Origin of the sequence: Streptomyces luomodiensis (genome assembly GCF_031679605.1) — a bacterium.
Classification (GTDB): domain Bacteria; phylum Actinomycetota; class Actinomycetes; order Streptomycetales; family Streptomycetaceae; genus Streptomyces; species Streptomyces luomodiensis.
The window spans coordinates 1946322-2061664 of sequence record NZ_CP117522.1; the positions used below are offsets into that span (position 1 = coordinate 1946322).

Genomic DNA, 115343 nt, shown 5'->3' on the forward strand with positions numbered 1-115343 from the left:
TGCCCAGGACGGGCCAGGCGCCGACACTCGCCAGGCGCTTGAGTTGCAGGTATTGGGGCCCATGACCCGGCGCCGCGGGGGCCGGGAAACCCCGCTCGGACCGCCGAGGCACCGGGCGCTGCTGGGCCTGCTGCTCATCCGGCTCGGACATGTGGTCCCCACCGACCAGCTGGCGGAGGAGCTGTGGAGCGGGGCCCCGCCGCGGCGGCCCGCCGCCACCCTCCAGACCTATGTCTCCCACTTACGCCGCTCACTCGCCCCGGACTCCCCTGCGGAGGGTGCGCGGCTGTTGCGCTTTCAGGCCCCCGGATACGTCCTCGCGCTGGACCCCGAGCACGTCGACGCCCGTCGCTTCGAGGACCTGGTCGCGCAGGCCCGGCGGTGCGCGGACGCGGAACTCCTCCGGTCGGCCTACGATCTGCTCACGGCCGCGCTGGGGCTGTGGCGGGGCAGCCCCTTCCTGGGCCTGACCTCCTACGCACCGCTCGCCGAGGAAAGCTCCCGGCTGGAGCAACGGCGGCTGACGGCGGTCGAGTCGTACGCGGAGGTGTGTCTGGCCCTGGGGCAGCCGGACGCGGTGGTGGCCAGACTCGGCCCGGAGGCCCGCCACCACCCGATGCGTGAGCGCCTGATCGGCCATCTGATGACCGCCCTGTACGAGCTGGGCAGGCAGGCCGAGGCGCTTCAGCTCTACGAGCGCACCCGCGCGTGCCTGGCCGAGGAGCTCGGCGTGGACGTCGGCGCCGAACTCCAGCGCGTGCACACGCGTATCCTCCGCCATGAGCTGACCGTGCCACCGCACGCCCGCGGCACGGAGGCCGGCGCCCCCGTCGCCCACCTCGGCCACCCTGTGGGCCACCTCAGCGGCGATGACGGCTCCCGGGACAGCGCGGTGGGCCGGTCCCCGGCGCCCCCGGGCGAGGTGCCGACGGTGACGCGGCCGAGGGAAGCGCGGTCGTTCGTCGGCCGGGAGCGTGAACTGGCCGCGCTGCTGAGGCTCACCGGCGACGCTCTGCACGGGGCGGGGCATCTGACGGCGGTGGTCGGGGACATGGGTGTCGGCAAGACCCAGCTCATCGCGGAACTCGTGGCCCGATTGCAGGAGATGGGGCAGGAGGTGGTCTGCGCCCAGTCCTATGCCGGAGAGGGCGTTCCGGCCCACTGGATGTGGTCCCAGATCCTCCGCCAGCTGGCACTCTCCCGCCCCGAGAGCTTCCGCGAAGCCACCGCGAGCCATGCCGGGTCACCCCATTTGCCGCTCCTGGAGCCACCTTCCGGACCCCAGTCCTCCCAGACGCGCTTCCTCCTCCAGGACGCGGTGTGCGTCACCCTCACCGCCCTGAGCTCCGAACGGCCGCTGGTGCTCGTGCTGGAGAATCTGCATCTCGCCGACGGTCCGTCGCTGGATCTGCTCAGACTGCTCAGAGCCCGGCTGCACGGCAGCCGGCTGAGCGTCCTGGTGACGGTCAGCGACTCCTACAGCCACGAGGAACCGGTCCGCGGCGAGGACCTGAGCGGGAAGCTGAGCGACATCCTCGGCGATCCGGGAACCCGGACGATGCGCCTGGAGGGACTGTCCGAGCAGGCCACCGAGGACCTCATCGCCGCGCAGGTAGGGGCCGGCGTGGACATCCGGGTGGTCCGCGCGCTGCACCGGCGCACCCTGGGCAATCCGTATCTGCTCCTCCAACTGCTCTCGATGCTCGGAACGACGAAATCCCTGCACGACCACGGCGTGGTCAGGGCGCTGCTCACCGAAGTGCCGCCGGATCTCCGCAAGCGGCTGAGCCGTCGGCTGGCGGCTCTGCCCGCGCGGACGCGACGGGTGCTGGAGGTGTGCGCCGTCCTCGGCGCCGAGGCCGATCTCGGCACCGTCAAAGCGGTCATGGAGGAGGGTGAGCACACCGCGGCCGCCGTGGACAGCGCCGTGCGCGGCCATCTGCTCACGGCCAGCGCCCAGCGGCCCGGGGTGTTCTCCTTCGCCTCCGTTTTCATCCAGGAGACCCTGCTCGGCGAGCTGGATCCGGATGACCGCAGCCGGTTGCACGCGCGGGCGGCGCAGCTTCGGTAGCGGCCTGACCAGGTGCTTCCCGGCCGGAGGGACGCGTACCCCGGCAGGCTTGCGACCGGCGGCAAGCGGATCGCAAGGCATCCTCCAGCGGGCGGGCGAGGTTCCGGAAAGGGACCTGGCGCAGACTGTGGATCAGCAGCCGGCGGTTCCCCGGGAGCCGGTTCCCCGGACCCCGCCACGTCCGAACGGCGCCGCCCGCACCGATGTCCCGCTGCATTCCGGGTTCGCTCCTTCTTCGTCAGGAAAGAGCCGCATGTACACGTCGGAGTCGCATCTGCCCGCTACCCGAGAAGATTTCGTCCTGGCCTGCCTGGAGGGGTCCGGCGAGAACGCGAGACGATGGCTGGAGGCCCTGGACGGGGTGTGCTCGGAGACGGTGGCCCGGCACGCGGCCTCCGTGGACCAGGAGCGCAGGTCCCCGGCGGAATCGCTCAAGGCGCTGCGGGACATCGGTGCCTTCGGGGTGCAGATCCCCGTATCGCACGGAGGGCTCGGCCTCGGGAACGCCATGGCCGCCCTGGCCGTGGAACGGACGGCACGGGCGTGTGCGTCCACGGCCGCCATCCTCATGTTCCACTACCAAGTCGTGCACCGCACCGTGCGCTACGGCGACGAACTCCAGCAGAAGAGGGACCTCCCCGCGATGGCCGCCGGTGAGCGGATCGCGGCCAGCGCGTGGACCGAACCCGGCCCGTCGAAGAGCAAGTCGGATGTGAAAACGTCTCTCGAGGGCCGCGCGGACGCCCTGTTCGTCGAGGGCACCAAAACGTACTGCACCGGCCTGGACTCCGCCTCCGTGATAGACGTGCTCGTGAACGCCGCCACCGACGACGGCCACGGCCCCACCTTCGTCCGGGTGGACGCGGACCACCCGGGGGTGGGCCGGGAGATCTACCCGATGCTGGGCCTGCGCGGCACCAGTACCGGGACGGTCACCCTGTCCCGCGTCCCGGTGTCGCCGTCCGCTGTGATCGGCGGCGTGGGAGAGGCCCGGCAGCTGATGCGCGCCAACCACGAAACCCCGCTGAACCCCGCCCTGCTGGCGCTCGGCATCGCGTCGTCCGCGCTCGGCCGGGCCCTTCAGGTGGTACGGGAGCAGGCCGCCGAGCCGGCCCCGGTCCTGCTCTCCGAAAGCCGTGCGCACCGCCTGGCCGCGACGACGGTGGCCCTGGAGAGCGTCTACGCCTACGCCGCCCGTCTGGTACGCGGTATCGAGGCGGCACCGCACGACGCGTACGCGGCCTCCAGCAAGCTCAAGGTGGCGGCGACCACGGTGGCCGAGGACCTCACCAGAAGCCTCACGCATGTGGTGGGCTCCCGCGGCTTCCTCGTGGAGTACGAGCTGGAGCGCCACCTCCGCGACGCCCAGGCGACCGCGTTGATGGGGCCGGGAAACGAGTTGTGTCTGCGGCGCATCGCGGACGACCTGGTGTGAACGACTGAGCAGATCTGGAGGCAAGCGCGTGACGGATCTCATCGAAGCCCCGGCGCGGCGGCATACCAAGCCGGACCCGATCGGGGCAGGCTTCCTCTATCACTGCGCCCCGAAATTCGCCGACCTGTACCGCGCCCTGGTGGAGTGCGGCGGCCGGATCGACATGATCGAGTATCTGGCGACCCATTTCGGCTCGGACGTCGAATACGTGGCGGAGGTGAACCGCTCTCTGGGCGATCCGCCCTCCACGCTCCACTGCTACGAATACATGATCGGGTGTGTGGACCGTCCCGACGAGCGGACGATCCGCAAGCTGCGGCGCATGGCCGAGCTGGCCAACTGCCAGTACATCGGCGAACACGTCGGCATGATGGGCACCGGTGAGCGGTACTCCGGCACCTTTCTCCAGCCGTTCGGCACCGACGAGCAGACCGAGCGGTTCATCGACAATCTGCGGGACCTCGAGGGTGTCCCCGGCTGTCCGCTCACCATCGAGAACCAGTCGCAGGTCTACAACCAGATCGGCCCGCGCTCCATCTGCGAGCAGGTCCGGGACATCGCCCTCGGCGCCGATGTGGGAATCCTGCTGAGCCTGTCGAATTTCATCATCGCCGAGCGGTTCGTCTCCATGGACCGCGAACGGGAACTGGCCGCGATCCCCCTGGACCACGTGTGGCAGGTGCATCTCCCGCTGGGGCGGGCGGAGGAGCTGAACGACCCCGGGCTCGGCCTCGACTGGCGGCGGGAGGAACAGCGCTGGGCCAACAGCACCCTGGAACAGCTCTTCCGGGAGCCCTCGTTCCGGCCGGTCTCGGTGATCTTCGAGATCGAGGACGCGGGCACCCCGTCCCACGCCCGGCCGGAGGAGCTGCGTGACGCCCTGGACTGGGCGCGCGAGCTGCTCGGGGCCGGCACCGAAGTGGCGGTGGCGTCATGAGCCTGCGCGAAGTGCAGAGCTTCCTCGCGGAGTACGTACGGGACAGTGACGTCCGCCGCCGCTGCGACGGCGGCGAGCTGACTGCCGTACTCGACGGGCGGGGGCTCACGACGGAGGAGCGCGGGCTCATCGAGCAGATCGAGCTGGCCGATCTCACCAAGGTGGCGGAAACGGTCCGGCGTGAGCGGTTCGACCGGCTCAGCTCGGTCTTCGCGCTGCTCTTCGACCATCTGGCGCCCCACTGCGACGTCCCCGCGCTCTATCGCCGCTTCGACGACGAGCACCGGCACGGCTGGTGGCAACGGCGCGCGGAGATCCGCCGGTTCGAGGCGTTCGTGGTCGACTTCATCGTCGATCACCGGCTGCCGCCCTATCTGGTGGACCTGTGCCGGCTGTGCTCCGCCATCACCACGATCGCCGAGTCGCCCAAGGGACAGGCGCCCCCGCACGCCGATCCGCCCGGGGCGGTGACCGTGCGCGGGAACTACCGGGTCGTTCTGCGACAGCCCTACGAGGTGCTGTCCTTCCGGTACGACGTGCTGCCCCTCCTCGACGCCCCGGACACCATCACCCCGGTCACCACCCCGGGTGCCCGGAGGGTCCTCGTACAGCGCATCTGGGACATGCACAAGCGTTGCCAGGTCTTCGACCTGGCGGAGGAACCGCTGATCGGCTCGATCGGCGAGGAACCGGCGAGTGTGCTGGAACTCGCGGGGCGGCTGCCGGCCTACCCCTACGAGACGTTGTTCTCGGAGGTGGCCGAGCTGCACCGGGAAGGCATCGTGCACCTCGTCGTGCCCCCTGAGCTCGCTGGTGAGCTCACCCGCCCGGGTGGGCGTTAGCCAGTGGGGGTGTCCGCCGCCGCCCTCGCGGGTGACGGACACCGATGTTATGACCCGTCGTCAAGCGCCGGGTTGGATCTCACCAAGTGGAGGCTGTCATGCAGAAGCGTCGTAGCGCCGGCCCCGGCACCATCGTCGTGAAGTTCACCGGTTCCACCGAGACCCGCGCCGTCGCCGCGGCTCCCGCCGAGGCCACCGGGCGCGGCCGCAAGAGCGGGCCGGGCACCATCGTGGTCAAGTTCACCGGCAACGCCTGACCGGTGGTGCGCGCTCGTCGGCGGACCGCCGGGCACGTCCCTGACGGGGTGCCGGACGAGTGATGAGTCGAGTGGTCCGTGCCGTATATCGGCACGGGCCACTCTTCCGCCCCGGCCGATCACCGAGAAGGGAGATCCGCCGTTGACCGCCTCCGTGCGGCGAGCAGCCGCCCCCACATCCGAGGTTCTGGAGTTGCTCCGGCGTCGGTCGAGCGTCCGGAACTTCACCGGAGAGCCTCTGGAGCCGCACATACTGGACGCCCTGCTCGACGCGGCCCTCCGGGCGCCGACCTCCTTCAACTTCCAGTCCTACTCCCTGGTGACCCTGGTCGACGAGGACCGCAGACAGGAACTCGCCGAGATCCTGGGCAAGGACTTCGTACGGCAGTGCGCCGCGTTCGTCCTCGTCTGCTGCGACCTCGCGGCCCTGCCGGAACAGGGCGACAACTACGGGGTGCCGCTCGGCCAGTGGTCGGCGGACGCCGCCCTGTCCGCCACCATCGACGCCTCGATGGTGGGCATGTGCCTGTCGCTCGCCGCCGATTCGCTGGGGCTGGGGACCGTCATGATCGGGGCGGTGCGCCGAGCACCGGACCGGGTGGCGGAGGTGTTCGCGCTGCCTCCCGCCGTCACCCCCCTGTTCGGCGTGTGCATCGGGTGGGCCGCGACGACACCGGCCGCCCGGCCACGGCTCCGTTCCGACCTGATGATCCATCGCGAGCGCTACCGGCAGACCGGGGCCGAACGGGCCGCGCTGCCGAGCGACGCCACCCTCCGCACCCCCGCCGGGCCGGTCACGGAGCAGGACCTGCACGAGTGGCGGGCACAGGTGGTCAAGGGGCTGAGGACCTTCCGCGGACCCGGCTGACAGGCCCCCCGCGCCGCACCGGACCGCCCGCCGGCCGCGTCATGCCACCCCCACCCGAGACATGCGAAGGTGAACATGTGCCGCGTCTATGGATACATCAACCGTGACGTACCACCGACGCGCCTGGCGCACACGGGTGCCCTTCTGCACCACGGCGGGCCGGACGGGCGCTTCCTCGACCACGGCCCCGGCTGGGCCCTGGGGGCCACCCGGCTGGCGGTGATGGCTCCCCGGCACGGGGCGCAGCCCTACACCCTCGGTCCGATCCGGGTGGTGTTCAACGGCGAGATCTACAACCACCGGGAGTTGCGCGAGCGGCTCGCCCAGGACGGCTACCCCATCGCCGACCCCTGCGACGGCGCGGTGCTCCCCGCCCTCTACCACCGGTACGGCGCCTCCTTCGCCGACCATCTGGACGGCATGTACGCCATCGCCGTGATGGATCTGCGGGACGGGCCGCGGCTGGTGCTCGCCACCGACGACACCGGCGTCAAACCCCTCTACTACCACCGCGACCGGCACGGTGGCCTCTCCTTCGCCTCCGAGATCGCGGCCCTGCGGTATCTCTCGGGCGCGGGCGCCCGGCAGGCCCCCGACGCGCTGGACACCTTCCTGACGACGAAGACCCCGCTCGGCACCCGCTCCGTCTACCAGGACATCACGGCCCTGGAGCCCGCGCGGACGATGACGGTCGACCCGCACGGCCGGATGCGGTGGCACCGCCGCGCACCGGCCGCTCCCCCGCCCGAGCCGGGGATGAGCGGACCGGCGGCGAGCGGACCGGCGGCGGCCGGGCTGGAGCGGGCCGCCGGCGCGGTGCGCGACCTGCTCCGCACGGAGGTCCACCGGCTCGCCGTGGCGGACGTCCCGGTGGCCGCCGTCCTCAGCGGCGGCCTCGACTCCTCCCTCGTCACCGGGCTGCTCACGGAGGTGGTGGACGACCTGCACGCCTTCCACATCCGCTACCGGGGCTCCTGGCCCGCGGACGAGTCCGCCCACGCGCGCGCCGTGGCCGCGGAGCGGGGCGTCCGGCTGCACGAGGTCGAACTCGATCCCGCCCGCATACCGGATCTGCTGCCGAAGGTCCTGCGCCACCTGGGGCAGCCGAACGCCGACCCCATCACCGTCAGCACCTACGCGCTCTTCGAGGCCGTGCGGGACGCGGGCTTCACCGTGGCGCTCACCGGCGACGCGGCGGACGAGCTGTTCGGCGGCTACGACCGGGTCACCGAGGGGGTCGCGGCCCGGGGCGACTGGGGCACGGGCTACGTCCGCGCCCTGGCCGCCGTACCGTCCCCGCTGCGCACCCGGCTGTACCGGCCGGACTACCGGGATCTGCTGCGGGAGACCCACACGGCCGAGGAGGAGCTGCTGGAGCGGGTACGCGGCCGGGATGGTGACCGTCTTACGGCCATGACCGAGGTGGAGATCGACCTGCGGATGCCCGCGTACCACCTGCGCCGCGTCGATCACCTGAGCATGGCCAGCGCGATCGAGGTACGGCCGCCGTTCTGCCAGCGCTCCCTCGTGGCGGCGGCGCGCCGGCTGCCGGCCCACCTGAAGGTGCACCGGGGCCGGGGCAAACGCGTGCTGCACGCCGCCGCCCGGGGCGTGGTGCCCGAGACCGTACGGAACCGGCCCAAACAGCCCTTCACCCTGCCCATCACGGCGATGCTCGCCCCGGGCAGCGCGCTGTTCGCCCACGCACAGGAGGTGCTGGCACCGGCGGAGCTGCGGACCGGCGGAGCGCTGGACCCCGGCGGGGTCACCGCCTTGCTGCGCCGGCAGGCCGTCGCACCCGACGCCGGCTCGGCGCTCGCCGTCTGGTCACTCATGGTCTTCGAACTCTGGCGGAGGCAGGAGAGCGAGCCCGTCGCGGTTCCGCGCCTCAGCGAGCAGGTGGCGTGATGCGTGCCTACATCGCCCACGCCCAGGGCAGCCCCTGCCCCACCCTGGTGCTGCCGTCGCCGATCGGCTGGCCCGGGGACGAGGAGACGCTCTCCTGGATCCTCACCGGTGTCCACCGCGCGCTGTGCGAACGCGGGGCCGCTCATGTCCTGAAGATCGCGCTGGTGGCGCCGCCGGCCGACCCCGGATGCGATCTCGCGTACCGCTTCGTCCAGGTGGTGCCGGGCGCCGTCCCCCGGTTCGAGTTCGGGGGCAGTTGCGGGCACTCGATCCTGAGTTCGGTGCTCGCGGTGAGCCAGATGGGCATGGTGCCGCGGCTCCGGCCGGGCGTACGGGTGCGGGTACGGGTCCTCACCAACGACGACACCGTGGTGTGCGAGCCCCTGGACACCACCCCGGCCGGGGATCGCGTCACCTTCACCGTCGGTTTCCGGCGCACCGCGCCGACCCCGCTGACGGGCACCCTGCTGCTGGGCGAGACGGTGAGCGTGCTGCGCACCGGGGGGCAGGAGATCCCCTATTCGCTCGTCTCGCTCGGCAACCCCTATGTCTTCGTCGACGCGACGGAGCTGGACATCCCCGACGAGGCAGCGCTGTTCGCGGCCGGGGCACCGCTGTTCCGGGCGCTGACCCGCATCCGCGAGCTGGTGGCGCTCCGGCTGGGCTGGGACTCCCTGTGCTTCCCCAAGGTGGCGGCCCTGCTGCCGGGCGGGGCGGGAGTTCTCGCCGCCCGCGCCGTATCGGTGCCCTCCTGGCATCCGACGCTCGCCCTCACCGGGGCCACCTGTCTGGCGACCGCCGCCGTCCAGGTGGGTACCGTCCCGCACCGGCTGGCCGGAGTGGACGCGAGCGGGCGGCTCACCGTCCGCACCGCCGCCGGACGTACCGAGGTCCGGGCCGCCACGGCCGCCGGCCGGCTGGTGGAGGTGAGCGTGTCGCCGAAGTCGGCCCGTCTCGTCACCGCACTCGACCTGCCGGAAGCGGGTGCGCGCAGCCGCGCGGTGCCCGAACCGTCCAAGCCGTGAACGGAGTCCCCGTGCGATCACCACAGCTCTACGACCTTCTCCTGCGGGGCGGCACGATCGTGACCCCGGACGGAGCCCGCCCCGCGGACGTCGCCGTACTGGACGGCCGGATCGCGGCACTCCTCCCACCGGCGGCCCCCGCGGCGGGTCCCGCGGCGAAGGCGACGCTGGACGCCACCGGACGCCATGTCCTGCCGGGGCTCATCGACTCGCATGTCCACTTCCGCACCCCCGGTCTCACCCACAAGGAAGAGTGGCGGACAGGGTCCATGGCCGCGGTGGCCGGTGGGGTCACCACCGTCATCGACATGCCCAATACGGTTCCGCCGCTGATCACACCGGAGGACCTGGCCACCCGCCGGCGGCTGATCGAGGGGCAGAGCCTGGTGGACTACCGATGCCACGCCGGGGTCGATCCCTCGCGCGTGGCGGCGATGCGCGACTGGGACCGGGCCGAGGCCGACTCCTTCAAGGTCTTCCTCAGCAGCCACCACACCACACCGACCGTGGTCCGCGACGTCCGCACGCTGCGGCGGATCTTCGCCATCGCCGCGGACACCGGTGTCACCCTGCTCTTCCACGCGGAGGACGACACCGTCTTCAGCCTGCTCGACCAGCGGCAGGCGCCGCCCGTGCGGTACAGCGAGTACGAACGCCATCGGCCACGGACCGGCGGCATCGTGGCGACCGCCCAACTCATCAATCTGACGGCCGAGTTCGGCGTACGCACCCATGTGGTCCACGTGTCCACGCGGGAGGAGACCGATCTGCTGGCGGCGGCGGCGAGCGCCGGCATCCCGATCACCTTCGAGGTCACCGGACACCATCTGACGTTCGTGGACGCCGACATCCGGCGGCTCGGACCGCGGATCAGGCTCCGTCCGGCGATCCGGGACGAGGCGGACCGGGACCGGCTGTGGGAGGCGGTCCGCACGGGCGAGGCGGCGACCGTGGGCAGCGACCACTCACCGCATACGGCGCTGGAGAAGGCCCGCCCCGTCCCGGATGTGCCGCCGGGTCTGCCCGGGGTGCAGGAGCTGTTCGGCACCCTCTGGCGGGGACTGCGCAGCCGCTGGCCACAGGAGGCCACGGAGACCCTGATGGCCGTCGTCGCGGAACGCCTCGCGCTGGCTCCGGCCCGGCTGTTCGGACTCGCCGACCGGAAGGGCAGCGTCGAGGTGGGCAAGGACGCCGACCTGGTCGTCGTGGACGCCGAGGCACCGTGGACGATGACACCCGGCCGCATCCACACCAAGAACGGCTGGTCGGCGTACGAGGGCAGCGAACTCCTCGGCGCCGTCGAGGCGACCGTCCGGCGGGGCGAGGTGGTGTACCGGCAGGACGGCTCCGGCGAGGTGTTCGGTGAACGCAACGGGAGGTGGCTGCCCGCCCGGGGCTCCGGGGCGGCGGGCACCGCCCCGGGCGGCCCTGCCGGGCGCCCCCGCCTCCATACCGCCGCGGCGCCCTCGGTGGGATGATGGGCCCTTCCGCCCGTACGCCGATCATGGTGCCGGGGACGGGCCGCGCTCCCGCCGCCACCGGCCGATCACTGGAGGTCTTCGCATCGGTAACGTGACAGGGAGGCTCCGCCGGCCGGCGGGAAAGTCCCTCGCTTCTCGCGATGTCGCCCTGCTGTGGAGTGCGACGGTCTTCGATTCCGGTGCGACCTGGGTCATCCGCATCGTGATCTTCGTACGTATCCTGGAGCAGTACTCGACCTCCACCCTGGCGGTGGTGGAACTCGTCGGCATCCTGCCGTCGTTGCTGCTCATGCCGCTGGCCGGAAGCCTCGCCGACCGGTACAACGCCCGCAGGCTCTCGCTGCTCTCCATGGCCACCCAGATGACGTGCCTGGCGGCCCTGCTCCTGGTGTTCCACCACGGTCCGGCCACTGTCGCGGCCCTCTACGCGCTGCTGACGGTCAGCAACGCGTTATGGCAGCCGGCCCGGCAGGTGTGGCTCTACCGGCTGGTGGAGCCCAGCCAGTACACCGCCGTCAACGCGACCATCGGCTCGGTGCAGGGCCTGATGACGGTCATCGGCGCGGCCGCCGGCGGCGTGCTGACGGCCTGGAACCCGGACCTGACCATCCTGCTGGCCCTCGCCGCCCAGTCCTGTGCCGGCATCGGCACCCTCATCGCGCGGTACCCGGCCGCCACCGGCACCGCGCCCGCCGAGCCCGGTGCCCGCTCGCTGCTGCGGGACGCACGGGACGGCGTGCGGCTGGTGAACCGCTACCCCCTGGCCCGGTCCATCATCTGGGTCGGCATGGCATGGGGCCTGATCAGCGGCGGGTTCAACGTGCTCATCGCGGGACTGGCCCTCAAGGAACTGCACAGCGGAAGCGGCGGGCTCGGGCTCTTCTACGTCGTGGACGGGACCGCGGTGGTGATCGGCAGTTGGTGCACCGCCCGCCTCCGGCGAGCCGGCCATCTGCCGGGCTACGCCCTGGCGTACGTCGCCCAGGGCGCGTTCTGGGCGCTTACCTTCGCCGCCGGAAACGTCACCCTGGGCCTGCTGCTCTTCGGCGTCATGCGGCTGGCGAGCGGGGTGATCATCGCGCTGGACACCACCATCCTCCTGGAGACCGTGCCCGATTCCCTCCGCGGACGGGTCACCAGCCTCCACATGACGACCTACAACGCGGTGTCCCAGCTCTCCCTCGCGCTGATCAGTGGCCTCCTGGCCGTCGTCGACATCCAGTCGGTGGGCATCGCCACCGGTGTCCTGTCCACGGCCGTCGGCGCGCTGTGGTGGATCACCACCGCCCGCCGGGCCCATCACACCTACCTGACCGCGGCCCAGGACACCCCACCCCGCCCCGTGGCGACGCCACCGCACGCCGAATGAGGCTGAGCCGGCCTCGTCATCGGGTGTGGTGATCCGGCGACAGGATGTCGTGGGCCCGGGGGCCGAGTAGGAGGTCGTCGTCGCGGTCGATCCATTGGCGGCGCAGGACGGACAGGGCGATCAAGGTGTTGAGGCCGTTGAGGCCGGGGAGTGCGCCGAGGTCCTCGGTGACGAACCGGGACAGGTGGTCCTCGTCGGAGAATACGCCGTGGTGGAGGATCGAGGCCGGTCCGGCGGTCATGACGGTGAACCGCGCGCAGGAGTGCTCACCGAGTGCGGTCAGCACGGCGGGGATGTGCCGCGGCTGGACGTCGAGGGTGAACAGCGCGGTGATCGGGAACCCGAGGACGGCCGGTTCGATCTCCACCCGAGGGCGGACGGCGCCTGATTCCAGCAGCGACTGGATCGTCCGGTAGGCGGTGGACCGGCTGACGTCGAGTTCGCGGGCGACCTGCGCCGCGGAGATCCGGCTGTCCTCGACCAGCAGCCGGAGCGTCCGGAACTCGATCTCGTTGAGGAGCCCGACGCCGGCGGGGGCCGCACCGGGGAGGACGTCGGCCTGCCGGCGCAGCTCCTCCGTCTGCCGGGCGGTGAGCCGGTCGAGCCGCCAGGTGAACGCTTCGCGGGCGGAGCGCAGTACCAGGTGCGACTGGATGGACGCGATGCCGGGGATCTCGGGCAGCGTCCGGGTCAGCAGACGGCGCGGGTCCGTGCCGGGCAGGGGATAGAGCGTGCAGTAGATGTCCGAGTCGCCGGTGGTGGTCATGAGCGACTGGGCCTGCGGCACCTGCTGAATGGCGGTCGCGACGTCGACCGTGGCACCCGGCCGGCACTTGATCCACACCACGTAGGGATTGCCGGTGGTGAGGAGCGACCAGTGCACGGTGCCGATGAAGCGCAGGAGCCGGAGCTGCTGGAGCCGCTGGATGCGCCGCCCCGCCGTGCTGGCCGAGGTGCCCAGGATCTCGGCGACCGTATTCAGCGGCGCTCGGGGCGCGATCTGCAGCGCGGCCACCAGATCGAGGTCCGCGTCGTCGATCCCGTGCTCCATCTCTCGCATGCGGACAGCCTACACAGAGCGATTCTGTCGTCATACATCTGATGCTTGACACAAAGAAGCATCGCACTGTCTGATGACGATCCATATCGCCACCGATCAGCAGCGGGAGGGCCTCTCATGACCGAGGTGACGACGAAACGACGGCGTTCGCCGACGACGGTGATCCTGCGCGTGCTGGACTTCGTGGACCGGGCGGGGAACAAACTGCCGCACCCGTTCTGGCTGTTCGTGATCCTGAGCGGGCTGATCGTGGCGGTGAGCTGGCTGCTGGCCACGCTCGATGTCTCGGTGGTCTCACCTGCCGACGGCAAGGTCATCGAGGTCAAGAGCATCGTGTCCGACGCCGGTGTGCAGATGGTCCTCGGCGACCTGATCACGAACTTCGTGAACTTCCCGCCACTGGGGCTGATCGTCGTGGTCATGCTCGGCGTCGCGATCGCGGACGGCACGGGTCTGCTCCCCGCGCTGATGCGCGCCGCGCTCACCCGGGTCCCGGCCAAGATGGTGACCTTCGCCGTGGCGCTGACCAGCATGTTCTCCCATGTGGCCGGAGACGCCGCGTTCGTGGTGATGATCCCGCTCGGCATGATCGCGTTCCGTGCGGTGGGCCGCAGCCCGATCATCGGTGCGGTCGTGTCGTACGTGGCCGTGGGCGGCGCGAGCAGCGTCAGCCCGGTGATCGAAGGATCCGACGCGATCTTCGCCGGCCTGACCACCTCGGCGGCGCACACCATCGACCCGTCCTACTCGGTCACCCCGGTGTCCAACTGGTACTTCTCCGCGGCGTCCTGCCTGTTGCTGGCGGTCGTGATCACGCTCGTCACCGAAGCCGTCGTCGCGCGCCGGGTCGCCGCGATGAACGCCGTCGAGCCGGAGCTGACCGACGTCGACGAGCTGCCCGACATGTCCCTGTCCGCCGACGAGCGCACGGGGGTACGCCGGGCGATCGCCGCCGGGGCGCTCTACCTGGCCGCGGTCGTCCTCGCGATGCTGCCCGCCGGCTCGCCCCTGCGCGGCGACGGCGGTTCCATCGTGGCATCGCCGCTGCTCGACAATGTCGCCGTGGTGCTGATGGTGTTCTTCATGGTCATCGGCATCGTGTACGGACTGACCGTGCGCACCATCACCGCCGCGCAGGACATCCCGGACCTGATGGCACGGGGGCTGCGCGAACTGGTCCCGGTCCTGGTGCTGTTCTTCGCGGTCTCGCAGTTCCTCGGCTACTTCAAGTGGACCAACCTCGGACAGGTCATCGCGATCAGCGGCGCCCGGGTGCTCGATTCGCTCGGCGCGCAACCCGTGGTGATCTTCGTCGGCGCGGTGCTGCTGGTCAGTCTGCTCAACCTGTTCCTCACCAGCGGTTCGGCGATGTGGTCCCTGGTCGCACCGGTCCTGGTGCCGATGCTGATGCTGCTGAGCATCCGGCCGGAGACCACCCAGGCGCTGTTCCGCATCGCCGACGCGCCCACCAACAGTCTCAGCCCGATGAGCCCGTACTTCGTCATCGCGCTGGGGTTCATCCGCCGCTACCGGCCGTCCGCGGGGATCGGCACGTTGATGTCCCTGGTCCTGCCGCTGGCCGTGGTCAACCTCGTCGTATGGCTGGCGATGTTCCTCGCCTGGTACGCGCTGGGCATACCGCTCGGCCCCGGCGTCCCCGTCCGGTAAACCCCTCACCCCACCCACAGATTGGTACACCCCCTTGTCTGCGAAGCCGTTGTCCGCCTGGACCCGGACCCACCTCGACGACCTGCTCGCCGATCTGTCGTTGCTCGTCGGCCTCGAGTCGCCCAGCACCGACAAGGCGTTGCTGGACACCACCGCCGCCTCGATCAGGGCCTGGGTGGAGGACCGGCTCGGCCCGCCGGCCGAATGGATCCGCCACGAGCAGGTGGAGCACGGTGATGTGCTGACCGCGACCTATCCCGGCACCCCGGGCAAGCCGGTGCTGCTGCTCTGCCATTACGACACGGTGTGGCCGGCGGGCACGCTGGCCGGGTGGCCCTTCACCGTGGACGACGGGACGGCCAGGGGGCCGGGTGTCTACGACATGAAGGCCGGGCTCGTCACGGGCGTCTGGGCGCTGCGGGCCCTGCGCGCCCTGGGGCTGCCCCATCCGACGGTGACGTTCGTGTTCACCGGGGACGAGGAGCTCGGCAGCCCGATGTCACGGCCCCTCATCGAAGACGCGGCACGCGACTGCGCGGCGGCGCTGGTACTCGAACCCGGAGTCGGCTGGGACGTCAAGACCGAACGCAAGGGCGTCGGCACCTTCACCATCACCACGACCGGCATCGAGTCCCACGCCGGCAACGACCCCGCGGCCGGCGCCAGCGCCGTCCACGCGCTCGCCGAGCTGGTCACCCGGCTCGCCGCGGCGGCGGACCCCGACGCCGGGACCACGATCAACATCGGCACCTTCGACGGCGGCACCGCCCGTAACGTCGTCGCGGGCCGCGCGCACTGCCTCGTCGACGTCCGCATCAGCCGGCAGGACGAAGCCGACCGCGTCGACGAGGTCCTGGCCGCGCTCCGGCCCAGCGATCCGCGTGTCGATGTGCACATCGGCGGGGAGTGGAACCGCCCGGCGATGCGCCTGACCCCGGCGAGCGAGGCCCTGTTCGGCCTGGCCGACGAGGTCGCCACCGAGCTGCGCGGCCCCCTCGAGCCGATCAGCGTCGGCGGCGGCAGCGACGCGAACTTCCTCGCCGCGCTCGGCGTGCCGGTCCTCGACGGGCTCGGCTGCAGCGGCGCGGGCCCCCACGCCCGCCACGAGCACGTGATCGTCGACGACATCCCCGACCGGGTCGCGCTCGTGGCGGGACTCCTGCACCGGATGACCTCCTGACCGCCGGGCCGCTGCCACAGGGGGCGTCGAGTTTCCCGGTGCCCCCGGAAGCGCGGCCGCCTTACGGCGTGTAGACGGCGTCACTCCCGTACAGTTCCCTGGTGAACGCGGAGACATCGGCGCTGCGATCGGCGCCGTCGAGGTTGTACGTCAGATAGACGCCGTATCCCTCGCTGACGGTGCGGCGGGCGAGGCCGGCGGCCGTGCTCTGCGCGGTCCGGCCGATCTCGACAGCCGCCGGCGACAGCTTCGACTTGGGCAGTGCCACGCGGGGAACCTGCCAGGTGCCGTAGTACGGGTTCCAGGCGTAGTCGAACGCGGACGAGACGTCGACGCCGCCGTAGGAGAGGCGCGAGGCGGCCGGGCCGATGTTGTAGAGGCTGATGATCTTGTCCGGCATGTTCGCGCGCAGCACCGTCACCAGGTGCACGAACGAGCTGTCGTTGGGCTGGCCCGTGCCGTTGTTGCCGTACTCCGCGTACTCGTCGTCGAAGTCGATACCGTCGAGACCGTACTCGGCCACGGTGTCCGACAGTTCCTTCGCGAACGCCGAAGCTGCCTGCTGGGAGGGGAAGTTGGCGAAGCCCGCGCCCTGATGGTTGCCGAGCACCGAGAGGACGACCTTGATGCCCTTCTGCTGCAACGGCCGTATCTCCGTGGCGGCGTTGTCGAGGACGCGCCGCACGTTCTCGTTGAAGTGCAGATACGCCGCCTTCGTCCCCGTGTCGTAGTTGATGTTCGCCGCGAAGATCACGGCGACGTCGAAGACGTTGCCGCCGTCGTTGGCGAGGGTGTACTTGCCGACGTTCAGCATGCTGTTGTTGTTCACCTCGACGTACGCCACCGAGGTCGGCCCCTGTTTCGCGGGAGCGGGGGCCGCTGCCGCGCCGGTCGCGGCGGTCGCGGCGGTCCCGGCCGTCCCGGCGAAAGCGAGGGCCGCGACCGCCGAGAGCGCGAACGCGGCCCTCCGTACTCTGCTCCGTACCAGACTGAACATCGTTGACCGGTCTCCCCTCGCGTGGGTCGGCGCCCGACCTGTTCGAAAGCACCGAGTGAGCCCTCCAAGTGTTCCGCTCCCCCCACCGCATCCCGGGAATCGCGCGCGAACTCTTCACGACTCCCACGCACGTCACGCCGCACGCCGCAGCCATGTCAGGTAGCCGCGCCGGCGCCGGGCGCGGACGAGCCGTTCCAGGAGGAGGGCGACGGCCGGGGAGTAGGGCGCCTTCGACGGCTTGCCCTTACCGAGGCGGGTGAGTCGGCGCGACGTGCCGGCCTGGAGGGCCGCGGCTGCCAGCATCTTGTTCCGGAGCCGGGTGCGGGGCGGGCCGGCCTGCGCATCGATACCGGCTTCCAGCTCACCGATGAGGAGATGGCGCACATCGGCAGCCTGGACACAGGCCGCAGCCACATCTTCGACCATCACGATCCCGAAGGAGTCACGTGGCTCGGCGGAGTGCGGTTCGACACCTGATCCCGCGCCGCGCCAGGCCGTCCCGGCCGGTGAGGGCGCCTGCAACCACGGGACCGCCTGGCCAACAATGCAAGTCTTTTGCATAGAACTGACTCATTTTTGCGTCCCGCCCAAACGGGAGCCCATGAACAAGAAGCTGGCCGGTCGCGCGCATGGCCGACGCGGCGGCGGAGGCGCTGGCGCAGCAGATACAGGGTCAGCAACCCAGCTTGTAAGAGTCTTGCGAGGTGTCATTGACTTCTTACATGACTGACTTCTACGTTCTGCGTGTCCGCTTGGGGCTGTGAGCGACGGGGTTTACAGGCGCGGATGCATCGCAGGAAGGCTGATGTGTCATGGCCGGAATCCAGAGCCGTCGTCGGTTCACAGCCACGGGCGTGGCCTGCGCCCTCACCGGGGAGCTGACCGTATGAGGCCCCGGCGGGCGTCGCGGCGGCGGCCCGCGCGCGGGGCATCGAGGTGGTCGCGGTCTGCGGCCGTCTGGCCCTCGCCCCGGCGGCCCTGGGCAGCGCGGGCATCCGCCGCGCCTACGCCCTCACCGACCTGGAACCGGACCCGTCCCGCCGCATCGCCGAGGCGGGCACCTCCATCCCCCTGCTGGTGATCTTCCTGATCTTCCAGCGGCACATCATCGCCGGTCTGGCGGCGGGCAGCCTCAAGGGCTGACGCCGACACAGTCCCGCTCGCACCGGCTTCACGCCCCCACGGGCCTGAGCACCTCCCGGCCGCGCACACGCCCCACGACGCCGGCCGGGCGATCCCCCCACCGAGTGAAAGGCACAGCATGAGCCGCAACAAGCACCGCCGCCATGGCCGACGCGTGACGGCCGGTCTGGCCGGCGCGCTGACCGTCGTCGCCGGCCTCACCACCTGGCAGCAGGCACACCCGGCCGTAGCCGACGCCGCCACGAATGCCGCCCCGAGCGGAGCGAGCCTGCCCTACACCACCCTGGAAGCCGAGAGCGGCGACACCAACGCCTCCCTCATAGGCCCCGACCGCACCTACCTGACCCCGGCCTCGGAAGCGTCGGGCCGCAAGGCCGTCGTCCTGAAGGAGACCGGCGACTACGTCGAGTTCGCGCTCACCGCGGACACCAACGCCATCAACCTGCGCTACTCCATCCCCGACAGCAGCGACGGCAAGGGCCAGGACACGACCCTGAGCGTGTACGCCGACGGCAAGGAACTCAAGAACCTCGACCTGACCTCCAGGTACAGCTGGATCTACGGCACCTACCCCTACACCAACAACCCCTCCGACGGCTCCGCCCACCGCTTCTTCGACGACAGCCGCACGCAACTCGGCCAGACCCTCGAGGCCGGCACCGTGCTGCGCCTCCAGAAGGACGCCGACGACCAGGCTGCTTCCTACACCATCGACCTGCTGGAGACCGAACAGGCGCCTGCCGCCGCATCCATGCCCAGCGGATACGTCTCGGCCAAGGACCTCGGAGTCACCCCCGACGACGACCAGGACGACACCGCGGCACTGCAAAGTGCCCTCACCGCGGCCAAGGAGCAGGGCAAGGGGCTGTTCCTGCCGACCGGCACCTACACCATCTCCGACCACATCAACCTCACCGGCGTGAAGCTACGCGGCGCGGGCGTGTGGCACACCGTGCTGCGCGGCACCGGCCTCAAGGGCGGCCTGTTCGGCCAGGGCGGCACCAGCAGCATCGAAGACCTCATGATCGACGGCCAGAACACGGTCCGCGACGACGCCGGCGGGCACGCCGCCATCGAAGGCGACTTCGGCACCGACTCCGTCATCAAGAACATCTGGATCCAGCACACCAAGGTCGGCCTGTGGATCTCCGGCCCGACCACCGGCCTCAAAGCCGGCAACCTGCGCATCCGCAACACCTACGCCGACGGCGTCAACCTGCACGGCGCGGTGAAGGACACCGTCATCTCCGACAGCAGCATCCGCGGCACCGGCGACGACGCGCTGGCCATGTGGTCGGACGGAGCAGCCGTGACCAACAGCGCCTTCCGCAACAACACCGTACAACTGCCCATGCTCGCCAACGGCGCCGCGATCTACGGCGGCAGCGGCAACAGCATCGAGAACAACGACATCTCCGACACGGTCGTCGCCGGCTCGGGCATCGCCGTCTCCACCCGCTTCGGCGAGCCGTTCAGCGGCACCACCACCGTCTCGGGCAACCTGCTGCGCCGTACCGGCAGCATGGAAGTGAACTGGAATACCAAGCTCGGCGCCCTGTGGATCTACGCCGACCGGTATGACATCACCCAGCCCGTCGTCCTGAAGAACAACACCGTTGAGGACTCCACCTACAGCGGACTCCTCGTCTCCTGGCAGAAGTCGGTCTCCGACCTGGACGTGGACGGCCTGACCATCGACAAGACCGGCGACCACGGCATCGAGGTCAACGCCGGCGGCAAGGGGACCTTCTCCAACACCACGGTGTCCGGTACCGCGAGCGGCGCCCTGGACGTCGCCGGCGGGTTCAGCATCCAGCGCGGCAGCGGCAACTCCGGCTGGTGACCGACCGGTTCCTGACCGGTTGAGATGCGCGGTAAGGCCGAACCGGTCCGGCGAGCCCAAGGCGACCGGATACAGTGCGCGAGATGGCAGCCTGGTCAGGGAGGGGAAGCGTGACCGACACCAGCGACACCCGGCCCGCCGAGGGTGAAGCGCAAGCGCCGCGGCAGAGCCGACTGCGCCACCTGATGCGCTATATCCCCCTGATCGCCCCCGTCCTGCTGTGGGCCGTGCCCTGCTGGGTGCTCCTGCACACCGGCCAGCACTGGCCGCTGCCCGTCACGCTGGCCGGTACCGCCCTGTTCGCCCTCGGTCTCATCGGTATGCCGCTCGCGTTGGTGCGCGGCCACGGCCGGCGCCAGCAGGACCGGGCGGCGATCATCGGCGACACCTTGCTGGGCACCAGTTGGATTCTGTTCACCTGGTCCGTTCTGCTCGGCGTCCTCTTGCGGCTCGCCCTGACCGTGGCCGGCGTCGGCGAGAGCCAGGACCGGGCCCGCATCGTCACCTGGGCCGTCCTCGGCACAACCGCCGTACTGCTCGGCTGGGGGTACGCCGAGGCCCGCCGCGTGCCCCGCGTGCGCCGACTCGACGTGCAACTCCCCAGGCTGGGCGCCGGGTTGGACGGCATCCGCGTCGCCCTCATCACCGACACCCACTACGGTCCGCTCGACCGCACTCGCTGGTCGGCGCGGGTATGCGAGACGGTGAACACTCTGGAAGCCGACCTGGTCTGCCACACCGGCGACATCGCGGACGGCACGGCCGAACGCCGCCGCGCCCAGGCCGCCCCACTCGGTACCGTGCGGGCCACCCGGGCCCGTGTCTACGTCACCGGCAACCACGAGTACTACAGCGAAGCCCAGGGCTGGGTCGATCTGATGGACGAGCTGGGCTGGGAGCCGCTGCGCAACCGCCATCTGCTGCTCGAACGCGGAGGCGACACCCTCGTGGTCGCCGGCGTTGATGACGTCACCGCCGAGTCCTCCGGCCTGGCAGGCCACCGCGCCCACCTCGCCGGAGCCCTGAACGGCGCCGACCCCGACCTACCCGTCCTGCTCCTGGCACACCAGCCCAAGTTCATCGACCGGACAGCAGCCGCCGGGATCGACCTCCAACTCTCCGGCCACACCCACGGCGGCCAGATCTGGCCCTTCCACCACCTCGTCCGCATCGACCAGCCCGCCCTCGCCGGCCTCAGCCACCACGGCCCCCGCACCCTCCTCTACACCAGCCGCGGCACCGGCTTCTGGGGCCCGCCGTTCCGCGTCTTCGCCCCCAGCGAGATCACCCTGCTCGTACTCCGCTCCCCGCACCCGCCCACCTCGACATAGCACCCGACGGGCCGACACATCCGCTTGTGACGTGGGAGTGTCAGGTCTCCCGGTGCCCGCTCAGAACAGTGCCAGGCCCTCGCCGCTGGTGTCCGCGATGACTGGCCGGGACTGGGCAGGGAGTCCGTCCAAGCGGTCAGGACCGGCCGCGGCGGCCACAGCCGGAGCCTTCTCGGCCAACCAGACACCAAACCGCTCGACGGCTTCGCGGTAGGGGACTCGCGCCAGGACACGGTGCTCGCCGGAGGGACAGAAATCGACGGCGACAGTGAGCAGGCAGGAACGGGGCGCGTTCTGACTGCCCGTCCAGGACACGCGCAGGACACCGCAGGGCTTGCGCCCGCCGGAGGCGTGGTGGGTCGGGCGCAGCGATCGGCAGGCTATGTGGGCGGTCCATGCGGCGAGGTGCGGCAGGGGCAGGGTGGTGCGTGCGCGGCAGCCGGTGCAGCGGTGCCAGTGGCGAAGCCAGTCGCCGGCGCCGGTGTCGAAGAGGCGGGTGTAGCGGTTGGCCACGCGGATGTCGTTGCTGTACAGGTGGTCGGGGCGTTCCTGTGTGTTGCAGGACTGGCAGACGGGGGCGCGGACGTAGCCGTGTTCGTGGCAGTGGTCGAGGACGGTGGCAGGCGTGGTGCGGCAGACGGCGCACGCCCACCCGGCCACTCTGCGGGAGGTACTGGGCTTCCTGCTGAGCACCGAGTACAGCTGGCCTTCCAGCTCTCCGTTGTACGGGCGCGGTGAGGCGGTGGGGCCCTCGGGGCTCGTCGGCTGCCGACCGTCGGCGTCTCGGGCCTGCCGGGAAGGGGAGGGCGGCTCGGTGGCGGCTGTGCCTGCCTGGCGGGCCCGCGCGGCTTGTACCCACTGCGTTTCGGCGTGCTCGGCCGCGTCGAGCAGCCTGACCACGGCGCGCGGCAGCCACCACGTCCGCTGCGTCCCGCCGCGGGTCCGCTCCACGAGCAGCTGTCGCCAGTCGATCCCCGCCAGATGGTACGGCCGGCCGACGTCGCCTCGTGCTGCCCGCTCGGGGCCGCCCAACTCCCGCAGTTCCTCCATGATGCGCCGGCGCCAACGCAGCGGCGTCTCCTCGTCGGACCCCTGCCTGGGCGCCGTACGAAACGGACCGATGCGGACCAGGTCCTGCCGATCCATCCGCACCGCGTTCAGTTCCGCGGCCGCCCGGCGCACCTCAGCCTCCGCAACGCTCCACTGACCGCGGCTCGTCCTCACCGTCGCCACCACATGGCCGCCGAGCAGGACGTACCCCACCCGGGCATGGGCAGGAGAGCGGGTGAATGCCCCAGAAGCCGTCGGCACAGCACTGTCGGCCGTCACATCGACCCACAGAGCGTCCGCGGCACCCAGGGTGATGAGGCCGCCCGTGCGACCGGGCATGACACGCTCTGACATACCGACAGGCTAACCTCGTGCTTCCATGAAGCCGGCTGTCCCACGGGTGGTCAGGTAAGCGAAAAGCGCCTCTGCCCAGCAAGACGGGACCTTCCGGCACCCACAGGCACCACCTCCGGCTACGTACCGACGGACCGGTCCCCCTCCCCCAGCACCCCACCCGACCACGGGGACCCCATACCGTGGCAGCGCGGCGCACGCGCCCCCCTCGCAGTCTCTTCGCTCCCCCTCCAAGGAACCGCCCGTGTCCTCCAACCTCTCGACGACCGGACCACGCGCCTTTCACCCCGTGGCCGACGTCCTGCAACGCAGCCTCAGGCGCTTCGACATCACGGCCATGGCCATCGCCGCGGTGATCTCCTTCGACACCGTCGGGCAGATCGCCACCGGCGGCGGTGAGGCCGCCACCTGGACGGCGGTCATCGCCCTCTTCTTCCTCATCCCCTACGCCCTGCTGTTCGCGGAGACCGGCGCCGCGTTCCCGCAGGAAGGCGGCCCCTACGTGTGGGTCAAACTCGCCCTCGGCCGTCCGGCGGCCGCCCTCACGACCCTCATGTACTGGGTCACCAACCCCATCTGGCTGGGCGGCTCACTGGCCTTCCTCGCCGCGGAGACCTGGGACGGATTCGTCTTCCACCTCGGCTCGGGCACGGTCGCCGACTACACCTTCAAGCTGCTGTTCGTCTGGATCGCCATCGTGACAGCCGTCGTCTCCCTGCGCCACGGCAAATGGATCAGCACTGCGGGCGCGGCGATAAAGGTCCTGGCGCTCGCGGTGTTCACCCTCACGGCTGTGTTCTACGGGGTGCGGCACGGCTTCCACGGTCTGGCCGACACCAGCTTCGCCCCCACGACCGCCGGCTTCCTCGCCCTCGTGCCGATCCTGCTGTTCTCCTTTGTCGGATTCGAGGCACCCAACGCCGCCGGTGAGGAGATGCACGACCCGCAGCGCGACGTGCCCACCGCACTCGGGCGCTCCGCGACCGTCGCGGCCTGCTGCTATCTGCTGCCGGTCCTCGCCCTCCTCGCCGTCGTACCCGCCCACCAGGTCACCGGTATCGGCGGCTTCATGGACGGCGCCCGTCTGGTCTTCAGCGTCTACGGCGGCGCGGCCGACCCGCTACTGAAGATCACCGCCGTCATGTTCGTCCTCGCTCTGCTCACCCAGGGCAGCGCCTGGATGATCGTCAGCGACCGCATGCAGGCCATGGCCGCGGCCGACGGGGGCTTCTTCACCCGCGCCCTTGGCACCTTCCACCCGCGGCTCGGCACACCGGTGCGCACCAATCTGCTCTCCGGAGCCGTGGCCACGGTGTTCATGCTCGCCGCCATGCGGCTCGCGAACGGCGACGCGGCCGACGTGTTCGCCGTGGTACTCACCGTCGCGGTCACCACCCTGCTGCTGTCCTACCTGGCCATCATCCCCGCGCTGGTACTGCTACGGACCCACCGGCCGGATGTCCCGCGCCCCTATCACGTCCCCTTCGGCACCCGCGGCTTCCTGCTCTGCGCGGGGCTCGTCTACGCGTGGATCCTGATCGGGTCGTGGTCGGCGCTCTTCCCCGGAGTCCTGGAACAGCTCTTCGGCATCGACTACGCCTTCCACGACGTCTGGGGCGTTTCCCGCGCCTCGTTCGAAGCCTTCACCCTCGGTACCGTCGCCGCACTGCTGATCGTCGGTGTCATCGGCGTAGCGGTGGCCCGCCGGAGGGACGCGGTACGGGGTGCGGCCGGCGAGGGCGGTTTTCAGGGCGCCGAATGAGTGCGCAGCGGGTGCACCTGCGTGCGGCTGCTTCGAACCGATGTCGCCGCGCTGGCTTGATCGCATCGCTCGCCCGCTGTCGGCGTCTCCTCACAGACAACCCACAGGCACCTCTCCCCCGTCCTACGTGACGCGAGAGGCGCCCGGGACCGACGGGACGTCTGCGCACGGGGTTTTGAGGAGAGGATCATTGATCCGTGCCCGGCGAATATGTGTGACCGCCGTGGCGGTGCTGGCGGCCCTGGCGGGCTCACCTGGACTGGCACAGGCTGAACAGGCGCACCAACCGGGGCAGTTGAGCGCGACGGCCGACGACCCACTTCCGCCGGGGTGGCGGATCGACGGGGAGGGCGGGGCGCGTGAGCTGGTCTGGCGTGCGCCGAAGGCCGTGCCCATGGGGGATGCGCGGGTCGAGTTCCGTACCGGGGACCGGCTGCTCGGGGTGCCGAAGCCGGCGAGGGACGGGCGGACCTTCCGGCTCGCCCTCGGCAAGACGCGGCCCGAGAAGCTGGCGGCCCTCCACGTGACGGCCGCGGGGCGCCGGCTGGACGCGGCGGCTGACGACACGCACGGGTCCGGCTCGCGCGTGGCACGGAAGCCCGCGCAGGCGCCGGCGAACGGCGTTGATCCGGGCAAACCCGGCTCGTACCGCACGGTCACCGGGGAGTACGACCTCGACCCGGTACGCCTGCCCGGGTTCGACACCCCGGTGGAGATGACCGCCGAGGTGGTGGCGCCGAAGGGGGCCACCGGCAGCCGGCCACTCGCGCTGTTCCTGCACGGCCGCCACGAAACCTGCTACACGCCGGGCTCCGAGGACGGCGTGAGCGGCGACTGGCCCTGTGCGGACGGCTCCAAGCCGATCCCGAGCCACCTGGGCTATCTGCGCGACCAGCGACTGCTGGCCTCGCAGGGCTATGTGACGGTGTCGATCTCGGCGAACGGCATCAACGCCCAGGACTGGGAGGCCGAGGACGGCGGCGCGCAGGCGCGTTCCTCGCTGGTACGGCAGCACCTCGCCCGCTGGGCCGACTGGACCGCCCATCGCTCCTCCGCCCCGGCCGTCGTACGCGAGGCGGCGAAGGCGGACCTCTCCCATGTCCTGCTCGTCGGCCACTCGCGCGGTGGCGAGGGCGTCAACCGGGCCGCCATGGACAGCCTCTATCCGCCGCCGGCCGCCGAGGACGGCTACCGGGGCCCGGTGCGCTGGAAGGTGCGCGGGACGGTGCTCATCGGACCGACGATCTTCGGCCAGAATCCAGTCGCCGACGTACCGTCCGTGACGCTGCTGCCAGGCTGTGACGGCGACGTGTCGGACCTCCAGGGCGAGGACTTCGTCGACGGGACGCGCGGGATCAGCCGGGGCACGGCACTGCACAGCGCGGTCTACATGGTCGGCGCCAACCACAACTACTTCAACAGCGAGTGGACCCCGGGCGAGGCCGCCGCACCGGCCACGGACGACTTCGGGACCGACCCGGAGCAGCCGGACCCGGTGTGCACGCCGGGTGCCGCGACCCGGCTGACCGCCGCCCAGCAGCACAAGGCGGGCGCCACCTACATCGCCGCCGCGGCCCGGCTCTTCCTCTCCGGGGACGATCGGGTGCGTCCGCTGCTCGACGGTTCCGGCAAGCGGGCCCCGTCCGCGGACCCGGCCCGGGTGCTGACCCACGCGGTCGGCGGCCGCCGCAGCGGTGGTTTCCTGCCGGACGGCGGGGCCAAGGTGACCGGCGCCCGGCTGTGTTCGGCGATCGACCCCGACCCGGCCGTGGCCTGTCTGGACCCGGAGACCCCCGGATCGTCACCGCACTTCGCGTGGTGGGAGACGGAACAGGAGACCGGCCGCAGCGCGGTGGACCTGAAGTGGTCCGCGCCGGGCACGGCCGCGCGTATCACTCCGGCCAAGCCGCTCTCCCTCCGCCACTCCCAGAAGCTCGCGCTCCGGGTCTTCGTACCGCCGAACACGACCGGCACGAAGTTCGACGTGTCCGTCACCGACTCCGCCAACCGCCGGGTGACGCTGGGCTCGGTCCAGGTGGACGGGCTCCCGGGCTCCGCCAACACCGCCTCCTACTGGGCTCAGGAGCTGCGTGTCCCGCTGTCGGCCGCGACCCGGGCCGGGCTCGATCTCCGGCATGTCAGGTCCCTTGAGCTGACGCCCCGTTCGCGGTCCGGGCGGGCCTGGCTGATGGACGCCTGGGGCTGGGCGCCCGGCACTTCGGCGGTGAAGGCGGCCGCTCTGCCGCGTGTCGACGTGGGCCGCACGATCGTCAAGGAGGGCGACTCGGGCACCCGCACCTACCGGATTCCGGTCGAGGTCTCCGGGCACGGCAGCGGACAGGTCCGCGTGTACGTCCTCGACTCGGACAGCGGCCGGGCCGAGAACCGCCTCGTGACCGTACGGCCCGGCAGCGACACGATCGACGTGCCGGTCGAGGTGAAGGGCGACACGGTCTACGGCGACGACGTAGCCCACGACATCGCCGTCAAGGCCGTCCAGAACGCCGTCGTCGGCAAGCACCGGGGCGGGCTCACCGTCGAGAATGACGACCCCGCGCCGGTGATCACCCTGTCGCCGGTCGCGGACCGGGTGACCGAGGGCGAGACGCTGACCTGGCGGTTGTCCATGGACGCGCCCTCGACGGTGGACATCTGGCAGCCGGTGCGGGTGCTTCCGGTCACCGAGGGCACCGAGCTGTCCACCAAGGACGTGGACCCGCAGTGGCTGGGCGACTGGTCCGGTGACGCGCCCGACCCCGAGCGGCCGCTGTCCGACGCGAGCCTGTGGGTGTGGCTGAACATCCCGCCCGGGAGCACCAGCGTGGACTTCACCGTACCGACCGTGCGGGACCAGGTGGCCGAGCCGACCGAGTCGATGCGCCTCGCACTGACCGACGACAACGCCGAGCCGCTGCCCGACAGGCCGGTGCTGACGGGGACGGTGCTCGACAAGCCGTAAGCACGATCTACGAGGGATCGTGAGCACCCTCTTGCGCGGGGTCCGGTCTGTCCGGGCCCCGCGCTTCACAAGGTCCCGCGGATCCCGACCGTCCCGACCGTCCCGTCCAGCCGGAGCGATGGGGAACCGGCTCTGACCTGGTGTTCTATTGACCCTGTTGACTCTGTTGAGTCTGCGGCAGGTGTGGCTGCTCTCCGCCTCCGCACCGGCTCAGCAGCAACCGCAGCTCCTCGAGGGCGGCCTCGGTGACGTCGGACTCGTCGAGCACGAGCTGGTGCAGCACCAGACCCTCGAACGCGGCGAAGACGAGCCGGGTCAGAGCAGGGGTGGCGCCTTCGGGCAGGATGCGGGACAGCTCCCTCTCCCCGTACCCGGTTCCAGGGCACTCGTGCTCGCGCTGGTACGTACCGCATGCTCGAGGGCCCGCCTCGATCAGCGCGTCCCGCGAGCCGAAGTGGTGCACCACGAGACCGTGCGTGACCCCCGCCTCCTCAGCGACGGCGCGATAGGTGAGTTTGCGCAGCCCGCCCCGGGCCACCACGCGTACGGCCGCGTTGAGCAGAGCCTCGCGTCCGGTCCCGTAGTCCACCCGCTTACGAGGCTGAGCGGCGGGCTTGTCTGAGGAATCGCTCATGAGCGCGACCCTGCCCGCACGTCGCAGGCAACAAGGCGGCACCAGCGGCTGGCGTTGCCGCAGCGGCAGTCGGGGTGGCGGCCGACGTCATCCGAAGAGGTCGCGGCCACGATCTCGTTGCTTCGGCCGTCGTTCAGGCCCGGGTGTAGCCGCCGTCGGCGAAGAGTTCGGCACCGGTGATGAACGACGAGGCGTCCGAAGCCAGGAAGAGGGCGGCCTCGGCGATTTCCTCGGCGTCGGCCAGCCGCCCCAGTGGCACGACGGCCTCGGCGAACTGGTCGACGTCCGGCCCCGCGGCGCCCAGCAGGCCAGGGGTCCGCGTGGGTCCCGGGCTGAGCACGTTGACCCGGAATCGGCGCTCCCGCGACTGCCGGGCCCAGTTGTGCACGAGGTTGCTCACCGCCGCCTTCGAGGCGCTGTAGACCTCGAGGTGCTCATTGGGCCGCGCGCTGTTGCTCGAGCCGACGACCAGGATGGAGGCGTTCTCCGCCAGCAGCGGAAGCGCCTTCTGAACGGTGAAGAGCGGGCCCTTGACGTTGACGGCGAGCGTCAGGTCGACGTTCGCCTCGGTGTGGGCGCCGAGCGCGGCGTCCGCGACGATTCCCGCGTTGGCCACCAGCACGTCGATGCGTCCGGCCTCCTCGCGGACTCGCGCGTAGAGCGCGTCCAGGTCGGCCAGGACCGAGACGTCGGATCGTACGCCGGTGGCCGCAGGGCCCATCTCCTTGACTGCCGCTTCGAGGCGGTCGATGTCCCGGCCGGTCACGAAGACCCGTGCGCCCTCCCGGACGAAGCGGTGGGCGATGGCCAGCCCGATCCCGCTGGTCCCTCCGGTGATCACGGCCACCTTCTCCTGCAGCACGCCTGGCATGTCGAACTCCTTCAGTTGTGGAATGGATCGTCCATAACGTAGGCGGTAATGGACGATCGAGTCAAGAATGGATAGGCTGAGACTATGGCCAGACCACGCGCATTCGACGAACGCCAAGTCCTGGAGCGGGCCCGGGAACAGTTCTGGGCGACCGGCTATGCGGGAACCCGGATGGACGACATCGCCCAGGCGACCGGCCTGGGCAAGGGCAGCCTGTACGGCGCATTCGGCGACAAGGGCAAGCTGTTCCATCGCGTGTTCGGCGACTGGTGCACCGCAGTCGTTGAGGTGGCCGAAGAGCGGCTGGCAGGCGGCCCGGACGCAGAGGCCCTGGCCCGGCTATCGGCATACGTGCACCTCATGGCGGAGAACACCGCCTCCGACACCGAGCGCCGCGGGTGCCTGTTGGCCAAGGGCGCGGCGGAACTGGCCCAGCATGATCCGACGGTCGCCGGACGGTCGGCCGAGACCATGACGGCACTGCTGACCCTGCTGCGGACGGAGATCAGCGCCGCCCAGCGCCACGGCGACATCGACAGCGCCGCGGATCCGGAGCGGTTGGCGGCCCTGCTGCTGACGGTGGTCCGCGGTATCGAGGCGGTAGGCAAGGCCGGCCTGGCCCCGGAGACGCTGCGGAACATCGCAGACACCGCACTGGCGGTCCTGCCCATGCCCTGTCGCACGGGGAGCACGACGACGCGCTGAACGCGCCGACGACGAGTCGGTGACGATGAGTTCCGTCCTCAGACCGGACTGGCGCTCAGCCACTGGTGGATGGCGAGTGCGGTGGTACGGGCGTGTTCCTCCAGCATGGTGAAGTGGTCCCCGTCCACGGTGACTTCGGCGTGCGGCAGGCTCCAGTCCGGGGCGGGTTCGGCGCCCGGCAGTGGGTTCCGGGCTCGTACGTACAGGGTGGGACAGGCGAGCGGCGCGGGTTTCCAGCCGCTGAAGAGCTCGAAGTATCTGGCCATGGCGGTGAGCCGGGCAGGGCTGGCGGAGGCGAATTCCGCCGCCCGGCGCAGCATGTCCGACGTCGTCGCGGAGAGCGCCTGGCCCCGGTCGCCGTGGCCGGGGGGATCGGTGTCCACCAGGACGACGGCCGCCGGGGCGGCGCCCTCGGACTCCAGACGCTCGGCCACGGCATGGGCCACCCAGCCACCGGCCGACCGTCCCAGCAGTACCGGGGAGTCTTCGGCCGCGGCTGCGCGGACGGCAATGGCCTGGGCGGTGACGAGAGCATCCAGCGTGGCAGGCAGAGCCTCCCGGGACTCGAACCCCGGGTGCCGCACCGCGGAAACCGGCCGCAGCCCGCGCAGCCCGGCACCGAGGCGCGCGTACTCCTGTGGTCCGGACACCGCGCTGAGCGCGGGGAAGCAGACCAGTCGGGACCCCGTGCCGCCCACCGCGAGCATGACGGGTTCGTGCGTCGCGCCGGGCGCCCCTGTCCTGTCGAAGACCGGGCGCAGGCGCGCGGCGACGGTGAGGAGCGCCATGCCGTCCCAGCTCTGTCCCCGGGAACACGCAGCACGGAAGAGCACGCCCAGGGAGTCCGGAGCTCCCCCGGCGTGCGGTACGTCGGCGGCCCGCACCCGGGCGTCCGGCGAAGCGCTCGCCTCCGGACCGCCCTCCGGACCGCCCTCCGGACCGCCCTTCGGTCCGCCCCCCGCTTCGACGTTCGCTGCCGGGCCCTCGGGCGTGACACCCGCGGGAGGTGCCTCGGCGGCATACCGCCGTGTCAGCTCGGTGGCGAGCGCGCGCGGCGTCGGGAAGTCGAACAACAGCGTGGGCGGCAGTGCCAGCCCCGTCCACGCCGCGAGCTCATTGCGCAGATCGACCGCGGCCAGGGAGTCCAGCCCGAGGTCCGCCAGCACGGCGTCCCCGTCGATCTCGCTCGCCTCCTCCGCGTGGCCCAGGACGCGGGCCGCCAGGGTCCGGACCATCGTGAGCGGCACCCCGCCCCGCTCGCCGGGGGGAGCGGCCGCCAACGCCCGGCCGCGTCGGTCCCCGCCCGTGTCGACCGCATCGGCAGCGGGAGTTCGGAGCCGGTTCGCCGCCGGTTCGCCGCCGCGGAGAGCGGACGGGGCGAGGCGGGCCGCCACCACCACGGGTTCGTCACCGGCCACGGCGGCGTCGAAGAGGGCCAGGGCCTCTTCCGGTCCGAGCGGGGCGAACCCGGAACGGGCCATCCGCTGCCGGTCCGCGTCGCCGAGGTGCGCCATCATGCCGTCGTCCTGCCGCCAGGGGCCCCAGACGATCGACGTACCGGGCAGTCCGAGCCGGCCGCGGTGTCGTGCCAAGGCATCCAGCACGCAGTTGGCCGCGGCGTAGTTGGCCTGACCCGCGGAGCCGAACGTGCCCGCGACCGAGGAGAACAACGCGAACAAGGTCAGGTCATGACCGCGGGTCAGTTCGTGCAGCGCGAGAGCGGCGTCCGCCTTGGGGCGCAGCACCCGTCTCAGACGGTCGGTGGTGAGCGCCGTGACGACGGCGTCGTCCAGCACCCCCGCGGTGTGCACGACGCCGGTCAGCGGGTGGGCCGCCGGTATCGCGTCGAGCAGGGTGGCGAGCGCGGTCCGGTCCGCGACGTCACAGGCGTGCACGTGCACCTGGGCGCCCGCCGCACGCAGCTCCGCGACGAGTTCCCGGGCCCCCGGAGCGGCCGGCCCGCGTCGGCCGGCGAGCAGCAGATGACGAACGCCGTGGGCGGTGACCAGGTGCCGCGCCACCAGCATGCCCAGGGAACCGGTGCCGCCGGTGACCAGGACCGTGCCCTCCGGGTCGAGCGGCCGTCGCCGCCGCGGCTCCGGTGCCGCCTCGGCCAGTGGCACCAGCTTCGGCACGTACGCCGTCCCCCGGCGTACGGCCAGCTCCGGTGCCGAGGCGGCCAGCAGGGCGGGCAGGGCACTCCAGGAGTCGGGGTGTTCATCCACGTCGATCAGGGCGAAGCGGCCCGGGTGTTCGCGCAGGGCCGAGCGGACCAGTCCCCACACCGGTGTGTGCGACGGTACGGACGCCCTCTCGCCGGACCGGCCGTCGCTCCCGCGACCGACGGCACCGGACGTCAGGAGGACGAGACGGGAGCGGGACAGGTGCGGTGCAGCGAGCCACTCCCGCACGAGCCCCAGCGCCCGGTCCGCCGCCCGCAGCAACCCGGCAGCCTGGTCCTGCGCGCCGCCGGTCGGGTCAGGCGGGGGGCACGGTGCCACGACGACGGCCGACGACGCGTCGCACGCCGCCGGGCCGCGGTACACCGGGACGCCGGAACCCGGGGGCGCGAGGGCGTCCACCAGCCGTGTGCCCGCCGTGCCCAGAACCCCCCAGCGGAGCGTCGCCACGGGTGCGGGCGGCTCGGTCAGCGGCACCCAGTCCGTCCGGTGGAGAGCACCGGTGACCGCGCCCGCCGGGCTCGAGCCGGTACGCGGTAGGGGCCGGAGCGTCAGCGAACGGACCGTCGCCACCGGTGAGCCGGTCTCGTCGGTCAGCTCCACTCCGGCCCGCCCGTCGGGCCCGGGGGCCGCCCGGACCCGCAAGCGCCGTGCGCCGGTGGTGTGCACGCGCACTCCGCTGAAGGCGAACGGCAGGGACAGCCCGCCGGCCGCCGGACCGACTGCCCCGGGGCCGTCTGTGACGATGCCGTCCAGGGCCAGGGCGTGCAGCGCCGCGTCGAACAATGCGGGATGCAGGACGAACTCCGGGCCGTCCGCCTCCGGGCGCGGCACCCGGGCCGCTTCGGGCAGCGCGACATCGGCGTACAGCTCCTCCCCGTGCCTCCAGGCGGCGCGCATGCCCCGGAAGGCAGGACCGTAGCGCAGCCCGTCGGCGGCCAGTTGCTCGTACGGTCCGGTCCCCGGACCGTCGGTGTGCAGGGGCACCGCGGCCTCCGGCGGCCAGGACACGTGCGGCCGGGGCACACCGCCGGTCCCGGCGGCGGCCGCTTCCCGGTCCGCGGGCGGCTGAGCCGGCGAAAGAGTGCCGACGGCGTGCCGGAGCCAGGGCTGATCACCCGCCGTGGTGTACGGCCGGGAGTGGAAGAACACGGCCCGCCGTCCCGCCTCGTCCGCCCCCGCCACCTTCACCTGCAAGGCGACAGCACCGTCCGAGGGCAACGGCAGCGGTGCGGCCAGGACGAGCTCGTCGAGGACGGACACGCCCGCCAGCTCACCGGCGTACAGGGCCATGTCGACGAAGGCGGCCGCAGGCAGCACGATCTCGCCGGCCACCACATGATCGGCGAGCCACGGCTGGTCATGCACCGAGAGCACCGCGCTCAGCAGCAACCCGTCGTCGTCGGCCGTGCGGGTGTACGACCGCAGGAACGGATGGGCGGGCTCGGCCGTCGGGGACACGGGCGGATGCCCCGGGGCGGTCTCCAGCCAGTACCGGCGGCGCTGGAAGGCGTACGGGGGCAGTGCGACGCGCCGCCCGCCGCGCCCGGCGAAGACGGCCCGCCAGTCGACGGGCACGCCGTGGGCGTGCAGCGCGGCCAGCGTGTCGAGCAGGGCGTCCGCTTCCGGCCGCGTCCTGCGCAGAGTCGGCAGGACCAGCGGTGCCGGGCCCCGCTCGCCGCCGCCCGCCTCGGCCGCGGCCGGGCCGGCCGGTGCCGGGCCGGCTGTGGCGAGGCAATCCCGTACCAGAGCGGTGAGCGTCCCGTCCGGCCCCAGTTCGACGTAGTGTGCCGCGCCTCGCTCACCCAGGTACGCCACCGAATCGGCGAAGAGGACCGGACGGCGGACATGGTCCACCCAGAACTCCGGTGTGCACAGCTCCTCGTCGGTGGCCGCCCGGCCCGCCACGACGGTGAGCAGAGGCAGCCTCGGCGCGGTGAAGGACAGACGCCGGGCCACATCCGCCAAGTCGGCCAGCACAGGCTCCATCCGAGCGGAGTGGAAGGCATGGCCGACCCGCAGCCGTGTCACCGAACGCCCTCGCTTCCGGAAGGAGGCGGCGGCCGCCAGCACCGCGGCCTCGTCGCCGGAGAGGACCACCGAGGCGGGCCCGTTGACCGCGGCGATCTCCACCGCCCACCCCGTCTCGGCAAGGTGGGCGGCCACCTCGTCAGGGCCGGCGGCCACGGCCGCCATCGCGCCGCCCGCGGGCAGCGTGTCCATCAGCCGGCCCCGGGCCGCCACCAGTGTGCACGCGTCCGCGAGGGACAGCACCCCGGCGACATGGGCCGCCGTCACCTCGCCCACCGAGTGCCCGGCCACCGGACCGGGGCGTACCCCCCATGCCTCGAACTGCCGGAACAGGGCCGTCCCCAGGGCGAAGAGGGCCGGCTGCGCGAACCGGGTCGTCCTGAGCAGCGCGCCCGTCTCCGTACCGGGCCCGGCGAACATGACGTCCCGCAGGGGCACCGGCAGCAGCGGGTCGAGCAGGGCACAGCACTCGTCCAGCGAACGGGCGAAGGCCGGATGCAGATCCCGCGACGTGTACAGTTCACGGCCCATCCCGGCGCGCTGGCTGCCCTGGCCGGTGAACAGCAGGGCCGGCGGGCCGTGGTGGCGGGACGTGCCCGTGTGCACTCCGGACCGGCCGTCGTCCTCCGCCACGGCCCGCAGGGAGCGGAGCAGTTCGGCACGTTCCCGGGCCACCACCACGGCCCGGTGCTCGAAGGCCGTACGCGTGGTGGCGAGCGAGTACCCGAGGTCCGCCAGGGACGCATCGGGGGTGGCGGCCACATGGTCGTACAGCCGTCGTGCCTGGGCCCGCAGCCCCGGCACGCTCCTGGCCGACACCGGAAAGGCCACCGCGGCCCGTCCGGGACGTGTCACCTCTCCCCGCACCGCCCCGGGCCCGACGCGGCCGCTTACGGCCCCGCCGTCCGCCACGGCAGGCGGTGCGGCCTCCCCGTCGCCCGGAGGCTCTTCGAGCACCACATGGGCGTTGGTGCCGCTGATGCCGAAGGAGGACACTCCCACCCGGCGCCGGCGGTTCGTCGCAGGCCACTCCACCGCCCGGGTCAGCAGCGCGATCCGCTCCGGCGACCAGTCGACACGGGGGGTCGGCTGGTCGGCGTGCAGCGTGCGCGGCAGCACGCCGTGCCGCATCGCCTGCACCATTTTGATCACACCGGCCACTCCGGCGGCGGCCTGGGTGTGACCGATGTTCGACTTCACCGAGCCCAGCCGGAGGGGACGCTGCCGCGCGTGGCGCCCGTACGTCGCGAGGAAGGCCTCCGCCTCGATGACGTCCCCCAGCCGGGTGCCGGTGCCATGCGCCTCCACCGCGTCGATGTCCCCGTAATGCAGCCCCGCGTCCGCGAGCGCCTGCCGGATCACCCGTTGCTGCGCCGGTCCGTGCGGTGCGGTCAGCCCGTTGCTCGCCCCGTCCTGGTTCACCGCCGAGCCGCGCACCACGGCCAGGACCGGAAGTCCGGCACGGCGCGCCTCGGACAACCGGCTCAGCAGCAGCATTCCGGCGCCCTCGGCCCACCCGGTGCCGTCGGCGGACGCGCCGAACGCCTTGCAGCGGCCGTCCGGTGCCAGCGCCCGCTGGCGGCTGAACTCCACGAACGACGAGGGCCCCGACATCACCGTGGCGCCGCCGGCCAACGCGAAGGCACACTCGCCCCGGCGCAGCGCCTGGGTCGCCAGGTGCAGGGCCACCAGGGACGAGGAACACGCCGTGTCCACGGTGAGGGCCGGTCCTTCGAGGCCGAAGGTGTAGGCGATGCGACCCGAGGCGACGCTTCCGGCGTTGCCGAGGCCGAGGTACCCCTCGACCTGCTCGGGCGTCCTTGTCAGGCGGCGGGCGTAGTCGCTGTACATCAGCCCGACGTACACCCCGGTTGCCGAGGAGCGCAGGGTGGCGGGGACGAGACCGGCGTGCTCGAAGGCCTCCCACGCCACTTCGAGCAGCAGCCGGTGCTGGGGGTCCATGGCCAGCGCCTCGCGGGGAGAGATGCCGAAGAAGCCGGGGTCGAAGCGGTCCGCACCGGAGAGGAAACCGCCCTCGCGCACATACGTCCGTCCGGGCCGCCCGGGGTCCGGGTCGTACAGCGCCCGGGTGTCCCAGCCCCGGTCGGTGGGGAAGGGACCGATGGCGTCCCTCCCCTCGGCCACCAGCCGCCACAGTTCCTCGGGAGACGTCACGTCTCCGGGATAGCGGCACGCCATCCCCACGATCACCACAGGATCGTCGTCCGGCCGGGCCGCGCTCCGGTTCACGGGCCCGGCACCGGCCGGCCCGGCGGCGTTCCGTTCCCCGAGATGGGCGGCGAGCGCGGCGGCCGTGGGAAAGTCGAAGGCGACGGCCTCGGAGAGCGGCAGGCCGGTCGCCGCCGACAACCGCTCCCGCAGCACCGTCGCGGTGAGGGAGTCCATGCCCAGGTCCCGCAGTGCCGTGCTCGGCTCCACAGCCTGAGGCGTACCGCCGAGCACGGCCGCCACCTCGCTTCGCACCACAGTCAGCAGGTCCTCCGACGGCTTCCCGACGGCCTCCGCGCCCAGCGCCCGCGCGGGCAGGCCGGCGAGGTCCCGCCGCAGGATCTTCCCGGAGACCGTACGGGGAATGTCCGCCACCTCGAACAACTCGACCGGCACCTTGAAGCCGGACAGTTCCGCACGGCAGGCGGCGAGTATGCGCCCCCTGTCCAGCACGCCGCCACCGGACCCGGCGACCAGATAGCCGACCGGCACCTCGCCGAAGACGGGGTGCGGGCGTCCGGCCACGGCGGCGTCCGCCACCCCCGGAAGCCGCCGCAGCACCGCCTCCACCTCCGCAGGATGGACGTTCACCCCGCCCCGGATGATCAGATCACCTACCCGGCCGGTGACCGCCAGTTCACCGGAGCCATCGATCCTGACCAGGTCACCCGTGCGGAACCAGCCGTCGCGCAGTACCTCCGCGGTGGCTTCCGGCCTGCCGTGGTATCCGGCCATGACCCCGGGCCCGCTGACCCATAACTCGCCCTCGCCCGTGTCCCGGCCGACGGGGCCCCCGCCGACCCGGACCCGGGTGCCGGGCAGCACCCGGCCCCGCGCCCCGGACGCCGTCGCCTCGCCCGGCGCCGCCATGGTGACCGGGCCCGCCTCCGTGCTGCCGTAGTGCTCCAGATACGGGACACGGCAGATCGCCTCGAAGGACTCGCGGAACCCGGGCCCCGCCGCCGCACCACCGCTGACGCAACCCCGCAGCGCGGGGGCGCCGAGACCGACGCCGCCCTCGCCGGCTTCCTCGCCCCGGACCGCGTCGAGCAGCGCCGAATACGTGGTCGGGACCCCGCCGAGCAAGGTGAACGGACCGCCCCCGCGGCGTAGTTCGCCGAGCACACCCGCCACCGAGAAATGGGGCAGCAGCACCGCGCTCGCCCCCACCGCGGTCACCCCGAGGAAGCACACCACCTGGCTCATCGCGTGATGGAGGGGTAACGGCCACAGCACGCGGTCCCGTTCGGACAGGCCCAGGACACCGACGAGGCCCGTCGCGACCGGCGAAAGGCGGTTGCGCTGGGTGGACAGGACGCCCTTGGGCGCGCCGGAGGAGCCCGAGGTGTAGAGCAGCCAGGCCACGTCGTCCAGCGCGAGATCGTCCCGGGCCGGCATCCGCGGCTCCGTACCCGCCAACTCCTCGTACCGCAGAACACCGCCCGCGGCCACGACGGGCCGGCCCCCGGCTGCGCCGGCCGCGCCCGGAGGCGAGCTCCCGGCCCCGTCCTCGTCGCCGCCTTCGACCACCACCACGGTCAGTCCGGGCCGGGACGACAGCGTTCGCCGCCGCGTCAGGCAGGCGCCGTCGCTGATGAGCACCCGTGCCCCGCTGTCGTCCAGCAAGCGGGTCAGTTCCTCCTCCGGGCTCCCGGGGTCCAGAGGCACGCCCACGCCGCTCGCCCGGGTGACGGCGAGCAGGCTCTCGACCGCCTCGACACGGTTGCCGAGCAGTACGGCCACCCGGTCACCGCGCGCCACGCCGAGTCCAGCCAGGTGCCCGGCCAGCCGTGCGGTCCTGCGTTCGAGCTCCCGGTAGGTCACGCGCCCGAGCCGGTCCTGGAAACACACCTTGTCCCCGAGGCGACGGGCGTGGTCCCCGAGCAGTTCCGGCAGCGGTCTGACGATGTCGTCGTGCGTAGGCACTGCATGACCTCCTTGAGGCGACCTGTCGTTGAGGACGACGGCACGATCCGCTTGGTTGCCGAACGGGGATGGCCGATCCGGCCGGGGAAGCGGCGGCTGGTGGCGCGCCGGGCACCCGACGTCGCACGGTGAGGGCCGCTCACGTCACCGGGGCCAAACGGCCGCGCGGGGAACAGCCGCCCCGGCGGCACGGTTGCATCGACCGAGGGACCGGCGCCGCACGTCGGGGAACACGGAGACCACAAGGTCGTCCGCCCCACCAGGATCCGGGCCCCGGAATCGCGGTACGCCCGCCGCGCACTCGGACCAAGACGTATTCCTGTAGGAGGACTGTTTCATGACTGACCGGCCTTTGACGCTCATGGCCGTGCACGCCCATCCCGACGACGAGGCCACCGGAACCGGAGGGATCCTCGCGCGGTACGCGGCGGAGGGCATCCGGACGGTTCTCGTGACGTGTACCGACGGCGGTTGCGGTGACGGACCGGGGGGTGTCAAGCCCGGAGATCCCGGGCACGATCCGGCCGCCGTCGCCTCGATGCGCCGTCAAGAACTCAAGGCGAGCTGTGACGTCCTGAAGGTCAGCGATCTGGAGATGCTGGACTATGCCGACTCCGGGATGATGGGCTGGCCGAGCAACGACGCCCCCGGATCCTTCTGGCAGACCCCCGTGGCGGAAGGCGCCGCCCGACTCGCGGAACTCATGCGGCACTACCGACCCGATGTGGTCGTCACCTACGACGAGAACGGCTTCTACGGCCACCCCGACCACATCCAGGCCCACCGCATCACGATGGCGGCGCTGGAGATGACCACGCTGACACCGAAGGTGTACTGGACGACGATGCCCCACTCCACGATGCAGCGGTTCGCGGAAGCCATGCGCGAGTTTCATGGGGACATGCCGGAGCCGGATCCTGCCGAGGCCGCCGCGATGGCCGAGATCGGCCTCCCCGACCATGAGATCACCACGTGGGTGGACACCACCGCGTTCAGCGGTCAGAAGTTCGATGCGCTGGCCGCGCACGCCAGTCAGGGCGAGAACATCTTCTTCCTCAAGATGGGCAAGGAGAGGTTCGGCGAGTTGATGGGCATGGAGACCTACGTACGGGTCAAGGACACCACCGGCGCCGCCGTACCCGAGAACGATCTCTTCGCCGGACTGCGCTGATCCGCCCTGCCGACCGGGGGCCGGGACAGCTCATCGGCCGCACGGCGCGAGGTGTCGCCAGTGGCCTGCGTCAACGCAAGGTGTGCTCGGCAGGCCGGGCGAAAGGCCGGGCCTCCGGCGGCAGGGGCCGTTGCCTCGGTCAGGTGGGGACGCTGCCGGTGTTCACCGGCAGCTTGTCCTGCTCGCGCTGGAGGGCGCGGAAGTCGTCGTACCAGCCGAGGCTCTGGGCGGGCGTCGACGACTTGGCCTCGGGTCGTGCGGTGCGGCTCGCGTACAGGCTGTTCAGCAGCCAGGGGTTCTTCTGCGGGCCGAAGTCCTTGGTCATGGCGGCTCCCTGGGCCACACCATAGGTGGCCACGGCGAGCTTGCCGGTGTCGCGGAACTGCTTGACCTGGTTCCTCAGCCAGTGCTTGTGGCTCGCGTACCAGGGGCTCATGGCGAGCAGGTCCTGCCACTGGCGCTGCGACCACGGGTGGTCGATCGCCTGCTTGATCGCCTGCCACACCTTGGTGTCGGGGCTCATCTTGTACCGCTCAGCGAACTGGCGCGGAATCGGGTCGCTCAGGTGCTGCCGCCACAGCAGCACCAGGGAGAACTCGGTGACCAGGAACTTCTGCCCGTGTCCCAGCCGCGGCACCACGAAGTCGAGGTACTTCTTGGCGTTCGCCATGGACGACACGTGGGGGTGGATGTCCACCCCCTCGATCCCGTCGGTCTTCCGCGCGAACTCCATCCACCGCTCCGCGCCCTCGCCGCGCCACTCGGGGTCGTCGAGGTGGTTGAGAGCGCCCATGTAGACGCGGGTACGGCTGCTCTTACCGCTGTGCTCGGCCCGGTAGGCGAGCACATGCTCGGCGACCTTCTCGTAGAAGTCGCCCAGCGGACCGTTCCAGTCCTCCTTGCGGCTCTCGATGAACGGCTCGTTGCCGACGACGAGGATGTTCACCTTGTCCATGACGGTGTCCAGCACCTTGTCGACCTTGGCCAGCACGTCGGCCATCTCGGAGCTGTCCGGGGCCGGGAAAGGCTTGTCGTTGTGCGGGAGCTTGAGGCTGAGGATGGTGCCGTAACCGTGCTCGGAGGCGTTGAGCAGAGTGGAGACCGCCCGGTCCTGCATGGCACCGGTCTCCTCCTTGGCACGAATGGCGACGAAGCCGCGCAGCCAACTGGCGTCCAGGCCCTCGAGCTCGGTGAATCCGCAGCCGGTGGGGTCCTCGTTGAAGTTGCCGCCGAGCGCCCCGTCCGGAGCCGACCCGTCGGACAGCCCGTCGGCCGACGGGTCGGCAGAGCCGCCGCCGGAGCCGCCGCTGTCCCCTCCGCCATCGTTCTTCGAGCACCCGGCGGCCAGGAGGGCCGCCCCCGAAGCCCCGACCAGCCACCGCCGCGACACTGCGAAATCGTTCTGCTTCACGTGCTTTCCCTTTCCACGGCCTACGCCGAAATCGATCTGTGGGGCAAGAGCGGCGTCTAGCCGAGCAGGAACCTCGCCTGGGAGCCGGGACCGGTGGAGTCCATCCAGAACGAGATGATCGCCCGAGCGCCGGAGCTCGCCCAGCCCGAGGGCGCGTGGGCGCCCAGGGCGAGGGCAAGCCTGGTGTGGCCCACCCTCGCGCGATCGAGTTCGGGGGCGTGGACCAGCTCGTCCGCGGTCGCACCGCGCCGTCCCCACGGCAGGGGCTTGGTGCGGCGCTTGTCGAGGATGTCGCCGTGCCAGAGCACGCTCTTCGCGACGCCGTGGCCGCGTACGTAGTCCACCCGGATGCCGAACAACGCCTCCGACGAGGCCGGTTGGTGGTCCGGAAGCTCGGCGCGGACGTCCGTGTCGAGGGTCTGCGGCAGACCGCGGTACTCCGCTCCGCACAACCCGGTGCCCTCATCCCCCTCGACGCCCACATAGGCCACGGCACGCACCGCGTCGTAGCAGCCATAGGCATTGCCGCGCACCGTGGTCGTACCCTTCGCCCCCGCGACGCGGTCGGCGTACGTGTGCTTCCGGACCAGGGTGGCGGACAGGCCGTCCCGGTCCAGGACGGGATGGTGCGAGGCGGCGCCGACCTCCACGTACACCAGACCCGGGCCCGCCACCGTCACGGTCTTGGACACCTTACGGGAACGCCCATCGAGGTGAACGGTCTCACTGGGGCCGAAGTCGCTTCCACTGTGCTCCAGCGGGCTGCCGTGCTTCTGATCGATGTGATACACCTTCAGCTCGGTCTGCCCCCCATCGGCCAACGGAACGTCGGCCAGCTCGAGCTGGATGGTCCGCGACTCGCCGGACTCGTTCCACACCAGGACCGAACTGCGGTGCTCGTCACCGGAGGCCATGGCACCGACGCCGTCGGGCAGCCCACCGCGCACCGGGGTGCGGCGGTCCGGCATGCGCGCGTAGAGCTTCAGCGCGTTGAACAACGGCGTGCGGAGCACCTCACCGCCCTTGAAGGCGATCATGTGCGGCACCCAGCCGCTGAAGGTGAACGTCTGCAGGTCGGGTATCCGCAGCGCCTTCTCCAACGCCGCCACCGAGCGGGCCGCCTCCAGCGCGGTTCCGCCCTTCTTCTCCCACTCACCCGGACGGAACACCCCGAACTGCGCCTGAATGAGCGGAACGGTGTTGAAGTCGCCGCCCAGCGCGTTGCGTGCACCGTCGACGAGGTCGGAGAGATCCTCGCCGTAGTTGTTCATGGTGAGGTAGTCGAACGGCAGGTCGGGCTCGGTCTTGCGGCGCTTCCGCAACTCGTCGACGGCCGTCTCCAGGTAGCTCCGGCCGCCCAACTGCCGGCGGGGATGTGCGTCGACCGGAACGAAACTCGCCATACCGAACAGCCCCTTGGGCCCGATCGCGCCGGCGTAGGCGTCGTAGATGTCGACCATCTGCCGGATCGACGCCAGATCAGGAGACCCGGTGAGGTTGTGGCTCGGCTCGTTCCACATGCACCAGCTGACCGGTTGATCGTTGTAGAGCTTCGCCCACTTGCCCATCGCGTCCGCAGCGGCCCGCAGATCGGTCGGGGCCGGGAACTTCCGCGGCGCCTTGGTCTTCGCGGCGTCCTCCCACTGCTGGGGCGCGCCCTCCAGTTGATACATGACCTCGATGCGGCGCCGCCGCAGCTCACTCTGCACCGTGTCGAGAAAGGAGTTGCGCCGCACCTGGACCTCGCCGCCCTCGACCTCGACGGGGTACGGCTTCATCGAGTCCGAGTCCGTGTCCGGAAAGCGGAGTTCTCCGTCGTAGAGCGCCGGACGGATCTCGTCCAGGTACCGCAGGCTGTCCAGGATCTTGTCGGAGTTGAGCGCACGCCCCACGCCGATCTTCGACTTGACCAGGGGGAAGAACGCCGTCCTGCCGAAGTCGACCTGGAGGGCGTCCGACGAGGACGAGGACGCGGACGCGTCGCAACCACCGAGGGCAGCCGCGGCCCCGATCCCGACCGCGGCGGTCAGGACGCGCCGTCGGGTATACGAGGCGAGGTCGTGCCGTTCCGGTGGTCGCTGCACTTCTCCTCCTGGGGCCATGTTCCACATGGTGGGTTGGTCGCTGGTGAGGGTGTGGGGAGCAGCCGGTGGGGTGGGTCGTTCCGGACTCCGACCGCGGAGGGCACGGAGGACTGGCCGCCCGCCCGTGCGCAAGAGGAGTGCGAGCCGCCCGAACACGCAGCCATGAGCGGCGCCTCCGGCAACGTGGCCGGGGTGCCCCGGCCCGTGCTGCTCTTGGCGGACTCTGGTCGTGCCATGACTTTCTGCTCCTCACACGTGCGGTGCCCCCGGCTTGTTGCCCGTGGGTGGCGACGACGGGCAACGAGAGCCGAACAGCCGCACGAAACGCTACAACGCCGGCTACGTCGGAGGCACACGCGGGGGTTCCCCCGGCTCCCCGGGCTGTGCCTGGCTACCGGACCGGATACGCCGCCACATGCAACCCGCCGAGCCACTCACCGGCCCGGTCCCCTGGCCGCGCCCCACCGACGGCGAGCGGGCCGCCGCCGAGCGCCTGCTGGGCCGGGCCCCCAGCGGCGGGCGTTCGCTGAACATCCGGCTCGACGCCGTCGACACCGTCCTGCGCCGCTCCGGCGTCAACGGCCTGATCGACGGGGAACGCACCCCAGAGTCAGGTCACCAGGGGACGACCCCGTTGTCGTCGAAAAGCCGGCCGGTCGGGCCGTCGTCCGGCAGGGTCGCCAGCCGGATGGCGATCGCCGCGCCCTGCTCGGGGGTCTGGGTCCCGCTGAATCCGTTGAGGTCGGTGGCCACGTAACCAGGGCAGGCGTTGTTGATCAGGATGCCGGTGCCGCTCAGCTCCTTGGCGTACTGGATGGTGACGGCATTGAGGAAGGTCTTCGTCGGTGCGTAGCCCCCGCTGATCCCCCCGAGGTCGACACCGGGCGCGGTCTGCAGGGTCAGGGAGCCGACGTGGCTGGACTGGTTGACGATCCGCGGGTGCGCCGAACGGCGCAGCAACGGCAGCATCGCGTTGGTGACCCTGATGACGCCGATGACGTTGGTCTCCACCAGCCGCCGCACGGTGTCGAGGTCGATGGTCGTGGGTTCCTCCGGCCAGCCGCCGGCCACGCCGGCGTTGTTGACCAGTACGTCCAGCCGCCCCGCACGCTCCTCGATCAGTCGGACCGCGGCGATCACGCTCTCGTCGTCGGTCACGTCCAGGGGCACGCCGAAGGCGTCGGCACCAGCCGCGCGCAACTTCGCCACGGCGTCCTCCCGGCGCTGCTCGTCCCGGGCGCCGACGCCGACACTCCAGCCCCGCGCACCGAGCCCGGCCGCGATCTCGTACCCGATTCCCTTGTTCGCGCCAGTGACCAGCGCGATCGTTTTCTCGTTCACGACAGCGAGCATGCCTGCGCTGCGGCCGGGCACCAACACCTGCTCGGTAGTGCAGAAATACCCGAACGATATCGATCCGCCGTGAGCCGTCATTAGCCTGGGCGCATGGACATACGCGAGCTGCGGTACTTCGTCGCCGTCGCCGAGGAGCTGCACTTCGGCAAGGCTGCCCAGCGCCTCGGAATAGCCCAGCCGCCCCTGTCCCGCACGATCACCCAGCTCGAACGCCGGCTCGGAATCGCACTGCTGGAACGCACCAGCCGCAAGGTCACCCTCACCGAGGCCGGAGCCGTGCTGCTGGCCGAAGCACACGCGATCCTCAGCGCCGTGACCGCGGCTGAGCGGCATACTCAACAGGCCGCGACAGCACACCCCAGCCTCGTCCTCGCCGTCAAAACCGGCACCGCCGGCGAGCTGCTGACCAAACTGCTCGACGCCTACGCCGCGGAACCCGGCGCAGCCACCGTCGAGCTGCTGCTCTGCGAGGCACACCAGCACCAGCAGCTGCTGCGGGACGGGCACGCCGACGTGGCCCTGCTGCACCTGCCCTTCGACTCAGCAGCCGGGCTCGACACTGAAACCCTGTGCACAGAGGGACAGGTCGCGATCCTGCCGGCCTCACACCCGCTCGCCGACCGCTCCCAGGTCCGGATGGCCGACATCACCACCCTGCCAACGCTCCCGATGGCCCGCTGGCCCGGTCCCGGCGGCAGCTACCCACAAGGACCGGGCGCAGAGGTACGGAACCTGGCGCAGCTGTTCCAGCTGATCGCGCTTGGCCGTACCACCGTGGTCATCCCCGAGTCCGCCGCCGCCGACCTGCGCCGGGACCTCGCCGCCGTGCCGGTCCTGGATGCCCCGCCCGTGACAACGGTGATCGCCTGGCCACCGCACAGCCACCTCCGTACCGTTGCCGACCTGATCCGCGTAGCAACACGTCTTTGAACCAGGACGAGGAGGGCGGCCCGAGCCCACGAAAACCGCGGCCGCTCGACCTGCCGACGAACCACAGCGACCTCATGACGAAGCACCCGCGCCCGGCGACGGCGTGTTCGCGTAGCGGCTGACGAACTCGCGGATCTCCCGGGCGACGAGCTCGGGAGACTCGTAAGGGGCGAGATGTCCCGCGTCCGACAGGAAGACCAGCCGGCCTCCGGGCATCGCACGGACGTCGGCGATCAACTTGTCCTGCGGGGCGATGGTGTCTTGGCCGCCGATGACGTAGCACGCCGGCACGGCCATCCCGGACAACTCCTCGAACATGCTCGTGTAAGCACCGCCACCGGTTCCGAGCCAGCTGTGCCAGAACTGCTCGGTGACAGCAGTCGTCATCGTGCGCACGACATCGGTCGTCTTGCTCGGTTCCAGCGAGATGGCCCCAACGGCCTGCGTGATGGCTTCAACGTCACGGAAGGACGTGTGGAACCCTTCGATGACGGGATCGCCCGCCTCGGTACCGCCCGCGTTCCACGGCATGAGCGCCATGACCGCGAACACCTGGCCGGGCCGGTCCAGAGCGATCCGCACACTGAGCGCGCCGCCGAAGGAGAGACCGACGAGGGCGAAGCGTTCGAGGCCGAGCTGATCACAAGCATCGATCACCGTTTCGGCGATCCGGGCGAGGCTCGATCCGTCGGCAGGCGCATGGAGGGAGCCCGCGTGGCCCGGCAGGTCCATGAGCACGAGGCGATAGCCGTCGAGCAGGGGTGCCACCTCCGACCAGCACGTGAGTGAGCACCCGAGTCCGGGCAGCAGAACGATGGTGTCCGGCCCGTTTCCCCGCTCCTCGTAGTACATACCGTTGTTCGTCTTCGGCATGAGATTCCTCCGTGTGTCATGTGATCCGGGGCTGTCGTCGGTCGCCGCGCGAGCGCGGGTGTCAGGCCGCTACACCAGCGACAGGCTCGCGCGAAGTGAGGCGAGCAGATCCACCACCTCGGAGAGCTCGGTAGCGGTGCCGAAGACGTAGAAGTCCGGGCGAACCAGCACGGCCACGACACCGGACTCCTTGAGCCAGTCACTCAGCGCCTCGCCCTCTTCCTGGACCCCCTCGGCGCCCACCACCACGGACCGCAGCCCGATGGCGCGCTCGAGTTCCGCGACGGCCGCGGTCGTCGCCGCGTCCGGTTCGACCAGGCTGAACAGGGTGAACCCGTGGCCGAGCACATCGTCGGACCGCTCGGTCTGCCCGCCGCTCGTACGCAGAAAGGGCTGTACGGCCAAGTGGCCGGCCAGCGGTTGTCCGTCTCGGAAGCCTGCGCCGACAGGCGGCTCGAACGGTGGCGGAAGCTCGGTCGCCGACCGCATCTCCGTACGACGTTGCGCCGCACGAACGGGGTCGGTCTCGCAGACGACGGTCCCTACCCGCACCGACTCCTCGATGTAGTCGATGACCTGTGGCCTTCTCGAGAGCGTGTACAAGTCCAGCAGCTTCGGGTCCGCGGCGCCGGTCAGCACGAGGTCGAGCATCCAGCCGAGGGTCGCGGCGTCCCGGATGCCAGAGCTCATGCCCTGTCCGAGGAAGGGCGGCATGACGTGAGCGGCGTCACCGGCAAGCAGAACCGACCGGTGGCGGAACGTGTCGGCCACGATGGATCGGAACTGGTAGACGGTCTGCCGGATCACCTCCCCCTCCTGCGGGCCGATCCAGGGACTGAGCAGCTCCCAGACACGTTCCGGCTTCACCATCTCGGTGGGATCGTCGCCCTCGACGAGCATGAACTCCCAGCGGAAGTACCGCTGAGCCACCCGGCCCATGTGGTTCGGCCTCGCGGGGTCGAGTACCTGGCCGGTGTCCGGGATGTCCAGGGCCGGGGCGCCAGGCCGAGGCCGGACGTCAACCACCAGCCAGTCGCCCCGGAAACCGAGATCTTTCGTCGGAATGCCGCAGAGCGTGCGTACCGCGCTGTTGGCGCCGTCTGCCCCGACCGCATAGCGAGCGGTGACGACGCTGCCGTCCGCCAACGTCACCACCACGTGGTCGGCCCCCTGGCGCAGGTCGACCAGCTCCGCACCGAAACGAACGTCCACCGTGGATGCTCCGCGGACTGCCGCGTCCAGGACATCTTCGAGTTCCGGCTGGTAGAAGTGGTACGACGCATCCCAGCCGGAGGGAGCGTTCCATTCCCTTGGCAGACGGGAAATCACGCCTCCGTCCGTGTCGAGGAATGCATACACACGAGCTGGTTCGGCAATGCGCCTTACATCCTCGGCAATGCCCAAAGACTGGAAGACGCGCATGATTTCGTGATCGAAGTGTCCGGCTCGTGGCGTCTCGTAGCGCCCGACCCGCCGTTCGCACACCAGCACGCGGTGCCCCGACGTCCCCAGGAGAGCAGCCAGGGTCTGACCGACCGGGCCGTACCCGATGATGACGACATCCGCATCCACGACATCCGGCGTGGTCGTGGATGTGCGGGGTTCATCGGCAAGCTTCATGTGTCCCAACCCTTCGCTTACACCGGTGCGTTGTACGTGCCGGAAGACCACCTCAGGCGGCGTCGGTGTCCAGTACGATCCGGCCACGGGCGCGGCTGTCCGCGTGGAGCATCCGCCAGGCGTCGGCGGCCTGCTCCAGCGGGAAGGAGCGATTCACGGGGACGGACAGCTTCCCTGCCTCGGCGAGCGCGGCCACCTCCGTCAGCTCGTCGGCGTTCGGGCGTGCCCACACCAATTGGGCACCCTGTTCGGGCGCGGTGATGTCGGCCACGGAGGCGACCCGCGCGGGATCCTTCACGACCTTCCGCGAGACGGCCACCGCGTCCCCGCCGTAGAAGTCGAGCGCCGCGTCGACGCCCTCCGGCGCGAGCTCGCGCACCCGCTCGGCCAGTCCTTCTCCGTAAGTGATCGGTGTGGCGCCGAGTTCACGCAGGTAGTCGTGGTTGCGCTCGCTGGCGGTGCCGATGACGTGTGCGCCCCGGGTGGCGGCGATCTGCACGGCGAGCGTACCGACCCCACCGGCGGCCCCGTGGATCAGGACGGTGTCGCTCTCGCCGATGTCGATACGTTTGATGGCCTGGTAAGCCGTCAGTCCGTTCAGCGGCAGACACGCCGAACGCAGCCAGTCGAGGGACGCCGGCTTGCGTGCCAGAGTGCGGGCCGGGGCTGAAACCAGTTCGGCGTAGGTACCGTTCTGCGCCCAGTCCTTGACGACGAAGCCGATCACCTCGTCGCCGATCTCGAACTCGGTGGCGCCGAAACCGCGAGCCTCGACGACGCCGGACATCTCGAAGCCCGGGATGAGGGGGAAGTGGGTCACCATGATGCCGTCGAGAGTGCCGACGGCGATCTTTTCGTCGCCCGGGTTCACTCCGGCCGCCTTGACCCGGACCAGGAACTCCCCGGGCGCGACCGCCGGTGTCGGCTGGTCGGTGAGCTCCAGGTCGTCCGCGCCGCCGTAACGCGGGAGTGTCATTGCTTTCACGGTCACCTCAATGATCTTGTCAGCTGTTGGGAGTCAGGATGTGTGGTGGTTTGGGTCACGCGCGGCCGAGCTGGGCACGGAACCAGTCACAGACAAACTCCGTGCGCTCGGCCGAGTGGTTGTACATGGTGTGGTCGCCGTCGTCCCAAACCCGCAGGGTGGGATGCGCCGACAGCTCGAGGAACACCTTCTGCTGATCGAGGCTGACCAGCGGGTCGTTGCCGCCGTGCAGCACGAGCATCGCGGCGCTCGTGTGCTCGACCGCCGGGTCCAGCCACAGGGTGCGGAAGACGGCCGCGGCTTCGTAGTCGGTGCCGACGCCCAGGAGCGCCCGCGATTGTTCGCGTGCGGTCCGGAACGGCAGTGGCTCCGGCTTGGCGGTGGCCCCGTTGACGCAGCACGCGCCGAAACGGCTGTCGTGCACCGCGGCACGGGCGGCGAGCAGTCCACCGAAGCTGTTTCCCCACACCCCGTACCGGCCGTCGTAGCCGGTACGGGCACGCACGGCGTCGAGGGCAGCGCTGAAGGCTCGGTCGACGTTCCCGTCGAGGTGGAGTCCGCCGGCCATGCGCGTATCGCCCTGGCCGGGTGCCTCGAGCAGGACAGCGGACAGTCCCCGCCGGGCCAGGGCTTCGGCCTGCTGATGAAAGGCCGGGCCCCAACCGCTCTGCCCGCCGACGATGACCACCGTGGGGCCGGGGCGATCGCCGGAGCGGCTGACGAACCAGGCGGTGCAGTGGCTCTGCCGGAACGGGATCGACAGCCGTTCCACGCGCAACTCGGTGTCGAGCTCGGCCGCGGCCTGGTAGGCCCGGGTGAGCCGGACGTAGAGCGCGCGTTTGGCCGGGTGGTCGGTGTTGAAGGCCATCTGCGCGAAGATCAGGGAGGCCGTTGCCCGGCGATAGCACGCGACCGCGGTCTCGACATCACCGCGGTCGGCGGCCGCCTCCGCGCGGGTCAACTGCGCCTCGGCCAGGCGCGTCGCGACGTCGTGCCACGGTTGTGAGACGGGCGCGTTGGCCAGGTGGACGGCGTCCCCGTGGTCCATGCCGTAATCGAGCATCCGGGACATCGGCATGGCACGCAGCAACGCGGCCCGAAGCTTGGCCGGGTCCTCCGCCGGTACGGGAGCGTCCATCAGCGCGCGGCTCCGTCGGTGCGTCGCGGTGGTGTTCCGTCCTCCTGCCCTGTCGCGCCCCGGGTTCGCAACGGAATGACCGGCGCCGCCTCGGTGACGGTGTTACGCAACTCGCCGAGACCTTCGATCGCCGCGACGACCTCATCGCCCGGCCGCAACCAGGGGTAGGTCGCCGAGTCGTGAGTGCGGGAGAGCTCCAGGATGCAGCCGGTGCCGCAGGTGCCGGAGCCGATCACATCGCCCGGCCTCACTTCGGCGCCACGGGAGGCGTAGGCGATCATCTCGCCGAACGACCAGTGGATGTCCGACCACAGGGCGCGGGAGTAGGGGGCACCGTTGACCGTGCAGGTCATTTCGAGACGGTATCCGTTGCCCTCGCGGAAGTCGGCGATCTCGTCCGGGGTCACGAAGTACGGGCCGAGGCTCGTCGCGGTGTCCTTGCCCTTCACCGGCCCCATCGACAGCTTCATCTCGCGCTGCTGCACGTCCCGGCCGCTCCAGTCGTTGAGCACACAGTAACCGGCGATGGCGCCTTCGGCGTCCTTGGCGGTCAGGTCGCGGCCGCCGCACCCCACCACCGCGGCGACCTCCAGTTCGAAGTCGAAACGCTCCGTACCCGGCGTCATCGGCACCGGCCCGCAGCCCATCACGGCGTAGGGGTTGGAGAAGTAGAAGACGGGCAGCTCGTACCAGTCCGGTTCCATCTCCAGGCCCCGCCAGGCGCGCCCTGCCCGGACATGCTGTTCGAAGGCGTAGAAGTCGCGGACGGTCGGAGGCGTCGCGATCGGCGACAGCGGAACGATGTCCGGCAGCGGCACGGTCGCGCCGCGCCGCAGCGCGGTCCGTCCAGCCGCGAGCAACTCGGCCTCGCCGGCCTCGATGAGAGGCAGCAGGTCTGCCGGACCGTCGACGACCCGGACCAGGTCGCCGTCGACCACGCCGACGCGTGAGGACGGCCCGTCCGCGTAGCGAACGAACTTCACTGCCTTACCTCCTTGGCCGCGGCGCCATCGGCCGGCATCGCTTGTTCGCGCGTCCAGGCGCGATAACTGTCCTCGGTGAAACCCGTCGCGCCGTGGCGCTCGACCGAAGCCCGGATGGCGTCCAGAAGCTCCTCAGGATCGGTCTCGATGTCGATGTGCTCGACGAAGGGCTGTCGTGCCACGAACCCGGTCTGCCAGTAGACCTCACACCGGTTGCCCTCCGGGTCGTAGAAGTAGACGCCGACGGCATTGCCGTGCGAGACGATCATGTCGAGCCGGACGTCGTGCTCCCGGAAACGCCGATGGAAGCCGAGGACGTCCTCGAAGCGCGCGCACCGGAACGACACCTGCTGGATGAGTTTGACGCCGACCGGCGCGTCCCGCCCCCCGGCCAGGAGCAGTTCGTGATGTTCGGTGTCCGGCCGGGCGGACAGGAACCAGACGCCCAGCCGCTCGTCGTGATCGGTGACCGTCAGTCCGAGGACTTCGGTGTAGAAGGCGAGTTGCCTGCTCACGTCGTGACAGCGCAGGCCGACATGGCCGAGTTCCGCGATGGACGGCGATGGAGTCGTCACGGCGCTCCTTCGAGGCAGCGTTCTGCAAGGCAGATCATGTTCTGGAGAGTAGCCCCGCCCCAGTAACTGGTCAACAGCGATGTTCTTCTGAACGGCAGGTGCTCTGCCCAGCAGAACACAGCGCGCCGGAGGCGCCGGCGCCGTGACGCACCACCAACACGGCCGCGGAGCGATTCGCGAGATCCGCCGAGACGTCGAGGGGGGACTGCGGTTATTCTGGCTAGCGAAATCCAATTCCGATCACCAGAACAGCCGCGCCGCAGTGACGACGGCGAGATGGAGGGGTTGTGGCAGTGCCGGCCGCCTACCCGGTGGAATCGATCGACAACGCCGCGCGGATCCTGCTGATGCTGGTGGACAACCCGTCGTTGCGAGTTGCCGACGTGTCCGCCGAGCTCGGAGTGGCCAGGTCGACCGCTCATCGGATGCTGACCACCCTGCAGGCCCGCGACCTGCTCCGCCAGGACGCCCGGACCAAGGGCTACGGACCTGGGCCCGCCCTGGCCAGGCTCGGCATCGCCGTGATGGGGGCCGTCGCCCTCCGCGACGAAGCGCGTCCCGTGCTGGAAAAGCTCGTCGAAGACACCTCCGAAACCGCGCATCTGCTCGTACTGGAAGGCACGGAGACCGTCTTCGTCGAAGGTGTGGAGAGCCAGCAGGTCATCCGTGCCGGGATGCGTATCGGGCAGCGAGGCCCGGCGCACGCGTCTGCCGCGGGGAAAGTGCTGCTCGCCGAGCTTTCCCGGGAAGAGTTGCGGCGCCGCTATCCGAGCGCGCGGCTGCGAGGCGGAACCGAGCGCGCGGTGAGCACCCGCCGGGCGCTCGAGGCCGAGCTCGAGAAGGTAAGGGAGACCGGCTACGCCACCAACATGGAGGAAAGCGAATCGGACCTCTGCGCGGTGGCCGCCCCGGTACGGAACCGGCAGGGCGTGGCCTGCGGTGCGCTGTCCGTATCCGGCCCGGCGAGGCGGGCCGACGCCAAACTCGCCCTCCTCAGCGGTGCTGTCGTCGCCGCCGCCACCGAACTCGGCGCGCGGCTCGGTTAGGGCGCGGACTGAGCCCTCCGTCCTGACGGTGGCCGCCAACGCGCCGTCCACCGGCAGCGGATCGGCAGCCGTCGGCGGCGCCTGACGCCGGGACGGCAGGCCCTCCCCGCTCTCGCCCCTCTACGCTGCGGCGACACCGACACCCGGCTCGCCGCCGGGTTCGGCATCGGCCCGGAAACCGCGTGCCGCTCCGTCCATGAGACCGTCGACGTCCTCCCCGCGCTCGCCGAGAGCCCGCCCGCCGCGATGCGGCGGGCGAAGCGGCCGGCGTATTCGGCGAGCTGAGTTGATCACCGGGTACGCGGCAGCCTTCGATTCCTAGCGCTTACCGATGCCAGCTTCCCTGGCCTGCGGGAGAGGGGACTGTGATGACGAAGACGGTCGCGGCGTTCGGCCCGGCGTTGTGGAGCAGGTGCGGCTGACGGGCATCGAAATGCGCGGCGTCTCCGGGCGCGAGGTCATACGTTGCGGATGCAACCTCAAGACGTACATCTCCCGAGTGCACGAACAGCCACTCCTCTCCGGGGTGCTCTGCGGCACGGCCCGTTGGGGAACGGCCGGACAGCTCCAGGCAGATCGCCTCGAGCATGTTGGGGCCTGAGGTCCCGCTCACCGCCGCGTATCGATATCGGCCGTCGGGGCCCTCGATCGGCGTAGCTGCGCCTCTCCTGAAGATGCGGCAGGCGGATTCTGGCTCTTCCCCGACGAGTTGCCCGACGGACGTGCCGTACATGCGGGCCAGCTGAATGAGAACTCCGATGGAGGGCTGGCGGTCGCCCCTCTCCAGCCGCGACAAGTGGGTCACGGACACCCCCACGGCCGGGGCCACTTCGGCGAGAGTCCAGCCCGTGCGGCGTCGCGCCCCGGACAGGCGCTCGGCGATCAGCTTCTCGGTCTCGGTGGCCTCCATCACCCCTCGGATTATGCCCTACAGGTCAATTTATTGACCCTGAGGGTTGACAGGCATTCGCCTGTCAGGCGAAATTCTTCGCCAGGCAGGTCAACTTCCTCGGCGACAGGAGACGATCATGAATCATTCCGAGGCCGCTGCGGTGGCGGACGAACCGGGGCTGCTTGACCTGGAGGCTCTGCCCGAACAGCACAGTTCCATGGAAGCTGAGCGTGAACACCGCAAGCGCCAGCTGGCAGCCGCGTTCCGGATCTTCGCCCGGTATGGGTTCGACGAGGGGATCGCGGGCCACATCACGGCGCGGGATCCGGAACTGTCAGACCACTTCTGGGTCAACCCCTACGCCGTTCACTTCTCGCGGATCCGGGTCAGCGATCTGCTGCTGCTCGACGGTCAGGGCAAGGTCGTGCACGGAAGCAGGCGCACGAACAAGGCGGCCTTCTCCATCCACTCCACCATCCACGAGGCGCGCCCGGACGTGACCGCGGTCGCTCACGCGCACTCACTGCACGGACGCGCCTGGTCGGCACTCAGCCGGACGCTGGACCCGATCATTCAGGAGTCCTGCGCCTTCTACAACGATCATGTCCTGTTCGATGAGTACAAGGGGCTCGTTCTCGAGCGGGACGAGGGCGAGCGCATCGCGGCCAGGCTCGGCAGCCGCCGGGCCGCCATTCTTCGGCACCACGGACTGCTCACCGTCGGACGCACGGTCGAGGAGGCGGCGTGGTGGTTCATCACGATGGATCGTGCGTGCCAGATGCAGCTCATGGCCGAGGCCGCCGGTGATGTGCGCGTCATGACCGACGAGGAAGCCACCTTGGCTCACCGCCAGTTCGGTAACGCGAATATGGCCCGGCACAGCTTCCGGCTGCTCGCGGAGCTCGTGTTCGAGCAGGAACCTGACGTCCTGGATTGACCTTCTCCCAGGAGCGGTTGACGCGTCGGCACCCTGTGCCGTTCAGAAACGCGTCGCCAACGACTCGCGGCGCAGGCCCGCCTCAAGAGCGAGGTTTCGGGCCTGCTGCGCCGCCCACTGTGCGGTCGGGCGGTCAAGGTTGTCCAGACCGTGGAGGCGCCGATCCTCTGGCCCAGCCGGGCGAGCTCCCCCTTGATTCACCGCCTCCGACCTGGATGCGATGCGGCAGGCGCTCGACGACATGGCCGCGGCCGGCTCGGAGGCGGACGCGATCGTCGAGGCGGACCTGGCCTTCCACCGTGCCCTGCCGGAGTCCGCGCACAACGAACCGCTGAGCCGGATGGAGGTCGTGCGGCCGAGGCGCCGGCCGCCGCCGTACGGGCCGTGGAGAGCGGTGAGCGGTCGGCCGCGCCGAAGGTTCGCCGGGCCGCCACCGTCGCCGGCCGCCGCGAGCGCCCGGGTCCCGGTAACCCGGGAAGTGGTCCGCGGGCAGCACGCCACACCCGGTCAGCGACGCAGGCCGGCCGGGCCGGCCGCGGGTGCTTTGCCAGGGTTTCGGCGCCCGCGCCACCGTGCGGGCTATTGGGGCGACGTGGCGGTGAAGCGCTCGATCCTGTAGGGCTCGAGCTGCGGCAGCCGGATGTCTTCCAACAACTCGCGTGTGACGAGTTCGGCGAGCCGCGCGGCAAGGGTGACGCCGCTGTGGGTCACCACGATGTACAGGCCGGGAACAGCCTCCACGGTTCCGACGACGGGCATCCCGTCGGCCGGCATCGGCCGCACGCACACCCGGTACTCCTGCACGCGGGCCTGGCTCAGGCCCGGCAGGAGCTGTCGGGCTCGGTCCAGCAGCGTGTGCGCCAGGTCCCGCAGGTGGGTTTCGGGAGTGTGCAGATCCGCTGTCATGTCGCCGGCTTCCAGGTGCACGGTGCGGGGGCCGTGGGGGCGCAGGTTCACACCAGGGGTGTGCAGAACCCGTGTCGGCGAAGGCTCGACCGGACCGACCCGTGCCACGAACCCCGGCGCGGTCGAGCCCGGCGGCGTGGGATCGACCATCGGGACGCGGATCCCTGCCATGGCGGCGACCTCGGAGGTCCAGCGCCCGGCGCAGCAGACGACCGTGTCGGCGGGGATCCGCTCACCGTCAGCGGTGCGCACCGCGGTGACCCGGCCGGCGACGCGTTCGATCCCGGTGACCCGGCCGGCCTCGCCGGTGCGCACGCTCGCCCCGCGTTGGCGGGCCCGCGCCACCAGCTGCTCCACCAGTGGCTCGGTCAGCAGGTAGCCCTCCTGCGGGAACCAGGCAAGGCACAGGTTCCGCGATGCGGTGTCCGGCAGGCGCACAGTGGGCTCGATCCGGGCCGCTTCTTCCCGGTCGACCAGGTGCGCCGCGTAGCCCCATGCGCGGGCCCGAGCCACGGTGGCCTCCAGTTGTTCCCGCCGTCCGGCGTCGGCGACCCGCAGGTTTCCCACCGGCCGGTACCAGGTGGCGCCGTTCAGCCCGGTGGCGAGGCGGGCCCAGGCGCGCATGCCGTCGGCGTTGAGCCGGTGGTAGGCATGCGGGGTCTTGGCGGCGGCGTTGAGCCAGGCGAGACTCCATCTGCTGGTGGCCTGGCCGGGTCGGCCCTGCTCCAGCAGGACCACCTCCGCTTTTTCTCCGGCCAGCCGGTCGGCCAGGGCCGCCCCTACGATCCCGCTGCCGATCACCACGCACCGCAGCATGTTCCACCCGCTCCCTTCCCTGTCCGCGCCGGCTTAGGTCTGGCTCAGGTCCTGTCCGCGGCTGTCACGTCCCGTTCGTTACGACGGGGGCGGTCGAGGCTCTGCGGACCAGCTTGGCCTGCAGCCGCAGGTGCACGGCCTCGCCGTCGGCCGGGCCCTCGCCCGTGCGGCGGGCGTGCAGGCGGGCGAGCAGTTGTTCCGCGGCGGCCGCGCCGAGTTCGCGGTGCGGCTGGCGGACCACGGTGAGCTGCGGACGTACCAGGGTTGTCCAGTCCTGGTCGTCGAAGCCGACCAGGGAGATCTCCTCGGGGCAGGCTCGGCCGCTGCGCTGCACCGCGGCGAGGGCGCCTGAGGTGAGGATGTTGTCCGTGCAGAAAAGGGCGGTGACGGACGGGTCGCGGCGCAGCAGGCGGGTGGTGGCCCGCTCGGCGGCGGCCCGGTCGTAGGGCGAGTGCACCGCGAGGCCGGGGTCCGGCTGGATGCCGGCGCGCTGGAGTGCGGAGAGATACCCGGTGAGCCGGGCGGCGCTGGGCCGCTCGCCGTCGCCGTCCGCGGATTGGTCGAGCAGCCGGGAGAAGTCGCGTGAGGCCTCGCTGATCACCGCGATGCGCTGGTGGCCCAGGCTGATCAGGTGGTTGACGGCGCCGCGGGCGCAGGCGGTGTTGTTGACGATGACCTGGTCGACCTGGGGCAGGGCCGTCAGCGGGCGGTCCAGGAGGACGACCGGGAGGCCGCCGTCGACCAGGGTGCGCAGTCGTTCGGCGCTGTCCGCTCCCTCGGGAGCGATGATCACGCCGTCGACCCGTTTCTCCCACATGACCTGGATGGCGCGTTGCTCGGCGTCGGGGTCGGAGTCGGTGTTGGCGAGGAGGATCTCGAAGCCTCCGGCCCGCACCACGTCGGCGATGCCCCGGACCGCTTGGGCGAAGAAGGAGTTGCCGACGTCGGTGACGATGACGCCGATGGTCTGGGTCGAGCCGTGGATGAGGCTGCGGGCGAGCCCGTTGGGCCGGTAGCCGAGCCGCCTCGCGGCCTCCTCCACTTTCACCCGGGAGGCCGCGCTGGATTGCCCGTAGCCGCCGAGGACCCGGCCGGCCGTGGCCGTGGAGACGCCTGCGGCCCGAGCGACTTCGACGATGCTCGGCGGCCCGCCGGTCCGCCCCTTGCTCTGCACGTGAGTGCCTCCTTCTCTCCGGGAGGTCGATCTCGTGGACGCCGCCTCGGGATACGGCTCCCGAGGTAGTCCGCAACCGACCTCTTGACACAGTCTAGGCCCGCTGAGAAGGTTCTCATCACCTGACTGAGAACCTTCTCAGCAAGTTCACCGGCACATCATCGCCCGTCCGTGGTGCGTCTGACGCCACGGGCCGTGCACGACCCCGTTTCGCGCGGAGGAGACCCCGAATGCTGGACGTCGCCGTCGACCCGATCCCGCTGTCCGACGACCTCACCCCCACCCTTGAGCACACCGTCGCTCAGGCCGGCAAGGCCCGCGAACTGGCCGCCCGCCTGGTCGGGAAGGGGCTGCGGACGGTGTACTTCGTAGGCTGCGGCGGCTCGTTCTACTCGACCTTCCCTGCCCAGGACCTCATGGAGAGCAGTGAGGGCACGGTGGTCTCGCACCGGATGACCGCCGCTGAGCTGGTCCACCGCCCGCTGGCCGGACTCGACCGGACCTCCCTGGTCGTCGCCTCGTCGCACTCGGGTGCCACACCCGAGACGCTGGAGGCCGTGCGGGTGGCGAAGAAGGCAGGCGCGACCGTGGCCGGCATCGCCCGAAGCGGCGACTGCCCGCTGGCCGATGAGGCCGACGTGCTCTTCGACTACCCGAGCGACATCACCGTCACCGAACCCAAGGCCATCCACTTCACGCAGATGGCGCTCGCCCTGCTGGAGGCCACCGGCTCCCTGCCCGACGCCGAGCAGGCCTGGCGGGCCGTGGCCGCCGTGCCGGAGGCGCTCACAGCCGCCAAGCAGGAGGTCGCCCCGCTCGGGAAGCGGGTGGGCGAGCAGTGGCGCGACGCCGAGCTGGTGTACGTGCTCGGCGCCGGCCCGAACTTCGGCGCCGCCAACGCGCTGGCCGCCTGCTATCTGCAGGAGATGAACTGGCTGCACGCCTCGGCGGTCAACGCCGGGGACTTCTTCCACGGCCCGTTCGAGATCGTCGGTGACCACCCGGTGCTGGTACTCGTCGGCGAGGACGCCACCCGCCCGATGGGCGAACGGGCGGTCGCCTTCGCCGAGCGCTACTACCGCACCTGGTCCGTGCTGGACTCGCGGGACTTCACCCTGCCCGGTGTGCCGCCGCAGCAGCGCGGCCTGATCAGCCCGCTCGCCGTGGCGAGCGCCTCCCGCCGGCTGCTCGACTTCTGCGCCGCCGAACGCGGCCACAACACCGCCCAGCGCCGCTACATGTACCGGGTCGCGTACTGATGCGGCTGATCGGCATCGGCGACAACGTGGTCGACCGCTACCCCGACCTGGGAACGATGTTCCCCGGCGGCAACGCGGTCAACGCGGCCGTGTACGCGCGCCGCGCCGGAGCCCGCGCCGCCTATCTGGGCGTGACCGGTGATGACGAGGCCGGCCGGGCCGTGCGCCGGGCACTGAGCGCGGAGGGCGTCGACACCGGCGGGGTGCGCACCGCGGCGGGGCCGAACGCCTGGGCCGAAATCGGCCTGGTGGACGGCGACCGGGTCTTCAAGGGCGCCTCCGACGGCGTCTCCCGCTTCCATCTGACGGACCCGGAAATCGCCGCCCTCGCCGCCCACGACATCGTCCACACCGCCTACAGCGGCTCACTGATCGAACAGGTCCCGCGGATCGCCCGGCACACCCGGGTGTCGTTCGACTTCTCCCAGCAGCGCGACGCGCCATGGGCCCCGGATCTGGTGCCCCACCTGTATCTCGCCGCGTTCTCCGGCACCGGCCTGGACGACGCGGAGGTCCGGGAGCTGCTGGCCGAGGCCGCCGCCCGGGGGGCACAGTGGTCCCTGGTCACCAGCGGCCGCGACGGGGCGTGGCTGAGCGACGGCGCCACCGTGTGGCGGCAGCCCGCGCAGCCGGTGGAGGCGGTGGACACCCTCGGCGCGGGAGACGCGTTCATCGGCACACTGCTGGTGGCCCTCGCCGGCGGTGAGGACCCCCGGCCGGGTCTGGCCGCGGCGGCAGCGGCGGCCGCCGGCGCCTGCCTGGCACACGGCGGCTTCGGCCACGGCGTCCCCCTGGAGCCGGCCGAGCCCGTCGGTCCCGTCCGTCCCCCGCGGCCCGCCGCCCGCACCCCCGGCATCGGGCCGGCCCCCGGCCCCCGCCCTCACACGAGCACCATCGGAGGAAACGTATGACCCTGCGCATCGGCGTCGACACGGGAGGCACCTTCACCGACGTCGTCGCCTACGACGAGGGGACGGGGACCGTGCACGTGCGGAAGGTCTCCAGCACCCCGCAGGACCCGGGGCTGGCCATCGTCGAGGGCGTCCGGCAGATCCTGGAGCAGATCGGCGACAGGTCCATGGCCGAGGTGTCGTACTTCGCCCACGGCACCACCGTGGGCACCAACGCGCTGCTCACCGGCCGCGGTGTGCGAACCGCCGTGATCACCACCCGCGGCTTCCGTGACCTGCTCGAGCTCGGCCGCGGCCGTCGTCCGCGTCTGTACGACCTGCAGGCCGACAAGCCCGCCCCGTTCGCCCCGCGCGACCTGCGGCTGGAGGTCACCGAGCGGGTCCGGCACGACGGCCGGGTGGAGATCCCCCTGGACGAGCAGGACGTGCGGGCCGCCGCCAAGGTGCTGCGCGAGCAGGATGTCCGGTCGGTCGCGGTCTGCCTGCTGTACAGCTTCCTGCATCCGCGGCACGAGGAGCGGATCGGGGACATCCTCGCCGAGGAGCTGCCCGGCGCCTACGTGTCGCTCTCCAGCCAGGTGCTGCCCGAGTTCCGTGAGTACGAACGGCTGTCCACGGTGGCGACCAATGCCTACGTCGGCCCGATCGTCGCCGACTACCTGGCCGGCCTGCGCCGGCGCCTGGCGCAGCAGGGCCTGACGGTGGTCCCGCACGTCACCCAGTCCAACGGCGGGATCATCCCGTTCGAGGCAGCCGAGGCACTGCCGGTGCGCATGGTGCTGTCCGGTCCGAGCACCGGCGTGGTGGGGGCCGCCGGCATCTGCGCCGCCGCCGGGCACCCGGACATCATCACTTTCGACATGGGCGGCACTTCCTCCGACGTCTCCCTGGTCCAGGGCGGGCAGCCGAAGGTCACCACCGGCATGGAGCTGGACGGCCGGCCGATCCGCACCCCGATGCTGGACATCCACACCGTCGGCGCCGGCGGCGGCTCCCTGACGTGGGTCGACGCCGGCGGGCACCTCAAGGTCGGCCCGGCCAGCGCCGGTGCCGACCCGGGCCCCGCCTGTTACGGCAAGGGCACGGAGGCGTCGGTGACCGACGCCAACGTGGTCCTGCACGTCCTCAACCCCGCATACCTGCTGGACGGCCGCAAGAAGATCGACGAGGCCGCCGCCCGAGCGGCCGTCGAGCGGATCGCGGCCCGCGTCGGGCTGGGTACCGAGGAGACCGCCCAGGGCATCCTGCGCGTGGTCACCGCCAACATGGCCCGTGCGATCCGGGTCATCTCGGTGCAGCGCGGCTACGACCCGCGCGACTACACCCTGGTGCCTTTCGGCGGCGCCGGCCCGCTGCACGCCTCCCGCCTCGCCCGTGAGCTGGGGATGCGCACCGTGCTGATCCCGCCGACGCCGGGTGCGCAGTCCGCCCTCGGCCTGCTCATGACCGACGTGCGCGCGGACTTCTCCCGTACCCGCATCCAGCCGCTGGGCGAGCGGTTCGCCGGGCAACTCGGCGAGGTGTACGCCGAGCTCGCCGCCGAGGCACACGCCTGGTTCGACGACGAGCGCATCCCCGAGACCGACCGGACCGTGCGGCGCACTGCCGAGCTGCGCTACGCCGGGCAGAACTACGAGATCCCGGTGCCGGTGCCGGACGGCGAACTGGACGCGGCCGCCGTGCGCGGCGTCCTGGACGCCTTCGCCGCCGAGCACGAGCGCCTGTACGGCTACTCCTCCCCCGAGGAGCCCGTCCAGGTCGTCACCTTCCGCCTCCAGGGCGTGGGCGCGGTCCCCAAGGCCGCGCTGCGGCGCGAGGAACCGGGCGGCGAGGACGCCTCCGCGGCACTGGCCGGCAGCCGCGAGGTGTACCTGCCGGAGCTGGGCGGCTTCATCCCCGTCCCGATCTACCGGCGCGGCCGGCTGCGTCCCGGGAACCGCGTCGCGGGGCCGGCCGTGGTGGAGCAGATGGACACCACGACCCTGCTGCTGCCCGGCGACACCCTCACCGTCGACGAGCACTCCAACCTCGTCATCGCCATCGCCGACACCGCCAACTCCACGGACTGACCCGACCCGCCCTTGCGGCCCGCCCCCGAGGAACCCCCATTGAACACCACCGCCAAGAGCACCACCTCGCCGGACCCCGTACTGGTCGAAGTCATGGGCTCGGCCCTGTCCTCCATCGTCGAGGAGATGGGCGAGACCCTGGTGCGCGCCGCCTACTCCAGCAACATCAAAGAGCGCCGGGACTGCACCGCCGGCCTGTTCGACGCCGAGGGCCGCATGCTGGCCCAAGCCGAGCAGGCCTCCCCGGTCCACCTGGGCTCGCTGATCGGCGTCGTCTCCGCCGTGCTGGAGCGCTTCCCCGTCGAGGAGATCCGCCCCGGCGACACCTTCATCAGCAACGACCCCTACTCAGGCGGCGGCTCCCACCTGCCCGACATGGTGCTGATCACGCCGGTGTTCGTGGACGGCCTGCTGACCGCCTGGGCCGCCAACCTGGCCCACCACGCCGACTTCGGCGACCGGGGCCACGCCCACATCTTCCAAGAGGGCCTGCGCATCCCGCCGGTGCGGTTCGCCCGCGACGGCCGGATCCAGGAGGACGTCTTCCAGCTGATCCTCACCAACTGCCAGGTACCGGCCGAGCGGCGCGCCGACTTCCGCGCCCAGCTCGCCGCCAACCGGCTGGCGACCTCCCGGTACACCGAGCTGGCCGACCGCTACGGCCGCGACACCATGATCGCCACAGCGGCAGCCCTGCTCGACTACACCGAACGCCGCACCCGCGCCGCGATCGCCGAGGTGCCCGACGGCACCTACACCTTCCGCGACAGGTTCGACTGCCCCGAGCTGGACGACGAGCTCGAGCTGCGGCTGAAGGTCACCGTCGCCGGCGACGAGCTGCACTTCGACTTCGCCGGCAACCCCGGCCAGGTCCGCGCCTCGGTGAACATGGTGTGGACGGCCCTGTACGCCACCGTCTACTACGCGGTCAAGACGCTGGTCGACCCGGACATCCCGTCCAACGCCGGCCTGCACCGCCCGATCCGCATCGACGCGCCGCTCGGCTCCATCGTCAACTGCGTCGAACCCGCCGCCGTCAACGGCCGCACCGAGACCTGCCAGCGCGTCGTCGACCTGGTCCACGGCGCCCTGGCGCCGGCCGTGCCCGAGCGGGTGACCGCCGCCGCCAACGGCGCCAACACCGGCGTGCACTTCTCCGGGCAGGACTCCCGCACCGGGAAGTACTTCGTCTACCTGGAGACCATCGGCGGCGGCTCGGGCGCCCGCGCGACCAAGGACGGGCTGGACGGCGTACAGGTACACGTCACCAACACCTCCAACCTGCCGGTGGAGTCGCTGGAGAGCGAGTACCCGCTGGTCGTCGAGGCCTACGAGCTGGTCGAGGACTCCGGCGGCGCGGGCCGGCACCGCGGCGGCATGGGCATCCGCCGCACCGTACGGGTCGAGGAGTGCGACGTGCAGTTCTGGCTGGACACCAGTCGGCAGACGTCCCGGCCGTGGGGCCTGTTCGGCGGCCGGCCGGGCAGCAGTGCCCGCGTCGAACTCAGCGACGGCGCCCGGCCGGTCGTGCACGGCCATACCGTGCTGCAGCCCGGCGACCGGGTGAGCATCGTCACCGCCGGCGCCGGCGGCTACGGCGACCCGGCCGAGCGTTCGCCCCAGCAGGTGCGGCGCGACATCCGCGAGCAGGTGATCTCTCCCGAGCGGGCGCGCGAGCACTACGGCGCGGCCGCCGAAGACGCCTGACGCCGCCCCGAGGACGCCTCACCACGGCACCACCGCACCGCCGCCCGCCCCCGGCGCCGCCGGCCGGGCGGCACCCCGCCCCGCCCCCTGACCGAGACCCACACCCCTCTTCTTCCGCCTCTTCTTCTGCCTCCCACCACGAAAGGAGGTGTCCGGTGAGCCACGCAGCAGCACCGTCCACCGGTGACTCCGCCCCCGGACCCGCCCCCGGACCCGTCCCCGGTCCCTGCGGCCCCCGGCCGCCCGCCGTCCCGTGGCGCCGGATCCTGTGGTCCGCCATGCTCGGCAACGCGGTCGAATGGTACGACAACGCCCTTTACGGCATCCTCGCGGTGGTCATCGCCCAGCAGTTCTTCGCCGGCGGCTCCACCACGGCCCTGATCTCCACCTATCTGGGCCTGATCCTGTCCTACGCGGTCCGTCCGATCGGCGGCACCCTCATGGGGCGCGTCGGGGACATCAAGGGCCGCAAGTACGTCCTGACACTGACCATCGCGCTGATGTCGATCGGGACCGTGGCCATCGGCCTGCTGCCCACCTACTCGGCCATCGGCGTCGCCGCGCCGGCCCTGCTCGCCCTGTGCCGGGTGGTCCAGGGCGTCGGCGCCAGCGGCGAGTACACCGCGGCCGCCGACTTCCTGCTGGAGCACGGCGACAAACGCGGACGCAACTACCTCTCCGGATGGTGTGTGGGCTCGACCTCGATCGGCCCGCTGCTCGCATCGGCCATCGCCTACGTGATGATCCTGGCCGTCCCGGAACACGACTTCAACGCCTGGGGCTGGCGGGTGCTGTTCCTCCTGGCGGCACCGCTGTCCCTGGTGACCCTCTACATCCGCAGGCACGTCACCGAGACCCCGGAATTCCGGCAGGTGATGGAGCAGGCCAAGGCCGAGACCGTCAAGCAGTCACCGTTCCGCGAGGCGGTGCGCGGGTACTGGCGGGACATGCTCCGGGCGATCGGGCTGGGCGCCGGGCAGCGGGTCGGCTCCTTCGTGATCCAGAGCTACTTCGTCACCGCGCTCGTCCAGAACGGCTTCGGCGAGGACCAGGCGCTGCTGGCCGCGATCCTCACCTACGTCGTCGGCGCGCCGGCGGCGATCTGGGGCGGCCGGATGGCCGACCGGCACGGCGGCCGGCGCCTGCTGGTGGCGGGCTACTCGGTGTTCGTGCTCTTCACCGTGCCGACCTTCCTCGCCATCGAGTCCGGTTCGGTAGTCCTCGCCTTCGTTGCGGTGGTGGTCTTCACCGTGATCAACAACATCGTCGGCGGACCGCTGACCACCGCCTACGTCATGAGCTTCCCGGCGCATGTGCGCGGCACGGCCTCAGCCCTCAACTACAACGTCGGCACCACGCTCCTCGGCGGCACCGCACCGCTGCTCGCCGCCTGGCTGCACGGGCTCACCGGCACCGACGTCTCCTTCGGCTGGTACATGACCTTCTTCTGCCTGCTGTCCGCGCTGGTCGCCGGCTTCGCCCTGCCGAAGTCCGTCGACGAGGCGCGCAAGCTCCCGGCCACCGCCTAGCAGCTCCACGGAGCCGGTGACGGGCGAGAGGGCGCCCGGCACCGGCTCCGTCCGGCCGCACACACGCGACACACGCGACAAACACGATAAAGGGACCTTCATTGGATACCGCGACACCGGCCCGCTACGGGCGCAAACCCCTCGTCACCGGCACCTCGGGGTTGGCGGTGACCTCGCACCCGATCGCGGCTCGGGCCGCGGCCGACGTGCTGCGCGAGGGCGGGAACGCCTGCGACGCGGCGCTCACCGCGGCAGCCGCGCAGCTCGTGGTGGAACCGCATATGACGTCGCTCACCGGCGGCCTGAGCATGCTGCACCACCATGCGGCCACCGGCACCACCGTGTACCTCAACGGCAACGTCAACGCACCGCTGGCGCCGCTGCCCGACTTCACCGGGGCCGACCTGACGCGCGGCCGGGGCGTCCCGGTGCCCGGCTGGTGGCCGGCCTTCGACGAGGCCCGCCGCCGGTTCGGCAGCCTGCCCACCCGGCGCCTGCTCGCCCCGGCGATCGCGGCCGCGCGGGAGGGCTTCGAGGTCAACCCCTTCCTGTTCGGGGTGATGTACGGCCAGCAGGCCAACCTGGGCGCCTGCGAACAGATGCGCGACGTCTTCTTCCCCCACGGGCACCTGGCGATGCCCGGCCAGGTCATCCGGCAGGAGCAGGCCGCCCGCACCCTGGAACGGCTGCGCGACGAAGGCACGGACTACTACCTGGGCGACTTCTCCCGCGCCTTCTGCGAAACCGTCCAGTCCGACGGCGGGGTCATCACGCCGAAAGACTTCGAGGAGTACCAGGTGCTCCTGCAGGAACCGGTCAGGGGCACCTACCGGGGCGCCGAAGTGGTCGCCTCCGCGCCGCCGGACGATGGCGGCGCGCAGCTCGTCGAAGCCCTCAACATGCTGGAGACGCTGGACGTGGCGCGGCTGGGGCCGCCCTCCGCCTCACCCGAGTGCCTGAAGCTTCTGCTCCAGGTGCACAACACGGTGTACTACGCACCGCCCCGGCAGCACGGCCGAGAGCGGGACGGCGAGCGGCTCGCACTGCTGGTGTCCAAACAGTACGCCCGCACCAGGATGGCGCTGCTGTCCTCCCGGCCGCCGCTCGACGCCCCGCCGCCGAGTCCCGGAACCATCCACGTCTCCGTCGTGGACCGTAACGGCAACATCGCCTCGGTGACCCACTCCCACATGGCCTCCGGCTGGGTCAACGGGCTGTTCTGCGAAGGCTTCCAGCTCTCCGGCGGCGGCTCCTTCTTCCAACGGGTGATGCCGCAGCCAGGCGAGCGGGCCTGCGTCTACCTCGCCCCGAACATCATCTTCCGAAACGGCAGCCCGGTGGTGGTCTCCGGATCGCCGTCCGTGTCGCTGGTCTCCTGCGTGCTGCAGAACCTGGTGAACATCCTGGACTTCGGCATGACGATCGAGGAATCCGTGCAGGCGCCGCGGTTCGGCGCCCGTCCGCACTCCCCCGAACGCGGCTGGGAACCGGGCAACCTGCTGGAAGCCGGCTTCGCTCCGCAGGTCCTGCGGGAGGTTCGCGCGTGGGCGGCACGGGAGCGGTTGTGGACCCGGGTGACCAACCCCTGGTACGCGCTCACCGGAAACTTCGAAGGCATCACCCTGGACCCCGCCACGGGCACGATGGCTGCCTGCGCGGACCCCCGCCGGGTAGGCGCGGCCGAGGCCGCATAACCACCAGGACCGCCCCCGGACCACCGAGCAGGAGACCCGGCCCTCGGTCACCAGGCGGAGATACAGGCGGTACAGCGGCCGTCACCATCGGGGTGCGCACGCCGTGGAGTCGGTCCCGGGCAGGTCCGGCACACCGGCCAGTTGAGGCAGGCCGGGCAGAGGTCTTAGCCCGGGACGGTTCCGGGGCGGCCGGTCATCCAGACCGGCGTCCGGATGCCCCGCATGAACGCCATCACAGAACGGTGGGTACGGTCATGCATGGCCGAGCTCCTCGACCGCACCCTCATATGGAACGAGGCCCACCTGCTACACGCCCTCCGCGAGTACGAGCAGTTCGACAACCATCACAGGCCCCACCGCACCCTCGAAGGCGCCGCACCCCTCCGCCCGCTACCCGCGCCGATCGTCCAACCGAACAGGCTCGCCCACCTCGACGTCCGCCGACGCGACCGCCTCAGCGGCATCCTCCACGAGTACCACCATGTCGCATGACCTGTACGGACGTACCTTTCGGCACCTACAACGTTCAAGTGCCCCCACGGGCGTGGAACGCCTTCGCCGCCCCGCAGGTTGGCCGCCCACTTGCCGTCCTGGGTGCTCTTCACCGGCCGCTCCTCCTCGGTGGCAGGGGCTAGGGAGAACGGGGTGCAGCCGGACGGGGGGGGACGCGGGTGCCACGGTACGAGGGCGTGCGGGAGGTGGCTCATCATCGGCCCGGCCGTCGGGATGCGCCCGTCAGGTCCTCGACCAGGTGCCGCTTCGACGGAGGATGGGGGAAGAGAGCGGGTCTGCGTGGTGAAGTATGGGCCTTTGACAACTCCGACAGCAGGGAGCGTTCCTTCCGATGACCACACAGCCCGCACGTCCTGAGCGCAGCGGTCCCGGGACCGCCTCGGCCATGGATGTCTCGCCGTTCAAGCCTTCTCTCGTCAAGGCGGTGTTCAGGGACGTGACCTCGATGCACGTCTCTCGGTCGGCCGCGTGGGCCGCCGCGTCGGTAACGCGGACAGTGCTGACGGAGATCATCGACGGCGCGCGGAGAGCGGCGGCAGCGGAGGCCCGGAAGAAGCTGATTCCCAGGGACCTTCTCTCGGCGATCGACCGGAACGTCGAGCTCGAGGTGGGGACCAAGTGGTACGACCACAGCCCGACGTTTCAAGGCCTGACCGGTGTCCTGTACGACGCCGAGGGCGTCATCGTGCCTTCTCGTAAGCGCAGCAGGTCGCGCAAACCCAGTGCTGTGGTCGGCGCCCACAGGTTCGAGGCGGGGGTCAAGAAGCTGCTGCGGAGCCAGGGGGCGACGGCCGTCCCAGCGATGGTCCGCGACCTGGACGGAATCGCGAGCGTGTTCCTGACGGACCTCGCCCGGGACGCGGCCATGGTCGTCCGCGAGGGCGGAGTCAAACGTTTCGGTACGGTCACCCCAGTGATATCGGGCGAACCGGCCCCACCCCCGTTCCTCAAGGATTCCCACCAGGCCCTGTCCACCCGCAGGGGGGACGGGCGGACCATCGGCAGGGATGACATCCTGGCCGCCACCACGATTCAGTTGTTCGGCGGCAACCTCAGGCAGCGAGCCCTCACCGAAGCACGCGAGGCGACACAGGACACTTCGGCCGGCTGAGCGAGTGCGACCAACATCGCCTGAAGGGTGTCAATATTCCGATCAGGCTGCTGAGCTGGGCGTTTCCTGTAGACGGTGAGGCAGCCGTGGTGACGTGGTGTGGTACTCGTTGAGCAGTCCGCCGAGTACCTGGCGGCGCCTGACCGCGGCAGCGGTGCGCTTACCGAGAACGTCATCCGCCCTGGTCAGAGGGATGCACCCTGCGACAGAGACAAGGACATCGAGATCCTCGTACTCCGGCCACCAACTGAGCCGGCTACCGTGCGACTGCCGTGCGATCGGACGCGTTCACACCAGGAGCGAAGGGAGCCCCGTCGGGGCAGGGTGACCAAATGGGTCCCCTGCCCCGACGGAGCTCGGCCGGCCGGGCGGCGGGTTACCGGCGCCCGGCAGAGACCGGTGCCGTGTGCGGCGCTTCTCCGCTCAGCCGAAGTTCACGTCGCTGCACCACATGTAGGCCTGGTCGGTGTGCGAGGCCTGCCAGATCACGAACAGGATGTGGTGTCCGGTGTAGCCGGAGGTGCTGACGTTGAACGTGTAGTCCGTCGCCGGGCCGAAGCGGCCGGTCTGCGTGATGAAGTCGAGGTTGCCCCAGCCCAGGGTCTGGGTCTTGGGGTCGAAGCCCTGCTTGCTCACGTAGGCCTTGAAGTAGTCGGCACCGTGGGACGCCTGGTCGTGCACGTGCACCGAGAAGTTGTTGCCGACGGTGGTCGTCTTCCACTGCCCGGGCTTGTCCAGGCTGGCGTTCCTCGAGAGGTTGTTGCTGCAGAGCGTCCCGTCGGGGGTCTTCGCCTGGAACTGGCCACCGAGGCCGTCGCGGAGCGCGCTCATCCAGTTCCACATGGTGTCGGAGTTGGCCTGGAAGGCCTGCCAACACATGGGGTCTTCGGTCTGCATGGCCGGGTTCATGTGGTCGTTACCCCACCTTTCCCAGCAGTGGTACGCGCGGGAGGCGGGGCCGACGACGGAGCCGTGAGCCTGGGCGGGGGCCGACCAGGTCAGTGCGCCGACAACCACGGCGAACAGCATGGCGAGCGCCTGGAGAGGCCGGCGGAGGGCCGACCGGGAACGCCCGGTTAATGGGCTCTGTTTGCGCATGTGGGGGAAACTCCTTCCAGTCGAAAGGCACCATGGGAGCGCTCCCAACGTACGACTTCTGAGTGAAATGTCAATGAAACAAACGGAGTTGATTACAGGGGTGGGCGGCGATCAGGGAATCTGCCGTGAGCCGGGAGTCACGGGAGGCTTCGGCGACTTCGGTGGCACGACAGTCAGAACCCTTCCCGAAACCGGAAAGCGAGGGTGCGGCCTGCCTGCGTTCCGCGTAATTCGGAGCTCAGAGAGCCACGACACTGCGGGTGCCGATGCATCATCCACGCAGGTTGGGAGCCTGATCACGGATCTTCGGTTCTCCTCGGCATTCGCCCAAGCGTCTTCACCTGCGCAGGGACCCGGCGGCATCATGATCTGTCGTGCTGCTGCGCCTGGCCTACCTCGCCGCGACCAACGCCCTGGCATTCCTACGCCTCCTGCGGATGAGCGACAGACAGAAGGACGTCAAGATCCTCGTACTCCGGCCACCAACTGCTGATCCTGCAGCGTCAGGTCGGCAAGCCGACCCTCACTGACAGCGACCGGTCCACACTCTGACCGGAGCGCGCCTGTATGTCTTCGCCGTCATCGTGACCCGGGCTCGGTCGCGTAGCCGCGGAGGCGGATGCGCATGCACGCGATACCGGGCCCAACGAGCCTGCTGCCCGCCGGCCACTGCGGAGTGGGGGGGCGACTGGCCCTCCCAAGCGAAGGCCCGTTTCCGGCCAGTAGGGCGGCTTCCAGCGCGTGAACAGCTGGTCGGGACCCAGCGTGATCCCAACAGGAGCCCTCTCCAGGCGTGCATGGTCAACCCGCAGCCTGGAGAGGGATGTCGGGCTCACAGCCGCGCCTCCGCGATCGCCGCCAGGGCGCTCGCCCGATAATAGGCGTCGGTGATGTTTCGGGCGATGCGTTCGGCCTGCTCGGTGTCAGCGGGGGCCAGCGCTAGGACTAGATCATGTACGGCGATGGCCTTGTACAGGTCATCGGTGATGCTTTCCGCTGTCCGTCTGGCGCGGTCGGCGTAAGCCGGTCTGCGTTTGACGAGTTCGGCCTGTAGACCCGCGATGGACCACAGCACGGCGGCACGCTCTTCGTCCCGGGGGATCTGGCGCACGATGCGTTCGGCTTCGCGCGCACAGCCCACCGCGCGGTCGGGTTCGCTCCCGACCAGCGCTTCCCCGGTAGCGACCAGAACCCTGGCCATGGCGTCCAGGGGAGACCTTCTGTCCTCGTCCGGGAGGTTACGCATGAGGCGTTCGGACTTACGGACAAACCTGTCCACCCGGTCGGGGTCCGTGCCAGCGACGGCATTCCCGGCGTCGACCAGCGCGCCCACGACAGTATTCAGCGCATACGTCCGATCCCGCTCGGGGAGGCGCTGAGCGAAGGACTCGGACTCGCCGAGCAGTTCATCCGCCCGGCGTGGGTCGGCTCTGGCCAGGTGTTGGCCGGCCAGAGCCAGCACGCTCACGGCCTCCCGCAACGTCTGCTTTTCCGTCAGGTCGTTGTCCAGCGTTCGAACGATGGCCATCGCTTCGTGGGCGAGGGTCGCCGCCTGCTCGGCGTCAAGCGGGGCGAGACCCATCCCGACACGGGGAAGGGCACGCGCGACGTTGTGGTCGAGGAGGCGCTGCTTCCGGCCGGGGAGCTGGGGTGCGATGGTCTGGACCTCGCGGATGAGCTCCACCGCCCGATGGGGGTCTGTTTCGGCCAGGTAGCCCGCGACATTAGCCATCGTCCGGGCGACGTCGGTCAGCCGGTCGCCCAGCGCTTGGTCGGCGAAGCCGTTTACGGCATTTCGCACCCTCGTCATGAGGTCGATGACACGGTTGGGGATGGTCCTGGCCGCCCAGCAAACGCATGACAGGGCGCCGGTGAGTTCGCTCAGCGCCTCCCCCCTCTCGTGAAGGCCGATCTTCCAGACGGTCTGCTCGACCTCCTCCAGGAGTTCCACCGCCTGGTGGTAATGTCTCGAATCGGCCAAATCCCGCGCGATCTTGACCAGCTCCACCACCCTCCACCGCAGGTCGTTATTGGCTCTGACTTCACCGGCCCGACGCGAGCCTTCTGGCGAGCGGCGCGAGTCCTCCTCGAACCGCTCCCTCTGCCGAATGGCTTTTTCGAGGTGCTCGGAGTCGTCCTTGAGGCGCTGACGCCATTCCGGCTCGTCGTCGAGCACGGAGAACGACAGGCTTCTCAAGCGGTCCGCCTTGTACCGCGTGTCGGGGAGGCTGTACAGGACTTCCTCCGCCTTCCCCAGGAGCCAGGTCGCCCGGTCACGGTCTGTCGCGGTTACCGCCTTTGCCAGCTGGGCCAGCCCGAAAACCTTCGCATCGATGTCTGTTATACCCTGAATGATCCCTTCGGCCTCGTCCACGAGGTGTCGTGCACGTGGCGGATCGAGAGCGACCAGGCAGGTGGCGGCTGCTGTGAGAAGGTGTGCACGCTGGGAGAGGTCGGTGATTTTGTGGCCGGCCTGTATGACCTCGTCGGCCAGCTGTCTGGCCTTGTCGGGGTCGACCGTGACCGTCGCGGCCCCGACCCTGGCCAGTAGGCCCATGCTGGTGGAGCGGTCCGGGATAGCGCGGGCGGCGTGTTCTGCGGCGTCCCGTGCCACGAGGTGGGCGGCTGATGGGCCGGGATCCGGATCCGGAGCGGCACCCTGCTCCCCGTGATCGTGGGGGGCGCGGTTGAGGAAGTGAATGTGGCGAGTGGCGTTGTTCTGCGCGAACAGCTGTGGTTCCGGACTGTCGCGGCCGCGCATGCGGTCGCGAATTCTGAGCCAGACATGCTCCAGGCTGATCGCGGGCCCGACTCCGGTGATGCCCGCTTCCAGCGTGGTGATCAGCTCACCCGTGAACTCGGGCAACGGGGCCCCAGGACGCACGAACGAACGGCTCTGCGGTGGCGCCGAGGTCAGCACACAGTCCCCGTAGCCGTTCTCGTCCGACCCGTGCCGCCCCCCGTCGTCCCCATCGGTGGCGTTTGCGTGGGCGTGTTCGTCGAGGGCGGTGGCCAGGTCGTCGCGGGTCGGGGCCGTGCGGTGGGACATGCCGCCGGCGATGCCGCTGTAGCAGCAGTCCAGGATGGTGACGCGGTGCTTGGCTCGGTGGCCGGCTTGCCTGATCAGGTCGCGGAGTTGGCGATAGGGCAGGGTGCCGATCTGGGGGTAGTCGGGGTCGGCGTCGACCAGCGCCAGGTGAAGGCGTTCGCCCGGATCCCGCAGTCCGTGCCCGGCGAAGTACACCACCAACGTGTCCTCCGCGGCCAGCGCGGCGTCCCTGACAGTCGTCAGAATCCGCTCCTGCGTGGTATCGGTGCCAAGGACGGTGACGTGCTCGTGCGGGAGTCCCCAGATCAACGGGTCGCGGAGCAGTCGGGCCAGATGGCCCGCGCCCGTGGCCGCCGCCGGCATGGCAGCCAGGTCGGCGTGCGTGTAGTCACCGATCCCGACCAGCACCGCACGGCTCCTGTGTGGATCAGGAAGCGCCACTTGCCGCCCCTTCGGTGTCGTTCCCGGTACGTTGCCCGTCGCTGTCCCCGCTCCCCGGGCCCGCGTGGCCGGTCAAGGTGCCGTCAACGCTGCCCACCGTGGTGCCCAGGAGACGAGCGAGGCGGGCGACGTCCTCCGCGCCGCCGTCCTCGATCACCACGCGCACACCGTTGTGCTCGACCACCATCCGCGCGCCGGGCCGCTGGCGCGGCGGAAGGGAGGCGCGGAAGTTCAGGTGGGAGTAGATCAGACTGGCGGTGGAGAATCCGGTGCTCAAGGTCAGGCCGATCCACTCCAGGAGATCCCCCGACATCCCGCCGTCGGCCGTGCCCGAGCGTTCGCGGGTCATCGTGACGTACCGGCCCACGGTCCGGTCCCTTGCGATCCAGTCCGCGAAGCGACCGGTCAGGTCCCCACCACCGCTGCCCACGCTCTCCCTGGTCAACCCGTTGTCTCCGATACGTACGCGCACACGCCCCCCAAATACAGTCCTGGCGAAACGGCATCACCAGACCGTCGCCCGCAGTGAGTTCCATTGTTGCCCGAACCGCCTGTGAGCTGACACTCCCGCGCTCAACTGGCCAACGGAAATGCTCAGTCACACATGAGGCCGGCGGTCGGGGACTGCGCATCCGCGCTCGGCCAGGAGCGTGCCTATCTCAGTGACGGCCCGGGTGATGGTGTCCGGTCGATGCCGAACGGCAGCGCGAAACGGCGTGCGGAAGGTCATGCCGCAGACGGATGAGCGGTGGCCACCACACGGTCGACGAACCCCATCCGATGCCCGGCACCGGCCGCCCGCCTTTTGTTCCCGCCGCGTGCAGTGTGACGGCAGCCTTCGACCATGGCCTGCCACGCCGTGGCCAACTCCTGGATGAGACAGCCCAGATGGCGTCGCGAGATCCCCGTGAACAGCCGATGCGCAAAGACCGCCCTATTGACCATGATCGCCACGGGCTGATCAAGCCACCCACCAGCGCCGACACCTCACCCGCTATAACGCACCAACTCGTAAGCCGAATCGGTGCTCAAGGAAACAGATACCCAGCCATGGGGCGATGATTTCGCATGGCCGTCCGATGCCGCCGGTTGGGAGCGTCTCCTGGGGGCGGTGACCGATCTGCCGTGGTCGCTGCGTTTCCCGTCGCCGTCGCCGTCGGCCCCGGACTGGGGCCCAGCCGCGGTCCGGCGTCGCTGGGTCGATGACATCGCCCTGGTGGACTGGGAATCCGGCCCGTTCAGTGGTGTTCGCGGTGCCCGTCAGATCGCGGAGACGGGAGACGACTACCTGATCGTCTCCGTGCTGAGTACGGGGAGCGCCGTCTTCCGCCAGGGCGGTCACGCCGTCGTCGCGCGCAGTGTCGTGGTGCGACGGCGTCTTTATCCTCAGAGCTCCGGCACGCGTCCGGTCCATGCTCACCATGTCCCGGCCGCGGCCCACTTGCGGTCGCCGCAGGTCGATCTCCCGTGCGCGATGTACGCCATACCGGTGGTTTCGCCCAAGGGGGACCGCTCGCCCAGCCGGGCCGCGCGGACACTTGCCCGACGGTGGCCGGGCGGCCACCCGGGGAGGGGAGGACAGCCATGGCCGACAGCAGGGTTCTGATGGCGGTACCGGAGCACCCGCGCGCCGAGGGCGCCAGAACGGAGCAGCTGCGGAAGATCCGGGATGCCGTCGAGGCCGGCGGCTTCGAGGTGCGCTGGGCCGTCGACGCGCAGGACGCGGACGCGGTGCTGCGTACCGAGGCGGGGCTGGCGGCGGCACTGGTCGCCTGGGATCTGCCCGGCGGCGGCGTGGAGGACGGCGGGCCCGTCGTCCTCCGCCGGATCGGCCGGCGTTTCCGGGACCTGCCGGTCTTCCTGACCATGACTGAGGAGGGGGTCCGCGATCTGCCGCTGTGGGTGTCGGAGACGGTCGTCGGATACGTGTGGCCGCTGGAGGACACTCCGGGATTCATCGCGGGCCGCATCACCAGTGCCGCCCGAGCCTACCGGGAGGACGTGCTGCCGCCGTTCTTCCGGGCGTTGCGCCGCTTCGACGACGCCCACGAGTACTCCTGGCACACCCCGGCGCACTCCGGCGGTGTCGCCTTCCTGAAATCAGCGGCGGGGCGGGCCTTCCACGACTACTTCGGCGAGCGGCTGCTGCGCAGCGACCTGTCGATCTCGGTCGAGGAACTGGGTTCGCTGTTCGAGCACACTGGACCGATCGGCGAGGCCGAGCGCAACGCCGCCCGCGTCTTCGGATCCGACTCCACCTACTTCGTACTGCACGGCGACTCCACCTGTAACCGCCTGGTCGGCCACTTCAGCGTCACCCGCGACGAGCTGGCGCTGGTGGACCGCAACTGCCACAAGTCGGTGCTGCAGGGGCTGATCGTCTCCGGGGCCCGCCCCGTCTACCTGGTTCCCACCCGCAACGGCTACGGCATGGCCGGCCCGCTGCCACCGGCCGAGCTGGCACCGGAGGCGATCGCGGCCCGGCTCGCGGTGCATCCGCTGGCCGAGGCCGCGGTGTCGCCGCGGCCTCAGTACGCGGTGTTCACCAACTCCACCTATGACGGGCTCAGTTACGACGCCGTCGCGACCGCGCGAGCGCTCGCGGGCAGTACACCGCGAGTGCACTTCGACGAAGCCTGGTTCGCCTACGCCCGATTCCACCCGCTGTACACCGGCCGGTACGGCATGGCGGTGGACGAGCGGACCTTCCCCGGGCCGGAGCGGCCCACGGTGTTCGCGACCCAGTCGACGCACAAGCTGCTCGCGGCGCTGTCGCAGTCCGCGATGGTGCACGTGCGACCGGCACCACGGGCACCGGTGGAGCACGACCGCTTCAACGAGGCCCTGATGATGCACGGCACCACCTCGCCCCTGTACCCGATGATCGCCTCGCTGGACGTGGCCACCGCGATGATGGACGGCCCCCAGGGTGAATGGCTCATCGACGAGGCGGTGACGGAGGCGATCCGCTTCCGTCAGGAAATGGTCCGCCTGCGCAAGCGGGTGGAGAGCGCCGGGGACCGGCCGGGCTGGTTCTTCGGCGTCTGGCAGCCGGACTCCGTCACCGACCCGGCCACCGGCGAGCGCCTGCCCTTCGACGAGGCCCCGCCGGAACTGCTGCGCACCACGCAGTCCTGCTGGCTGCTGGAGCCCGGTGCCGCCTGGCACGGCTTCCCCGGGCTCACCGAGGGGCACTGCATGCTGGATCCCGTCAAGGTCACCCTGACCTGCCCCGGCATCACCGCCGCCGGCGACATGGCCGAGGAGGGCATCCCGGCCCGCGTCCTGACGGCGTACCTGGCCACACGGAACATCGTCGTCGAGAAAACCGACAGCTACACCACGCTGATCCTGTTCTCCATGGGCATCACCAAGGGCAAGTGGGGCACGCTGCTGGACGCCCTGATGGACTTCAAGGCCCTGTACGACGCCGACGCCCCTCTCGACCGGGTGCTGCCCGCCGCCGTAGCCGCGCATCCGCGCCGCTACGCGGGGCTGACCCTGCGCGAGCTGTGCCGGCAGATGCACGGCCGGCTGCGTTCGGCCCGTCTGGTGGAGCTGCTGGACACAGCCTTCCAGCAGCTCCCGGAGCCGGTCCGGCCTCCGCAGCACTGCTATCAGCGTCTGGTGCGTGGCGGCACGGAGCGGATCCGGATCGCCGACGCCGCGAACCGGGTGGCGGCCGCCATGGTCACCGTCACCCCACCCGGCATCCCGGTCCTGATGCCCGGGGAATCCACCGGTGACACCGACGGCCCCCTCCTGCGGTACCTCACGGCCCTGGAGAGCTTCGACCGACACTTCCCCGGCTTCCGCAGCGAGACACACGGTGTCACGATCGACGAGGAGACCGGCGACTACCAGATCGAGTGCCTGCGCAGGTGACCTGGCCGCAGCCTCGTTGACACCCCGGGCCGGCCGGCGGCGGGCGGGCCCGCGGTGTCAGCGCAGCGCCGTCGCGTTGGCCGGAGAGCCCACTCCGCCGGTCAGGTTGAGGGGTTCGACGGTGACCAGGCCGTCCCAGCGTCCGGTGTGCCGGCAGTCCTGGGCGAGGCCGGTGAGGTTCCACAGCTCGCCCAGGCGCAGGCCCAGTTCGGCGATCAGTTCCTGGTGGCAGCATGCCCTGGTCCTCGGGCGCGCTGTGGTGGAAGTCGCTGTCGGCCAGGACGGAGAGGATCTCCACGGCGAAGGTGTCCGTGGCCACGAGGGCGATGTGGTGGTCCCAGCACCAGGCGGGCGAAGGCGCGGCTCTGCGCGAACCCGGTACGCGTCGTGCGGCGCGGACCTCGGCCCGCGCCGTCGGACTTGAGCGATCGCAAAGCCCCAGGTCAACCACCGCACGGCAATAATGACACCCTTCAAGGCAGGGCGTCAGCGTTCTCAGCCCTGCCTGCGCGTCAGCTTTCGTCCGGCTGGAAGAAGCGTGGGCTGTTTTCCCGGTCTGCGTAGTCGGTCGAGCAGGCCACGTCGCGTTGTGCCTGGAGCTGGGCCAGGCGGGTGGTCAGCGCGCGGGTGATGTGCTCGTAGCTGTCGCTGCCCAGAGTGAGGCGCAGCGGGGCGGGTTCCACAGCGACGCTGGCGATCATGGCGTCGACCATCTTGTCCGGGTCACCCGGCGAGCGGAGCGAGGTGTCGTCGAGGAGGTGATTGATCCTGCGGGAAGGCGAGGCGTCATAGGCGGGGATGCGGGGCCCGACCTGCGCGCTTCTGTTGCGGAAGTCGGTGCGCGCGCTGCCGGGTTCGACGATCGTGCAGCCGATCCCGAACACGGCCACCTCCTGCGCAACCGTCTCCATGAACCCTTCGATGCCCCACTTCGTCGCGTGATAGAGCGAGCTGCCGGGAATCGTCACCTGGCCTCCGAGGCTGGAGAGCTGGAGGATGCGGCCGTGGCCCTGTTCGCGCATGTGCGGAAGGACCGCGCGGACGAGCTGGATCGCTCCGAGCAAATTGGTGTCGATCTGGTGGCGGACCTGTTCGTCGGTGACTTCCTCGGCGGCGCCCAGCAGCCCGTAGCCGGCGTTGCTGACGACCACGTCGATGTGGCCCATCGCGGCCCAGGCGGCGTCGGCCGTCGGCCGGATCTCGTCGGTATGTGTCAGGTCGAGAGTGGCGAGCCACAGCCGGTCGCCGTATTGCGCCTTGAGGTCGTCGGCGGCGGAGAGGTTCCGCAGTGTGCCGGCGACACGATCGCCGGCAGCGAGCAGCTTTTCCGCCATCAGGCGGCCGAAGCCACTGCTGATGCCGGTGATGAGCCAGGTTTTCACGGGTGGTTTCCTTCCTACTGCGGTGAAGCGGTGCACCTACTGCGGTGAAGTGGCGGGAGGATGTCCCGCCACGGGCGCGCCTAGCGCTTGTCGACGGCGATCTCGCCGTTCAGGATCACCATGCTGAGGTCGCGGATGTTGCCGATGTCCGCGGTGGGATCGGCGTTCAGCACGAGCAGGTCGGCGCGCTTGCCGGGGGCCACCGTACCGAGGTCGGGGCGGACGCACTGCCGCGAGGCGCCGCTGGTGCCTGCGGCCAGCACCTGGGTGGGCGTCATCCCGGCCGCCACCATGAGTTCGGCCTCTTCCAGGGTGTTGGCTCCGTATAGGCCCCGGCCGCTGAAGGTGTCGCTGCCCAGCGCGATGTGCACGCCGGCCTCAGCGACCTTCTTGAGATTGCCAGGGGCGTCCGGGTGGGCATTGTCGATCCAGAGTGTGGGCGTGTAGGTGATGGCGTGTTCGAGCATCAGGTCGATGAGCGAGTGGTCGGTGAGGGGCTCGATGGTGACGCCGTGCTCCAGGCCGTCCGCTCCAGCCTTGATCGCCTCGCGTGCCGCGGCCTGCTGGGTGGTGTGGACGGTGACCCGAAGGCCCCGCTCGTGCCCGGCCTCGATCCCCGCTCGAAGGAGATCGAGGGGAAGCCGTTCCAACTCGACACCATCCGGGAAGGCGGGATTCTGCCAGAGGTACTTCGGTCCGCCGGAATGTGCGCACGCGCCTTCCGACAGGAGTTTGATCGCGTCCACCTTGCGGTCGGCGAGGTGGTGCACCAGGTCGCGGATCTGCTGCACGCTGTCGACCTCTCCCGTGAAGCGCTCGCGCGCCCAGGGGTTGTCGCTGAAGACCGTGGCGGCGGGGTGCCCGTCGCGTCCGGTGATGCCGCAACCGGTTGCCAACAGTCGCGGGCCTCGCAGCGTGCCTGCGGCGATTTTGGCCCGCGTGTCCAGGATTCCGTCCGTCGGATCGCCCACCGACTTGATGGTGGTGATCCCGTGATCGAGGAACAGCCCGAGCTTTCCGGGAAGCTCATTCTCCTCGAAGGCCCGCATCGAGTCCGGATCGGAGACCGCGCGCACGTCGTAGAAGTGGATATGAGTGTCGATCAGGCCCGGCATGACCCATCCTTCGGCCGCGTCCACCTCGTGTCTGCCCCTGAGCGGCTCGGCCGAGACGGATGCGATCTCTCCGCCGTTGATGGCGACGTCGTACAGACCGGCGAGCGCCTGGCGGCCGTCGAAGACATGTGTGCGCCTGATCACGAGGTCGTAGGTCGCAGGGCCGCGAGCCTCGGTGCTCACGATTGCTTCGGATTCCTGGGGCACCGCTCTCACTCCTAGTGCGTTTCTGAGTAGGTGTTCGGGCCGTAGAGCACGCGGAGGGATCGCGGGGCCGCGTGCTGACTTCCGGAGCCGGGAGGGCCGGAGCGCCCACCCCGGGATCAAACTGCAACCATGGTAGTTACAGTTAGGGAACGCGTCATGAACGCAGGGTGCGCATGCGCGCTTGATCAGTGATCCCTCGGTTCGCCGCCGGAGGCCAGTATCTGCTGCAGCAGGCCGGCGATCGTCGTCCTGCCGAGCTGTTGCTCCAGAGCTCGCTCCGCGTTCTGGAACTCGGCGTCAAGCAGGTCGCCAATGTTGCGGCCGACCTCACACGCCCCGCTGGGCGGATGGGTGTGCCGCGAGAAGATCTGCCCCTCCTCGACGGCGGCGTACGCGTCATAGAGCGTGATGTCCCGCGGGGCGCGAGCAAGGCACCAGCCGCCCCCTCGGCCTTCGGTGGACCGCACCAGGTGAGCGTCTCGCAAGCGGCCGAGGATGCGCCGCACGAGGACCGGGTTGCTGTCAAGGCTGTCCGCGATCTCCGCGGAAGTCAACGAGCCCCCACGCCGGTGCGCCAGCATCGCAAGCGCGTGAATCGCGACCGCGCTCCTGCTGCTGAGCCCCGCCATCTCTTGCTCCTGCCGTCCCCACCGATTAACTGGAACAAGACTAGTTACAGTTAAATCGATCGTCAACCCAGCTGTCTTATACCTCGGTTTGAGCAGGTCAGGGGCAGGGTGGATGTGGGCCACGCATCTCGCTCTCGGCAACGGGGACGTCGAAGAGACCATCCATGCACGTCGTCCCCGGCGGCAGCTCTTCGGAGGGCTGAGCCTGGGAGGGCAGCAGTTGCTCGGCCCAGATGCACTTGCCGGTGCGGCCGTAGCGGGCGCCCCAGCGATGAGAAAGCGCCTCCACCAGTTGCAGTCCGCGACCGCCCTCGTCCGTCTCCGCCGCCCGGCGGATGTGCGGCGTGGTCAGACTCCCGTCGGACACCTCGCAGACCAGCACATCACTGCGGAGCAGGCGCAGCTCGGCAGGGCCGCGAGCATGCCGGATCACATTGCCCACCAGCTCACTGACCAGCAGCTCACTGGTCATGCTGAGCTCGTCCAGATGCCAGGCGGCCAGTTGCTCCCGGACCAGTTCACGGGCCCGCCCTGCCGCGACGGCGCCGTCCGGCAATTGCCAGCAGGCCACGCTCTCGCGCGTGAGGTGACACACTCGGGCGATCAGCAGCGCCGCGTCATCGCCGGCCTGTTTCTCCATACGCAGCGCCTGGGTGACCGTGTCACACAGAGCGTCCAGGTCTGTCTCGGCACCCGGCGGGTGCGAGGCCACGGCGGCCGTCAGCGTCTCGGCGAGGCAAGCCATGCCGTGATCGAAGTCCCGGTCGCGCGACTCGATCAGACCGTCGGTGTAGAGCACCAACAGGGCACCGCTGGGCACGGGGAACTCGGCGGTCTCGAACGGCGGCGTCGCGACGCCGAGCGGAGGGTTCAGAGCGCTGTCGGGGAAATGGACCGTGCCATCGGTGTGCACGATCGCCGGGGGCGGGTGTCCGGCACGCGCGACGGTGCACATTCCGGTCACGGGGTCGTAGACGGCGTAGAGGCATGTGGCGTAGTACGCGTCGCCCAGCCCGGTCACGAGGTCGTTGAGGTGGGCCAGCAGCTCATCCGGGGGGAGTTCGATGCCCGCCAGGGTGCTGACCGCCGTGCGCAATCTGCCCATGGTGGCCGCTTCCGGCAGGCCGTGGCCCATCACGTCCCCGACCACGAGCGCGACCCGTCCGGCGGAGAGCGGAAGCACGTCGTACCAGTCGCCGCCCACCGCCGTGCCGCCGGCCGGGATGAAGCGCGCCGCGGCGGACACCGCGAGCCGGACGGGAAGCGTGCTGGGGAGCATGCCGCGTTGCAGCTCATGGGCTTGGCTGTACGCGGTGTCGTACAGCCGGGCCCGCTCGAACGCCTGCCCGATCAATCCGCCCAGGGCGGTGAGCAAGGTGCGCTCTTCCTCGCCGAAGCGGTGCGGTTCGTCGAAGGAAATGACGCACGCGCCGTAGGGCTGCCCCGAAGCGATGAGCGGGAGCGCGACCCAGGCGCTCTTGATGCGCCGGAATGCGCTCTCCGACGCATCGGGGAAGCGCTCGCGGTATTCCTCGTAGGAGGAGAGGAAGACCGGTGCCCGCGATTCCATGATCGCCGCGATCGGGGTCTTCCTGGTGAGCCGGACACCCTCGATGTGGTCGAGGAAGTCACGCGGGTAACCCCTGGCGCCGAGCACCCGCATCCGGTCGCCTTCCACGCACTCGAATATCAGCCCCGTCGCCCCGAACGGGGGCAGCACCTGGTCGGCCACGGCTTCGACGACATCGTCCACGGTCAGAGCCCGGGCGAGGACCGCGGTCAGCTCGCCGATACGGGCCGCTCGCCTGGCGGTGGCCTCCTCGTCACGGAGACGTTCCTCCTCCCGCGAGCGCTGCTCGTGGATGTCGCTGAGGAGGACGTTCAGGCCGGTGGGCCCGGGGAGCAGCCGAATGCGATGCCAGCGCCCCTCCCCGGGCAGCCGCGCCTCGAGATCGAGCGGCGCGGCACTCGCCATGGACCGCCGAAAGAGATTCTCCACGCGCGGAACGCGCAGCTCCGGGCTCGTCTCCCACAGCACACGGCCCACGAGGGAGGGGGTGGGGCCGAGTACGCGCTCTGCCGCGACGTTCGCGTAAGTGATACGCCCATCGGTGTCGCAGGCGAGGAACGGGTCGCTCATGTGCTGGAGGGAGTGGCCGACCACGTCCCGAGGCTTGGTCCTGCCGCCGCGGTGTATCAGGCTCACTTCAATGATCACCTGCCAGGTGTGGTGTCGGCGGGAGAGGTCGGTCGCCCACACCGTGCGGAGTGTGACCACCGATGCCTGTATGAAAATGTTACCTATGGGCGATAAGCGGCATCCAGGGGCCGTCCGGGCAATCTCCGCGGAAGGGCAGCCCGAGGATGGGTCAGCGAGTCACGAGCGCTACCCCGGGGGGCTCTGACGCCACTGCCCTGACGCCGCTGCCCTGACTCGCCGACGCCGGGCGCCCGAGGTCACGTCAGCCGTCGTCAGTGGAGGCGAGGTTTTTTTCGATCTTCGAGAGGATCCTGGCGAACGCTTCGCGTTCTTCGTCGTCGAGCCCGTCCAGGGTGCGCTCCTCCAGGTGCGCCCACGCCTGCGCCACCTTGGGCCGCAGGGCGTAGCTCTCCGCCGAGGCCCGGACCAGCATGACGCGCCGGTCCTGCGGGTCGCGGGTGCGGACGACATGTCCGCCCTGTTCCAGCCGTCGCAGCATCAAGGTCACGGTCGACGGGTCCAGGTCGAGCATCTTCACCAGCTCCGATTGGCGCACCGACCCCTCCCTCCACAGGGCCATCATCATGAATTCCTGGCCGGAGCAGAGGCCGGTGGGGCGCAGCAGCTTGCCGCCGGAGAGGCGGTGCAAGCGGGAAACGCGGGCCAGGGTCTGGCTGACGGGGCCGCCGTCTCCGGCCTCCGTCGCGCCGGTCCGCGTGGGCTCTGAGGTCATGGGGGCAAGGTTATCGTGGGCGGCCAACTATTGGCCCACCAATGAATGGGTTATGGTGGCTCCGGTGAGTTCATTGGCCGCCCAATGAACTCGCTCGCCATGCACAGCACGCACATCAATCCTCGGGAGCCGTTGTGACCACAGCATTCGATCCGATCGACCTCTCCGGACTGCGCCTGCGCAACCGCGTCGTCATGCCCGGAATGGGGCGCGCCCGCGCCTTCGGACCCGGCAATACGGCCACCGACTCGATGGTGACGTACTACGCGCAGCGGGCCACGGCCGGACTGATCATCACCGAGGGGTCCCAGCCGTCGGTCGTCGGCCAGGGCTTCCCCAACACCCCGGGGCTGCACAGTACCGAGCAGATCGCCGCCTGGCGCCGCGTCACCGACGCGGTGCACGCCGAGGGCGGCACGATCTTCGCCCAGATCTCGCACGTCGGCAGGGTCGGCGACCCCGGCCTCCTGCCCGACGGACTGGTCCAGGTCGCTCCCTCGGCCGTCGCCGCGCCCGGCCAGTTGTTCACCTTGGACGGGATGAAGGACTTCACCACCCCGCGCGAGCTGACCTCCCAGGAAGTGCGGGAGACGATCGCGGACTTCGCCCAGGCGGCGCGCAACGCCATCGAGGCGGGGTTCGACGGGGTCGAACTGCACGCCGCCTACGGCTACTTGCTCCACCAGTTCCTCGCTCCCAACTCCAATCTGCGCACCGATGAGTGGGGCGGCTCCGTGGAAGGCCGGGTCCGGTTCGCCGCGGAGGTGGCCGCGGCCGTGTCCGAGGCCATCGGAGCACAGCGCACCGGGATACGGGTGTCGCCCGGAACCGGCTACAACGGCGTGGAAGAGCCCGACCCCGAGCCCACATACGTCCATCTCGTCCGCCGGCTGAGCGAGATCGGTCTGGCCTATCTGCACGTCGTCGAGAACTCGCGCGATCTGACCGGCATCCTCCGCAAGGAGTTCTCCGGAGCCTTCATCCTCAACCCCGCGACGGACGGATTCACCAGCGCGGAGGAGCTGGCGCTCATCGAGGATGGCACGGCCGACATGATTTCCTTCGGCGCGCTGTTCCTCGCCAACCCCGACCTGCCCGCGCGTCTGCGAGCGGGCGGGCCGTACAACACACCCGACCAGACGACCTACTACGGCGGCACCGACAAGGGATACATCGACTACCCCTACCTGACCAGCTGAGCACACCACCTGCCCGTGCGGGGAATCAACGGGGCAGTGGCACGGTGGCGATGCATGATGCATCATGCATCATCTGACCACCTGGGAGGAAGGAACCATGGACCCGTTCCCGCACCCGTCGGAGCTGTTGGCGACGCCCATCGACAGTGACCCCTTGGCGCCAAGGTCGTTGACCGAGCCGTATGCCGTCGACGCCCTCCCAGGAGCCCGGAGCTATCTCAACGTGGCCTACGCCGTCGTGATGGGCTGGCGTCCCCTCCTGCTCGACCTGCACGTCCCGGTGGCGGGACCCGGGCCGTACCCGGTGGTCGTCTACGCCCACGGCGGCAGCTGGCTCGGCGGGTCCAAGGCGATCGGACCGTGGCATTCGCTGCCCGCGCGGGGCATCGCGGTCGCCTCGGTCGGTTACCGCCTCGCGGGCGAGGCGCGGTTCCCGGACCCGGCCGAGGACATCCGGGCGGCGATCCGCTGGGTCAGGGCGCAGGCCCAGCGGTTCCTGCTCGACGGCAGCCGGATCGCGGGGTGGGGCAGCTCCGCGGGTGCCTACCTCATGACCATGGCCGCCCTGGCGGGGGACGGGCCCCTGGGCCGTCCGGTGGGCGACGCCCAGCAGGTGTCCAGCAGGCTGTCGGCAGTCATCGACCACTACGGCGCCGCCGACCTGGCCCGTCTGGAGGAGGACGCGTTCGAGAACACGGAGCAGGAGATCGACTCGCTGTTCGCCGTCGTGCGCCAGCTTCTGGGATTCGACCCGCGCCACGCACCCGACCTGGCGGCTGACGCCGATCCCTTGGTCCTCGCCGAGCGCAGCGGCGAGAAGCCGCCGTTTCTGATCATGCATGGCGATCGCGACCACCGGGTGGGTCTCGCCCAGAGCCGCCGCCTGTACGAGGGCCTCGACGCGGCGGGGATACCCGCGGAGCTGGTCGTCGTGCCTGGCGCGGACCACATGGCACCGGAATTCTCCACGCCGGAGAGGGTGGAGGAAGTCGTGCGGTTCCTGACCCGTGTCTGGCGACGCCGAGCCTGATGCCACAGGGCCGGGCGACAGAGGAGACCGGCGCGGCGACGCTGTCATGAATCCATCATTGGGCCATCAGGCCCCCTTCGGCGTGCTCCTGCATCCTGTATCGTTCGGAAAATGGGTGCCCGCGGTAACTCCTCCGACTCCTCGCAGGTTTCGCTGGGAAACGTCAGGCAGAGGACGGCCCACGAAACGGTTGTCGAGGCTCTGCGCCACGCCATCCTCTCCGGTGAGCTGCCCGGCGGCACACGACTGGTGCAGTCCGAACTGGCGGACCGTCTCGGGCTCAGCATCACTCCCGTACGCGAAGCGATACGGCAGTTGGCGACCGAAGGGCTGATCCAGCTCGACTCCTACCGCGGGGCCGTGGTCCTGACACCCGCCGAGGAGGAGATGCGCGAGGTCTACGACCTCCTGCTCACCCTCACCCCGATGGCGGCGCGCAGGGCCGCCGAGCGGATCACCGAGGTGGAACTGGAGCAGGCCCGCTCGCTGGCCCGCGAAATGGCGCGCACCGAGGACGTCGCCGGCTGGGTGCTCCTCCACCGCAGCTTTCACCTCGTCCTGTACGGCGCCGCCCGCTCGCCTCGGCTGCTGTCGATCGTCACCAGTCTGTCCGACGCGGCCGCTCCGCAGATCGCCCTGTCCCTCAGGGAAGACGCGTCCAGCAGACCCTGGATCGACGCCGGGCACGCGCATCTGGTCGACAGCTTCGCGAGCGGGGATCCCGAGCGGGCGGTGGAGGCCATGCTCGACCATCTCCAGTCCCACAAGCGAAGCGCGCTGGGGGGATCCGCAGAGGGGGGCTAGGGGAATCCGACAGTGCGCCGGTCGGTCAGCCGAGCCGGTAGCGCCGGACGCGGTGGTAGAGCGTGCCCCTGGAGATTCCGAGGCGGGCCGCGGCCTCGGACTTGTTGCCGCCGCATTCCGCGAGGGTCTCGTTGATGACCTTGAACTCCGCCTGCTCGAGGGGGCTCAGCGTGGCCAGGGGCGAGATTCCGTGGTGCTTGGCGCAGCTGTCCCGTCGGTCGCGCTCGAGGACGAGCACGACTCCGTCGTGGAGGCGTCCCTGGGTGACCGGGTGGAGGCGGGCGCTCCAGCCGTCGTGCAGGGCGACCTCGGTGGCCGACGGGCCCGCGGCCACCACGATCGACCACAACTCGGCCCGGTCCAGTTGGAGTTCCGTCGGCGCATTGTCGACGATCATGGTCCTCTGGTCGATGGTGACCACGGGGCCGGCGGCGGGGCCGCAATAAGAGAGGTGCGTATTGAGCATGCGTCGCTGGCGGGCGGTGGCCGCCTCGCGCAGCGTGGCGGTGATCCCGTCGACGAGGGTCCGGGCGGCGACCTGCAGCAGGTGGTTGGCGTCTTCGGCGCGACAGGCCACGTTGACCGCGCCGAAGACGCGGCGGCTGATCGGGTCCATCACGGGCGAGGCGACACAGGCCCACGCGTGCCACGGCTCTTTGTAGTGCTCCGCGCCGATGACGAGCGAGGTGCGGTTGGTCATCTGCGCCATGCCGATCCCATTCGTCCCCGCCACCGGCTCGCCCACCCGCGAACCGGGCTCGAACTCGGCCCGGTCCAGGGCCCGCGACAACGTACGTTCGGACTCCCACCGCCAGGCCAGGGTTCCGTCGGCGTCCGCGAGTGCCAGTGATGTCGAGCTCCCGACCAGCAGGTCGGCCATCTTGAGCAACACCGGCTTGGCGGCCCGCACGAACGGGGACTGCGCGTCGATGTCCGCGTGGGTGAGTTCCAGCCGTTGTGGGTCGATGCCATTGCTCCGTGCCCGGCGCCATGAGGTGAGGATCTGCGGACGGACGGTCGCGGCCTCTCCCGACTGGAAGCTCTCCCACGCATCCCTGGTGCTCTGTGATCCCATCGCGCCTCCCATACGTGTCCGTCGGCGTGCCGAACTGCTCCGTGACATGAGAGCTGTACAGCTTTTGCACACCACCCTTGTCGGGCTTGAGAGCGATGATGCAGGATATCGAATGCATCCGATAGAGGGAGTTCCGAGGTAAATCCGGAGAACCCGAGATGTGGTCCGGCTCCCTCGGGTCGGTAGGCCGACCCACTCCAGCGAACAAGGGGCGTGACCCTGTGGAATCGACTGCTGCCTGAATGCGTGAGCTCGCCCACGCGATTTTCGCCCCTCGCCGGCCGTGCTTGCCGGCCGGTCCCGGATCTCTCGACAGCGCAATGTTCACCGATCGATGGAAGGGAAGGTTTGACATGGACTTCAAGGTTGCCTGGGACGGAGCTGTGACCCTGGTCCGCCCGGAACAGGAGGAACTGGCGAAGCAGCACGTCAACGCGCTCTTCGGGGTGAACGGCATCACCACCCCGTCGAAGCACCTGTGCCTGATCGTGACCTCCCTCCGGCCGGGCGAGAAGTCGGCCGCGCACTATCACATCGACCACGAGTCGGCCCTCTACGGGATCAGTGGCAGCGTGCATTTCTTCTGGGGTAACGACCTGGAACACGAGGTGATCGTGGGCGAGGGAGACTTCCTGTACATCCCGCCGTTCTGCCCGCACGTTTCCTACAACCGCAGTCGGACGGTCACCGCCTCGTTCGCCACCGCGCGTACCGACGCGCTCGAGCAGGAACGCGTTTTCCTTCTGCCTGAGCTCGACGACCGGGTTGCGGACCGCGTCTCGTACGTCGACTGAATTCGGTCTCGTCCGCGTCAGGTGAAAAGGAGATCCCCCTATGATCAATGTCCCCGTTCTCGTCGTCGGCGGTGGACCGGTCGGAATGAGTCTGGCGCTGCTTCTCGATCGCTTCGGGGTACCGAGCCTGCTGGTCGAGCGGCGTGCGTCGACCACGACGCATCCCAAGGCCCGTGGTTGCCACGCCCGTACGATGGAGCAGTTTCGCGTATGGGGCATCGAGGATCGAATTCGCCGGGCGGGTCTGCCGCAGGAATCCGACGTGGCGTGTTGGTGCGAGAGCCTGAACGGACCGCTGGTGGCCTATACGCAGCCCGCGCCGAGCGTGAACACCCCGGCGCCGCGGTCGATCGTGCCCCAGGACGCCGTGGAGGAGGCGCTCGACCACGCGCTGTCCACGCGGCCGGGGGCGCAGGTGCGCCGGTTGACCGAACTGGTCTCGTTCGTCCAGGACGAGGAGGGTGTGACGGCGCGCGTCAGATCCGTTGCCGATGGCGAGGAGTTCGAGGTGCGCGCTCAGTATCTCGTCGGCTGTGACGGGGCGAACAGCAGGGTTCGCGGTCTCCTGGGCATCGAGATGGATGGTCCGGAGCTTCTGCACCTCATGGCGAATCACTACTACCGCGCGGACGTCGGTCATCTGCCGCATGTGCGCAGCGCCATCGGTTTCCTGGTGCGTCCCCGTGACCGGTCACGGCCGGATGTCAATGTGCTGGCGACCGGCCCGGACGGCGATCGCTGGCTCGCGGTCCAGAAGCTGGAGAACGGTGAGGAGCCCATCAGCGAGGAGCGGCTGATCGAGCTCGTCCGCGAATACTGGGAGATTCCCGATCTCCATGTCGAGCGGATCAACGTCATGAACTGGCGGATGAGCGCTCAGGTGGCGAAACGTTTCCGCGAAGGACGGGTGTTCCTCGCCGGGGATGCCGCCCACCGCTTTCCCCCGGCGGGGGGCAATGGACTCAACTCGGGTGTTCAGGACGTGCACAACCTGGCGTGGAAACTCGTCATGGCGCTGTCGCACCAGGGCGGCGACGCGCTGCTGGACACCTATGAGTCCGAGCGCCGTCCGGTCGCGCGGTCCAACACCGACTTCGCGGTACGGAACCAGGAACGCATGGACACGATGGACGAGGCGATCCGTCACCGCCATGAGGATCCCCAAGCCTGGCGTGACCTGCTCCTGGACATGGACAACCAACTGCACAGCGAGGGCCAGTCGATGGGCTACGTCTACAACGACGGCGCGATCGTGGATGACGGCTCGTTCCTCCCGCCCCACGACTCGCGCCACTACTGGCCAACCGACCGGCCCGGCGCCCGGTTCCCGCACTTCTGGATGGACGTCGAGAAGACAGAATCGTCCATCGACTGGTTCGACACCTCGTTCGTGCTGGTCTGCGGGCCCGACGGCGAAGGCTGGCATCAGGCCGGCGAGGAACTGCGCGCGGACGGCGCAGTGCCGCTGGAGGTCAGGAGGCTGCCCCATCTTCTGGGGCCCGTATCCATCGGCCGCGACGGCGCGGTACTGGTCCGGCCGGACGGCCACGTCGCCTGGCGGGCCACTCATGCCGGTGACCCCAGGGTGCTGCGCGACGCGCTCACCCGTGTCCTCGCGGGCGGCACGCGTGCCCCGTCCGTGACCGGCCTCGCCGCTTGACACCACCGCGCGGACGCCGTGCGCCCCGGCCGGGCCGGGGCCACGCACCCCTCCCGTGCCTGCCACTTCATCCAGTAAGTCAGAAAGGCGGAACCATGACTCCCCTGCCGACGTATGAGAACCCGAAGGGTCTCGGAGATCCTCTGAGTGCCTATGCGCATGTGGCCCGTGCCGGGGATCTGATCTTCGTCGCCGGCCAGTGCGGTTTCCTCGAGGACAACTCCGTGGCCGGGCCGGATGTGCGCAGCCAGACCCTGCGCGCCTATGCCAACGTGCGCACCGCACTGGAGTCCCAGGGCGCGTCGATGCGCGAGGTGGTGCGCTTCGTGACGTACCTGACGTCCTCGGACCATGTCGCCGGGTTCTATGCAGCGCGCGAGGAGTTCTTCGCCGAGCATTACCCGGACGGTGGGTATCCGCCGAACACCTTGCTGATCGTCAAGGGACTGGTCCGCGCGGACCTGCTGGTCGAACTCGACGCCACAGCCTGTCGTCAGTGAGAACGAGCCATCATGTCGTCGATCAGAGAATCGATAGATCGCTCGAGAATGACCGCGTTTCAGGCCGGGGTCGTCGGGATGTGCCTGGTCATCAACCTCTTCGAGGGTTTCGACGTCCTGGTGATCGCGTTCGCGGCGTCAGGAATCGCCAAGGAGTGGTCGCTCACCGCGTCCCAGGTCGGACTGCTGTTGAGCAGCAGCCTCGTCGGTATGGCACTCGGCTCGGCCCTCATCGCTCCGCTCTCCGACCGGATCGGCCGGCGGCCGCACACGCTGATCTGCCTGACCGTCTGCGCCGTGGGCATGCTCCTCGCGACGGTGAGCACCGGCTTCTGGTTCCTGGGGGTGTGCCGCCTGCTGACCGGACTCGGTGTCGGGGGCATGGTGGCCGGTCTCCCCGTGATCATCACTGAGTACTCACCACGGCGCCTCCGGGGCACGATGATCGCCCTGTACGGGACCGGCTTGCCGGTCGGCGGGATGCTGGGCGGTTCGGTCGCCGTGCTGGTGACGTCCGAATACGGCTGGCGAGCCAGCTTCCTCGTCGGTGCCGTGCTCACCTTCGCCATTCTCGTGGCCGTCGCCCTGGCCCTGCCCGAGTCGCTGGACTACCTGATCAGCCGGCGGCCACAGGGCGCGCTGGAGAAGGTCAACAAGCTGCTGAGCCGGATGCGGCTGCCCGCGGTGGAGGCGCTGCCGCCCGTCCCGCCCAAGGAGGAGCGCGGTGTGCTGGCGAACGTCCTGCGCGGTCGTGAGGCCGTTCGCACCGTCGCGCTGTGGGTCGCGTACTTCTTCATGATGGCGAGCTTCTACTTCGCCGAGAGCTGGACGCCTCTGCTCCTCCAGCACAACGGCTCTTCCACCGCGCAGGGTATGGACGGAGGGCTGCTACTCAACCTCGGCGGGCTGGCGGGGACGTTGCTGCTCAGCGTTCTGGCCCTGAAGGTGGCGACGCGCACCCTCACCGTCCTGGCGTTCCTGGGAGCGGGGCTGTCGTACCTGGCGATGAGCCTCTTCCTCGGCTCGACCGTGGTCGCGCTGGCTGCGGCCGTCGCCATCGGGCTGTTCGTCAACGCCGGCGGCAACGGGCTGAACTCGATCGTGCCCGGCCTCTACCCGGCATCCGTGCGTGCCACCGGCGTGGGGTGGGCCATGGCGGTCGGGCGGCTCGGCGCGTTCAGCGCTCCCGCCCTCGCGGGACTGCTCCTCGATCACGGGTGGTCCGCGCGTTCGCTGTTCGGTCTGCTCGTCCTGCCACTGGTGCTGGTCGCGGCGCTGATCGCCGTGATCGTCAGCTCCGCGAGGTGGAGCCGGACCTCTGCCGAACCCGCGGGATCGCTCTCGCCGGTCAACTGATTCCCTCGTACCGATCAAGGAGAACTCATGCGAGCTGTGCGGCTGCACGACTACCAGAAGCCGCCGACGGTGGAGGACGTACCGGAGCCGACGCTCTCCAGCCCGCTGGATGTGATCGTGAAGATCGGTGGCGCCGGCGTCTGCCGCACCGATCTGCACATCATCGAGGGGCAGTGGGCCGAGGCGATGGGGCCGCGACTCCCCTACACGCTCGGCCACGAGAACGCCGGCTGGGTACAGGAGGTCGGCGAGGCGGTCACCAACGTCAAGGTCGGCGACACGGTGATCCTGCACCCCCAGCCTTCCTGCGGGTTGTGCCTGGCCTGCCGGGCCGGCCGGGACATGCAGTGCTCCGACGCCGTCTTCCCCGGAGTGTCGAACCACGACGGCGGCATGGCCGAGTACCTGCGCACCACGGCGCGCGGCTGCGTCAAGCTGAACCCGGACACCAACCCGGCCGACGTGGCGGCACTGGCCGACGCGGGGATCACCGCCTATCACGCGGTGCGGCAGGCCGTACCGCTGCTCCACCCGGGCACGGTCGCCGTCATACAGGGCGCCGGCGGGCTCGGCCACATCGGCATCCAGGCCGTGGCCGCCCTCACCGCCGCGAAGATCATCGTGGTGGACCGTAACCCGGAGGCGCTGAAGCTGGCCGAGAAACTCGGTGCGGACGCGACCGTGCCGGCCGGCGACGATCACGTCGAGGCCGTCAAGGAGCTCACCGGGGGCCGGGGCGGCGATGTGGTCTTCGACTTCGTCGCCGAGCATGGCGCGGAGAACGACGCCTTTGCGATGACCGCCCCGGCCGGATCCCAATACGTCATCGGCTATGGAGGCGAACTGCGGATTCCCACCCTCGACCTGGTGGCCGCCGGGAAACAGGTGGTCGGCAACATCGTCGGCACCTACAACGACCTCGTGGAGCTGATGGCCCTCGTGGAGTCCGGCAGGGTCACCCTGCACACCAAGAAGTACCCGCTGGACGCGGCGGCGGAAGCGCTGGACGACCTCGCCCACGACCGGGTCAGGGGCCGCGCGATCCTGGTCCCCTGAACCCCACCCCCACCACACGCCGGGACAGGACGGCCCGCCGCACGGTGCCGCGAACGTGAGAGCGAGTCCCCATGTACTTCAACGATCCCTTCGCGCGGTTGCCCGAGGTTCCGAGCTTCACGCTCAGCAGCGAGGACGTCAGCGATGGCGAGCCCCTGCCCCTCGCCCAGTGGTCGGGCATCTTCGGTGTCCTCGGCGGAGGGTCCCCGCTTCCGTGACCGAGCCGGCGAGTGACGCGGACAACGGCACGAGCGAACTGCTCCCGCCTGGTGCCATGCAACTCCCCGGCGACGCGGGAGCGGCCCGGTTCCTCGGCGCCGCGCCACCTGCCGGTCATGGCCCGCACCGCTGCTTCATCGTGGTGCAGGCCCTCGACATGGAGGACATCGGTGTGGAGGCGAACACCACGCCTGCCTTGCCGGGCTTCCACATATCCGGCCACGTCCTGGGCCGCGCGGTGCTGACCGCGACCACCGAGACCACCAAGACCACCGAGACCACCAAGACCACCGTCTGATCATCCGCGCTCTCATACCCAGGAAGAGGGTTCCATGCGCATCGCCAATCTCCGTGGCCGCGCCCACCTGTTGAGCGGTCCGGGCGCGACCGACATCGCCCGCGCCAGCGGCGGGCGGTTCGGTCCCGATCCGATGGATCTCTTCGCACACTGGGATGCCTTCCGCGCCTGGGCCCGCACCGACGGTGTCCACCCCGCCGCGCCGTATCGACGCGAGGACTTGGGCGCGCCGGTTCCCCGCCCGGGCCAGGTCTTCGCCATCGGGCTCAACTACGCCGCACACGCGGCGGAGACCGGCCTCGAGGCAACCAGGGGGATGCCTTCGGTATTCACCAAGTTCACCAGCTCCCTGACCGGCCCTACCGGTACGGTCCACCTCACCGGACCATCGGTCGATTGGGAGGTCGAACTCGTCGTGGCGATCGGCAAGGAAGCACATCACGTCGCAGCCGCCGATGCCTGGGAGCACGTAGCGGGCGTGATGGTGGGGCAGGACTTCAGTGACCGGGATGTGCAGATGAGCGGAACCCCTCCGCAGTTCTCCCTCGGCAAGAGCTACCCCGGTTTCGGCCCGACCGGGCCGGCGCTGGTGTCCCTCGACGAGATCGCCCCGGACACCCCGCTCCGGCTGCGATGCTGGGTCAACGACGAACTCGTCCAGGACGGCAGCACAGATCAGATGATCATGCCCGTGCCGGTCCTCATCGAGCGGATTTCCTCGGTGTGCACCCTCTACCCGGGAGATCTGGTCTTCACCGGTACTCCGGCCGGGGTCGGCATGGGGCGGACCCCGGCCCGTTACCTCGCCAGCGGCGATGAGGTCCGTACAAGCATTGACGGTATCGGCGAGATGACCCATGTCCTCAGGTGATCGATGCCGCCATGAGGTGATCACCATCGGAGGCTGCCCGCCGCTGTCACTACCTGCGGCGTTGTCACACGATCGAGGGGCGGTCTCTGTGAGACCACCCCCGCACGATCGAAGTCCCGGGCCCGTCTTCAAACGGATCTTGCCCAGAGCAGGAACGATGCAAGGGTGACCGCCGCTTCGTAGGAAGTGGCGGTCTTCTCGTATCTGGTGGCGATCCCGCGGAAGCCCTTGAGCCGGTTGAAGCAGCGCTCGATCATGTTGCGTCGCCGGTAGGTCTCCCGGTCGAACCCTGGCGGTCGGCCGCCGTGGACTCCGCGCCTCAGCCGGTGCCGTCGCTGGTCGGTCTTCTCGGGGATGGTGTGCGCGATGCCGCGTCTTCGCAGGTAGGCACGGAAGCCGCGGGAGCTGTAAGCCTTGTCTGCGATGACTTGGCCGGGCCTGCACCGAGGCCGGCCCAGGCCGGTGCGGGGAACACGGATCCGTTCCAGCAGAGGGCGTGCGCAGACACCGTCGTGGCGTTGGCCGGGCGTCACCAGGATCGCGAGCGGGCGGCCCTTGCCGTCGCAGGCGAGGTGAATCCTGGTCGTCAGCCCGCCTCGGGATCGGCCGAGGGCGTGATCGTCCGGTTCGTCCTGCCGATGCCGCCCCCTTTTCGGCCGGTGGCGGCGGCGTGCTGGTGGGCGCGGACGATGGTGGAGTCGATCTGGACCAGCCAGTCGAGGTCGCCTCGCCGGTGCGCATCAGAAGCGGCTGACCGGGCCGCTGATCGCGCGATTCATCCGCGCTGCGGGGCGAGCTCTCCGTCCGAGGGCTCCTCGATGCCGGGGAGTCTGGTGAGCAGCATCCGGGTCGTGCATGCGATGTGCTCGCGCAGCAGTTGGGCGCCCAGGTCTGCGTCGCGGTCGACGGCGACCCGGGCGAGTGCCTGGTGTTCGGCGGCCGGATCGCGGCCGCTTTCGTGCAGCATGGGGGAGGCCCAGCGCCGGTAGAGTTCCGCCTCGGCCCGCAGTCCCTGGGCGATCTCGGTCAGGCGCCGGTTGCCGCAGCCTGCGAGCAAGGCAGTGTGGAACTCCTCGTGGGCCAGGTACCAGTCGTCACCACGCTCCCCGTCCGCGACCTCACGGTCGCGCAGGGAGAGCAGGTGGTGGGCGGCCACGACGCCGCTTTCCCATGCCGCATCGCCCTGGAGTATCGCCATACGGAAGGCCAGGGACTCCAGCTCTATCCGTGCGTGCGTCAGGTCGGTCAGCTCGTCCGCCGACAGCTGGGCGACGGTGTAGCCCTGGTGTGCCTGCAGTGTGACCAACCGCTCGGACGACAGCTTGGTCAGGGCCTCTCGCGCCACTCCCACACTCGTGTCGTAGGTGGTGCACAGGTCGGGGAACTTCAGGCGCTGCCCCGGCCGCAGACGCGCGGTGAAGATGTCGTGTCTCAGCCGTGCGTACAGCTCGTCGGCGCGCGTGCCCGGTTTCACCCTCTTCGGCATGTTCGACACTGTACACCATAAGTGAATCGAAGAGAAACTTTCGAAAGTTTCCTTGCTATTTGAATGTCGACGGATGGAGAGTGGAGTCACCGGCAGGCAACGAGTGCAAGGAGGCACCGTGCGCATAGGCAACGTTCGGGGTAGGCCGTGGCTGGTCACCGGCACGGAGCGTGGGGTGGACATCCACGAGTCCAGCGGTGGGCGGTTGGGTCCGGGGTTCGCCGAGCTGTACGACAACTGGGAACAGGTCGTGCAGTGGGCGGCCTCCGTACGTGATGAGGGGGTGCCCTTCGACCATGCGCAGCTGGGGCCCCCGTCCCCGCACCCGCGGCAGGTCTTCGCCGTCGGCCTGAACTACTTCGACCACGTGGAGGAGGCCGGGCTGGCGGTCCCGCAGGAGCCCTCGGTCTTCACCAAGTACGTCTCCTCGTTCGCCGGCGCCGAGTCGACGGTCGAGTTGCCGCAGGGGTCCGTGGACTGGGAAGTGGAGGTCGTCGTCATCATCGCCCGCACGGCCCGCCGTGTCGCCGCCCGCGATGCCTGGACCTACGTCGCGGGCCTGACGGTGGGCCAGGATCTGTCCGAGCGGGGCCTGCAGCTGACCGGGTCGCCGGCCCAGTACAGCCTGGGCAAGTCCTTCGCCGGCTTCGGGCCGACGGGTCCGTATCTCGTCTCGTGCGACGAGTTCTCCGACCCCGACGATCTCGAGATGGGATGCCTGGTCAACGGGGAACCGGTGCAGAAAGCCCGCACCTCCGGGATGATCTTCCCCATATCTGTTCTGATCGAGAAGCTCTCCCAGGTCACCACCCTCTACCCAGGAGATGTGATCTTCACCGGCACCTGCGCGGGGGTGGGGGCGGTACGCACCCCGCCGCGTTTCCTCTCCCCGGGGGACGAGCTCGTCTCCTCCATCGAGGGAATCGGCAGCATCCGGCAGCGCTTCGTCGCCGCCGCAGCGGAAGGGGGCTCGGCATGAGCCTGCACCGCCTGGCCTCCGTCACGATAGGGGTCCCGAATCCGGAGCTGACCAGTACCTACTACGAGGACTTCGGGCTGACCCGCCACACGGACGGCTGGTTCTCGACGAGTCACGGCGGCCGGCAGCTGCGGCTGGTGCACGCGCCCACCCGGCGGCTGCTCGAGGTGTCCATCGCCGCCGACAGCCCCGACGATCTGCGTGCCATCGCCTCCCGCCTGGCCCGTCTGGGCATCGAAGCGAGTGTCGGCGACGGGCGGATGGTGGCCGTCGAGCCGGCCACCAAGGTCACGGTCGAGGTAACGGTGGGCAGCCGCATCACCCAGCCCGCCATACCGGCCGTACGGTTCAACGGCCCCGGCAGGGACGAGCGCGGCCCGGCCCGCGCGCCGGCCGTCCTGCGGGAAGGACCGGTGCGGCCCCGCAAACTCGGGCACGTCGTGATCGGTTCCGTCGACCAGGTGGCCACTCAGCGCTTCTTCACCGACGGCATCGGTCTCAAGGTCAGCGACGAACTCGTTGGTGTCGCCACGTTCATGCGCTGCTCCACGGACCACCACAACATCCTGGTCCAAGCGGCGCCGGTGAACTTCGTCCACCACACCTCCTGGCAGGTCGACGACGTCGACGAGGTCGGGCGCGGCGCCATGCAGATGCTCGAGGGCAATCCGGAGCGGCACGTGTGGGGCCTGGGACGGCACACCATCGGCTCCAACTTCTTCTGGTACCTGAAGGATCCGGCCGGCAACTTCACCGAGTACTACTCCGACCTCGACTGCATCGTCGAGGACGCGTTGTGGAAGCCCGAGGTGTGGGACGGGACCCGCGCCCACAGCTTCTCCGCCTGGGGGCCGCCCCTTCCGCCCTCCTTCATCGAACCGGAAGACCTGGCCGCGATGATGACCGGCACCCACAGCGCCGGGTGACGGCCCGCGGCCGTGAGGACACGGCATGCGCGACACACATGCGGGCCGCCCGACATCCCACGCGACCGATCCGGGCGAACCAGCACCACACCACAGTGACAGCCACCGCACACCCGTGCCTGCACGGCGAGCCGCACCGGCACCCCTCGAAAGGTCATCGCCATGAAGACGTACGCCAGTGGCATGAGGTGGGGCGAAGCACCGCGCTGGCACGAGGGGGCCCTGTGGCTGTCGGACACCCAGGCATCGCGCCTGTGGACCGACGCCTCAGGAAGCTGGCGCCCCTTCGACCTCGACTCACCGTCCAACGGACTGTGGTTCCTGCCCGACGGCCGCCTCGTGGGCGCGATGATGTACGAAGCCCGCATCGCCCAATGGGACGGACAGCGCTGGCAGCCTTACGCCGACCTCGCCCACCTGGGGGTTGGCCCCCTGGGGGACATGGTCGGTGACGCCGACGGCAACCTGTACGTCGACGACGTCGCCTTCGACGCCGCATCGGGCGCCCCCGCGAAGCCGGGCCGCATCATCCTCGTGCGGCCCGACGGCAGCGCCACCGTCGCAGCCGACGGCGTCGACTTCCCCAACGGACTGGCTATGATCGACGGCGGCCGCACTCTGGTCGTGGCACAGACCGCCTTGCAGTGTCTGACCGCCTTCACGGTGCGCGCCGACCACACCCTCAGCGCCCCGCGCCGCTACGCCGACCTGCGCCGTCTCGTCGGCCCCGACGCCCGTCCCGACGGGATCTGGCCGACCGAGCACGGCATCTGGGTGGCGACGACCAGCGGCCAGGCGCTCGTGCGGGTGACCGACGACCGGCTCCACCACACGGTCGACACCGCCCCGCGGCTGCCCATCGCCTGCTGCCGACGCGGGGACGGAACCCTGATCGCCACGCTGGCCGACACCCACGGCGCACCGCTGATGGACGCCGTGGCCTCCCGAACCGTCACGGCCTCGGCCGTCCTCATCACCACGCCGGGCACCGCCCTGCCCACCCGATCCATCGCACCTACGCACACTCAGGGGTGAACATGACTGACACCGACGAGGGACACGTTGATGTCGCCGTCATCGGCGGCGGAACCACGGGCCTGGCACTGGCCCGGCTGCTGGCGATCGAGGACCTGAAGGTCGCCTTGATCGACCCCTTGCGCCTTCCGCGTCACTTCCCGCGTGCCACACACTTCGACGACGAGACGATGCGTACCTTCCAGACCATGGGGCTTGCGCACATGGAGAAGGACTTCGCGCTCGCCGGCGTCTACCGCTTCTATGACGCCGGCCGACGGCCGGTGATGGAGTTCCCCTTCAACAAGGGGATCACCGAACAGGCGTGGCAGTCGGACTACATGTTCTACCAGCCCGATTTCGAGTCGGCGCTGCGCGGTCGCATACACATGGATCCGCACACCGAGCACTACTTCGGCTGGACCGCGACCAACCTGAGCACGGAAGGGGACACGGCGCGTCTTCGGCTTCGGGAGAAGGCCACCGGCATCGAGCGAGACCTGACGGCGACATTCGTCATCGGCTGCGACGGCGCGAACTCCTTCGTGCGCCGGACCATGGACTGCGCCCAGACCGACTACCACGCCACCCATCGCTCACTGATCGTCGACATCCAGCCCTTCGTGGAGAAGGAGGAACTGTCCGGGCGGGACGCCTTCATCCACGCGGGTATCCGCAACCCCTTGACATTCGTGCCGATGACCGGGCCGATCGTGCGCTTCGAGGAACTGCTGCGCCCCGACGACTCCGTCCGTACCTTCGAGAGCCTCGATCACGTCTACGAGATGCTGCGGCCCTGGCTGAGCCCGGACGAGTACCGCATTCTGCGAGCGGACGTGTACGAGTGGGACGCCGTCGTCGCCGAGCAGTGGCGGTCCGGCCCGCTGTTCCTTGCCGGAGACGCGGCGCACGAGATGCCCCCGCACCTGGGCCAGGGCATGGCCTCCGGCATCCGCGACGCCATCAATCTGGCCTGGAAGCTCGGCCGTGTCGTGCGCGGTGAATCCCCGGGCGAGCTGCTGAACACCTACGAGTCCGAACGCAAGCCGCACATGACCGAGTTCGTCAAGCTCGCCGCGCAGATGGCCAACGAGGTCGAGGCCATGGAGTACCTGCAGGGCACTGACGACTCCGCTCAGGTGCCCGTCACCCGGCGCGAGACGCTGCGCCCGCGCCTGGGCGAAGGCATATGGGCGCACCAGGACGAGAGTGCCGGGCGCCTGAGCGCCCAGCCTGTCCTGCCGGACGGACGGCGCCTCGACGACGTGGTCGGCTACCGGTTCGCGGTCGTGGCCGAACCGGAGTGCGCTGCGCGGATCGACGCGGCGACCACCGCATCCCTCAAGGCCATGCGCGCCCAGGTCGTCGTCGCCGACTCCGACGACGCGCGGGACTGGCTCAAGACACTGAACGCGACCGCCGTCGTCATCCGGCCCGACCGATTCGTCTTCGGTACCGCCACCGACGCGTCAGGGCTCAACGCTCTGCTGGCCCGCCTGCAGACCGCCCTGAACGAAACGGCACGGTCATGAATCCGACGGTCCGACCGGCCCGCACATGGGTGAACGGAGCCCCTGTACCACCGTCGCCGCTCACCTACGTCGGCGACCCGGACGAGGCCACCACGCTCGGCGACATCCTGCGTACCCGCGCCGCCCTCAGCCCCGAGGCGACCTGCCTGACTCTCGACGCCACGGTGCGGACCTACGCCGACATGCTGGCCGCGGCCGAACAAGCCGCGGCCGCACTGGCGGCGCTGGGCATCCGGCAGGGCAGCAAAGTGGCCGCGCTGTTGCCCAACTCGACCGAGTTCCTCGACATCTGGTTCGGCGCCTCGCTGCTGGGCGCGGTGTTCGTTCCGATCAACACCGGGCTCAAGGGTGAGGGCCTGCGCTACATCATCGAGCACAGTGAGGCGGAGTTCATCGCTCTCGACGCTTCCCTGGTCGACGCGCTCACCGCCGCCGTCCCCGCCGGACACGGGCCGCAGCACCGGTACATTCGCGGCCGGACGGACCCGCCGCCCGGCTACGAGTCCCTGGCCGCCCTGCTGGCCGGGGCCCATCGCCCTGCCCGCCCCTGCGCGATCAGCCCCGGCGACCTCGCCTCCATCCTCTACACCTCCGGGACCACCGGCCTGCCCAAAGGCGTCATGAACTGCCACAACTCGTTCGCTGTCGCAGCCCACGAGTACACACGGCGTTACGTGCGCATCCGCCAGGACGACATCCTGTACACAAGCCTCCCCCTCTTCCACGCCAACGCACAGTCCCTCACCGCGGTCGGCTCTCTGGTGTCCGGCCGGCCCATGGTGGTGGCCCCGCGCTTTTCCGCCTCGCGGTTCTTCGACGACATCCGCACCCACCGCGCAACCGTGTTCAACTACATCGGCGCGATGCTCACCATCCTTGCCAAACAACCCGAACGGGCCGACGACGCCGACAACCCCCTGCGGCTCGCGATCGGCGGAGCGGCCCCGGCCGACCTGTGGCGAGCGTTCGAGAAGCGCTTCGGCCTGACCGTCCTGGAAATCTACGGCCTCACCGAAAGCGCCACGTTCTGCCTGGCCAGCCCTCCGGAGGACATCAGGACCGGCATGATCGGCAAGGAAACCAGCTGGTCGCAGGTCAAGATCGTCGGACCCGACGGCGACACGCTGCCCGACGGGCAGACCGGCGAGATCGCCATCCGCAGCAAGAAGCCGGACACCATGTTCCTTGGCTACTACAAGAACGAGGAAGCCACCCGTAAGGCCGTGCGCGCGGGCTGGTTCCATTCCGGCGACCGGGGCCGGCGCGACAAGGACGGGTACTTCGTCTTCCTCGACCGCCTGAAGGACTCCATCCGGCGACGCGGAGAGAACATCTCGTCCTACGAGATCGAACGGATCGTCAACACCCACCCGCACGTGACCGAGAGCGCGGTCATCGGCGTGCCCTCGGACCTCGGCGAAGAAGACGTCATGCTGATCGTCGTTGCCAAGGACGGCGACATCGACTGCGACGGGCTCATCGAGTTCTGCAGGCAGCGGATGGCCGAGTTCATGGTGCCGCGCTACATACGCCGCGTCGCGCACCTGCCCAAGACTGCCACGCAGCGTGTCGAGAAGTACGTCCTCCGGCAGGACGGCACGAAGGACGCCTGGGACCGGTACAGCAACAGCACACCCGCATCCACACCCCCCGTACCCCCGCACCCTCAGCAGCAGGAGATCGGATGACGCGCACCTTCGTGATCGGGGTAGGCCTGACCACCTTCGACAAGCCAGGAAAGAAACCCGGGGACTACCCGGACTGGGTGCGCGAAGCCGGTACCGCAGCGTTGCGCGACGCGGGCGTGGCCTACGAGCAGGTCGGACAGGCGTACGCCGGTTACGTCTACGGCGACTCCACCGCCGGCCAGCGCGCCGTGTACGAACTCGGCCTGACCGGTATCCCCGTCGTCAACGTCAACAACAACTGCGCGACGGGTTCGACAGCGCTCTACCTCGCCCGCCAGGCCGTGGCCTACGGCATCGTCGACTGCGCGCTCGCCGTCGGCTTCGAACGGATGCAGAGCGGCTCCCTCAAGCCGATGTACACCGATCGCACCAACCCTCTCCAGCGTCACATCGATCGTATGAGCGAGATCCATCCGCCGGAACCCAGCCCGTTTTCACCGCAGCTGTTCGGCAACGCCGGACGTGCGCACATGGAACGCTATGGTTCCAAACCGGAGCACTTCGCCTGGATCGCCTGGAAGAACCACAAACACTCCGTCAACAACCCCTACGCGCAGTTCCAGACCGAGTACACCCTCGAAGAGATCACTGCCTCCCGGATGATCCACGAGCCCCTCACCAAGCTCCAGTGTTCGCCCACCTCTGACGGCGCCGGGGCCGTCGTCATCGCCTCCGAAGCCTTCGTCGACCGCGCAGGATGCCAGGACCGCGCCGTGGAGATCACCGGCCAGGCCATGGCCACCGACCTCGTCTCCAGCTTCGACGCCACTGCCGACCCCATGCGTATCGTCGGATACGACATGACGAAGCAGGCGGCAGCGCAAGCGCTGCGCCAGGCGGGACACAGGCCCGAGGACATCGACGTCTGCGAGCTCCACGACTGCTTCAGCACCAACGAACTCATCACCTACGAAGCTCTCGGGTTCGCCGACGAAGGAAACGGCCACGAGCTCGTGGAGCGCCGGGCCACCACCTACGGCGGCGACGGCCCCGTGGTCAACCCGTCCGGCGGCCTCATCGCCAAGGGACACCCCCTCGGAGCCACCGGTCTCGCCCAGTGCGCCGAACTGACCTGGCAGTTGCGCGGCGATGCCGGTCCCCGCCAGGTCGACGGCGCACACGTCGCCCTCCAGCACAACCTGGGCCTGAACGGTGCCGCAGTGGTCACCGTGTACGAGAGGGTCGCCTGACCCTTCACCTTTCGTTCGCACTCCCGCGCGCACGACGCCTCGCGCCGGGAATCCGGCTGCGGTCGGCAGCCGGATTCCCGGGTTCGGTCGATCAGGGCTCCGAGCCCGACCGGAACATCCTGTCCGTCGCCCCCCCACAACGGGGCAGCGCGACAATCCGCCACGGTGAGGAGACAAAGGAACGTGTCCATGACGGAACAGCGTGTAGCGATCATCACCGGAGCGGCTCGCGGCATCGGTGCCGCCACCGCCATCCGGTTGGCCGAGGAGGGCCGGGCCGTCGCCGCGGTCGACCTCGACGCGGCGGCCTGCGAGGACACCGTCGAGAAGATCACCGCCGCCGGCGGGAAGGCCCTCGCCGTTGGCTGCGACGTCGCCGACGAGGCGCAGGTCGAGGCTGCCGTCACGCGCATCGCCGAAGAGCTCGGAGCACCGACGATCCTCGTGAACAACGCGGGTGTGCTGCGCGACAACCTGCTGTTCAAGATGAGCGCCACCGACTGGGACACCGTCATGAACGTCCATCTGCGGGGGGCGTTCCTGATGGCCAGGACTGCCCAGAGCCACATGGTCGGGGCCGGCTTCGGCCGCATCGTCAACCTGTCCTCCTCCTCGGCCCTCGGTCACCGCGGCCAGGCCAACTACTCCACCGCCAAAGCCGGCCTGCAGGGTTTCACCAAGACCCTGGCCAAGGAACTCGGACAGTTCGGTGTCACGGCCAACGCTGTCGCTCCCGGACTCATCGCCACCGACATGACCGCCGCCGTCGCCCGCCGCCTCGGCAAATCCTTCGGCGACTACCAGACCGAGGCCGCACGTCACATCCCCGTACAACGCATAGGAAGCCCCGACGACATCGCCAACGCCGTCGCGTTCTTCACCGCCGACGCGGCCGGCTTCGTCTCCGGCCAGGTCCTCTACGTCGCCGGCGGACCACTCGACTGACAGACCCGTCGCTGGCCTGCACCGCCTCTGGCGGTTCCGGCGGATCGCCTCGGAGTACCCGGGCGAACCGTCCCGGCATACGGATGAGGAAACGGGCCCCTGGGGGGACCGTGCTCCCCACGGTGGTCAGGGCCGAGACGGCGGGCCTTGCGCCGGCGGCGGCGCCGTCACCGCCGTGGAGAGCCGGGCTGTGGGAGGCCGGCGCCTTCCCGTGCGGCTTCTGCCTGTCCGGCCGCCTGTCCGCGCTGTGCGACCTGCCGAGGGTGAACCCGGAGCCCGACGCGCGTGAGGTCCGGGACGCGCTGGTGGACAGTCAGAGGGCCGCGGACCGGGTCCGCGGCCCTCTCACTGTCCACCGCGGGAGAGGACGACGCCACTTCTGCGTCCACCTGTACCTCCTGGCGCTGCCGTCGGCCCTGGCACGGCAGCGCCGCCGCGGCGTCCCCGACGGCATCGCCGCCGCCACCTTCGCCGGTGTCGGCGCCAAGATGGCCACGTACCGCCTCGCCCACCAACACCGGCGGCTATCGACCGGCAGCGGTGGGTGATGCGGCACTTCCGCGGCCCACTGCACCGGCTCGCGCCCCTCCAGTTCGAGCGCACGTCGCCGGCCGCCGCGGCGCTCGGCGGCCGGCCGGGACCGGAAGGCCCCGCGGGCGGTGAGCGGGTGCTGGGCGTACCCATCGCCGCAGACGGGCCGTTGCCCCAGGCCGGGTGCGACGCGTCGCTGCGAGCCGCACGGGACTTCCTCACGCGGCACTTCCCCGACGGGCCCTGCCGGTTCGCCACCTATAGCTCCTGGCTCCTGGCTCCTGGAGGACCAGCTCGCCGCGTACCTGCCGCCAGAGGCGACGAAAAGCGTGGTCTCCTCGCATCTCGAGCGGTTCGGCAGTCGTGACGGTCTCGCCATGAGCTGCGACGAATCAGGGTGGTGATGCCGTCACCAGTGTGAGCCACGCCTTCTCGCACAGCCCGCCGTAGCCGACTGTTGATTCCGCGAGTTCGAGACCGGCAGAAAGGCGCAACAGCCGTGGAGCCCAATCAGGTGGCGATCGTCACCGGCGCATCAGGGGGCATCGGGCGCGCCACCGCGGAGGGCCTGGCGGACGCGGGGCTCACCGCGCTCGTCGACCACCTCCGCGGCGATGCGGTTGCCGGCGACGTCGTCGCCGCCGAAGCCGCCGGGGGCAAGGCATTCGCCGTGTCGGCGAACGTCGCGGACCGGGGCAGCGAAGCTGTCCGACACAGTGGAGCGGTTCGACACCCTTCACTGCGTCGTGACCTCAGCGGCAGCGCTCAAGACATCCCCAGTCGCCGACCTGACCGACGACGACTCCATGACGACTACATGCTGGGCGTCAGCCTCAAGGGAACTCGGGCGCTGTCCAAGGCATCACTCGCCTGTCGGCCCGGAAGCTCGGCCTGCGCGGCATCACGGTGAACGAGGTCGCTCCCGGTGCCGTCGACACCGAGATGTTCACCACCGGCAAGTCCGAGGAGCGGATCGCTCGTATGGCCGCCGTGACGCCAGCGCGGCGGCTCGGCACCGTAGATCTCGCGGGCCTCATCGCCTACCTGGCCGCTCCCGCCTCTGGACGGGTCAACGGCCAGGTCATCAGCACCAATGGAGGAATCGCCTGATGCCCACCACCGAGAAATCCGACAGCCTCGTCGTCATCGTCACCGGGGCCGGCAGCGGTATCGGCCGCGCCGTCGCGGTGGAGCTCGCTCGCGCAGGTCACATCGTGTACGCCGGGATGCGCGACCTGGACGGACGCAACAGCCGGCGGGCCGAGGATCTGCGCGAGCTCGCATCCGCCGAGAACGTGCGCCTGATGGCGCTCGAACTGGATGTGCTGTCCGAACCCGGCTGCCGCAGCGCCGTCGACGTCGTCCTTGGCGAGTACGGGCGGATCGACGTCGTGGTCAACAACGCCGGCATGCTGATGGCCGGCGTCGCCGAGGGGTTCACCCCGGATCAGTTCCTGCGGATCCTCGACACCAACGCGGTGTCCTGGCTGCGAGTCAACCGCGCGGTGCTCCCGGTGATGCGCCGCCAGGGCTCAGGGACGCTGGCCTACATCAGCAGCACGACCGCCCACCTCGCCGAGCCGTTCATGGCGACCTACATCGCCAGCAAGGCCGCGGGCGAGTTCCTCGCCGAGTCGATGGGCCTGGAAGTGGCACCTCTGGGCATCGACACCGTGATCGTCGTACCGGGCGCCTTCACCGAGGGTACCGAACACTTCGCGCACAGCAACCCGCCTGCGGACGCGGCCGTCGTCACCCAGTACGCCGGCCTGCCGGACCGAGTCGCGCAGATCCCCGAGCGTCTGCACGCCATCGACCTCGCGAACGACGGCTCACCCGCGCAGGTGGAGTCCGTCGGCCGGGCTCTGGTCGAGGTGCTCGAGAAGCCCCAGGGCAAGCGCCCCCGCCGGGTCGTGGTCGACGCGCAGCGCAAGGGCGTCGAGGAGCTCGACGCCGTGCGAGCAGCCAAGCAACTCACGTTCTTCCGCCAACTGGGCATCGACGACCTCCTCACGGTCGCCGTGCCCACCACCACCATTGAGGAGAAGCGATGACACGCACCATCGAGGACCTGATCGGAACCTTCTACGCGGCGTTCAGCGGCAAGCCCGAGCTCCTCGACGACATCGTCGCCGACGACTGGGACGACATCCCGCTGGGTCCGGGCCAGGCCCCCGGCCGAGCCGGCGCCGCTCCGCTGATCAAGGGCGTCGGCGAGGCCTTCAGCGACTTCCGCATCGTGGTCCACCAGATCGTCGACGGCCGAGGCCCCGACGGCAACGGGTTCGTCGGCGTGCGCGGCGAGATGCGCGGCGTGCACAGCGGCGAGAACTTCGGCGTCCCGGCGACCGGGCGGGAGTTCCAAGTCCGGATCCACGAGTTCCACGAACTGGTCGACGGACGCATCGTCCGCACCTGGCACTTGGAGGACTGGCTCGAATGGTTCCGGCAGGTCGACGCCTCGCCTGCCCACTGAAGCAACGACACGAGGGAGTACATCCATGAAGGCATTGCAGTACACCGCATACGGCCGCAGCCCGGTCGTCAACGATGTTCCCGAGCCGGTCCCCGGGCCGGGCGAGGTCCTGGTCCGGGTCGCGGGGGCGGCCCTGAACCCGCTCGACGTCAAGATCGGCGCGGGCCACGTCCAGGAGTATTTCCCGATCACCTTCCCCTCGACCGTGGGCACTGATCTCGCGGGTACGGTGGAGCGACTCGGATCCGGTGTGACGGGCTGGAGCATCGGCGACGCGGTGATCACCCGCACCGATCCGACCGCCGGTGGAGCTGTCGCGGAATACGCTGTGGTCCCAGCGACAAGTCTGGTGGCAGCGCCGACCACGATTCCGCTCGACGCCGCCGCCGGCCTGGCCACCGCCGCGGCGACCGCATGGCAGGCAGTCACCGAGATCGCGGAGCTGAAGTCCGGCCAGAAGGTGCTCGTGCACGCAGGCGCCGGCGGCGTCGGCAGCTTCGTCATCCAGCTGGCCCGTCGCGCTGGTGCGCACGTTGTGACCACCGCGTCCAGTGCTGCTGCCGAGATCGTCCGGAAGCTCGGGGCCGATGAAATCATCGACTACACCAGCGTCGACTTCCGGACGGCAGTATCCGATGTCGATGTTGTCGTCGACTCGGTCGGTGGTGAGACCGAGGCTCGGTCGCTCGATGTCCTCAAACCGGGTGGTCTGCTGGTCAGCCTCCCCGTCCCGCCGGACTTCGAGCGTGCCACCGCTCGCGGGCTCCGCGCCGAGTTCGTCTTCCACGCTTCCGACGCCGAGCGACTGGCGAAAGTCGTCGCAGTAGCGAACGAAGGCTTCGACATCGTCGTCGACCGCACGGTCCGGCTCAGTGGTGCTGCGGACGCGTTCGACTACCTCGCCCAGGGCCACGCCAAGGGCAAGGTCATCGTCCAGCCATGACGCACCGCAGCCGTCGGGATGAGGAACTCCCTCGTCCCGACGGCTTTCCCCCTTTTTCTGGGCCGACAACGGCTGTGCCAAAGCGAGTGCTCTGGTCGAAGGACATGGAAGGGCCTGGGCCAGGTGATCGGCCCATGACACGGCTGGCTGGGACCCGGCAGGAGTCGGTGTCCCCATCGCCGTAGGCACGCCGGTGGCGGGGATGCTCGACGGCGCCGAGCTCGGGGTCCGCCAGATCGTCGTACCGGCGACGTCCATGGTGCACTCCGCCTATGGAGCCCTCGCCTCCGACGTGCAGCTCCCGTTCCAGCAGAGACATCCTGCCGACCGGTCGGTTGTTCGGTAGACCGGGCAACCAGAACGCTGCGCTCAGCGAAGAGTCGACCCGCTCTGCTTCGCAGTCCCGATGTCCTGGCTGCCCAGGACGGCGAGCAGTTTCAGCTTCTCCGCCGAGTCGCCGCCCACCGGGGCGGTGAACCACAGCAGCCGCTGCGAACCATCCTCACTCAGCAGGCTGAGGCAATCGAGTTCGATCGCGCCGAGGTCCGGGTGCATCAGCCTCTTTCGGTCGGCCCGACGTACGGCGACCTCCTGATGAGCCCACAGGTCCGCGAACTCGCTGCTCGCCGAGACCAGCCGCCGGATCAGTCCGCGCACTTCACTGTCGCCGCCGCGGCGGGCCGAGACCGCTCGCAGGTCGGCCACGAAGACCCGCGACTGGTGATCGTGTTCGTCGGGGTGGTACCGCAGCCGGGCCTCAGGGTCGGTGAACCAGCGGTACACGAAGCTGGCCTCGACGCCTTTCTTCCTGGGGATCGGTCCGAGCAGCGCAGCAGCGAGGCGGTTCTGTACCAACGTCGCGTGCAAGTCGCTGATCACTGCCGCCGGGGTGGTCGGCAGGCGTTCGAGCAGATCGAGCATCCCCGGGTGGACGTGCGCCGACGGTCCGTGCCGCGGTGGCAGCGGACGACCGGCCAGAAAGTACAGATGCGCGCGCTCATCCTCCGTCAGCCGCAGAGCCCGCGCGAACGCGGCCACCATCTGCTCGGACGGCTGCGCGCCCCGGCCCTGCTCCAACTGGTTGTAGTAGTCAACCGAGGCGCCGGCCAAGAAAGCCACCTCGTCGCGGCGCAGCCCAGGCACCCGGCGTCGTGTCGACTCAGGAAGCCCCACCTCGCCGGGGCGGATGCGATCGCGTCGCGACTTCAGAAACTCACCGAATGCAGCCAGATCCATACCGACCATTCTGAACCGACTTGCCGCGCCAAGGCAGGGGACGCTGTTACCACCCTCAGCGCATTGCGATGTCCGATCCGGCCCCCGGTCCTCTCTGGCTGGGTGTCGCCTGGTTCGGACGTGGCGTTCGGGATGCTGAGCGGTTGCCGGAGCCGGACCCTGGCGTACGACATATGTGTGGACAAACGACCGTCGTCCGTGCCAACGAACACACCCGCCGTCCCGGACCTGCCGACCTGGTCCCGCTGTCCTGCAACGAGATCCAGCGCCCATTCATCACGCTCGTCGTCCGGCCGGCCGCTGGTCCGGAGCGTGTTTGTGCGTGTACTCGCCTGACGTGCTGTCAGGCGGTGTGAGTTCGTGACGTCGGGTGCAGCAGACCGTTGTGCTTGTCATGCAAGACGATGTGCAGCTCGATGTCTGTTGAAGCAGCGCTCGATCACGTTGCGCCGCCGGCAGGTCTCCCGGTCGAACCCTGGCGGTCGGGGGCCGCTACCTGTTCAACATCAAAGCCAGCGGCCCCGGTCAGGGTCTGCGCCCCTTCCGCGACCCCGACGCCGTCGCGGATGCCGAGGACGACTGATCCCGCGCATCCGACCCGTTGGGCCGCTCGCTGTACCCCGTGCAGGCCGGGTGCCGTCGCTCCGGCCCGAGGTGATGCTCGTCAGCCCGTGGGTGTGCCGATCTGGTTGCGTTCGAGCACGGAGCGCAGCTTGGAGAGGGCCTGTGCGGCGGCCCTCGCTGAGGAGTTGTCGAGAGTGCCTCCGATCAGCTCGGCCACTTTGGTGGTGAAGGTTTTCTCTGCTGCGTCGACGAGCTGGGTGCCGTTGTCGGTCAGGGCCAGCAGCGAGGAGCGGCGGTCGGCTGGGTTCGGCTGTCGGACGGCCCAACCCTGCTTCTCCAGGCGGTCGATGGTTTTGCTGGTCGCCCCGATACCGATGGCGAATTCGGCGGCGAGGTCCGCCACGCGGGACCCTGGGTGGTCGCGCAGGTAGCGCAGGGCCTCGAACTGCGAGGTGACGATCCCGTGCCGCTCGCGGAGACGATCGTTGAGGGCGTTGTACAGACGCGTCTCGCATCGGACCAGGTCGGCGAAGAAGCCCGGGAGGTCGACCGTCCCGCCGCTCGATGTGGATGCCATGGCATATAGTCTACATTAGATTCCACGGCATATAGTTCCATGGAAGTTACCTATGGCGGGAGCATACCTATGAGCAAGGAACAGCGGGCGAAGGTCGACGCGATGCTGCGACAGCCCCGACCCGAGGGTCCCCGATCGGTCGAGGCGATCCGAGCCGGATTCAAGGCGCTGATGGCCCAGATGACTGTGCCCGACGGCATCCGCACCACGCAGACGACGCTCGGCGACCGACCCGCACTGTATGTCGAGCCGGACAACGGGCCGCGCGCCGGGACGATCCTGTACTTCCATGGCGGCGGCTGGGTGTCCGGCTCTCCCGAGACCGCCCTGTCGCTGACGGGACACCTCGTGGCCAAGACCGGCTTCGGGGCGTACTCGCTGGACTACCGGCTTGCCCCCGAGCACCCGTTCCCGGCCGCAATCGAAGACACGCTGAGCGCCTACCGCTCCCTCCTCGACAGCGGCAAAGACGCTTCGACCATCGTGTTCGCCGGCGACTCCGCCGGCGGCGGCCTCACCGTCACCACCTGCCTCGCCGCCCGCGACGCGGGCCTCCCGCTGCCCGCCGCCATCGTGGCGTTCTCCCCGGGCCTCGACGCCACCCGAACCGGCGAGAGCATGGACACCAAAACGGGCATCGACCCGATCTTCACCCGCGAGGCTGTTGAACACACCGGAGCCATGTACCTCGCCGGAGCCGACCCGCATCAGCCCCTGCTCAGCCCGGCCGTCCTCGCCGACCTGACCAGCTTCCCCCCGATGCTGATCCAGGTAGGCACCAACGAGATCCTGCTGGACGACTCCACGCGCCTGGCCGCGCGTGCGAGGGCAGCCGGAGTGGACGTCATCCTGGATATCACCGCCGACGTGCCGCACGTGTTCCAGTCGTTCGCCGGCGTCCTGGACGAGGCGGACGAGGCACTGGACCGCGCAGCACTCTTCCTCGGCCAGCGCATCCGCGCCGCGAGCGCAGCGCACACGTCAGCAGGGTAGGGCCAGGCCCCGGCCTCACTCGGGCCGCGACCTCCACCCCGGGTCTTGCTCGCCATTCCCTTCCAGGCGGTCGGCCCGGGGCCCATTCCTCGCCTTTGGGCCTCCCGCCCGGGTCACCGAGAAACGGCTCCTCCAGGAACTGACACTCTTCAAAAAACCTTGGCGAGCTCAAGCGGTCAGCGCATCACCGCTGTTCAGGAGGTCAGCGTAGACCTCTGCCGGAGTGCGATAGCCATGGGTCCTGCGCGGGCGGTGGTTGAGCTCGTGGGCGATGGTGTCCAGGTCGGCCTGGTTGAACGTGCGGAGGTCCGCGCCTTTGGGCAGGTACTGCCGCAGCAGCCGGTTGGTGTTCTCGTTGGTGCCGCGCTGCCAGGGACTGCGCGGCTTGCAGAGGTAGATCGGCATCCCGGTCTCGGCGGTGATGGCCTGGTGCTCGGCCATCTCCCGGCCCCGGTCCCAAGTGAGCGTTCGCCGTAGCTGGGGCGGGATGCCGAGGAGGCTCCTGGTGAGGTGCGGCGTGACCTGCTCGGCCTTGATACCGTCGGGCAGCGCGACGATGGCCGGGTAGCGGCTGGTGCGCTCGACGAGCGTGGCGACGGCTGAGGGCCGGGTGGCCATCACAAGGTCGCCCTCCCCGTGACCGGGAACCTTGCGGTCCTCGACCTCGGCGGGGCGGGCGGTGATGGACACCATGCCGCGGATGATGTTCCGCCCGGTGGGCCGACGGGCGATCTTCGGACGAGGCATGGGCCTGCCTGACCGCAGCCGCTGGGTGAGGCTGCGGTCGATCGCCTGGCGCCGGCGAGGGTCGTAGAGCGAGAGGTAGATCGCTTCGTGCGAGATCTGCGTGGAGGCGTCACCGGGAAACTGCCGTCGTAGCCATCCTGCGATCTGCTCGGGTGACCAGCACAGAGCCGGCTTGGCTTCCACCAGGGTGCGCAGAGCCGGACGTTGGGCGAGCTTGGCCTGCTTGGGGCGGCGCCCGCGTTCGTAGGCGGCTGCATCGGCCAAGGCTGCTCAGTAGCGGTTCCGGCCGCCGTTGCGGACGATCTCGCGGGAGACGGTCGAAGGGGATCGGCCCAGCCGCTTGGCCAGCTGCCGGGCCGATTCCCCGGCGGCGATACCGCGGGATATCTCCTCGCGCTCGCTGCCGCTCAGATGCCGTCCTGACCGCTTGTGCGGGGTAAGGCGGACGCCGCCGCTCTGGTACAGGAAGCGACGGGCGTGCTGCATCGGCGCCCCGAGTGCCCGCCCGATCAAGCTGAATGACTGCCCCTCGCGTCGGCGTCTCCAGATCTCGTCCTGTCGAGCTGGAGAAAACCCGTAGTCACGCACCTGTGCCTCCACGATCACATGATCATCCGTGGGTGGTGCGTTGATCACTTGAGGGTGCCATCGTTTGCCGACAGGGTGAGGAGTGGCAGCCGGGACGGTGAAGAGGCGTTGGCCATCGGTACCGGGCCCGGAGGGCGGCTTCCCGAGCGACCACTATCCCGGTCGAGGGCCGCCTTGAGCTCCCCTAGAAGGCCCATGCCGTTGCGTAGGGGCTGCGGGCGTGCGGGCATCCGCTGCCCGCACGGCCCACGGTGTGCCGGCGCCGGCCTGGCAGGGTCAGGTGCCGGCGCTCAACGCGGGCTGCGCCGGCTCCGGTAGGCCGCGACGCTGGCCCGGTGTGCGCAGGTTCGGGTGCAGTACTGCTTCGAGCCGTTGCGCGAGAGGTCCACGAAAGTGGCCCGGCAGGTCGGCCCGGCACATACGCCGAGACGAGCGGGACCGAGCGTGGCGATCACAGAAGCCAGTGCGCTGAGCGTAGTCGCGGCAAGGTGCGCCGAGCAGCGGTCGGTGTCGGAGGTCACCTCGGTCCACCAGCGGTCGTCCTCGTGGCGCAGTACCGGGGTGGCGCGGCTGCGACGCAGACCGTCGTTGATCAGAGCCGCAGCTTCGACCGCGTCCGCGTTCGCCCGTTCGAGCACCTGACGCACCGTCTCGCGCAACGCGCGGACTTCCGCCAGGTCGGCGCGGGTGAGATGCCGCGGACCGGCCCCTTGGTTCGCGGCCGAACTCGGAGGCTCAGCCGCGGGATGGTCGTCAAGGAAGTCCCGGAGCTGCTCCACGGTCTCGAGCGCGTCCTCTCCCTTGATCGGCCTCAAGGTGTTGGCCAGGTCGACGGCCGTCTGGACCACCAATGGGCTGTAATACGCATCCTGCATTTGACGTGTCTCCTCACTGTCCCATAACGTTACACCCAAAGGAGCTTTAGGATGTCACAACATACTCGGCAGGGGACGACGCCGCAGACGATCCCGTCTGGAGGGGCCCCGGCACCGGAGCGAACCGACGCCCCGGACGGGCGTCGGCTGGGGCTGACTTTGGGGATGCTGGTGCTGCCGATGTACGTGGCACTGGGAGCGCCGTCGGTGGCCCTGCCGGCCATCGGCCGCGCACTCGCGGTGCCGTTCGGGGCCACCGCATGGATTCTCGCCGCGTGGTCGCTGACCTCCGCGCTCGCGATGCCGGTCGCGGGTCGGCTGCTGGTCCGCTGGAGCCCCTTCCAGGTCCTCGTCGCCGGGGTCGTGGCGCTCGCCGCGGGCTCCGTGCTCGCCGGAGCCGGGCCGACACTGTCCGTCGTGATCGTCGGCCGACTGATCGGCGGCGCCGGGGCGGGCGCGACCGTGATCGCCGTCTTTGCCGCGGCCACCGCCCTTCCCGGGCGGCAACGGATCCGCGCCCTGGGAATCATCGCGGCCGCCAGCGCGACGGCGTCGGGGTGCGGGACACTGTTGGGCGGGGCGGTGACCGCATGGCTCGGGTGGCGTGCCGTGCTCGCGATCCCGGCCCTCGCGCTGCCCCTCCTGCTGGCCGCATTGCCGAGTAGGCGCGCATGGACGCGGAGCGGTAGCGGCGAGCGAAACGGCTCGACCGGGCGACTCGATATCGTCGGCGCGGCCGTGCTGTCGGTACTCGCCGGCTCCTTGATCACGTTGCTGCAGGCACATTCGGTCGGCCTGCCCGCTCCGGTCACGCTCGTCGTGGCTGCCGCCGGGGCGCTCGCCGCCGTGGGACTGTGGTGGCGCGTGCGAAGCACGCCCGACGGGTTCGTGCCTCGGCGGGTGATCGCATCCCGCGGCTTCCTGGCGGCCGGGCTCATCGGCGGGACCGTCTTCGCCGGCTACTACGGGGTGCTGTTCCGCGCCCCGTCCCTGATCGAGCAGGCCACGGGCGGTGGCCCCCTGGAAGCCGGCGTGCTCTTGGTCCCGGCCGCCGCCTGCTCGGTGCTGGCCGGGCGGCTGGTCGGCACCTTGACCGACCGGTTCACCGGCTGGCAGGTGTCGGCCGGGCTTGCGGCACTCACCGTCGTCGGCGTGCTCGTGGTCGCGATCTTCACCGGGCCGATCCCGATTGTCGTCGGCACGGCGTTGACCGTGTGCGGGTTCGCCGGCGCCCAAGCCGTACTGGTGAGCCTCGCGCCGGACCTGGTCGCCGCGGACGACCGCGACACCGCACAGTCCCTGCTCAACTTTATGAACGCCCTGGGTGGCGGGATCGGCCCGGCCGCTGTCGCGGGTCTGTCCGGCATCGTGCCGGTGCCGGTGGCCCTCGCCGTGCTCGCGGCACTCCCCCTGGCCGGACTCGTCCTCAGCCTGACCCGGCGCCCTACCGCCGACCGCCGCCCCGAACCCGACGCCACGCGTGGGAGCCCGCGATGACGGTCCACCTGCCTCTGATCCGATAACGCCTTGACCAGTAAGGAGCGTTGCCATGTCCGCCGAGCCATTCGAGGTCAGCATCACCGAAGCCGAGATCGCGGACCTGCGTGAACGATTGCGACGGACACGGTGGCCCGAGCGCGAGCCGGTGGACGACTGGTCACAGGGTTTGCCGCTGGCGTATGCGCAGGAGCTTTGCCGCAGCTGGGCCGAGGACTACGACTTCGGGTTCGCCGAGCGGCTGAACGTGTTCCCGCAGTACCGCGACACGATCGACGGGCTGGGCATCAACTTCCTGCACGTCCGCTCGCCGGAGCCGGACGCGTTCCCGCTCGTGCTCACGCACGGGTGGCCGGGTTCGGTGCTCGAGTTCCTGGAGGTCCTCGGCCCGCTGACCGACCCGCGCGCGCACGGCGGTGACCCGGCGGACGCGTTCCACGTGGTCGCGCCGTCGTTGCCCGGGTACGGCTGGAGTGACAAGCCGTCGACGACCGGGTGGGGCATCACTCGCACCGCGCGCGCCTGGGACACGTTGATGGTCTCGCTGGGTTACGAACGGTACGGCGCGCAGGGCGGTGACTGGGGTTCGGCGGTGTCCGCGGTGCTGGGCGAGGTGGCGCCCGAGCGGGTCGCCGGCGTGCACCTGAACCTGGGATCCGTGGCGGCGGGCACGTTCGACGACCCGACGCCCGCGGAGCTGGCGAATCTCGAGGCCGAGAAGGAGATGCAGCGCACCGGCCGGGGGTACTCGGCGATCCAGGCGACCCGGCCGCAGACGCTCGGCTACGGCCTCACCGACTCCCCGGCGGGGCAGGCCGCCTGGATCGCCGAGAAGTTCTGGGCGTGGACGGACAACGACGGCCATCCCGAGGACGCGTTGTCGCGGCAGACGATCCTCGACGAGATCTCGGTCTATTGGTTCACCGCGTCGGCCACGTCGTCGGCGCGCCTGTACTGGGAGAGCTTCGCCAACTTCCGGGACAAGGTGACCGCGCCATCCGGGCTGTCGGTCTACCCGCGCGACATAACCCGCCCGTCGAGGCGGGAGGCCGAGCTGCGGTTCACCGACCTGCGCTGGTTCGAGGAGCTGCCGCATGGTGGCCACTTCGCCGCGCTGGAGCAGCCGGAGTCGCTGGTCCAGCAGGTGCG

The 115343-nt window shown here is 70.1% G+C and carries 91 protein-coding genes and 6 pseudogenes (1 of these 97 only partly in view); 62 read left to right on the forward strand and 35 right to left on the reverse strand.

The window, feature by feature from the left end; genetic code table 11:
• Window positions 1-61 precede the first annotated feature (61 nt).
• The 10 genes from PS467_RS08210 to PS467_RS08255 all read left to right on the forward strand — a co-directional run bounded on the left by PS467_RS08210 (window position 62) and on the right by PS467_RS08255 (window position 12193).
• Window positions 62-2071: an ATP-binding protein gene (locus PS467_RS08210; protein WP_311034689.1), complete on the forward strand. Its 2010-nt coding sequence runs from the start codon at window positions 62-64 to the stop codon at window positions 2069-2071.
• A gap of 253 nt (window positions 2072-2324) precedes the next feature.
• Window positions 2325-3506 carry an acyl-CoA dehydrogenase family protein gene (locus PS467_RS08215; protein ID WP_311034690.1) on the forward strand — a complete coding sequence of 394 codons (1182 nt, stop codon included), beginning with the start codon at window positions 2325-2327 and terminating at the stop codon, window positions 3504-3506.
• Window positions 3507-3534: 28 nt separating this feature from the next.
• Window positions 3535-4443, forward strand: a complete 909-nt coding sequence (locus PS467_RS08220) for a multinuclear nonheme iron-dependent oxidase (RefSeq protein WP_311034691.1) — start codon at window positions 3535-3537, stop codon at window positions 4441-4443.
• Window positions 4440-5285 (forward strand): hypothetical protein, encoded by an 846-nt coding sequence (locus PS467_RS08225; protein ID WP_311034692.1) that lies wholly within the window; start codon window positions 4440-4442, stop codon window positions 5283-5285. Before PS467_RS08220 ends, PS467_RS08225 begins: the two co-directional genes overlap by 4 nt.
• A 98-nt stretch (window positions 5286-5383) precedes the next feature.
• A complete protein-coding gene (locus tag PS467_RS08230; protein WP_268970889.1) occupies window positions 5384-5542 on the forward strand; it encodes a hypothetical protein in 159 nt (52 codons plus the stop codon).
• Window positions 5543-5684: 142 nt separating this feature from the next.
• Window positions 5685-6410 carry a nitroreductase family protein gene (locus PS467_RS08235; RefSeq protein WP_311034693.1) on the forward strand — a complete coding sequence of 242 codons (726 nt, stop codon included), beginning with the start codon at window positions 5685-5687 and terminating at the stop codon, window positions 6408-6410.
• Between the two features lie 75 nt (window positions 6411-6485).
• The gene (gene asnB / locus PS467_RS08240; protein ID WP_311034694.1) at window positions 6486-8318 is read left to right on the forward strand and encodes an asparagine synthase (glutamine-hydrolyzing); all 1833 of its coding nucleotides are present in this window, start codon (window positions 6486-6488) and stop codon (window positions 8316-8318) included.
• Entirely contained in the window at window positions 8318-9343 is a 1026-nt protein-coding gene (locus tag PS467_RS08245; RefSeq protein ID WP_311034695.1) for a 2-methylaconitate cis-trans isomerase PrpF family protein, read from the forward strand. Before asnB ends, PS467_RS08245 begins: the two co-directional genes overlap by 1 nt.
• Window positions 9344-9354: 11 nt before the next feature.
• Window positions 9355-10821 (forward strand): dihydroorotase, encoded by a 1467-nt coding sequence (locus tag PS467_RS08250; RefSeq protein ID WP_311034696.1) that lies wholly within the window; start codon window positions 9355-9357, stop codon window positions 10819-10821.
• A 94-nt stretch (window positions 10822-10915) separates the two neighbouring features.
• Window positions 10916-12193, forward strand: a complete 1278-nt coding sequence (locus PS467_RS08255) for an MFS transporter (protein ID WP_349256457.1) — start codon at window positions 10916-10918, stop codon at window positions 12191-12193.
• Window positions 12194-12209: 16 nt separating this feature from the next.
• On the opposite strand, the gene PS467_RS08260 is transcribed toward PS467_RS08255, so the two are convergent.
• The gene (locus tag PS467_RS08260; protein WP_311034698.1) at window positions 12210-13253 is read right to left on the reverse strand and encodes an AsnC family transcriptional regulator; all 1044 of its coding nucleotides are present in this window, start codon (window positions 13251-13253) and stop codon (window positions 12210-12212) included.
• 117 nt (window positions 13254-13370) lie between these two features.
• Between PS467_RS08260 and PS467_RS08265 the strand changes: the two genes are divergently transcribed.
• Both PS467_RS08265 and PS467_RS08270 read left to right on the forward strand, forming a co-directional pair.
• On the forward strand, window positions 13371-14921 hold the full coding sequence (locus PS467_RS08265; RefSeq protein WP_311034699.1) for an AbgT family transporter: 1551 nt from the start codon (window positions 13371-13373) through the stop codon (window positions 14919-14921).
• Window positions 14922-14955: 34 nt separating this feature from the next.
• Window positions 14956-16101, forward strand: a complete 1146-nt coding sequence (locus PS467_RS08270; RefSeq protein ID WP_311034700.1) for a M20 family metallopeptidase — start codon at window positions 14956-14958, stop codon at window positions 16099-16101.
• 61 nt (window positions 16102-16162) lie between these two features.
• Here PS467_RS08270 and PS467_RS08275 read toward each other — a convergent pair whose 3' ends face one another.
• Together PS467_RS08275 and PS467_RS08280 are read right to left on the reverse strand one after the other, a co-directional pair.
• On the reverse strand, window positions 16163-17098 hold the full coding sequence (locus tag PS467_RS08275) for an endo-beta-N-acetylglucosaminidase H (protein ID WP_311034701.1): 936 nt from the start codon (window positions 17096-17098) through the stop codon (window positions 16163-16165).
• Window positions 17099-17230: 132 nt separating this feature from the next.
• Window positions 17231-17512 carry a hypothetical protein gene (locus PS467_RS08280; RefSeq protein ID WP_311034702.1) on the reverse strand — a complete coding sequence of 94 codons (282 nt, stop codon included), beginning with the start codon at window positions 17510-17512 and terminating at the stop codon, window positions 17231-17233.
• Between the two features lie 474 nt (window positions 17513-17986).
• On the opposite strand from PS467_RS08280, the pseudogene PS467_RS08285 reads away from it, so the two are divergent.
• The 3 genes and pseudogenes from PS467_RS08285 to PS467_RS08295 form a co-directional block, all read left to right on the forward strand.
• Window positions 17987-18241, forward strand: a pseudogene (locus PS467_RS08285) (glycerate kinase); the annotation flags it as partial.
• A gap of 118 nt (window positions 18242-18359) precedes the next feature.
• Window positions 18360-20084, forward strand: a complete 1725-nt coding sequence (locus PS467_RS08290) for a glycosyl hydrolase family 28-related protein (RefSeq protein WP_311034703.1) — start codon at window positions 18360-18362, stop codon at window positions 20082-20084.
• A gap of 110 nt (window positions 20085-20194) precedes the next feature.
• Complete coding sequence (locus PS467_RS08295; RefSeq protein WP_311034704.1) at window positions 20195-21415, forward strand: metallophosphoesterase; 1221 nt, start codon at window positions 20195-20197, stop codon at window positions 21413-21415.
• Between the two features lie 60 nt (window positions 21416-21475).
• Here PS467_RS08295 and PS467_RS08300 read toward each other — a convergent pair whose 3' ends face one another.
• Window positions 21476-22819 (reverse strand): endonuclease domain-containing protein, encoded by a 1344-nt coding sequence (locus tag PS467_RS08300; protein ID WP_311034705.1) that lies wholly within the window; start codon window positions 22817-22819, stop codon window positions 21476-21478.
• 244 nt (window positions 22820-23063) lie between these two features.
• Here PS467_RS08300 and PS467_RS08305 point away from each other — a divergent pair, with 244 nt between their 5' ends.
• On the forward strand, window positions 23064-24581 hold the full coding sequence (locus PS467_RS08305) for an APC family permease (protein WP_311034706.1): 1518 nt from the start codon (window positions 23064-23066) through the stop codon (window positions 24579-24581).
• A 190-nt stretch (window positions 24582-24771) separates the two neighbouring features.
• Window positions 24772-27540, forward strand: coding sequence for an alpha/beta hydrolase (locus tag PS467_RS08310; RefSeq protein ID WP_311034707.1), 2769 nt, complete (start codon window positions 24772-24774; stop codon window positions 27538-27540).
• A gap of 145 nt (window positions 27541-27685) precedes the next feature.
• Here the strand turns inward: PS467_RS08310 and PS467_RS08315 are convergent.
• A pseudogene (locus PS467_RS08315) lies at window positions 27686-28174 on the reverse strand (TetR/AcrR family transcriptional regulator).
• Window positions 28175-28307: 133 nt separating this feature from the next.
• Window positions 28308-29045: an SDR family NAD(P)-dependent oxidoreductase gene (locus tag PS467_RS08320; protein ID WP_311034708.1), complete on the reverse strand. Its 738-nt coding sequence runs from the start codon at window positions 29043-29045 to the stop codon at window positions 28308-28310.
• Between the two features lie 84 nt (window positions 29046-29129).
• Here PS467_RS08320 and PS467_RS08325 point away from each other — a divergent pair, with 84 nt between their 5' ends.
• Window positions 29130-29750 carry a TetR/AcrR family transcriptional regulator gene (locus PS467_RS08325; protein ID WP_311034709.1) on the forward strand — a complete coding sequence of 207 codons (621 nt, stop codon included), beginning with the start codon at window positions 29130-29132 and terminating at the stop codon, window positions 29748-29750.
• Window positions 29751-29788: 38 nt separating this feature from the next.
• Here the strand turns inward: PS467_RS08325 and PS467_RS08330 are convergent, their stop codons facing one another.
• Complete coding sequence (locus tag PS467_RS08330; RefSeq protein ID WP_311034710.1) at window positions 29789-38116, reverse strand: type I polyketide synthase; 8328 nt, start codon at window positions 38114-38116, stop codon at window positions 29789-29791.
• 337 nt (window positions 38117-38453) lie between these two features.
• Between PS467_RS08330 and PS467_RS08335 the strand changes: the two genes are divergently transcribed.
• A complete protein-coding gene (locus PS467_RS08335; RefSeq protein WP_311034711.1) occupies window positions 38454-39287 on the forward strand; it encodes a PIG-L family deacetylase in 834 nt (277 codons plus the stop codon).
• Window positions 39288-39426: 139 nt separating this feature from the next.
• Here the strand turns inward: PS467_RS08335 and PS467_RS08340 are convergent, their stop codons facing one another.
• Together PS467_RS08340 and PS467_RS08345 are read right to left on the reverse strand one after the other, a co-directional pair.
• Window positions 39427-40698 carry a hypothetical protein gene (locus tag PS467_RS08340; protein WP_311034712.1) on the reverse strand — a complete coding sequence of 424 codons (1272 nt, stop codon included), beginning with the start codon at window positions 40696-40698 and terminating at the stop codon, window positions 39427-39429.
• Window positions 40699-40754: 56 nt separating this feature from the next.
• On the reverse strand, window positions 40755-42782 hold the full coding sequence (locus PS467_RS08345; protein ID WP_311034713.1) for a hypothetical protein: 2028 nt from the start codon (window positions 42780-42782) through the stop codon (window positions 40755-40757).
• A gap of 415 nt (window positions 42783-43197) precedes the next feature.
• Between PS467_RS08345 and PS467_RS08350 the strand changes: the two are divergent.
• A pseudogene (locus PS467_RS08350) lies at window positions 43198-43350 on the forward strand (TIGR02679 domain-containing protein); the annotation flags it as partial.
• 47 nt (window positions 43351-43397) lie between these two features.
• Here the strand turns inward: PS467_RS08350 and PS467_RS08355 are convergent.
• Window positions 43398-44135, reverse strand: coding sequence for an SDR family oxidoreductase (locus PS467_RS08355; RefSeq protein WP_311034714.1), 738 nt, complete (start codon window positions 44133-44135; stop codon window positions 43398-43400).
• 93 nt (window positions 44136-44228) lie between these two features.
• Here PS467_RS08355 and PS467_RS08360 point away from each other — a divergent pair, with 93 nt between their 5' ends.
• Window positions 44229-45068 (forward strand): LysR family transcriptional regulator, encoded by an 840-nt coding sequence (locus PS467_RS08360; RefSeq protein WP_311034715.1) that lies wholly within the window; start codon window positions 44229-44231, stop codon window positions 45066-45068.
• A 72-nt stretch (window positions 45069-45140) separates the two neighbouring features.
• Here the strand turns inward: PS467_RS08360 and PS467_RS08365 are convergent, their stop codons facing one another.
• The 6 genes from PS467_RS08365 to PS467_RS08390 all read right to left on the reverse strand — a co-directional run bounded on the left by PS467_RS08365 (window position 45141) and on the right by PS467_RS08390 (window position 51242).
• Complete coding sequence (locus PS467_RS08365; RefSeq protein WP_311034716.1) at window positions 45141-45941, reverse strand: alpha/beta fold hydrolase; 801 nt, start codon at window positions 45939-45941, stop codon at window positions 45141-45143.
• Window positions 45942-46010: 69 nt separating this feature from the next.
• Window positions 46011-47561 carry a bifunctional 3-(3-hydroxy-phenyl)propionate/3-hydroxycinnamic acid hydroxylase MhpA gene (gene mhpA / locus PS467_RS08370; RefSeq protein ID WP_311034717.1) on the reverse strand — a complete coding sequence of 517 codons (1551 nt, stop codon included), beginning with the start codon at window positions 47559-47561 and terminating at the stop codon, window positions 46011-46013.
• Between the two features lie 52 nt (window positions 47562-47613).
• Window positions 47614-48546: an NADP-dependent oxidoreductase gene (locus PS467_RS08375; protein ID WP_311039789.1), complete on the reverse strand. Its 933-nt coding sequence runs from the start codon at window positions 48544-48546 to the stop codon at window positions 47614-47616.
• Between the two features lie 55 nt (window positions 48547-48601).
• On the reverse strand, window positions 48602-49684 hold the full coding sequence (locus tag PS467_RS08380) for an alpha/beta hydrolase (RefSeq protein WP_311034718.1): 1083 nt from the start codon (window positions 49682-49684) through the stop codon (window positions 48602-48604).
• Window positions 49684-50667 (reverse strand): fumarylacetoacetate hydrolase family protein, encoded by a 984-nt coding sequence (locus tag PS467_RS08385; protein ID WP_311034719.1) that lies wholly within the window; start codon window positions 50665-50667, stop codon window positions 49684-49686. The genes PS467_RS08380 and PS467_RS08385 overlap by 1 nt, the downstream gene beginning before the upstream one ends.
• Window positions 50664-51242 carry a VOC family protein gene (locus tag PS467_RS08390; protein WP_311034720.1) on the reverse strand — a complete coding sequence of 193 codons (579 nt, stop codon included), beginning with the start codon at window positions 51240-51242 and terminating at the stop codon, window positions 50664-50666. The genes PS467_RS08385 and PS467_RS08390 overlap by 4 nt, the downstream gene beginning before the upstream one ends.
• A 287-nt stretch (window positions 51243-51529) precedes the next feature.
• Here PS467_RS08390 and PS467_RS08395 point away from each other — a divergent pair, with 287 nt between their 5' ends.
• Both PS467_RS08395 and PS467_RS08400 read left to right on the forward strand, forming a co-directional pair.
• Window positions 51530-52288 carry an IclR family transcriptional regulator gene (locus tag PS467_RS08395; protein ID WP_311034721.1) on the forward strand — a complete coding sequence of 253 codons (759 nt, stop codon included), beginning with the start codon at window positions 51530-51532 and terminating at the stop codon, window positions 52286-52288.
• A gap of 81 nt (window positions 52289-52369) precedes the next feature.
• The gene (locus PS467_RS08400) at window positions 52370-52573 is read left to right on the forward strand and encodes a helix-turn-helix domain-containing protein (protein ID WP_432280726.1); all 204 of its coding nucleotides are present in this window, start codon (window positions 52370-52372) and stop codon (window positions 52571-52573) included.
• Between the two features lie 40 nt (window positions 52574-52613).
• Here the strand turns inward: PS467_RS08400 and PS467_RS08405 are convergent, their stop codons facing one another.
• Window positions 52614-53198 (reverse strand): helix-turn-helix domain-containing protein, encoded by a 585-nt coding sequence (locus PS467_RS08405; protein ID WP_311039790.1) that lies wholly within the window; start codon window positions 53196-53198, stop codon window positions 52614-52616.
• A gap of 46 nt (window positions 53199-53244) precedes the next feature.
• Here PS467_RS08405 and PS467_RS08410 point away from each other — a divergent pair, with 46 nt between their 5' ends.
• Complete coding sequence (locus PS467_RS08410; protein ID WP_311034722.1) at window positions 53245-54117, forward strand: class II aldolase/adducin family protein; 873 nt, start codon at window positions 53245-53247, stop codon at window positions 54115-54117.
• Window positions 54118-54328: 211 nt separating this feature from the next.
• Complete coding sequence (locus PS467_RS08415; RefSeq protein WP_311039791.1) at window positions 54329-54736, forward strand: FCD domain-containing protein; 408 nt, start codon at window positions 54329-54331, stop codon at window positions 54734-54736.
• Here PS467_RS08415 and PS467_RS08420 read toward each other — a convergent pair.
• Together PS467_RS08420 and PS467_RS08425 are read right to left on the reverse strand one after the other, a co-directional pair.
• Window positions 54697-55839, reverse strand: coding sequence for an NAD(P)/FAD-dependent oxidoreductase (locus PS467_RS08420; RefSeq protein WP_311034723.1), 1143 nt, complete (start codon window positions 55837-55839; stop codon window positions 54697-54699). The genes PS467_RS08415 and PS467_RS08420 overlap by 40 nt on opposite strands.
• Window positions 55840-55903: 64 nt before the next feature.
• Window positions 55904-57013 (reverse strand): LacI family DNA-binding transcriptional regulator, encoded by a 1110-nt coding sequence (locus PS467_RS08425; protein ID WP_311034724.1) that lies wholly within the window; start codon window positions 57011-57013, stop codon window positions 55904-55906.
• Between the two features lie 230 nt (window positions 57014-57243).
• On the opposite strand from PS467_RS08425, the gene PS467_RS08430 reads away from it, so the two are divergent.
• From PS467_RS08430 to PS467_RS08465, 8 genes are all read left to right on the forward strand, one after another.
• A complete protein-coding gene (locus PS467_RS08430; protein ID WP_311034725.1) occupies window positions 57244-58272 on the forward strand; it encodes an SIS domain-containing protein in 1029 nt (342 codons plus the stop codon).
• Window positions 58272-59183: a PfkB family carbohydrate kinase gene (locus PS467_RS08435; protein WP_311034726.1), complete on the forward strand. Its 912-nt coding sequence runs from the start codon at window positions 58272-58274 to the stop codon at window positions 59181-59183. The genes PS467_RS08430 and PS467_RS08435 overlap by 1 nt, the downstream gene beginning before the upstream one ends.
• Window positions 59180-61252, forward strand: coding sequence for a hydantoinase/oxoprolinase family protein (locus PS467_RS08440; RefSeq protein ID WP_311034727.1), 2073 nt, complete (start codon window positions 59180-59182; stop codon window positions 61250-61252). Before PS467_RS08435 ends, PS467_RS08440 begins: the two co-directional genes overlap by 4 nt.
• A gap of 39 nt (window positions 61253-61291) precedes the next feature.
• Window positions 61292-62959 carry a hydantoinase B/oxoprolinase family protein gene (locus PS467_RS08445; RefSeq protein WP_311034728.1) on the forward strand — a complete coding sequence of 556 codons (1668 nt, stop codon included), beginning with the start codon at window positions 61292-61294 and terminating at the stop codon, window positions 62957-62959.
• 155 nt (window positions 62960-63114) lie between these two features.
• Window positions 63115-64488, forward strand: a complete 1374-nt coding sequence (locus tag PS467_RS08450; RefSeq protein ID WP_311034729.1) for an MFS transporter — start codon at window positions 63115-63117, stop codon at window positions 64486-64488.
• A 101-nt stretch (window positions 64489-64589) separates the two neighbouring features.
• Window positions 64590-66182: a gamma-glutamyltransferase gene (locus PS467_RS08455; RefSeq protein ID WP_311034730.1), complete on the forward strand. Its 1593-nt coding sequence runs from the start codon at window positions 64590-64592 to the stop codon at window positions 66180-66182.
• Between the two features lie 213 nt (window positions 66183-66395).
• Window positions 66396-66674: a hypothetical protein gene (locus PS467_RS08460; protein WP_432280552.1), complete on the forward strand. Its 279-nt coding sequence runs from the start codon at window positions 66396-66398 to the stop codon at window positions 66672-66674.
• Between the two features lie 352 nt (window positions 66675-67026).
• Window positions 67027-67806 (forward strand): hypothetical protein, encoded by a 780-nt coding sequence (locus PS467_RS08465; RefSeq protein WP_311034732.1) that lies wholly within the window; start codon window positions 67027-67029, stop codon window positions 67804-67806.
• A 423-nt stretch (window positions 67807-68229) separates the two neighbouring features.
• Here the strand turns inward: PS467_RS08465 and PS467_RS08470 are convergent, their stop codons facing one another.
• From PS467_RS08470 to PS467_RS42025, 4 genes and pseudogenes are all read right to left on the reverse strand, one after another.
• Window positions 68230-68904, reverse strand: a complete 675-nt coding sequence (locus tag PS467_RS08470; RefSeq protein WP_498076478.1) for a lytic polysaccharide monooxygenase auxiliary activity family 9 protein — start codon at window positions 68902-68904, stop codon at window positions 68230-68232.
• 832 nt (window positions 68905-69736) lie between these two features.
• Window positions 69737-72361, reverse strand: a complete 2625-nt coding sequence (locus PS467_RS08475; RefSeq protein WP_311034733.1) for a caspase family protein — start codon at window positions 72359-72361, stop codon at window positions 69737-69739.
• A gap of 19 nt (window positions 72362-72380) precedes the next feature.
• On the reverse strand, window positions 72381-72839 hold the full coding sequence (locus PS467_RS08480) for an effector-associated constant component EACC1 (protein ID WP_311034734.1): 459 nt from the start codon (window positions 72837-72839) through the stop codon (window positions 72381-72383).
• 168 nt (window positions 72840-73007) lie between these two features.
• Window positions 73008-73339 (reverse strand): annotated as a pseudogene (locus tag PS467_RS42025) (helix-turn-helix domain-containing protein); the annotation flags it as partial.
• A 639-nt stretch (window positions 73340-73978) separates the two neighbouring features.
• Here PS467_RS42025 and PS467_RS08485 point away from each other — a divergent pair.
• Window positions 73979-76279, forward strand: coding sequence for an Orn/Lys/Arg family decarboxylase (locus PS467_RS08485; RefSeq protein ID WP_311034735.1), 2301 nt, complete (start codon window positions 73979-73981; stop codon window positions 76277-76279).
• Between the two features lie 512 nt (window positions 76280-76791).
• On the opposite strand, the gene PS467_RS08490 is transcribed toward PS467_RS08485, so the two are convergent.
• From PS467_RS08490 to PS467_RS08510, 5 genes are all read right to left on the reverse strand, one after another.
• Window positions 76792-77661, reverse strand: coding sequence for an SDR family oxidoreductase (locus PS467_RS08490; protein WP_311034736.1), 870 nt, complete (start codon window positions 77659-77661; stop codon window positions 76792-76794).
• 80 nt (window positions 77662-77741) lie between these two features.
• Complete coding sequence (locus PS467_RS08495; RefSeq protein WP_432280553.1) at window positions 77742-78983, reverse strand: amidohydrolase family protein; 1242 nt, start codon at window positions 78981-78983, stop codon at window positions 77742-77744.
• Between the two features lie 185 nt (window positions 78984-79168).
• Window positions 79169-79612 (reverse strand): Rrf2 family transcriptional regulator, encoded by a 444-nt coding sequence (locus PS467_RS08500; protein ID WP_268970952.1) that lies wholly within the window; start codon window positions 79610-79612, stop codon window positions 79169-79171.
• 97 nt (window positions 79613-79709) lie between these two features.
• Window positions 79710-81890, reverse strand: a complete 2181-nt coding sequence (locus tag PS467_RS08505) for a SpoIIE family protein phosphatase (RefSeq protein ID WP_311034738.1) — start codon at window positions 81888-81890, stop codon at window positions 79710-79712.
• A gap of 184 nt (window positions 81891-82074) precedes the next feature.
• Window positions 82075-82545, reverse strand: a complete 471-nt coding sequence (locus PS467_RS08510) for a MarR family winged helix-turn-helix transcriptional regulator (RefSeq protein WP_311034739.1) — start codon at window positions 82543-82545, stop codon at window positions 82075-82077.
• 134 nt (window positions 82546-82679) lie between these two features.
• Between PS467_RS08510 and PS467_RS08515 the strand changes: the two genes are divergently transcribed.
• The 3 genes from PS467_RS08515 to PS467_RS08525 all read left to right on the forward strand — a co-directional run bounded on the left by PS467_RS08515 (window position 82680) and on the right by PS467_RS08525 (window position 85578).
• Complete coding sequence (locus PS467_RS08515) at window positions 82680-83744, forward strand: alkene reductase (RefSeq protein WP_268970956.1); 1065 nt, start codon at window positions 82680-82682, stop codon at window positions 83742-83744.
• A gap of 64 nt (window positions 83745-83808) precedes the next feature.
• Window positions 83809-84774, forward strand: coding sequence for an alpha/beta hydrolase fold domain-containing protein (locus PS467_RS08520; protein ID WP_311034740.1), 966 nt, complete (start codon window positions 83809-83811; stop codon window positions 84772-84774).
• Between the two features lie 111 nt (window positions 84775-84885).
• Window positions 84886-85578, forward strand: coding sequence for a GntR family transcriptional regulator (locus PS467_RS08525; protein ID WP_311034741.1), 693 nt, complete (start codon window positions 84886-84888; stop codon window positions 85576-85578).
• Window positions 85579-85603: 25 nt separating this feature from the next.
• Here PS467_RS08525 and PS467_RS08530 read toward each other — a convergent pair whose 3' ends face one another.
• Window positions 85604-86653, reverse strand: a complete 1050-nt coding sequence (locus PS467_RS08530) for a helix-turn-helix domain-containing protein (protein ID WP_311034742.1) — start codon at window positions 86651-86653, stop codon at window positions 85604-85606.
• Window positions 86654-87006: 353 nt separating this feature from the next.
• Between PS467_RS08530 and PS467_RS08535 the strand changes: the two genes are divergently transcribed.
• The 8 genes from PS467_RS08535 (at window position 87007) to PS467_RS08565 (ending at window position 93407) form a co-directional block, all read left to right on the forward strand.
• Window positions 87007-87447: a cupin domain-containing protein gene (locus PS467_RS08535; RefSeq protein ID WP_051886278.1), complete on the forward strand. Its 441-nt coding sequence runs from the start codon at window positions 87007-87009 to the stop codon at window positions 87445-87447.
• A 40-nt stretch (window positions 87448-87487) separates the two neighbouring features.
• Complete coding sequence (locus PS467_RS08540; RefSeq protein WP_311034743.1) at window positions 87488-89107, forward strand: FAD-dependent monooxygenase; 1620 nt, start codon at window positions 87488-87490, stop codon at window positions 89105-89107.
• Between the two features lie 95 nt (window positions 89108-89202).
• Window positions 89203-89607, forward strand: a complete 405-nt coding sequence (locus tag PS467_RS08545; protein WP_268970962.1) for a RidA family protein — start codon at window positions 89203-89205, stop codon at window positions 89605-89607.
• A 48-nt stretch (window positions 89608-89655) separates the two neighbouring features.
• On the forward strand, window positions 89656-90963 hold the full coding sequence (locus PS467_RS08550; protein WP_311034744.1) for an MFS transporter: 1308 nt from the start codon (window positions 89656-89658) through the stop codon (window positions 90961-90963).
• 27 nt (window positions 90964-90990) lie between these two features.
• Window positions 90991-92019: an NAD(P)-dependent alcohol dehydrogenase gene (locus PS467_RS08555; protein WP_311034745.1), complete on the forward strand. Its 1029-nt coding sequence runs from the start codon at window positions 90991-90993 to the stop codon at window positions 92017-92019.
• 71 nt (window positions 92020-92090) lie between these two features.
• The gene (locus PS467_RS42030) at window positions 92091-92237 is read left to right on the forward strand and encodes a hypothetical protein (protein WP_432280554.1); all 147 of its coding nucleotides are present in this window, start codon (window positions 92091-92093) and stop codon (window positions 92235-92237) included.
• The gene (locus tag PS467_RS08560; protein WP_432280555.1) at window positions 92234-92536 is read left to right on the forward strand and encodes a YbhB/YbcL family Raf kinase inhibitor-like protein; all 303 of its coding nucleotides are present in this window, start codon (window positions 92234-92236) and stop codon (window positions 92534-92536) included. Before PS467_RS42030 ends, PS467_RS08560 begins: the two co-directional genes overlap by 4 nt.
• A gap of 34 nt (window positions 92537-92570) precedes the next feature.
• Window positions 92571-93407, forward strand: coding sequence for a fumarylacetoacetate hydrolase family protein (locus tag PS467_RS08565; protein ID WP_311034746.1), 837 nt, complete (start codon window positions 92571-92573; stop codon window positions 93405-93407).
• Between the two features lie 128 nt (window positions 93408-93535).
• Here the strand turns inward: PS467_RS08565 and PS467_RS08570 are convergent.
• Together PS467_RS08570 and PS467_RS08575 are read right to left on the reverse strand one after the other, a co-directional pair.
• A pseudogene (locus PS467_RS08570) lies at window positions 93536-94134 on the reverse strand (IS5 family transposase); the annotation flags it as partial.
• A gap of 48 nt (window positions 94135-94182) precedes the next feature.
• The gene (locus PS467_RS08575) at window positions 94183-94893 is read right to left on the reverse strand and encodes a GntR family transcriptional regulator (RefSeq protein ID WP_311034747.1); all 711 of its coding nucleotides are present in this window, start codon (window positions 94891-94893) and stop codon (window positions 94183-94185) included.
• Window positions 94894-95011: 118 nt separating this feature from the next.
• Between PS467_RS08575 and PS467_RS08580 the strand changes: the two genes are divergently transcribed.
• From PS467_RS08580 to PS467_RS08645, 14 genes are all read left to right on the forward strand, one after another.
• Window positions 95012-95872, forward strand: a complete 861-nt coding sequence (locus PS467_RS08580) for a fumarylacetoacetate hydrolase family protein (protein ID WP_311034748.1) — start codon at window positions 95012-95014, stop codon at window positions 95870-95872.
• On the forward strand, window positions 95869-96798 hold the full coding sequence (locus tag PS467_RS08585) for a VOC family protein (RefSeq protein ID WP_311034749.1): 930 nt from the start codon (window positions 95869-95871) through the stop codon (window positions 96796-96798). Before PS467_RS08580 ends, PS467_RS08585 begins: the two co-directional genes overlap by 4 nt.
• Before the next feature lie 162 nt (window positions 96799-96960).
• Window positions 96961-97833, forward strand: a complete 873-nt coding sequence (locus PS467_RS08590; RefSeq protein ID WP_311034750.1) for an SMP-30/gluconolactonase/LRE family protein — start codon at window positions 96961-96963, stop codon at window positions 97831-97833.
• Window positions 97834-97835: 2 nt separating this feature from the next.
• On the forward strand, window positions 97836-99344 hold the full coding sequence (locus tag PS467_RS08595; RefSeq protein WP_311034751.1) for a bifunctional 3-(3-hydroxy-phenyl)propionate/3-hydroxycinnamic acid hydroxylase: 1509 nt from the start codon (window positions 97836-97838) through the stop codon (window positions 99342-99344).
• A gap of 29 nt (window positions 99345-99373) precedes the next feature.
• Window positions 99374-101032, forward strand: coding sequence for an AMP-binding protein (locus tag PS467_RS08600; protein WP_311034752.1), 1659 nt, complete (start codon window positions 99374-99376; stop codon window positions 101030-101032).
• Window positions 101029-102222 (forward strand): lipid-transfer protein, encoded by a 1194-nt coding sequence (locus PS467_RS08605; RefSeq protein ID WP_311034753.1) that lies wholly within the window; start codon window positions 101029-101031, stop codon window positions 102220-102222. Before PS467_RS08600 ends, PS467_RS08605 begins: the two co-directional genes overlap by 4 nt.
• Window positions 102223-102405: 183 nt before the next feature.
• The gene (gene fabG, locus PS467_RS08610) at window positions 102406-103167 is read left to right on the forward strand and encodes a 3-oxoacyl-ACP reductase FabG (RefSeq protein ID WP_311034754.1); all 762 of its coding nucleotides are present in this window, start codon (window positions 102406-102408) and stop codon (window positions 103165-103167) included.
• Between the two features lie 110 nt (window positions 103168-103277).
• Complete coding sequence (locus PS467_RS08615; RefSeq protein ID WP_311034755.1) at window positions 103278-103715, forward strand: acyltransferase domain-containing protein; 438 nt, start codon at window positions 103278-103280, stop codon at window positions 103713-103715.
• Entirely contained in the window at window positions 103715-104065 is a 351-nt protein-coding gene (locus tag PS467_RS08620) for a hypothetical protein (RefSeq protein ID WP_311039793.1), read from the forward strand. Before PS467_RS08615 ends, PS467_RS08620 begins: the two co-directional genes overlap by 1 nt.
• A 147-nt stretch (window positions 104066-104212) precedes the next feature.
• Window positions 104213-104608 carry an SDR family NAD(P)-dependent oxidoreductase gene (locus PS467_RS08625; RefSeq protein ID WP_311034756.1) on the forward strand — a complete coding sequence of 132 codons (396 nt, stop codon included), beginning with the start codon at window positions 104213-104215 and terminating at the stop codon, window positions 104606-104608.
• Complete coding sequence (locus tag PS467_RS08630; protein WP_311034757.1) at window positions 104605-104808, forward strand: SDR family oxidoreductase; 204 nt, start codon at window positions 104605-104607, stop codon at window positions 104806-104808. The genes PS467_RS08625 and PS467_RS08630 overlap by 4 nt, the downstream gene beginning before the upstream one ends.
• The gene (locus PS467_RS08635; protein ID WP_311034758.1) at window positions 104808-105752 is read left to right on the forward strand and encodes an SDR family oxidoreductase; all 945 of its coding nucleotides are present in this window, start codon (window positions 104808-104810) and stop codon (window positions 105750-105752) included. Before PS467_RS08630 ends, PS467_RS08635 begins: the two co-directional genes overlap by 1 nt.
• Window positions 105749-106174: an ester cyclase gene (locus PS467_RS08640; RefSeq protein ID WP_311034759.1), complete on the forward strand. Its 426-nt coding sequence runs from the start codon at window positions 105749-105751 to the stop codon at window positions 106172-106174. Before PS467_RS08635 ends, PS467_RS08640 begins: the two co-directional genes overlap by 4 nt.
• Window positions 106175-106199: 25 nt before the next feature.
• The gene (locus PS467_RS08645) at window positions 106200-107117 is read left to right on the forward strand and encodes an NADP-dependent oxidoreductase (protein WP_311034760.1); all 918 of its coding nucleotides are present in this window, start codon (window positions 106200-106202) and stop codon (window positions 107115-107117) included.
• A 369-nt stretch (window positions 107118-107486) separates the two neighbouring features.
• Here PS467_RS08645 and PS467_RS08650 read toward each other — a convergent pair whose 3' ends face one another.
• Together PS467_RS08650 and PS467_RS08655 are read right to left on the reverse strand one after the other, a co-directional pair.
• Entirely contained in the window at window positions 107487-108353 is an 867-nt protein-coding gene (locus tag PS467_RS08650) for a helix-turn-helix transcriptional regulator (RefSeq protein WP_311034761.1), read from the reverse strand.
• A gap of 664 nt (window positions 108354-109017) precedes the next feature.
• On the reverse strand, window positions 109018-109494 hold the full coding sequence (locus PS467_RS08655) for a MarR family winged helix-turn-helix transcriptional regulator (protein ID WP_311034762.1): 477 nt from the start codon (window positions 109492-109494) through the stop codon (window positions 109018-109020).
• A gap of 69 nt (window positions 109495-109563) precedes the next feature.
• Here PS467_RS08655 and PS467_RS08660 point away from each other — a divergent pair, with 69 nt between their 5' ends.
• Window positions 109564-110487: an alpha/beta hydrolase gene (locus PS467_RS08660; RefSeq protein ID WP_311034763.1), complete on the forward strand. Its 924-nt coding sequence runs from the start codon at window positions 109564-109566 to the stop codon at window positions 110485-110487.
• A 168-nt stretch (window positions 110488-110655) separates the two neighbouring features.
• Here PS467_RS08660 and PS467_RS08665 read toward each other — a convergent pair.
• Both PS467_RS08665 and PS467_RS08675 read right to left on the reverse strand, forming a co-directional pair.
• Window positions 110656-111822: pseudogene (locus PS467_RS08665) on the reverse strand (IS30 family transposase).
• Window positions 111823-112112: 290 nt separating this feature from the next.
• Complete coding sequence (locus PS467_RS08675) at window positions 112113-112697, reverse strand: CGNR zinc finger domain-containing protein (protein WP_311034766.1); 585 nt, start codon at window positions 112695-112697, stop codon at window positions 112113-112115.
• Window positions 112698-112748: 51 nt separating this feature from the next.
• Here PS467_RS08675 and PS467_RS08680 point away from each other — a divergent pair, with 51 nt between their 5' ends.
• Both PS467_RS08680 and PS467_RS08685 read left to right on the forward strand, forming a co-directional pair.
• Window positions 112749-114194 (forward strand): MFS transporter, encoded by a 1446-nt coding sequence (locus PS467_RS08680; protein WP_311034767.1) that lies wholly within the window; start codon window positions 112749-112751, stop codon window positions 114192-114194.
• Window positions 114195-114246: 52 nt separating this feature from the next.
• On the forward strand, window positions 114247-115343 hold the 5' portion of the coding sequence (locus PS467_RS08685) for an alpha/beta fold hydrolase (RefSeq protein WP_311034768.1). The gene runs 25 nt beyond the window's last position; 1097 of the gene's 1122 nt are visible here — the first part of the coding sequence; it begins with the start codon at window positions 114247-114249; its stop codon lies beyond the right edge, outside the window.

Coding starts and splice junctions, on each gene's coding strand:
- PS467_RS08565 (WP_311034746.1), top strand. CDS start 92,571: ATGCGCATCGCCAATCTCCGTGGCCGCGCCCACCTGTTGAGCGGTCCG.
- PS467_RS08650 (WP_311034761.1), bottom strand. CDS start 108,353: ATGGATCTGGCTGCATTCGGTGAGTTTCTGAAGTCGCGACGCGATCGC.
- PS467_RS08290 (WP_311034703.1), top strand. CDS start 18,360: ATGAGCCGCAACAAGCACCGCCGCCATGGCCGACGCGTGACGGCCGGT.
- PS467_RS08325 (WP_311034709.1), top strand. CDS start 29,130: ATGGCCAGACCACGCGCATTCGACGAACGCCAAGTCCTGGAGCGGGCC.
- PS467_RS08635 (WP_311034758.1), top strand. CDS start 104,808: ATGCCCACCACCGAGAAATCCGACAGCCTCGTCGTCATCGTCACCGGG.
- PS467_RS08640 (WP_311034759.1), top strand. CDS start 105,749: ATGACACGCACCATCGAGGACCTGATCGGAACCTTCTACGCGGCGTTC.
- asnB (WP_311034694.1), top strand. CDS start 6,486: ATGTGCCGCGTCTATGGATACATCAACCGTGACGTACCACCGACGCGC.
- PS467_RS08470 (WP_498076478.1), bottom strand. CDS start 68,904: ATGCGCAAACAGAGCCCATTAACCGGGCGTTCCCGGTCGGCCCTCCGC.
- PS467_RS08530 (WP_311034742.1), bottom strand. CDS start 86,653: ATGGGATCACAGAGCACCAGGGATGCGTGGGAGAGCTTCCAGTCGGGA.
- PS467_RS08500 (WP_268970952.1), bottom strand. CDS start 79,612: ATGGCGGGGCTCAGCAGCAGGAGCGCGGTCGCGATTCACGCGCTTGCG.
- PS467_RS08585 (WP_311034749.1), top strand. CDS start 95,869: ATGAGCCTGCACCGCCTGGCCTCCGTCACGATAGGGGTCCCGAATCCG.
- PS467_RS42030 (WP_432280554.1), top strand. CDS start 92,091: ATGTACTTCAACGATCCCTTCGCGCGGTTGCCCGAGGTTCCGAGCTTC.
- PS467_RS08525 (WP_311034741.1), top strand. CDS start 84,886: ATGGGTGCCCGCGGTAACTCCTCCGACTCCTCGCAGGTTTCGCTGGGA.
- PS467_RS08550 (WP_311034744.1), top strand. CDS start 89,656: ATGACCGCGTTTCAGGCCGGGGTCGTCGGGATGTGCCTGGTCATCAAC.
- PS467_RS08595 (WP_311034751.1), top strand. CDS start 97,836: ATGACTGACACCGACGAGGGACACGTTGATGTCGCCGTCATCGGCGGC.
- PS467_RS08605 (WP_311034753.1), top strand. CDS start 101,029: ATGACGCGCACCTTCGTGATCGGGGTAGGCCTGACCACCTTCGACAAG.
- PS467_RS08355 (WP_311034714.1), bottom strand. CDS start 44,135: ATGCTCGCTGTCGTGAACGAGAAAACGATCGCGCTGGTCACTGGCGCG.
- PS467_RS08535 (WP_051886278.1), top strand. CDS start 87,007: ATGGACTTCAAGGTTGCCTGGGACGGAGCTGTGACCCTGGTCCGCCCG.
- PS467_RS08465 (WP_311034732.1), top strand. CDS start 67,027: ATGACCACACAGCCCGCACGTCCTGAGCGCAGCGGTCCCGGGACCGCC.
- PS467_RS08680 (WP_311034767.1), top strand. CDS start 112,749: ATGTCACAACATACTCGGCAGGGGACGACGCCGCAGACGATCCCGTCT.
- PS467_RS08300 (WP_311034705.1), bottom strand. CDS start 22,819: ATGTCAGAGCGTGTCATGCCCGGTCGCACGGGCGGCCTCATCACCCTG.
- PS467_RS08440 (WP_311034727.1), top strand. CDS start 59,180: ATGACCCTGCGCATCGGCGTCGACACGGGAGGCACCTTCACCGACGTC.
- PS467_RS08245 (WP_311034695.1), top strand. CDS start 8,318: ATGCGTGCCTACATCGCCCACGCCCAGGGCAGCCCCTGCCCCACCCTG.
- PS467_RS08540 (WP_311034743.1), top strand. CDS start 87,488: ATGATCAATGTCCCCGTTCTCGTCGTCGGCGGTGGACCGGTCGGAATG.
- PS467_RS08320 (WP_311034708.1), bottom strand. CDS start 29,045: ATGCCAGGCGTGCTGCAGGAGAAGGTGGCCGTGATCACCGGAGGGACC.
- PS467_RS08365 (WP_311034716.1), bottom strand. CDS start 45,941: ATGCCGAAGACGAACAACGGTATGTACTACGAGGAGCGGGGAAACGGG.
- PS467_RS08655 (WP_311034762.1), bottom strand. CDS start 109,494: ATGGCATCCACATCGAGCGGCGGGACGGTCGACCTCCCGGGCTTCTTC.
- PS467_RS08520 (WP_311034740.1), top strand. CDS start 83,809: ATGCATCATCTGACCACCTGGGAGGAAGGAACCATGGACCCGTTCCCG.
- PS467_RS08545 (WP_268970962.1), top strand. CDS start 89,203: ATGACTCCCCTGCCGACGTATGAGAACCCGAAGGGTCTCGGAGATCCT.
- PS467_RS08510 (WP_311034739.1), bottom strand. CDS start 82,545: ATGACCTCAGAGCCCACGCGGACCGGCGCGACGGAGGCCGGAGACGGC.
- PS467_RS08265 (WP_311034699.1), top strand. CDS start 13,371: ATGACCGAGGTGACGACGAAACGACGGCGTTCGCCGACGACGGTGATC.
- PS467_RS08380 (WP_311034718.1), bottom strand. CDS start 49,684: ATGGACGCTCCCGTACCGGCGGAGGACCCGGCCAAGCTTCGGGCCGCG.
- PS467_RS08660 (WP_311034763.1), top strand. CDS start 109,564: ATGAGCAAGGAACAGCGGGCGAAGGTCGACGCGATGCTGCGACAGCCC.
- PS467_RS08460 (WP_432280552.1), top strand. CDS start 66,396: ATGCCCCGCATGAACGCCATCACAGAACGGTGGGTACGGTCATGCATG.
- PS467_RS08555 (WP_311034745.1), top strand. CDS start 90,991: ATGCGAGCTGTGCGGCTGCACGACTACCAGAAGCCGCCGACGGTGGAG.
- PS467_RS08435 (WP_311034726.1), top strand. CDS start 58,272: ATGCGGCTGATCGGCATCGGCGACAACGTGGTCGACCGCTACCCCGAC.
- PS467_RS08230 (WP_268970889.1), top strand. CDS start 5,384: ATGCAGAAGCGTCGTAGCGCCGGCCCCGGCACCATCGTCGTGAAGTTC.
- PS467_RS08620 (WP_311039793.1), top strand. CDS start 103,715: ATGCGGCACTTCCGCGGCCCACTGCACCGGCTCGCGCCCCTCCAGTTC.
- PS467_RS08260 (WP_311034698.1), bottom strand. CDS start 13,253: ATGCGAGAGATGGAGCACGGGATCGACGACGCGGACCTCGATCTGGTG.
- PS467_RS08645 (WP_311034760.1), top strand. CDS start 106,200: ATGAAGGCATTGCAGTACACCGCATACGGCCGCAGCCCGGTCGTCAAC.
- PS467_RS08675 (WP_311034766.1), bottom strand. CDS start 112,697: ATGCAGGATGCGTATTACAGCCCATTGGTGGTCCAGACGGCCGTCGAC.
- mhpA (WP_311034717.1), bottom strand. CDS start 47,561: ATGAAGCTTGCCGATGAACCCCGCACATCCACGACCACGCCGGATGTC.
- PS467_RS08420 (WP_311034723.1), bottom strand. CDS start 55,839: ATGCTGCGGTGCGTGGTGATCGGCAGCGGGATCGTAGGGGCGGCCCTG.
- PS467_RS08590 (WP_311034750.1), top strand. CDS start 96,961: ATGAAGACGTACGCCAGTGGCATGAGGTGGGGCGAAGCACCGCGCTGG.
- PS467_RS08405 (WP_311039790.1), bottom strand. CDS start 53,198: ATGGAGGCCACCGAGACCGAGAAGCTGATCGCCGAGCGCCTGTCCGGG.
- PS467_RS08225 (WP_311034692.1), top strand. CDS start 4,440: ATGAGCCTGCGCGAAGTGCAGAGCTTCCTCGCGGAGTACGTACGGGAC.
- PS467_RS08335 (WP_311034711.1), top strand. CDS start 38,454: ATGACTGACCGGCCTTTGACGCTCATGGCCGTGCACGCCCATCCCGAC.
- PS467_RS08360 (WP_311034715.1), top strand. CDS start 44,229: ATGGACATACGCGAGCTGCGGTACTTCGTCGCCGTCGCCGAGGAGCTG.
- PS467_RS08215 (WP_311034690.1), top strand. CDS start 2,325: ATGTACACGTCGGAGTCGCATCTGCCCGCTACCCGAGAAGATTTCGTC.
- PS467_RS08485 (WP_311034735.1), top strand. CDS start 73,979: ATGGCCGACAGCAGGGTTCTGATGGCGGTACCGGAGCACCCGCGCGCC.
- PS467_RS08430 (WP_311034725.1), top strand. CDS start 57,244: ATGCTGGACGTCGCCGTCGACCCGATCCCGCTGTCCGACGACCTCACC.
- PS467_RS08275 (WP_311034701.1), bottom strand. CDS start 17,098: ATGTTCAGTCTGGTACGGAGCAGAGTACGGAGGGCCGCGTTCGCGCTC.
- PS467_RS08575 (WP_311034747.1), bottom strand. CDS start 94,893: ATGCCGAAGAGGGTGAAACCGGGCACGCGCGCCGACGAGCTGTACGCA.
- PS467_RS08210 (WP_311034689.1), top strand. CDS start 62: ATGACCCGGCGCCGCGGGGGCCGGGAAACCCCGCTCGGACCGCCGAGG.